Raw genomic sequence first — 112603 nt, forward strand, 5'->3', positions numbered from 1 at the left:
GGCCGCCACGACTGAAGTGCCCAAGCGCCCGCACCGGACGGGCACCCACCACCTAGGCCGCTGAACAGCGGCCTTTGTTTTGCCTCAAACGTAAGACACGCCCACGATCTCGTAACGGCGCACACCGCCCGGAGCCTGCACTTCGGCCACATCGCCCTCTTCCTTGCCAATCAAGGCGCGTGCAATCGGGCTGCTGATGTTGATCAGCCCCAGCTTCAAATCGGCTTCGTCCTCGCCCACGATCTGGTAAGTCACAGACTCGCCCGTGCTCTCGTCTTCCAGCTCAACCGTGGCGCCAAAAACCACGCGCCCACCTGCATCCACCGACGCCGGGTCGATGATTTGCGCGGCCGACAGCTTGCCTTCGATTTCCTGAATCCGGCCTTCGATGAAACCCTGACGGTCTTTGGCTGCATCGTATTCGGCGTTCTCGCTCAGGTCACCCTGGGCACGCGCTTCGGCAATGGCCTGGATCACGGCGGGACGGTCCACAGTTTTTAGGCGGTGCAACTCGTCCTTGAGTTTTTCGGCACCACGTTTGGTGATCGGGATGGTTGACATGTTCTCGTTACTCCAAAAGGAAACCGCCGAGCGATGAGACTCGGCGGTCATTGGCAACATTATGCCCCGCACCCGGGTCAGGGTGCAGGACGAGGGGCCAAAGGTCAGGCGGCCAGTTGCGCGTGCATGTCCTGAATGGAAATCACGCCCAGTTGGTCCATGTACTTCATGCCCTCCACAGCGGCTTCCGCGCCTGCGATGGTGGTGAAGGTGGTGACGCGGTTGAGCAAGGCCGAGGTGCGGATGTGGCGCGAGTCGGCGATGGCGTTGCGGCGCTCTTCGACCGTGTTGATCACCAGCACGATTTCGTTGTTCTTGATCATGTCCACGATGTGCGGGCGGCCTTCGGTCACCTTGTTCACCGTGGCACAAGCCACGCCTGCGGCCTGAATGGCCGCAGCCGTGCCCTTGGTGGCCACCAGCTCAAAGCCCTGGGCTACCAACTGGCGGGCCACTTCGATGGCGCGAGCCTTGTCGTTGTTTTTCACCGAGATGAACACCTTGCCCGAGGGCGTGCCGTCGGCCTTGGTGGGACGCGGCAGCTTGGTGCCAGCGCCCAATTGGCTCTTCACAAAGGCTTCGCCAAAGGTCTTGCCCACGCCCATGACTTCGCCCGTGGATTTCATCTCGGGGCCAAGGATGGTGTCCACACCCGGGAACTTCACGAAGGGGAACACGGCTTCTTTCACGCTGAAATAAGGCGGTGTGACTTCTTTGGTGATGCCTTGCGACGCGAGAGACTGGCCCGCCATGCAGCGCGCCGCCACCTTGGCCAGCTGGATACCCGTGGCTTTGGAAACATAAGGCACAGTGCGAGAGGCTCGGGGGTTGACTTCCAGCACGTAAATGACATCTTTGCCGTCCACATGCTGGATGGCAAACTGCACGTTCATCAGGCCCACCACGTTCAGCGCACCAGCCATGGCGGCCGATTGGCGCTTGAGTTCGGTCACGGTGGCTTCCGACAAGGAATAAGGCGGCAAGGAACACGCCGAGTCACCGCTGTGCACGCCCGCCTGCTCGATGTGCTCCATCACGCCACCGATGAAGGTCTTGCCTTCAGGGTCACGCAGGCAGTCCACATCGCATTCGATGGCGTCGTTCAGGAAACGGTCGAGCAACACAGGCGAATCGTGCGACACCTTGACCGCTTCGCGCATGTAACGCTCCAGATCGCGTTGCTCGTGCACGATTTCCATGGCGCGGCCACCCAGCACGTAGCTGGGGCGAACGACCAAGGGGTAACCCAAGGCGGCCGCTTTTTCCAAGGCTTCGGCCTCGGTCCGTGCTGTGGCGTTGGGCGGCTGGCGCAGACCGAGGTCTTGCAGCAGTTTCTGGAAACGCTCACGGTCTTCGGCCGCGTCGATCATGTCGGGGCTGGTACCGATGATGGGCACGCCAGCGGCTTCCAAATCGAGCGCCAACTTCAAAGGCGTTTGGCCACCGTATTGCACGATGACGCCTGTGGGCTTTTCCTTGTCGACGATTTCGAGCACGTCTTCCAAAGTCACGGGCTCGAAGTACAAACGGTCCGAGGTGTCGTAATCGGTCGACACGGTCTCGGGGTTGCAGTTGACCATGATGGTTTCGTAACCATCTTCGCGCATGGCCAAGGCGGCATGCACGCAGCAGTAATCAAACTCGATGCCCTGACCGATGCGGTTGGGGCCACCACCCAGCACCATGATTTTTTTGTTGTTGGTGGGCTCGGCTTCGCACTCACCGTCGCCATTCCCCTCGTAGCAGGAATACATGTAGGCGGTGTCGGTCGAGAACTCGGCCGCGCAGGTGTCCACGCGTTTGTAGACGGGGCGAACGTTCAGGGCATGTCGGCGTGCACGCACCACATGCTCGGTGGTTTTGAGCAGCTTGGCCAAGCGGCGGTCCGAAAAGCCTTTCTTCTTGAGCGCACGCAACTCGTCGGCCGTGATGGCTTCGAGCGTGGTGGTTTCCAGTTCCAGTTCGATCTTCACGATCTCTTCGATCTGCACCAGGAACCAGGGGTCAATTTTGGTCAAGGCAAACACCTCGTCCACGCTCAGGCCCATGGCAAAAGCATCGCCCACGTACCAGATGCGCTCGGGACCGGGCTCGCCCAGCTCCTTTTCGAGCACTTCACGGTCCTGGGTTTTCTCGTTCATGCCGTCCACGCCGACTTCCAGGCCGCGCAGGGCTTTCTGGAAAGACTCCTGGAAGGTCCGGCCCATGGCCATGACTTCGCCCACCGATTTCATCTGGGTGGTCAGGCGGCTGTCGGCCATCGGGAACTTCTCAAAGGCGAAACGCGGGATCTTGGTGACCACGTAATCGATCGAGGGCTCGAACGAGGCGGGCGTGGCACCACCCGTGATTTCATTGCGCAACTCGTCGAGCGTGTAGCCCACGGCCAGCTTGGCCGCCACTTTGGCGATGGGGAAGCCCGTGGCCTTGGAGGCCAAGGCCGACGAACGCGACACCCGGGGGTTCATCTCGATGACGACCATGCGGCCATCTTTGGGGTTGATCGAGAACTGCACGTTGGAGCCGCCCGTGTCCACACCAATCTCGCGCAAAACGGCCAAAGAGGCGTTGCGCAGGATCTGGTATTCCTTGTCGGTCAGCGTCTGGGCTGGCGCCACGGTGATCGAGTCGCCCGTGTGCACGCCCATGGGGTCCAGGTTTTCGATCGAGCAGATGATGATGCAGTTGTCCGCCTTGTCGCGCACCACTTCCATCTCGTACTCTTTCCAGCCCAGCAGCGACTCTTCGATCAGCAGCTCATTGGTGGGAGACGCTTCGAGACCGCGCTTGCAAATCGTCTCGAACTCTTCGGGGTTGTAGGCGATACCGCCGCCAGTGCCACCGAGCGTGAAGCTGGGGCGAATCACAGTGGGGAAGCCGACGCGCTTTTGCACGTCCCAGGCTTCTTCCATGCTGTGGGCGATGCCCGAGCGGGCGGAGCCCAGACCGATTTTGGTCATGGCGTCCTTGAACTTCAGGCGGTCTTCGGCCTTGTCGATGGCCTCGGGCGTCGCGCCGATCAGCTCAACTTTGTACTTTTCGAGCACGCCGTGACGCCACAAATCCAAAGCGCAGTTGAGCGCAGTCTGGCCACCCATGGTGGGCAGGATGGCGTCCGGGCGTTCCTTGGCGATGATCTTTTCGACCGTTTGCCAGGTGATGGGCTCGATGTAGGTCACGTCGGCCGTGGCCGGGTCGGTCATGATCGTGGCAGGGTTGCTGTTGATCAGGATGACTTTGTAACCTTCTTCGCGCAGGGCCTTACAGGCCTGCACGCCGGAATAGTCGAATTCGCAGGCCTGGCCGATGATGATCGGGCCCGCGCCAATGATGAGGATGCTTTTGAGGTCGGTGCGCTTAGGCATTATTTGTTCTCCTGGGCCGAGGCCATCAATGCCGTGAAGCGGTCAAACAGGTAAGCAATGTCGTTCGGGCCGGGCGAAGCTTCGGGGTGACCCTGGAAGCAAAACGCGGGCTTGTCGGTGCGGGCCAAGCCTTGCAAGGTGCCGTCAAACAAGGACACGTGCGTGGCACGCAAGTTGGCGGGCAAGGACTTTTCGTCCACCGCAAAACCGTGGTTCTGGCTGGTGATGGACACGCGGCCGGAATCGAGGTCTTTCACAGGGTGGTTGGCACCGTGGTGGCCAAACTTCATTTTAAAAGTCTTGGCACCACTGGCCAAAGCCATGATCTGGTGACCCAGGCAAATGCCGAAGGTAGGGATGCCGGTTTCGATCAACTCGGAAACGGCGGCAATCGCGTAATCGCAAGGCTGTGGGTCGCCTGGGCCGTTGGACAAAAAGATGCCATCGGGCTTGTGTTGGAGCACTTCGGCGGCGGGTGTCTTGGCCGGCACCACGGTGACTTTGCAGCCGCGCTCGGCCAGCATGCGCAAGATGTTTTTCTTGACGCCGAAGTCATAAGCCACCACATGGAACTGGGGGGCGGTCTGCGTGCCATAACCAGCGCCCAGCTGCCATTCGGTTTGGGTCCAATCGTAAGGCTGAGCCACAGTGACTTGTTGCGCCAGGTCCAGGCCGGCCATGCTCGGGGCCGCCTTCGCGGCAGCAATCGCCTGGTCAATCACCGCTTGGGTCACTTCCTGGCCTTTGGCCAAGCCCACAATGGCACCGTTTTGAGCACCCTTGGTGCGCAAGATGCGGGTCAGCCGGCGAGTGTCGATGTTGGCAATGGCCACAGTCCCAGCGTCAGCCAGGTAGGACGACAAGGTTTGGCTGGAGCGGAAGTTGCTCGCCACCAAAGGCAGGTCTTTGATGATGAGGCCTGCGGCATGGACTTGGTCAGCTTCGATGTCCTCCACGTTGACGCCGTAATTGCCGATGTGCGGGTACGTCAGGGTGACGATCTGCTGGCAATAGCTGGGGTCGGTGAGGATTTCCTGGTAGCCGGTGAGCGAGGTGTTGAACACCACTTCGCCGACGGTGGAGCCGGTGGCTCCGATCGAATTGCCGATAAAGACCGTGCCGTCTGCAAGCGCCAATATGGCGGGCGGGAATGTTCCCTGAAGAGACAAAAGCACTGGGTTCTCCGGAATAGTTCGGGTACGCCTCAGCACTCACCAGAGAGGGGATCTCTTTTTGGCTGCTTGTTCGAGGAATGGGCCTAGGATGGACTGTGGCGTACAGGTTGATGCGGGAAAGCCTCTCATTATAGCTGAGGACTGCTAGTAAACCCTGACAAACCGCCCACCATGACGGTCCGGCAAAGCCGCCAAAGTGCTCAAAGACCTGCGGTGGCGCTGGCGTGCAGGCAAATGGCCGCTGCAGTGGCCACGTTGAGGGATTCTTCCCCGCCAGGCTGTGCAATGCGCACCTGGTGCTGCGCCATGGCCATCAGGCTGGCGCTGACGCCCTGCCCTTCGTGACCGAAGACCCAGGCACACTTTTGAGGCAAATTTCCCGCTTGCAGCAAGGCGTGCAAAAACGGCCCCTCGTGTGAGCTGGTGGTGAGCAAGGGCACCTGCAAGGCTGCCACATCAGCCTCGCTGAGTGCTTCGACCAGATGCAGGCCAAAGTGCGCCCCCATGCCGGCCCGCAGCACTTTGGGCGACCACAGGGCCGCCGTGCCTTTGATCGCCAGCACCTGGCGGTAACCAAATGCCGACGCACAGCGCAAGATGGCCCCGACATTGCCGGCATCCTGCAAACGGTCCAGCACAACGGTGGGCGCGTCCGGCAAGACCTCATGACCGGCACGCCAGTCGACCACAAAGCCCATGCGGGCCGGAGATTCCAAGCCACTCAAGCTGGCAAACAGGGCATCGGGCAGCACAAACACCTGATCGGTCAAGCCTCGCCATTGGTCGCCCTGCTCGGCCTGAAACGACTCGGTCAACACCAGCTGCAGCGGCCGCACACCGCGCTCCAGTGCTGCACGGCACAAGTGGTCCCCCTCCAGCCAGAACTGCCCTGCTTTGCGGTAAGCCGTGGAGTCCTGGGCCAAACGTCGCCAGGTTTTGAGCTGCGGGTTGTCCCGCGAGCTGATCGATTTCATCGCACACTCCTGGCCACAGGGGCAAATGTCATGCGGTGGCAGTCTGCCGGACCATGCGCTTGCAAAGCAGCCAGGTGCTGCGCTGTGCCATAGCCCTTATGCTGGTCAAAACCATACAAGGGGTATTGTTGGTGCATCGCTTCGCACAAACGATCGCGGTGTACCTTGGCCAAAATCGAAGCGGCCGAGATGGCGGGCACCAGCGCGTCGCCTTGGACGATGGCTTCGGCACGAATGGACAAGGTGGGCAAACGGTTCCCGTCCACCAGCACCAACTTGGGCGGCAAGCGCAAGGCCTCGACGGCACGCTTCATGGCCAGCATTGTGGCTTGCAGAATATTGAGCTGGTCAATCTCCTGCACCGTCGCTTCGGCAATGGCGCAGCACAAAGCCCGAGCACGGATTTCGTCAAACAGGGCTTCTCGGCGCTTGGCTGTGAGTTTTTTGGAGTCGTTCAGTCCGCGTATAGGATTCAGGTCGTCCAGGATCACCGCTGCTGCGACCACAGGTCCCGCCAAAGGCCCGCGCCCGGCCTCGTCCACCCCGGCCACCAGACCATGGGTCTCCCAGTTCAAGGTTTTTTGCTCAAGCAGCAAGGACTTTTTGGATCGCATGGCTGGCCAGCGTCGGCATGTCACGACGCAATTGAAGGTGCAGGTCGGCAAAACGCTGCTGGGTCTTGGCCACCGCCGCAGGATCGTCCAGCCAACGCAAAACAGCCTGGGCCAAGGCCTGGGGCTGCACCTGCTCTTGCAAGAATTCGGGCACCAAGCCTTCGTTGCACAGGATGTTGGGCAAGCCAATCCAGGGCAACAAGCGCTTGCGGTTGGCAATTTGCCAGGACAGCCATTGCATTTTGTAGGCGATGACCATGGGGCGTTTGTGCAAGGCGGTCTCGAGGGTGGCCGTGCCGCTGGCCACCAAAGCCACATCACAAGCGGCCTGCACTTCGTGAGAACAGCCCATCACCACATGAACATGCGCCTGCATGCCGGCTTCGGCAATGGCCGCCTCCACCATGGGCTTCAAGAGGTCATGCGTGGGCAAAACGAACTTCAGCTCAGGCCTTTGCTGACGCATGAGATGCGCCGCTTGCAAAAACGGCAAAGCCAAGCCTTTGACCTCGGACGGCCTGCTGCCCGGCAACAAGGCCACGACGGTGGCCTCTGCAGCCAAGCCCAAGGATTGACGAGCGTGCAAGCGGTCTGGCTCCTGTGCGATCACATCGGCCACCGGGTGCCCGACGAAGGTGCCCTCGATCCCGTGCTGAGCCAACAAATCTGGTTCAAAAGGGTAAATGCACAGCACATGGTTCACGCTGTCACGGATTTTTTGCACCCGCTCTGGCCGCCAGGCCCAAATGGACGGGCACACCAACTGAACCGTGGGCACGCCCTTTTGCCGCAGCAAACGCTCCACGGGCAAATTGAAGTCGGAAGCATCCACCCCCACATACAGGTCCGGGGGCGAAGCCAGCAAGTCCTGAATCAAGGCCTGCCGGATGCCATGGATGTGGCGGTAACGCCAAAGCGCCTCCACCAAACCGCGCACCGACAACTCGTCACAGGACCAGCGTGACATGAAACCGGTCGCATCCATTTGCGGTCCGCCAATGCCCGAAGCTTGCAAGCGCGGCCAGGTTTTTTGCATGCCTTGCAACAACAAGGCCGCGAGCATGTCACCCGAACGCTCGGCCGCGACCATGCTCACGCACAGGTCTGGCGCGGCCACGTCAGTTGGTGCGTCTGCCATCACGCTTTCAAAGCCTGGCGAATCACGCCGCACACCTCATCAATGGCTTCATTGCTCAGCTCGGGATAGATGGGCAGGGACAGGCAACGCTCGGCCACCGATTCGGTCACCGGGAAACTGGCGCCAGCCGCGATCGAGGCAAACACTTTTTGCTGGTGCAAAGGCACGGGGTAATAAACGGCGCTGGCGATTTGTTGCGCAGTCAATGCTTGCTGGATGGCCGCCCGCTCATCGGTGAGCAAGGTGTACTGGTGGTACACGTGCAGTCCCACACCGTCTTCATAAGGCGTTTGCACATTCAGCCCGGCCAAACCCGCGTTGTAGCGGTGGGCCACACGGCGGCGTTCCTGGTTGTAACGATCGATCAAGGGCATCTTGGCCCGCAACACCACCGCCTGCAGCTCGTCCAGGCGGCTGTTGTAGCCAATGATGTCGTGGTAGTAACGCACTTTGCTGCCATGGTTGCGCAGCATGCGCAGCTTTTCGGCCATGGCGTCGGACTGCGTGGTCACCATGCCGCCGTCGCCGTAGCAGCCGAGGTTTTTACTCGGAAAGAAGCTGAAAGCCGCTACATCGCCCATGGCGCCCGTTTTGCGACCGCCAATGTCGGCACCGAAGGACTGCGCACAATCCTCCACCAGCTGCAACTGGTGCTCTTGGGCCAAAGCCATCAGCGGGGCCAGGTCAGCAGGCTGCCCGAACAAATGCACGGGCAGCAAGGCCTTGGTTTTCGGTGTGATCGCACGTCGGACCTGCGCCACGTCGATGTTGAAGGTGCGTGGATCGATGTCCACAAACACGGCTTTGGCCCCGACGTAGGCGATCGCCTCGGCGGTGGCAATGAAAGTGAAAGGCGTGGTGATGACCTCGTCGCCCGGGCCGATGTCGGCCGCCAACAAGGCCAGATGCAAGGCGTCCGTGCCGTTGGCACAGGTGATGGCGTGGGCCACGCCCAGGTAGTCGGCGGCCTCTTTTTCGAAGGCTTGGACATTGGGGCCCAAGATGAATTGGGCAGCATGGAGGGCGCTCAAAAAAGCGGGTTCCAGCTGGGGCTGGAGATCGCGGTATTGCGCGACCAGATCGACCATTGGGATGCGCATGGCGTACCTTTCAAACAGGCTAAAAATCAGGAAATCAAGCGGGTGGCTTCGGTGATGCGCTGAACAGCTTCCAGCGCCCGGCGTCCGGACTCGCCACTCACCTTGGGGGGGCGACCCTCTCTAATGCTCTCGACAAAGTCGAGAATTTCGGAAAACAGGGGGTCGGCTTCGCCAAATGACTGCTCGTGTCGCTCAATGGCCTGCTCGGGATCGGCCATGGGCGTGGTGGCGCCGCGGTAAGTCGTCAAGGTGCGGGCCTGGAAGTCCAGCGAATGGCAGGCTTGGCTTTGAAACACGCGCATCTTGCGCTCGCTCTTGGCACTCACGCGGCTGGCGGTCACGTTGGCCACGCAACCGTTGGCAAAGCGAATACGGGCATTGGCAATGTCGATGTCCGAGGTCAACACGCGCGCGCCGGAGCACTCCACACTTTCCAGCTCGCTGTCGACCAGCGACAAAATCAAATCCACATCGTGGATCATCAAATCCAGTAGCACACTCACGTCGGTCGCGCGTGGCTTGAACGGCGCCAGACGCGAGCTGTCAATGAACCGGGGGTTGGACAGCAAGGGCTCCAGCGCCAAAGCGGCCGGGTTGAAGCGCTCCAGATGGCCCACCGCCAACACGCATTGGTTGTCCTTGGCCAGGCGGATCAGCGCATCGGCCTGCTCCAGCGTGGTGGTCATGGGCTTTTCGACCAAGACATGCACCCCGGCCCGCAAAAACTCGGCGCAGACTTCGTAATGACCTTGGGTGGGCACCACGATGGAGACCGCGTCGACCTGACCGATCAAAGCCCGGTAATCCTTCAGTGCGGCGCAGCCCAAAGGCCCGGCGACCGCCTCGGCCTGCTCCTGCCGACTGTCCACCACCGCGACGAGCTGACACTCGGGAATTTTGGCGTACTTTTGAGCATGAAATTTGCCCAGATAACCAACGCCAATGACGGCGCAACGCAACAGGGCCACAGGGCCCTCCTTTCATGCTCGGGCCAGGACAGGCCTGGCCCTTGGGTTGTTCAATCGACCGAGCGGCGACGCGAACGCACAATGCCCACTTTGGGCGAAACGCCCGACAAAAAGTCCAGCATCATGTCCACATCGGCCTGCACCTCGAGTTTGTCCTTGGCGATTTGCAAGATGCGTTCTTTGGACGCTTCCAGCGTGAGGTTTTCCCGGTAAAGCGCTTTGTGCATGGCCCGCACCGCCGCGATTCGGGTGGGCGAATAACCGCGACGACGCAAACCTTCGGCGTTCACGGTGCGGGCAGCAGCGGGCTGGCCCTGGCACGTCACATACGGCGGCAGGTCGGCAAACAGCAAGGTGCACATGGCCGTGAAGCTGTGCGCTCCCAGACGCAAGAACTGCCGCACCACCGTGAAGCCACCCAGGATCACCCAGTCGCCTACCACCACGTGGCCCGCCAATTGGGAGTTGTTGGCAAAAATCGTGTGGCTGCCAATCTGGCAATCGTGCGCCAAATGCACATAAGCCATGAACAGGTTGTCATCACCCACCTGGGTCACACCGCCACCATTGACGGTGCCAGCATTGAAGGTGCAAAACTCGCGGATGGTGTTGCCGTTGCCGATCACCAAACGGGTCGGCTCACCCGCATATTTTTTGTCCTGCGGCGCAGCGCCCAAGGAGCTGTAGCTGTGGATGTGGTTGTTCTGACCGATCGTGGTGTGGCCCTCGATCGTGCAATGCGAGCCCACCGTCGAGCCTGCACCGATGACCACATTCGGGCCAATGAGGGTGTAAGGACCAACGGTCACGGAGGCGTCCAGCTGAGCGGCCGGATCGACCAAAGCGGTGGAGTGGATAGTCGCCATAGATCCTCAGGCAATTTTGCGCATGGTGCACATCAAATCGGCCTCGCAGGCCAGCTCGTCACCGACCTTGGCCTGGGCCTTGAACTTGAAAATGCCAGCTTTCATGCGGTCCAGCTGCACATCCAGCGTCAACTGATCGCCCGGCTCCACCGGCCGCTTGAAACGCGCACCGTCAATGCCCGCAAAGTAATAAACCGTGTTGTCATCGGGCGCGGCGTCCAGGGTGTCAAAAGACAGCAAGGCGGCCGCCTGGGCCAGCGCCTCCAGCATCAGCACACCCGGCATGACCGGACGGTGAGGGAAATGACCTGTGAAAAACGGCTCGTTGATCGTGACGTTCTTCAAAGCTTTGATGCGTACGCCTTTTTCGAGTTCCAGCACACGGTCCACCAACAAGAAGGGGTAGCGGTGCGGCAGCTGCTTGAGAATTTTGTGAATGTCCATCACGGTCAGTTTTCCTTGTTGTTTTGAATGTCCGCTTCGAGGGCTTTGATGCGGTCTCGCAAACGGGACAGTTGTTTGAGGCTGGCGGCGTTTTTTTCCCAGTTGGCATTGCTGTCCAGCGGAAACATCCCGGTGTAGTGGCCGGGCTGCGAGATGGAACGCGTGACCACCGAAGCCGCAGAAACGTGCACATGGTCAGCCAGGCTCAGGTGCCCCAGCACCACGGCACCACCGCCCACGGTGCAATGGGCGCCGATCTTGGCACTCCCCGCCACGCCAACGCAGCCAGCCATGGCCGTGTGCTGGCCAACCTGCACGTTGTGGCCAATCTGAATCAGGTTGTCGAGTTTGACCCCGTCTTCGATGACCGTGTCCTCCAGGGCCCCACGGTCAATGCAGGTGTTGGCGCCGATTTCCACATCGTTGCCAATGCGCACCGCGCCCAGTTGTTCAATTTTTTCCCACTGGCCTTGGTGCGGGGCGAAGCCGAAGCCGTCTGCACCAATGACGACACCCGAGTGCACCAGGCAACGCGCACCGATTTTGCAGTTTTCACCCACGGTCACGCGGGACTTCAACCACGTGCCCGGGCCGATCTCGACCCCCCGCTCCACCACGCACAAAGGGCCAATCACGGCATCTTCAGCAACCAGCGCTTCAGGGTCGATCACCGCACTCGGATGAATCCTGGGCCTGGCGGGCTGTGGCAGAGCCCGCTTCCACAAGCGGGTCAAACGGGCGAAGTACAAATAGGGATCATCGGTGATGATCGCCGCTGTGCGCTGCGCCACCTCGGCCTCAAAGACCGGGCTCACAATCACGCAGCCTGCCAGGCTGTTGGCCAGCTGGCTTTGGTAACGGGCTTGGCTGAGAAAACTGATCTGGTCCGGTTGGGCGGTCTGCAAAGGGGCCAGGCCCGACACCTGCATGTCAGAGGGCCCCAACAGACGCCCCCCCAGTGTCTCAACGATAGCGCCCAGCGTCAGCGACACGGTTTCAAACAGACTGAACGCCTGTTATTTGCCCACCGAGGCGTTCAGGGCCTTGATGACTTTTTCTGTGATGTCGTGCTTGGGATTGAAGTAGGCAGCGTCCTGCAAGATCAGGTCGTACTTCTCGGACTCGGCCACTTGCTTGACCGCACGTCCGGCTTTCTCGAACAGCATCTGGTTTTCTTCGTTCTTGCGGGCACCCAGGTCTTCCTGGAACTCACGCTGGCGGCGCTTCAGGTCACGGTCCTGATCGATCAGCTGCTTTTGCTTGGCCACGCGCTGCGCTTCAGACAGCGTGGGCGCGTCGCGCTCGAACTTTTCAGCCGCTGCCTTGAAGGTGTTGATGGCATCGTTCAGGTCTTTTTCGCGCTTCAAAAACTCCGACTCCAGCTTGGCCTGAGCCGCCTTGGCCACGTTGGAGTCCCGCAAAATGCGGTCCGTATTGACGATGCCGATTTTGAAATCCTGCGCCTGCACCAGGCCCGTGAAAGCGGATGCACCAGCCAGCAGCGCGACGAGAAGGTTCTTGCGAATCGTTTTCATTAGAAAGAGGTTCCGATCTGGAATTGGAGTTTCTGAATTTTATCGCCTGTCTCTTTGCGAATGGGCGTAGCATAAGAGAAGCGCAGGGGCCCCATGGGGGAGATCCAGCTCAGGCCAATACCCGCGGAAGCCCGCAGGTCACCAAAAGAGACTTTTTCGTTTTCCCCAAAGGCTCGGCCAATGTCTGTGAAGCCAAACAAACGCAGGGTCTTGTCATTGCCAGCGCCTGGGAAGGGCACCATGAATTCGGCGTTCAAAACGATTTTCTTGGGACCACCCAAATAAACGAGTGCAGACGAATCATCGCCTTTGATCGTTCGGGCATTTGGGCCCAACGTCGATTGCTCAAAGCCTCGAACACTGCCCAAACCACCCACATAGAAATTCTTGAAAATGGGGAATGGCTGTCCGCTCAGGCCTTGACCCCATCCAAGATCCGCATTCAAAGCCAAGGTGTACTTCTTGCTCAGCGGGAAATACTGCTGGTACTGGTAGTTGCTGCGGAAATAACGAACATCACCTGCCAGGCTCAAATCCGCATTCAGTCGCTGGTATGTACCCTTGTTCGGTACCAAAGCGCTGTCACGACCGTCCCTGGCCCATCCCAAAGTCAGGGGAATGGCAGTGCTGGTGCTACCAAAAACCCCTGCATATTCCTTGTAAGGGGCAGGCAACGGGACGCCTGAACCTTCTTTGATTTGGGTCTGCTCCGCATTGGCTCCCACAAAAACCGTGTCCGTCTCGGTCACGGGCACGCCAAAACGCAGGCCAACACCCGAGTTGATCAAGCTGTAGGAATTGATGTCGCCCAAATAAGGCCGTGTGGTGCGCTGAAACACGTCCAGCGTGCGGGAAATGCCGTTTTGCGTGAAATAGGGGTCGGTGGTGCTCAAGACCAGATTGCGGTTGTACTTGCTGGTGTTGACTTCAACAGCCAAATAGTTGCCCGAACCGAAGGCGTTTTCCTGGCGGATGCCAAAACTCAAGGTCACCTTTTCAGCCGAAGAAAAACCCGCACCCAAAGAAATGCTGCCCGTTGGCTTTTCGGCCACGGTGAACATCAAATCGACCTGATCGGGGGTACCGGGGATTTCGATGGTTTCCACGTTCACGTCGGTGAAAAAACCCAAACGGTCGACGCGGTCACGCGACAGACGGATCTTGTCACCGTCGTACCAAGCCGCTTCGTATTGACGGAACTCGCGACGGATCACTTCGTCGCGGGTGCGGTTGTTGCCCGAGACCAGAATGCGCCTGACGTAAGCACGGCGCGAAGGTTCAGCCTGCAGCACAAACTGCACGCGGTTGTTCTGGCGGTCAATTTCTGGCTTGGCCTCCACCTTAGCAAAAGCAAAACCAAATTTGCCGAAGTAATCGGTGAAGGCCTTGGTGGTCTCGGCCACGGTTTCGGCGTTGTAGGGCTTGCCCACAGCGATCTTGACCAGCGCCTTGAATTCATCGTCCTTGTCGAGGTAGTTGCCTTCGAGCTTCACACCCGAGACCACAAAACGCTCACCCTCGGTCACGTTGATCGTAATGGCCATTTCCTGTTTGTCGGGCGACATGGCCACCTGGGTGGAGTCAATCCGGAACTCCAGAAAACCACGGGCCAAATAATAGGAGCGCAAGGCTTCGAGGTCGGCATTGAGCTTGGTGCGGGCATAGCGGTCGGACTTGGTGTACCAGCTCATCCAGCCACCCGTGTCCAGGTTGAACTGGTCGCGCAAATCGGACTCCGAGAACGCCTTGTTGCCCACAATCTGGATCTGTTTGATTCGGGCTGGGCCGCCTTCAGTGATGGTGAAGCTCAGATTCACGCGGTTGCGGTCCACGGGGGTGGCCGTGCTGACCACTTCGGCGCCGTACAAACTGCGGTTGATGTACTGGCGCTTGAGTTCCTGCTCGGCTTTGTCGGCCAAGGCCTTGTCGTAAGGGCGCCCTTCGGCCAGACCCACTTCCCGCAAGGCTTTGAGCAAGACGTCCTTGTCAAATTCCTTGAGTCCAATGAACTCGACAGCGGCCACCGAAGGCCGCTCTTCCACCACCACCACCAGCACATCGCCTTCGGTTTCCAGGCGAACGTCCTTGAACAAACCCAGGGCGAACAGTGCGCGGATCGCGGCAGCGCCTTTTTCGTCCGAATATTGGTCACCCACGCGCAGTGGCAAAGAAGCGAAGACCGTACCGGACTCGATCCGCTGCAGACCCTCGACACGGATGTCTCGCACGGTGAAAGGGTCAACAGCCCAGGCGGGCATGCACGCCATCAAGCTGGCTGCCACCGTCCATGCGGCAGGTTGAAGGCGTGAACGAATGTCAAAAAAATTCATGGAACAACCATATAAAGGTCAACCGCTCGGGTTGCGTTGAACACCCGACCTTCAACCCATTAGAAAAAACCCCATCTGCACACCGCCAAAGGGCGATCAACGCAGCATTTTCGCCTGAAAAACAGGGTCACAGCGCTCGGCACCGCGAAGCCAAGATAATACACCTCGCAAACGCTACACGACCGGTGTGCGCCAGGGGGATCGTGGCCCTCACCCAAGTCGGCCCAGCACCTGCCGCGCAGCCTCGCGACTTTGGCGGTCAATGCCCAGCAAGTCCGCCAGATTTTCCGGTCGCACGGTGTCCACGGCCTCCAGTGTCGCTTCGTTCACATGGTGAATCTGGTCAAACCGGATACGGCGGTTCAAAAACGCGTCCACCGCGATTTCATTGGCCGCATTGAGCACCGCGCAACTGCCTGGGGCCCCCTGCAAAGTGGCCCAGGCGAGCTTCAAACCCGGAAAACGCTCCGGATGGCCATGCCCATCCATGGCCTCAAAAGTCATGGCGGACAAGGCATGGAAATCGAGCGCAGAAGCCCCCGAAACCATGCGCTCCGGCCAGCTCAAGCCGTAGGCAATCGGCACCCGCATATCGGGGGTGCCCAACTGGGCCACCACGGAGTTGTCCTTGTATTGGACCATGGAGTGGATCACGCTTTGGGGGTGAATCACCACCTCCAGCTGCTCGGGGGCCAGGCCAAACAAATAACGGGCCTCGATGACTTCCAAGGCCTTGTTCATCATGGTGGCGGAATCCACCGAAATTTTGCGCCCCATCACCCAATTGGGATGGGCGCACGCCTGCTCGGGCGTGACATCCTTGAGGCTGCTGGGCTCTCGCCCGCGAAAAGGGCCGCCCGACGCTGTCAGGATGATTTTGTGAACACGCCGCTGCCAGGTGGCCGGGTCTTCGGGCAAAGACTGGAAAATCGCCGAATGTTCGCTGTCAATCGGCAACAGCACCGCCCCACCCTCGCGCACAGCGGACAAAAACACTTCGCCGCCCACCACCAGGGCTTCCTTATTGGCCAAAAGCAACTTCTTGCCTGCACGCGCGGCAGCCAAGCAAGGCGACAAGCCTGCGGCGCCGACAATGGCCGCCATAACCGCATCTACGGGCTCGGCAGAGGCCACCTCGTCCAGCGCCGCAGCGCCCCAACGCACTTCGGTGCGCAAGCCCTCGGCTTTGAGCTTGTCCGCCAGCAAACGGGCTGCGTCCTCCTGGACCATGACCGCCACTTCGGGCTTGAATTGCGCGCATTGCGCCAGCATCAGGTCCACCTGGGTCGATGCGGTCAAGGCGTACACCGCAAACTGCTGCGGATGCCGCGCCAAAACATCCAGAGTGCTCGTGCCAATGGAGCCTGTAGAGCCCAGGATGGTGATGCGTTGGAGGGTGTGCATAGGGTCCGCTCTCGTTTCAAATCCAGGAAATCAACATCATCGCCAAAGGCAATGTCGGCAGCAAGGCGTCCACGCGGTCCAGAACACCGCCATGACCCGGCAGCAGGCCTGAGCTGTCTTTCATGCCCGCGCTGCGTTTGACCAGCGATTCCACCAAATCGCCCACCACGCTCATGGCAGACATGAACAGCAAAGCGGGTAGGGTCACCCACCAGCCTTTGGCCCACAACATGGAATAAAAACTCAGATCGTGCAGGGCCCAACTTCGGTCGACCTCGACCCAAACCCAAGCCACACAGAAGACCCCGAACATGCCGCCCAAAGCCCCTTCCCAGCTCTTGCCGGGGCTGATGCTGGCCGCCAGCTTGGTCTTGATCCAACGACCGCCGAGCGCCTTGCCGAAAAAATAAGCAAAAACATCGGCCGCCCACACCAACACCAAAACCGACAACAGAAAGTTCACGCCCCTTTGGTGGGCTTGTGCCATCGCCACCCAGGCCAGGGCCAACAGCGCGATACCCCCCAACCAGCGCACAGAGCGCGGCCACATGGCCCAGCCAGCCACCCCGCGTTGAACCATCCAGCTGCCCAGCAAGACCCACCAGGCACCTGCCATCAGCCACACCCATGGCGGCGTGCGCTGAACCCAGCCCATTTGCACGGCCGCCGCGCAAGCCAGCAAGCAAAGCAAGGCGCCAGACCATGCCCCTGCAGTGGGCAAGCCGTTGAGTCGCCCCCACTCCCAAGCCCCCGCGGTGATCAGCACCAAGGTCAGCGCCATGAAGGGCCAGGGGTGGGCCGCAAACAAAGCGGGCAACAGCAAGGCCAGCAAGACCAGGGCGGTGATGACGCGTTGTTTAAGCACGGGTTCTCCAGAAAAAAGGCCGCCGAATAAAAAAGGCCGCCAATTGGGCGGCCCATCAGGCCGTGTGAAGCCACGGCACCCCATTCAAAATCAAACCGCCATGATCTCTTGCTCTTTGGCAGCCACCAACTGATCGATCTCGGTCATGCGCTTGTCGGTCAGTTTCTGGATGTCGGCTTCGGCACGCTTTTGATCGTCCTCGGACGCTTCCTTGTCCTTGACCAGTTTCTTCACCGATTCGTTGGCATCGCGACGCAGATTGCGGATCGCGATCTTGCCGTTCTCGCCTTCGGTGCGGGCCAGCTTGGTCATTTCCTTGCGGCGCTCTTCGCTCATGGGCGGCATGGGCACGCGAATCAAATCGCCCATGGAGGCGGGGTTCAGGCCCAGATCGCTTTCGCGGATGGCTTTCTCGATCTTGGCACCCATGCCCTTTTCCCAAGGCTGCACGCTGATGGTGCGCGCGTCCATCAAGGACACGTTGGCCACTTGCGACAAAGGCACCATGGAGCCGTAGTAATCGACATGGATGGTGTCCAGCAGCGCCGGATTGGCACGGCCCGTGCGAATCTTGGTCAGGTTGTTTTTGAAAGCCGCAATGGATTGCTCCATTTTGGTTTCGGTTGTTTTTTTGATGTCTGCAATCGTCATGGGGTTCTCCTCGTCAGAACGGTCTCAAGCATAAACCAGGGTGCCTTCGTCCTCACCCAGCACCACGCGCTTCAAAGCGCCGTTCTTGATGATCGAAAACACCTTGATCGGCAGTTTCTGGTCGCGGCACAAGGCAAAAGCCGTGGCGTCCATGATGCCCAGATTGCGCGAAATGGCCTCATCGAAGCTGATCTCGCTGTAGCGCGTGGCCGAGGGGTCTTTTTTCGGATCGGCAGTGTAAACACCATCGACCTTGGTGGCCTTGAGCACCATCTCGGCTCCGATCTCGGCACCGCGCAAAGCAGCGGCCGTGTCGGTCGTGAAAAACGGATTGCCCGTACCCGCCGCAAACACCACCACCTTGCCCTCTTCGAGGTACTGCAAGGCCTTGGGGCGCACATAAGGCTCGACCACCTGGTCGATGCCGATGGCCGACATCACGCGGGCCGTCAGACCGGCCTTGTCCATGGCATCGGCCAGGGCCAGGGAGTTCATCACGGTGGCCAACATGCCCATGTAGTCGGCGGTGGCGCGGTCCATGCCGACCGAGCCGCCCGCCACACCCCTGAAGATGTTGCCGCCACCGATCACCACCGCCACCTGCACACCCAAGCGGGTGACTTCGGCGATTTCTTCGGCCATGCGCACGATGGTGGCGCGGTTGATGCCGAAGGCGTCGTCCCCCATCAGGGCTTCGCCCGACAGCTTGAGCAAAATGCGCTTATAGGCTGGCTTGGCTGAAGACATGACGGGCTCCTTGGGGTTCAATGTGGACGATGTGGGTGGGCAGATCAGCAGGTGTGTGAACTCAGGCTGCGCCTTGGGCAGCAGCCACTTGCGCGGCCACTTCGGCAGCGAAGTCGTCGACTTTCTTTTCAATGCCTTCACCGACCACGTACAAGGTGAATGCCTTGACGGTGGTGCCAGCGGCCTTGAGCATCTGCTCGACGGTCTGCTTGTCGTTCTTGACGAAGGACTGGTTGAACAAAGACACTTCTTTGAGGTACTTTTGCACCGAGCCTTCGACCATCTTGGTGGCGATGTCGGCAGGCTTGCCAGACTCGGCCGCCTTGGCCGCAGCGACCGAGCGCTCTTTTTCGATCAACTCGGCAGGCACTTCGGCACTGGTCAAAGAGACAGGCTTCATGGCGGCAACGTGCATGGCCACATCTTTGGCAGCAGTTTCGTCGCCTTCGTACTCGACCAACACGCCGATGCGGGTGCCGTGCAGGTAGTTCGCGATCTTGGCACCACCAGCGGCACGCTTGAAGCGGCGGAAGCTCATGTTTTCGCCGATCTTGCCGATCAGGCCCTTGCGCACTTCTTCCAGGGTGGGGCCAAAGCCGTCCTGGCTGTAAGGCAGAGCGCCCAAAGCAGCGATGTCGGCAGGGTTGTGCTCGGCCACCAGCTTGGCAGCGGCGTTGGCCAAAGCCAGGAAGCTGTCGTTCTTGGTCACGAAGTCGGTTTCGCAGTTGACTTCGATCATGGCGCCTGTGGTGCCGCTCACGAAGCTGGTCACCACGCCTTCGGCGGTCACACGCGAAGCGGCCTTGCCAGCCTTGGTGCCCAGCTTGACGCGCAGCAACTCTTCGGCTTTGGCCATGTCGCCTTCGGCTTCGGTCAGGGCTTTTTTGCACTCCATCATGGGAGCGTCGGTTTTTGCGCGCAGTTCAGCGACCATGCTTGCGGTAATTGCAGCCATTTGATTTCTCCGTATTCAGTCTAAAAGTCAGATTAAAAAAAAGGGGCCACAAAGCCCCTTTCATCGAGTGTTGGGAACTCAGGCAGAAGCGTTGGCTTCTTCGACGAATTCGTCAGCGCCTTCGGTCACGGCCTTGACCACGTCATTGACCGCATTGGCGCGGCCTTCGATGATCGCGTCGGCGATGCCACGGGCGTACAAAGCCACGGCCTTGGCCGAGTCGTCGTTACCGGGGATGATGTAGTCGATGCCTTCGGGCGAGTGGTTGGAGTCCACCACACCGATCAATGGAATGCCCAGTTTCTTGGCTTCCGAGATGGCGATCTTGTGGTAGCCGACGTCGATCACGAAAATCGCATCAGGCAAAGCCGCCATGTCCTGGATACCGCCGATGTCTTTTTCGAGCTTTTCCATCTCGCGCTTGAACATCAGCTGTTCTTTTTTGCTCAGGCTGTCGAGGCCGACTTCCTGCTGAGCCTTCATGTCCTTCAGACGCTTGATCGAGGTCTTGACGGTTTTGAAGTTGGTCAGCATGCCGCCCAACCAGCGCTGGTCGACGAAAGGCACGCCAGCGCGCTGGGCTTCAGCAGCCACCAGCTCACGGGCCTGGCGCTTGGTGCCCACCATCAGGATGGTGCCGCGGTTGGCAGACAGCTGCTTGGCGAACTTGATCGCGTCCTGGAACATCGGCAGCGATTTTTCCAGGTTGATGATGTGGATTTTGTTGCGGTGGCCGAAGATGAACGGGGCCATCTTGGGGTTCCAGAAGCGGGTTTGGTGACCGAAGTGGACACCGGCTTCCAGCATTTCGCGCATGGTAACGGACATGAAAATACTCCAAAGGTTAGGTCTAAAACCCGGTCCACTGATCGCGCACAGCCTGTAAAAGACTGGGCGCAACACCTTGACGGGACGGGTTCGCGGATGGACTTTGCCGAATTCAGGTCATTGCTCAAGTGTCATGTTCGACATGACACTCACAAGACAGCGCCCGAGCTCCGCAAAGCCTTAGGATTATAGCATCCTGACCCACCCTAAAGCGCCCTCCCCCATGAAAGCTGACCTGATCGCCACCCGGCAAGCCATCCGGGCTGGCTCCACCCACCCCCAGGCCGTTGCAGAAGCTTGTTTGGCTGCGGCTCAAAGCACCGCCTGCCAGCATGCCTTCATGCAACTGACCCCCGAGGCACTGCAACAAACAGCCCAGCAGCCCCAAGTGGCCCAAAGCCCGCTCGCGGGCCTGGCGGTATCCATCAAAGACCTGTTTGACATTCAAGGGCAGATCACCCAGGCAGGCTCGGTCGTTCTGAAAAATCAGCCCCCTGCGGCCGCAGATGGTGCAGCCGTGGCACGTTTGCGGGCCGCAGGCGCAGGCCTGATCGGGCGCACGAACATGGTTGAGTTTGCCTTTTCGGGCGTGGGCACCAACCCCCACCACGGCACGCCTGCCGCCTGGGACGGTCTTCATGACCAGCCCGTCGGCGCCCCCGGGCAGCCCCATGTGCCTGGTGGATCCAGCTCGGGCGCTGCCGTATCGGTTGCCACGGGTGCCGCCTTCATCGGTCTGGGCTCGGACACGGGGGGCTCGATCCGGGTGCCCGCCGCCTTGAACGGCATCGTGGGCTTCAAAAACACCGCCCGCCTGGTGCCCACCACAGGCGCCCTGCCCCTGTCCACCACGCTCGACACCGTGTGCGCCATGACACGCACGGTGCGCGACGCGATTTTGGCCCACGAAGTGCTCTCGGCCAGGCGCGTTCCGCAAGGGCGGCGTCCTCTCTCTGGCTACCGCCTGGCGGTCATCAAGAGCCTGATGCAGGACAGCATGGATGCCACGGTCACGCAGGCTTTTGAGCGCAGCCTGAACACATTGAGGGCTTCTGGGGCACGCATCGACGAGATCGCGCTGACCGAGTTGAACGAGCTGGCCCCCATGATGAGCACGGGCGGCTTCAGCCCGGCCGAGGGTTATGCCTGGCACCGTGCACTGATCGAGCGCGAAGCCGAACGCTACGACCCGCGCGTCCTGCAACGCTTGATGCGCGGCGCGGGCATGAAAGCCCACGAGTACATCGATTTGGTGCAGGCCCGTCGGCAATGGATAGGCCGCGTGGAAATGGCACTGGTGGGTTACGACGCCGTGCTCTCGCCCACCACACCCATCACAGGCCCACAAATCAGCGCCGTGGCCCCGGGTGCCGAGCGCGATGCCGAGTTTTTCCGGGTCAACGGCCTGCTGCTGCGCAACACCAGCGCCGTGAACACGCTCGACGGCTGCGGCATCTCCCTGCCCTGCCATGCGCCGGACGAGCTGCCCGTGGGCTTGATGGTCTGGCACGCGGCCATGCACGACGACACCATTTTGCAGCTGGCCTCGCTGCTCGAACCCATGCTGCAACAGCACTGAAACCATGCACACCCTGAGCCGCTCACACGCCTGGCCCATCCTGGGGCCCGCACAGGTGCGGCAGCTCGAACCTGCGCTGCAAGCCCTCAGCCCCACGCCTTTGATGCAAAGCGCGGGCCTGGCCTGCGCCCGACTGGCCCTGGCCGTGGCGCCCCATGCCCGGCGCGTTTGGGTCGCGGCTGGCCCGGGCAACAATGGGGGCGACGGTCTGGAAGCCGCTTTGCACCTGCACCGATGGGGCAAAGAAGTGGTGGTCAGCCTGGTGGCCTCAACCGGACCCAGCCCAACCGATGCACAAGCGGCCTTGCAACGGGCGCAACAAGCGGGCGTGCGCATTCAGCCTGACGTACCCAAGGAATGGTTGCAGAAAATGGCTGCAGAAGATTTGTGCATCGACGCCCTGCTGGGCATCGGTGCCTCACGCCCCTTGAGTGCTGACTTGAAGGCTTGGGTGCTGGCCATGCAGCAGGGCGCAGCTCCGGTGCTGGCCATCGACGTGCCCACTGGGCTGAACCCGCAATCGGGCCAGTGGCTGGATGGTGAAACCGGCCACACCTTGGCCGTGCGGGCAGACCACACCTTGAGCCTCATCGCGGTGCAGCCCGGTATGCTCATGGGGCATGGGCGCGATGCCAGTGGCCAAATCTGGCTCGAAAACCTGGGCTACCAAGCCAGCCAGCACCGATTGCCGCCACTGGCCTGGCTCAATGCCCCCTGCGCAGCAACACCCAAGCCCCACGCCAGCCACAAAGGCAGCCACGGCGATGTGGCCGTGATCGGTGGCGAAGGCATGGCCCCACACGGCATGGACATGCGCGGCGCAGCCGTTTTGGCGGCCACTGCCGCCTTGCACGCAGGTGCGGGGCGCGTCATCTTGAGCCTGTTGTCCGGCCACGCCAGCGACAGCGCACCGCCCGATGTGATGCAACGCGAATTCAAGCGCCTGGCGCTGGAAAAACTGCATGTGGTGTGCGGCTGCGGCGGCGGCACCGCTGTGGAGGCGGTCTTGCCCGAGGTGCTGCAGCGCAGCGCCTGCCTGGTGCTGGACGCCGATGGGCTCAATGCCGTGGCGCAAGACAGCGCACTGCAAAACGCGCTGCGCCAACGGGGCTCCAAACAACCCACCGTGATCACACCCCACCCGCTGGAGGCTGCCCGGTTGCTGGGTTGCAGCACGGCCCAGGTGCAAAACAACCGTTTGAAAGCAGCGCAAGAATTGGCCGAGCGCTTCCAATGCAGCGTGGTCCTGAAGGGTTCGGGCACCGTGATCGCCGCGCCTGGACTCACGCCGCGCATCAACATCACGGGCAACGGGCGCCTGGCCATCGGCGGCACGGGCGATGTGCTGGCCGGCCTCGTGGGGGCCCGCATGGCGCAAGGCCAAAACGCCTTAGATGCCGCCTGCGCAGCGGTGGCCCAACACGGCCAAGTGGCCGACGCCTGGCCACCGGGCGAGGCCCTCACCGCCAGCCGACTGGCTCAGCGCCTGGTCTGAAGGGCCTCAACACAGAACCTGGTCTGAACCCCGCCTCAGCGTCGGGGCTTGGTGGTCCTGGCACCCTTCTTCTTGGCGGCCGCTTTTTTCACCGAGGCCTTGAGCGCCTGGATGGGGGAGCGATTGCGTTCGGCATCGGCCAAGCGGCGGTCCTGGGCGCCCCGCTTTTTGTCTCGCCCGCCTTCATTCGGTGCCAACACGCCTTTGTCGCGCATCGCACGCGGCACCAAATCGTCGCCCGCTGTCACCAGCCGGAAGTCGATCTTGCGCCCGTCCAGGTCCACCCGGCTGACCTGCACCTGCACCCGGCTGCCAATGGCGTAGCGGATGCCGGTACGTTCGCCGCGCAACTCCTGGCGCAACTCGTCGAAGCGGAAATACTCACCCCCCAGCTCGGTGATGTGCACCAGCCCTTCCACATACAAAGTGTCCAGTGTCACGAAGATGCCGAAGCTGGTGGCCGCAGACACCACGCCGCTGTATTCCTCGCCCAAATGCTCGCGCATGTATTTGCACTTCAGCCAGGCTTCCACATCACGGCTGGCCTCGTCGGCGCGGCGTTCGTTGGCGCTGCAGTGCAGACCCGCGGCCTCCCAGGCGCGCTGGTCGGCGGCCGACATGCGCACGCGCGGCGCAGACGACTCGGGCGCATCGCCCTTGGCCGCGCGGCTCTTCTCCAGCCGTTTGCTCAGCTTGGCATGCGCCTCGCCCGGCACAGGCAAGCTGGGCAGCGTGTATTTGCGGTCCAGCAAAATCGCCTTGATGACCCGGTGCACCAGCAAATCCGGGTAGCGCCGGATCGGGCTGGTGAAGTGGGTGTAGGCCTCATAGGCCAACCCAAAGTGCCCGCTGTTGACCGGGGTGTAGATGGCCTGCTGCATCGAGCGCAGCAGCATGGTGTGGATCTGCTGCGCGTCCGGGCGGTCCTTGGTCGCGAGCGCAATTTTTTGGAACTCGCTGGTGTGCGGATCGTCGCTGATGCTCATGCCCAGACCCAGGGCCTTGAGGTAATTGCGCAGGATGTCTTTTTTCTCGGCCGTGGGGCCTTCATGCACCCGGAACAAGCCGGGGTGCTTGCCCTGCTGGATGAAGTCGGCGCTGCAGACGTTGGCCGCCAGCATGGCTTCCTCAATCAAACGGTGCGCTTCGTTGCGCACGCGCGGCACGATCTTCTCGATGCGGCCACTTTCATCACACACGATTTGCGTTTCGGTGGTTTCAAAGTCTACTGCGCCGCGCACTGCACGCGAGGCCAGCAAGGCACGGTACACGTCCTGCAGGTTCATCAGGTCGGTCACACGCTCCTTGCGTTTGGCCGCTTCCGGTCCGCGGGTGTTGGCCAAAATGGCCGCGACTTCGGTGTAGGTGAAACGCGCATGGCTGTGCATCACCGCCGGGTAAAACTGGTAGGCATGCACATCGCCCTTGGCGTTGACCAGCATGTCGCACACCATGCACAAACGGTCCACATCCGGGTTGAGCGAACACAGGCCGTTGGACAATTTCTCGGGCAGCATGGGGATCACGCGGCGCGGGAAATACACGCTGGTGGCGCGGTCGTAGGCATCGATGTCAATCGCGCTGCCGGTTTGCACATAGTGGCTCACATCGGCAATGGCGACCAGCAAACGCCAGCCTTTGCCTCGGCCCACTTTGGCCGGTTCGCAATACACCGCGTCGTCAAAGTCGCGCGCGTCTTCACCGTCGATCGTGACCAAGGGCACGTCGCGCAAATCGACCCGGTCCTTGCGGTCCTTGGCCAGCACCTTGTCAGGCAGGCCTTTGGCCTGCTCCAGACAGGCCGCAGAAAATTCGTGCGGCACGCTGTATTTGCGCACGGCAATCTCGATCTCCATGCCCGGGTCGTCGATCTCGCCCAGCACTTCTTTCACGCGGCCCACCGGTTGCCCGAACAAGGCAGGCGGCTCGGTCAACTCGACCACCACCACCTGGCCCGGCTTGGCCGTGCCCGTGGCCCCTTTGGGGATCATCACGTCCTGGCCATAGCGCTTGTCCTCAGGCGCCACCAGCCACAAGCCGCCTTCGTGCAACAAGCGGCCGATGATGGGCTGCTCCGGGCGCTCGACAATCTCGACGATGCGGCCCTCGGGGCGACCCTTGCGGTCCTGGCGCACGATGCGCACCTTGACGCGGTCCTTGTGCAACACGGCACGCATCTCGTTGGGTGACAAATAAATGTCCGACTCGCCGTTGTCACGGATCAAAAATCCGTGGCCATCGCGGTGTCCTTGAACACTTCCTTCAATTTCTTCCAGCAAGCCGCTGGGTGGCGCTACTTTTTTGATATACAATCCTTTTATTCCTGAGGCGCCCAGATGGCGGAATTGGTAGACGCACTAGTTTCAGGTACTAGCGAGTAACATCGTGGAGGTTCGAGTCCTCTTCTGGGCACCAATCTTATCGAATCAGATAAGTTCAAAACACAACAAGCCGTTGATTTCTGATCAACGGCTTTTTTGTTGCTTGAAACACTTGTCTCGGCACTCGAACCGTGCAACGCATGGCGCACGCGGACCGCCCGAAGGCTGGCCAGCGATGCACCGCAGCGCATCAAACCGGCACCCCCACCAGGTCGTGGCCTTCCACGCTGACGATGCGGGCGCGGGTGAATTCGCCCACCTTGAGGGTTTTGCTCATTTTCTCGGGTGGCAACAAACGCACCACACCATCGATTTCGGGCGCATCACCAAAGCTGCGCCCCACCCCACCACGACGGCCCATGGCCGGAGCGCTGTCCACCAACACCTGCATGGTGGCACCCACGCGCTGGTGCAAGCGGGCAATCGACACCTCTTCGGCCACCGCCATGAATCGGGCACGGCGCTCTTCGCGCAGTACCTCGGGCAGCATGCCGGGCAAATCGTTGGCCGTTGCCCCCTTGACCGGGCTGTAGGCAAAACACCCCGCGCGGTCAATCTGCGCTTCGCGCAAAAAGCCCAGCAGGTGCTCGAATTCTTCTTCGGTCTCTCCCGGAAAACCGGCAATGAAGGTGCTGCGAATGACCAGCTCAGGGCACAGTTCGCGCCAACGCTGAATGCGCTCCAGGTTTTTCTCGCCGCTGGCCGGGCGCTTCATGCGGCGCAGCACATCGGGGTGGCTGTGCTGAAACGGCACATCCAGATAAGGCAAGACCAGGCCCTCGGCCATCAAGGGGATGATGTCGTCCACGCTCGGATAGGGGTAGACGTAGTGCAATCGCACCCAGGCCCCGCGCTCCCGAGCCATCTCGCCCAGGGTCTGCACCAGCTCCAGCATGCGGGTCTTGACCGGTTTGCCGTCCCAAAAACCCGTGCGGTATTTCACATCCACGCCATAAGCCGAAGTGTCCTGGCTGATGACCAGCAACTCTTTCACGCCGCCCTCAAACAGCGCTTTGGCTTCTTTGAGCACATCGCCAATCGGGCGCGAGACCAGGTCGCCCCGCATGGACGGGATGATGCAAAAGGTGCAGCGGTGGTTGCAGCCTTCGCTGATCTTCAAATAGGCATAGTGGCGGGGCGTGAGCTTGAGGCCCGCTTCGCCAAAGCCACCCGGCACCAAATCCAGAAACGGGTCGTGCGGCTTGGGCAGGTGCGTGTGCACCGCGTCCATCACCTCTTGCGTGGCGTGCGGCCCGGTCACGGCCAACACGCTGGGGTGCATTTCGCGCACCATGTTGCCACCGCCCTCGCCTGTTTTGGCACCCAGGCAACCGGTCACGATCACTTTGCCGTTCTCGTTCAAGGCCTCGGCAATCGTGTCAAGACTCTCCTGAATCGCTTCGTCGATGAAGCCACAGGTGTTGACGATGACCAGGTCAGCGCCCTCAAACGTCTTGGACGTCTGGTAGCCCTCGGCACTCAGTTGGGTCAGGATCAGTTCGGAATCGGTCAGCGCTTTGGGGCAGCCCAGGCTGACAAAGCCCACTTTGGGGGCGAGAACAGGGGGGTTAGCGGTCATTTCACTCATGCCCGCATTGTCCCCGCAAAAACGACTGGTCTGTGACAAAAGGGCATGCAGAGCCCATCAAGTCCTTAAACCCATCACACCCAAGAGCTGCTCGGTGTTCTTCTGGATCTGCTTTTGCATCTGCTCCTGCATTTGAGCCATGACGTTTTGCGAGGGATTGGCCAGGCCGGAAAACATGTTCTGCATCAAAGGCGTTTGCCACTGCATGAACTGCGCCCACACCTCCGGGCTGAGGGCCGGGCTGGACTCGCCCAGCTTGCTTTGCCAGTCCATGAAGGACTGGACATGGCTTTCCAAATAAGAGCCCATGTGGCCCTGCATGGCGTGGCCATAAAAGCGGATGATGTTGGACAACACCGCCTCACTGAACATAGGCACGCCTGCGGATTCTTCTTCCAGAATGATCTGCAGCAAGATGGAACGCGTCAGATCTTCACCGGTTTTGGCGTCCACCACCACCATGGGGGCTGCCGCCATGACCAGCTTCTTGATCTCGGCCAAGGTCACATAGGTGGAGGTTTGCGTGTCGTACAAGCGCCTGTTGGGGTACTTCTTGATGGTGCGCACAGCGTTGGGCACCGAGGCGCTGGGGGCTGACGGGGTCGACTTGGCTTGGGGCTTGACCGGCAATGAAAACTCCTGCGGGGACACTGCAATTGAAAAATCTGCTGCAACGCAACATTCTAGGCACAGCCTTGTGGCCTTCGTGCCTTGGTTTACCCTGATCTCCAACTTGGCGGCCGGCAGCCGAGCGCCTGTGGGCTTTTTTGTTGCCAACCGTCCCGATTCACCCTCTTTACCTGCGAAAATACACGGCTATGTTCACCGGAATCATCACCGGCGTGGGGCGAATCGTCGCCATCCACGACCTGGGTCGCTCTTTACACCACGGCAAGCGCCTCACCATCGAGGCCCCCGCCGGGTACCTTGACGATGTGGGCCTGGGCGACAGCATCGCCCTCAATGGCGCTTGCATGACCGTCACCACCTTCAACCCCGAGAGCCGTCAGTTCACCATCGACATCTCGGCCGAATCGCTGGCCAAAACCAGCGGCCTGGACAGAGAAGGCACCGTCAACCTCGAAAAAGCGCTGCGCGCCCACGACCGCCTGGGCGGGCACATCGTGTCCGGTCATGTGGACGGCGTGGGCCACATCAGCCATTTCGAGCAGATCGGTGAAAGCTGGGAGCTGCGCATCCTGGCGCCGCACACCCTGGCCAAATACCTCGCCTACAAAGGCTCGATCACCGTCAATGGCGTCAGCCTCACCGTCAACCGCGTGGCCGATCTGGCTGAGGGCTGCGAGATCAGCATCAACCTGATCCCCCACACCGTGGACAACACCGCCCTCGGCAGCCTCCAAGCGGGCAGCCGGGTCAACCTCGAAATCGACACCGTGGCCCGCTATGTGGAGCGCATGCTCAGCGCAGGCCTGGTCCAGAAAGACACCGCATGAACGTGCCCGCACAACTGACCCCCGTGGCGATTTCGCCCGTCGAAGAGATCGTGGCCGAGATGAAAGCCGGTCGCATCGTGATCCTGGTCGACGAAGAAGACCGCGAAAACGAAGGCGACCTGGTCCTGGCCTCGGACCACGTCACGCCCGAAGCCATCAACTTCATGGCCCGCTTCGGTCGGGGTCTGATTTGCCTCACGCTCACCCGCGAGCGCTGCGAATTCTTGAAGCTGCCGCCCATGGCCGCGCGCAACGGCACCGTGTACAGCACGGCGTTTACTGTCTCCATTGAAGCCGCCGAAGGCGTGACCACCGGCATCTCGGCCGCTGACCGTGCCCGCACGGTGCAAGTGGCCGTGGCCAAGACCAGCCAGCCGACCGACCTGGTGCAGCCCGGCCACATCTTCCCGCTGCAAGCCGTAGACGGCGGCGTGCTCATGCGTGCGGGCCACACCGAAGCCGGTTGCGACCTGGCTGCGATGGCCGGATGCAGCCCCTCTTCCGTGATCTGCGAGATCATGAAAGACGACGGCACCATGGCCCGCCTGCCCGATTTGCAAATCTTCGCGGCCGAACACGGCCTGAAAATCGGCACGATTGCCGACTTGATCGAGTACCGCAGCCGCAACGAATCGCTCGTCGAGCGCATCGGCAGTCGCACACTGCAAACCGCGCATGGCGAATTCACCGCCCACGCCTTCCGCGACCAACCCAGCCAGACCGTGCACCTGGCCCTGGTCAAAGGCCAATGGTCGGCCGACGCAGAAGTGGCCGTGCGCGTGCACGAGCCGCTGTCGGTGCTCGACGCCCTCGAAGTCAACCGCGCCATGCACTCCTGGAGTCTGGACGCGAGCCTCAGCTACATCAACGCCCAAGGCTGCGGCGTGGCGGTGCTGCTCAACTGCGGCGAATCGGCCGACCAATTGCTGGCCCAGTTTGAAGGCCGCGCCCGCTCGGCTCAAGCGCCCGAGCGCGGCAAGATGGACCTGCGCACCTACGGCGTGGGCGCACAAATCCTGCGCGAATGCGGCGTGCACAAAATGCGCCTCATGGGCCAGCCCCGCCGCATGCCCAGCATGACCGGCTACGGCCTCGAAATCACCGCTTACATCCCCAAGGAATAACCATGCTCGAAGCCAACAAAGGCCAGGCCGAAGAACTCGACGGCCAATTTCTGCACATCGGCATCGTGCAGGCCCGCTTCAACGAAGATATCACCAACGCCCTGGCCAAAGCCTGCATCGAAGAACTCGAAGCCCTGGGCGTGACCAGCATCGACCACGTCATGGTGCCCGGCGCTTTGGAAGTGCCCGTGACCCTACAGGCCATGGCCGAGCGAGCCGAATACGACGCCTTGATCGCGCTGGGCTGCATCATCCGTGGCGAGACTTACCACTTCGAGCTGGTGGCCAACGAATCCGGCGCGGGTGTGAGCCGCGTGGCACTCGACTACAACCTGCCGATCGCCAACGCCATCCTGACCACCGAAAACCTGGAACAAGCCATCGTGCGCCAGACCGAAAAAGGCCGTGACGCAGCCCGCGTGGCGGTCGAGATGGCCTGCATCATGGATGACCTGTCGGCCGACATGGCCGAGTTGGCCGACGAGTTGGACGACGAAGAGACCACCCGATGAGCGAAGCCACCCCCACACCGGGCAGCACCGACGCAGGCCAAAAGCCTGCTGCTGGTACGCGCAAATCCTCCGCCAAGCCCGCCCGCAGCCGCTCGCGTGAATTCGCGCTGCAGGCGCTTTACCAGCACCTGGTGGGCCGCAACGAAGCGGCTGACATCGATGTCTTCACACGCGACCTGTCGGGCTTTCACAAAGCCGACTCGGCCCATTACGACGCCCTGCTGTACGGCTGTGTCGAACAGGCCCAGGCACTGGACGCCTTGATCGCGCCCAAGCTGGACCGCAACTTTGCCGAAATCTCCCCCGTCGAGCGGGCCATCATGTGGATCGGCGTCTACGAAATGCAGCACTGCCTCGACGTGCCTTGGCGCGTGGTGCTTAACGAATGCATCGAACTGGCCAAGGACTTTGGCGGCACCGACGGCCACAAATATGTGAACGCCGTGCTGAACGGTCTGGCGCCCGAGCTGCGCAGCGCCGAGGTGCAGGCCGACCGCCAATCCGGCCGCGCCAAATAAACCCCATATCCCAGAAGCAAACCCCAAGACCCCAGACCCCATGCGCATCTCTGAGCGAGCCGAGCGGATCGAGCCCTTTTGGGTGATGGAGGTGGCCAAAGCCGCTTCGCAAAAAGCCCGCGAGGTCGCTCACACCGACCGGCCTGTGGTGTTTTTGAACATCGGCGAGCCCGATTTCACCGCCCCGCCCCGGGTGCAACAAGCCGCACAGGCGGTTATCCAATCCGGCCACACCCAATACACCCCCGCACTGGGCCTGGACGCCCTGCGGCAAGCCATCAGCGGCTGGTACGCGCAGCGCTTTGGCGTGCAAGTGCCCGCCAGCCGCATCGTGGTCACCGCAGGCGCATCGGCGGCTTTGCAATTGGCCTGCCTGGCACTGATCGACCGGGGCGATGAAATCCTCATGCCCGACCCGAGCTACCCCTGCAACCGCCACTTCGTGAGCGCGGCTGAGGGCACGGCGGTCTTGCTGCCCACCACGGCCGAAGAGCGCTTTCAGTTGAGCGCCGCCAAAGTGGCCGCTGCATGGGGCCCCAAAACGCGTGGTGTTTTGCTGGCGTCGCCCTCCAATCCCACGGGGACGTCCATTGACCCGGCTGAGCTGGCCCGAATCATCGACGTGGTGCGCAACCACGGCGGCATCACCCTGATCGACGAGATTTATCTGGGCCTGAGCCACGACGACCAGTTCGGCCAAAGCGCCCTGGCCTTGGGCGACGACGTCATCAGCATCAACAGCTTCAGCAAATACTTCAACATGACCGGCTGGCGCCTGGGCTGGCTGGTGGTGCCCGAGCAGCTCACGCCCGTGCTGGAGCGCCTGGCGCAAAACCTGTTTATCTGTGCCAGCACCGTGGCGCAGCAAGCTGCCTTGGCCTGCTTTGAGGCTGAGAGCCTGGCCGAATACGAACGCCGCCGCGCAGAGTTCAAGGCGCGGCGCGACTACTTCATCCCGGCCCTGAACGCGCTGGGCCTGAACGTGCCCGTGGCCCCTGATGGCGCGTTTTACGCCTGGGCCGACTGCAGCGCCGCCTGCCAAAAACTGGGCCTGAAAGACAGCTGGGACTTTGCCTTTGCCGCGCTCGAACACGCCCATGTGGCCATCACGCCCGGGCGCGACTTTGGCACCGACCAGACTGGCCGCTTTGTGCGCTTTTCCACCGCCAACTCGATGGCAGAGCTGCAAACCGCCATCGCCCGCCTAAAAACCTGGTTGCAGCCATGAACAGCAGCAACGTGAGCCCCAGCGTTTTTGAACACCCCATCCGCATCTATTGGGAAGACACCGACGCGGGCGGCATCGTGTTCTATGCCAACTACCTCAAATTTTTTGAGCGTGCCCGCACAGAGTGGCTGCGCGCCCTGGGCTTTGGCCAGCAGGTGTTGCGCGACGAATCGGGTGGCATGTTTGTCGTGAGTGAGACGGCCGTCAAATACCACTCGCCCGCCCGCCTGGACGACACCCTGGTGGTGACCGCCGAGCTGCAAAGCGGCGGCAAAGCCAGCCTGACCATTGCCCAGCGTGCCTACCTGCGCACAGCGGGCCAAGCCGATCGACTCCTGGCCGAAGGCACGATTCGCTTGGGCTGGGTCGACAGCCACACCCTGAAACCTGGCCGCATCCCGGCCCCCGTTCTGGAAGCCCTGAAATGAACCAAGACATGTCCATCGTCTCGCTGCTGCTGCACGCCAGTTTTGTCGTGCAACTGGTGGTGCTCATTTTGATCAGCATTTCGGTGGCCAGCTGGGCCGCCATCGTGCGCAAGCTCACCGCCATCAAACGCATCAAAAACCTCAACGAAGAGTTTGAGCGCGTGTTTTGGTCGGGCACCAGCCTCAACGAGCTGTTCAACGCGGCCAGCCAAAACGCCAAGCTGTCTGGCCCCATGGAGCGCATCTTTGCCAGCGGCATGCGCGAATACCAAAAACTGCGCGAACGCCACATCAGCGATGCAGGCACCCTGCTCGACGGTGCACGCCGCGCCATGCGGGCCAGCTTCCAGCGCGAAATGGACGTGGCCGAATCGCAACTGGCCTTTCTCGCCTCGGTCGGCTCCATCTCGCCTTATGTTGGTTTGTTTGGCACCGTTTGGGGCATCATGCACGCCTTCACAGGCTTGGCCAGCTTGCAGCAAGTGACCCTGGCCACCGTGGCCCCCGGCATTGCCGAAGCGCTGGTGGCCACCGCCATTGGCCTGTTTGCGGCCATCCCGGCGGTGCTCGCCTACAACCGCTTCTCGCACGACGTGGACCGCATCGCCATCAAGCTGGAAACCTTCATCGAAGAGTTCTCCAACATCCTGCAGCGCAGTCTCGGCGGGGCCAACTGCTCGGCCTCGGGCCACTGAAAGGACCGCCATGCCCGCTGTGTCATCCCGGGGCCGTGGTCGCCGCACCATCGCCGAAATCAACATGGTGCCCTTCATCGACGTGATGTTGGTGCTGCTCATCATCTTCATGGTGACTGCGCCCATGATCACGCCCAGCATGGTGGACCTGCCCAGCGTGGGCAAAGCTGCCAAACAACCCGACAAAGTCATCCAGATCGTGATCCAGAAAGACGAGCGGCTGGAGCTGGTGAGCGAGGGCAAAACCGACAGCGCCACCCTGCCCAGCGTGGCGGCCAGCGTGAAACGCCTGGTCGGCGACGAGCAAAACACCGCCGTGGTCATCAGCGCCGACCGCACCGTCAAATACGAAACCGTGGTGCAAGTCATGGACAGCCTGCAACGCGCGGGCATCGCTCGTGTAGGCCTGTCGGTTCAACTGGCACCTTGAGCAGGGACACGGGTTTGAACGCCAAGGCGACGCCACACCTCGAGTTTGCGCCACCGGCACAACCGGGCGCGGGTCGCGCCTGGGTCGTGGCCGGGGTGGCGCACGCCTTGTTGTTTCTGGCCCCGGGCTTGGCCACCGCTTGGAAAACCCAGCCGCAAACCGTGCAAGCCGAAGCTGAACTGTGGTCCGCCACACCGCAAGCGGCGGCCCCCAAACTGCAAGAACCCCCGCCAGAACCAGACCCCGAGCCCCAGCCTGCGCCCAAGCCCGAGCCCGTCAAACCCACGCCACCACAGCCCGACCCCGCGCTGGAGCGCCGCGACGCGCAAATCGCACTCGAAAAGCAAAAACAGCTGGACAAGAAAAAAGAAGCCGAGAAGGCTGAAAAGCTGAAAGCCGAGAGAGAAAAAGCAGCCCAAGAAAAAGCCAAGGCTGAGAAAGAAAAAGCCGAAACCCGGCGCAAAGAGCTTGAAAAAGAAAAGCTCGCCAAAGAGAAAAAAGCGCAAGAAGAGAAAGAACGCGACAAGAAGAAAGCCGCAGAAAAAGCCAAGGCCGACAAAGCCGATGCAGCGCGTGCAGATGCCTTGCGCCAGGAAAACCTCAAGCGCATGCAAGGCATGGCTGGCGCATCGGGCGGCGAAAACGCCACAGGCACCGCACTCAAATCATCGGGCCCATCGGCCAGCTATGCGGGCCGCCTGGTAGGCCGCATCAAGCCCAACATCACCTACCCCGGCGATGTGGTGGGCAACCCGCGTGCCGAGGTCGAAGTCAAAGTCAGCCCCGACGGCACCATCCTGAGCCGCCGCATCGTGCAGACCAGTGGCAACAAAGCCTGGGACGACGCCGTGCTGCGGGCCATCGACAAAACAGAAGTCTTCCCCAAAGACAGCGACGGCCGGGTGCCGCCTGTGATCGTGCTGGGGTTCAGGCCGCTGGATTGAACCGCCAGAAATCCTGACTCACAAGTCAATCACGACATTGCCCACCGTCTGCCCCGCTTCCACGGCGCGGTGGGCCTCGGCAATTTGACTGAGTGTGAAACGTGCCCCAATGCTGTGTTGCAGCTTGTTTTGCGCCAGCATTTCTGACAGGCGTGTAACCGCATGCTTTCGGTCAGCGGGCGTCAGCTCATAGACCAGAAAGAACTTCACGCCCATGGACTGGAACAACCAGGGGCGAAACGGCAAGCTGACTTCCAGCGCATTGGAGCCGTAGCACACCACTTGGCCATGCGGGGCCAAAGCGCCTTCGGCGGCCCATCGGGCGGTGGTCGAGAAATCCATGTCGATGATGACGTCGGCACCCCGCCCTTGCGTGAGCGCTTTGACGCGATCAGGGACCGACTCGGTCTTGTAAAAAATCGCATCTTGCATGCCTGCTGCCCGGGCGTGTGCCGCTTTGGCTTCAGAGCCCACGGTGCCGATCACGCGGCCACCGGCCATGCACACCATCTGGCTGATGTAATGGCCCACAGCCGATGAGGCCCCGGTGACCAAAACTGTTTGCCCACGCAAATCACCCGCCAAGCGCTCCGCCAGAATGACCGCCTGCACAGCCGTCAAACCGGGAATGCCCATACAAGCCCCAGCCGCAAAGTCGACGCCATCGGGCAAGGCCACGGCTTGCGCATCCGGCAAGGCGATGAATTGGGCGCAGGTGCCCATGGGGCGCTGCCATTGGCCATTCCACACCCACACACGTTGCCCCACGCGCTCGGGCGACACGCCCTCGCCCACGGCTTCGATCACACCCGCGCCGTCGCTGTGCGGCACGACCAGCGAGTCGGTCAGCGGCCTGGCCCGGCGCGATTTGACGTCGGACGGGTTAACGCCCGAGCAGGCTAAGCGTACCAGCACCTCGCCCGCTTGCGGGCTGGGCGTGGGCAATTCACCCACCTGCATCACATCTTGGGCTTCGCCGTTTTGGGTGTACCAGGCTGCTTTCATGAGGAGGTCCTTGAAGTATGGGAGGATCAGTCGTACACGATCCGCGCCTGCCCCTGATCGGCTTGCGCCATCCAGCTGGCCAGGGCCGCGTCGGTGGGGAAAAATTTGGCGGCTTCGCCCAGCGCCAGCTCGGCGCGGGCCACCAGTTGGTCGTTGCTGCGCTCCAGCACCAGGCGCACGGGCAGGCCGCGCACCAGGTCACCCTGCTCGGTTTGCTCGCGTTGCGCGGGGAACTCTTTGACGATGCGGGCGATGTCGGGCGCACGGCCATTCACCGCCACGCGCAGGTATTTTCCGTAGCGGCAACGGGCAGCGCCCAGGTCCATGATCTGCTCGATTTTGAGCCTGAAGCCGCCAGAAAACCGGTCGGCCTGCATCTTGGCCGTGACGATGATCAGTTCGTCGTCTTTGAGCAAATGCTTGGCCGAGTTGATCAAGGCTTCGTCGGCCGTGGCTTCCATCACGCCCGATTTGTCGTCGAGCTTGAAGATGGCCACCTTGCCACGCTGGCCGTTGATGATGCGCAAATCGCTCACGATGCCCGCCAAAAGCTGAGGCTCGCGGCTGTCGATCAGGTCGTCGATTTTGCGGCGGGCAAACTGGCGCACTTCCCGCTCCACCGCGTCGAACAAATGACCGGACAAGAAAAAGCCGACGGCGGTTTTTTCGAGCAGCAAGCGCTCCTTGATGCCCCAGGGCATGACCTCGACCAGCTCGGGCTCTTGCGTGCTGGAGCCGTGCGAGTCGTCGCCCAACATGTCGAACAGGCCGCCTTGGTTGGCGTTGGCCACGGTGGCGGCAGCAAACTCGAAGGCTTTGTCGATGCTGGCCGATAAGGCGGCGCGGTTCATGTGCAGCGAGTCAAAAGCTCCTGCTTTGATGAGCGCGTCCACCGTGCGTTTATTAATGCGGGTGCGGTCCACACGCACCGCGAAGTCAAACAGGCTGGTGAACGGGCCGCCTTGTTCGCGGGCCGCCACAATCGCCTCGATCGCCTGCTGGCCCGTGCCTTTGATGGCACCCAGGCCGTAGCGGATCACTTTATCGGTGACGGGCTCAAAGCGGTGCGTGCCGCGGTTCACGTCCGGCGGGTCAAAGCGGATGCCGAACTTGAGCGCGTCCTCGTGCAGCACCTTGAGCTTGTCGGTGTCGTCCATCTCCACCGTCATGTTGGCGCAGAAGAACTCGGCGGTGTAGTGCACCTTGAGCCAACCCGTGTGGTAAGCCAACAGAGAATAAGCGGCGGCGTGCGATTTGTTGAAGCCGTAGCCCGCGAACTTTTCCATCAGGTCAAAGACTTCATCGGCCTTGTCCTGCGGGATGCCGTGGGTGGCCAAAGCGCCCGCGCGGAACTTCTCGCGGTGCTCGGCCATTTCTTCGGCCTTTTTCTTGCCCATGGCCCGGCGCAGCAAGTCCGCGCCGCCGAGCGAATAGCCACCCAGGATCTGCGCCGTCTGCATCACCTGCTCCTGGTAGACCATGATGCCGTAGGTCTCGCTCAGCATCTCGGCCACCGCCGGGTGTGGGTACTCCACCACTTCGCGCCCATGTTTACGCGCCACAAAGCTGGGGATCAGGTCCATGGGGCCTGGGCGGTAGAGCGCGTTCAGCGCAATCAGGTCTTCGAGGCGGCTGGGGCGGGCGTCGCGCAGCATGCCTTGCATGCCGCGGCTTTCAAACTGGAACACGGCCTCGGTCTTGCCGTCTGCAAAAAGTTTGTAGGTCGCCGCATCATCGAGCGGGATGTTTTCAAAGGCGAAGTTCTCCTGGCCTTTGTGCCGCTTCATGATGAATTCGCGGGCGATCTCCAAAATGGTGAGGGTGGCCAAGCCCAAAAAGTCGAACTTCACCAGGCCCGCCGCTTCCACGTCGTCCTTGTCGTACTGACTCACGGCCGATTCGCTGCCGGGCTGCTGGTAGAGCGGGCAAAAGTCGGTCAACTTACCCGGCGCGATCAGCACGCCCCCGGCGTGCATGCCCACATTGCGGGTCATGCCTTCGAGCTTTTGCGCCAGCTCGATCAGGGTCTTCACGTCCTCTTCTCGCTCGATGCGCTCGGCCAGGATCGGCTCCATCGCAATCGCGTAGTTGTTCTTGTCGCCCTCTTTGGGCGTGGCGGGTGGGTACTGTAGCGTGACCGACATGCCAGGCTTGTTGGGGATGAGCTTACTGATGCCATCGCAAAAGGTGTAGCTCATGTCCAGAACCCGGCCCACATCGCGGATGGCGGCACGCGCGGCCATGGTGCCGAAGGTGGCGATCTGACTGACCGCGTCGCGCCCGTATTTGTCCTTCACGTAATCGATCACGCGGTCCCGGTTGGTCTGGCAAAAGTCGATGTCAAAGTCGGGCATCGACACCCGCTCCGGGTTCAAAAAGCGCTCAAACAGCAGGTTGTATTGCAGCGGGTCCAGATCGGTGATCTTGAGCGCATAGGCCACCAGCGAGCCCGCGCCCGAACCCCGGCCCGGGCCCACGGGGCAGCCGTTGTTCTTGGCCCACTGGATGAAGTCGCCCACGATGAGGAAGTAGCCCGGAAAGCCCATCTTCAGGATGGTGTTCAGCTCAAACTCCAGCCGATCGACATACCGCTGGCGCTCGGCTTCGCGCTTGGCCTCGTCGGGGTACAAGTGGATGAGGCGCTCTTTCAGGCCCTCGTGCGAGACGTGACGGAAATACTCGTCCACCGACATGACCACGCCATTGACGGGGGGGATAGGGAAATTGGGCAGCTGCGGCTTGCCCAGCACCAAAGTCAGGTTGCAGCGCTTGGCGATTTCCAGGGTGTTGGCAATCGCGCTGGGCACATCGGCAAACAAGGCACACATTTGCTCTGAGGACTTGAAATACTGCTCGCGTGTAAAGCGGCGCACCCGGCGGGGGTTGGCCAGGATTTCGCCTTCGGAAATGCAGACCCGCGCTTCGTGCGCCTCGTAATCTTCGGCCGTATGGAACTGCACCGGGTGCGTGGCCACCACGGGCAAACCCAAACGCGCAGCCAGTGCCACAGCACCCGCTACCTGCGGCTCGTCATCCGGCCGGCCTGCGCGTTGCAGCTCCAGGTAGAAACGGTGCGGAAAGATCGAGCCCAGCTGCAGCGCCACGTCGGCCGCCTTGTGGGTGTCACCCTGCACGATGGCCTGGCCCACCGGGCCGGCTTGCGCACCCGAGAGCAAAATCAAGCCGTCGGACAATTCCTTGAGCCAGGCCAGCTTGACCACCGCCACGCCTTTGACGATGTTTTGCGTCCAGGCACGAGCCAGCAGCTCGCAAAGGTTCAGGTAGCCTGGGTGGTTTTGCACCAAGAGCACCACCCGGCTGGTGGCCCCGGCGTCGCCCCCCAGGCCTTCGAGGTTGATCTCTGCGCCGACGATGGGCTTGACCCCCTTGCCTCGCCCTTCCTTGTAAAACTTGACCGTGCCGAACAGGTTGTTCAGGTCGGTGATGGCCAGCGCAGGCTGGGCGTCTTTGGCCGCGATCTTGACCACATCGTCGATGCGGCAAGTGGAGTCAACGACGGAGAATTCGGTGTGAAGGCGCAGGTGGACGAACATAGCCTGTCATTGTAGAAGGTTACCCTACGGCAGAAGTTATGCCTATCTGTGGGTGGCTGGCTCTTGTGGTAGGCTGCCCCTGCAGCCGAAGGTATTCGTATTCAGTCGCGCAAGACCTGCAACACGTCTGAGCGGAATTCGCGCCCATACAAAATCAGCACCACCAAAGCTGTCCCCAAGACCAGGGCCAACGGCGAGAAAAACCAGGCCATCGCCGCAAAAGAAAAGTAATAGGCCCGCAAACCATCGTTGAAAGTCTCGGCGGCGGCGCTGACCATATTGCCCGCCCGCTGCGCGTAGTGTTCGCGATCTGACTCACCGCTGGCAAAAGATTCTGGCGGCGGCATGCTGCCGATGATCAGGGCGACAAAGGTGTACTGCCGCATGGACCAAGAAAACCGGAAAAAGGCGTACACAAAAATGCCCACCAGCACCAAAATTTTCAGCTCAAACACCAGCAAGGGCGTGGGCTGGGCAAAGGGGATTTCGCCCACCAGCTCCGCCGCTTTGTTGGTGGTGCCCAACAAAGCAAACAGACCACCGATGATGATGATGCTGGTCGATGAAAAAAACGCCGGTGTTTGAGAAAGATTCTGGGTAATCAAACCATCGAGCATGCGCGGATCACGCGCCGTGGTTTGGAGCATCCACTTTTGACGGTACTTGTTGGTGGTGGCGATCAGGCTTTGGTCGCGCTTGCCGCGAATGCGGGCAAACCAAGCGTAGCCCACCCACAAAGCAAAAAAAGAAAACAGTGCCAGCCAATCGGCCCAGGGCAGCATAGAGATGATTTTCATCACCTCATGCTAACCGAGCGGCGCAACTGTCGGCCGCAGGGGCGACCTCCTACAGGGACAAGCCCTCAACTACCGAGTGGGAGCGAGCCCCTGCTCGCGAATGGCTGGTCTGGCTCGGGCGCTCATGCCACACCACCATTCGGCCGCAGGGGCGACTTCACACAAAGGGCCTGTCAGCCGCGCAGCTTGGCAGCGACTGCGGCGACGCGCTCGCCGTAGGCTTTGGCGGTGTCCAGATCGCCCTGGGGGATGTCTTCGGCAGGGCTGGTCGGGCCGACTTGGGCCATCACGCCGGAGTTGGAGCCGATGCGGTTGATGGTGCCGTCGTTCATGGCAGGCTGACCCACCCACACCATGCCTTGCTGCATGGCCAAGGTGATGAAGTACTGGATGGTCGAAAGCTTGTCGCCGCTGGGGCTGGCCGAGATGGTGAAGCCGCCTGCGACTTTGTCTTTCCAGGCGCTGGTGAACCAACGCTTGGAGGTGGCGTCGGCGAATTTCTTGAACTGCCACGAAGCCATGCCCATGTAGGTGGGCGAGCCGAAGATGATGGCGTCGGCCGCGTCCAGTGTCGCCCAATCGGCGTCGGTGATGTTGCCGTCGGCGTCGATGGTCACGGTTTGGGCGTTCGCGCCTTGCGCCACGAACTGGGCCACGCGCTGGGTGTGGCCGTAGCCGGAATGGAAAACAACAACAGTTTTAGCCATGAAAAAACTCCTGGGTTGAAAGGACAGGTTGAAAAGAAGGGTTGAGAAAATCAGGGGGCCAAGTCAAACACCAGCACTTCGGCGTTCTGGCCCTGGTTCAGCGCCAAGGCCGATTCGCCTTGCAGCATGGCCGCATCACCGGCCTGCAATGCCTGGCCATTGACCTGCAAGCGGCCGCGTACCAAAAACACATAGGCCTTGCGGGTCGGGTCCAGACTCAGTTGCGCCGTTTCTGTGCCATCGAACAGACCGGCGTACATGCGGGCATCGGCGTGAATTTTGACGGTGTGCTCATTGGCATCCGGGGCCGCCACCAGCGCCAGCTGGCCACGTTTGACCGCTTCGGGCACGGTTTTTTGCTCGTACCCCGGGTCAATGCCCGTCACATTCGGTTCGATCCAGATTTGCAAGAAGTGCGTCTCTTGGCCCTTGGCGTGGTTGAACTCGCTGTGGCGCACGCCAGAGCCGGCACTCATGCGCTGCACATCGCCGGGTGGAATGCCTTTCACATTGCCCATGCTGTCCTGATGGGCCAGGTTGCCCGACAGCACGTAGCTGATGATTTCCATGTCGCGGTGACCGTGTGTGCCAAAGCCGGTGCCGGGCGCGATGCGGTCTTCGTTGATGACGCGCAGGTTGCCAAAACCCATGTGGGCCGGGTCGAAGTAGTTGGCAAAAGAAAAGCTGTGGAACGATTTCAGCCAGCCGTGGTCGGCGTAGCCGCGTTCATGGGATTTGCGAAGGGTCAGCATGAGGTTCTCCTGGATGCGATGGGTTAACTTTAAAGACGGCATGGCCCAGATAGGTGCAATTCGTTTGCTGCCAGCATTCGAATAATTTGAATTAAGATAAGCCCACCATGCAAAGCCCCAAAGATTGGCTCACGCCCGACGCCCTGTTCATGCTGCAAACCATCGACGAACAAGGCAGTTTTGCCGCCGCCGCCCGTAAGCTGAACCTGGTGCCCAGCACCCTGACCTACCGGGTGCGGCAGCTCGAAGACGCGCTGGACGTGCTGTTGTTTGACCGCAGCTCGCGCCAAGCCAGGCCCACCGCAGCCGGGCAAGAGTTGCTGCGCGAAGCAGGTCGCTTGCTGCAAGACATCGACGCCGTGGCCAACCGGGTCAAGCGGGTGGCCACGGGTTGGGAAGCGGTGTTGACGGTGGCGGTGGACAGCATCATTTCGCGCAGCGTGGTGATGGATTTGTGTGAGGCCTTTCTGGCGCTCAACAGCCCGACCCGCTTGCGCATCCGACACGAAACATTGTCCGGTACCATGGCCGCCTTGACCTCCGGGCAAGCCGATCTGGCCTTGGGCGTGGCGCTGGACCAGCACATGGCCGCAGACATTCAGCACATGGCGCTGGGTGAAGTGCCTTTTGTGTTTGCTGTGGCACCCCAGCACCCCTTGGCCCAGGCGGCCGAACCCTTAAGCAATGCCCAGCTGGTGCAGCACCGCATGGTGGCCGTGGCCGACTCGGTGCAACGCGGCAGTGGCCTGACGGTGGGGCTGCAAGGCGGTCAGGATGTGTTCACCGTGCCCGACATGCCCAGCAAACTGCAAGCGCAACTGCGCGGTTTAGGCGCTGGCTTTTTGCCCCAAAGCCTGGCCGCGCCCTATGCGCAGCAAGGCATGCTGGTGATCAAGCGCACAGACCAGTCCCGCCTGAGCACGGTGCACGCAGCCTGGCGCGACAGCCGCCTGAGCCCTGCGGGTCACGCCCTGCTGTGGTGGACGGCCCAGCTGGAAAAAGCCACAACTCGTCAGGCATTGCGGCAAGCACTTTGAAGTCCGTTGGTAATAACCCGCCCAGTCAACATCCCACAGCTTTTCTCGGCTAAAGTGGCTCCATGACCACACAACACATCGCCATCATCGGCGTCGGCATGGCCGGCGTCACTTGCGCACGCACACTGCGCCAAGCCGGACACAACGTCACCTTGTTCGAGAAAAGCCGAGGCCTCGGAGGCCGCATGTCCACCCGCGCCAGCGCCTTTGGCAGCTTTGACCATGGGGCGCAGTACTTCACCGTGCGCGACCCTCGTTTTGAGCTGGCCATCGGCACCGCGCCAGGGGTATGCAAACCCTGGAGCGCCAACGCCGTGCGCGTGCTCGACCCGAACGGCCGTGTGATCGAAGCCGGTCTGCCCGGCGGCGAGCGCCACTGGGTGGCCATGCCCGGGATGAACGGTCTGGTCAAAGCCTGGGCCGCGCCCCTGGTGGAAGACGGCAATGTGCAGTTGCAAACCCGGGTCACGCAAATCACGACCGACCCGATGAAGAAGAACGGTTGGCAACTGCACACCGAAAGCGATGACGGCGGACAGCACATTTATGCCGGTTTCGACAAAGTGATCTTGGCCATCCCCCCCGCCCAGGCGACCGCCTTGCTCAAGACGTCCGGTCTGAGCGCCTTGGCCGATCCCCTGAAAGAGGTCCGCGTGGACCCTTGCTGGACGCTGATGCTGGCCTATCCGCAGGCTGTGCAGCCAGGCCTCATCACCCTCGGCCCACAATGGAACGCGGCCCGCAGCACGCATCACCGCATCGCCTGGATGGCCCGCGAATCGTCCAAACCCGGGCGCGAGCGCATCGAGCGCTGGACCGTGCAGGCCAGCGCCCCCTGGTCTGCCGAGCACGTCAACGACTCGGCCGAACGCATCACCGGCAAGCTGATCAAGGCCTTTGCCGAGATCACCGGCATTCGCGCCACCCCGGCCCATGCCGAGGTACACCGCTGGCTGTATGCCAAAACCGCACAGCCCTTGGGCGAAAGCCACCTGTGGTTCAAGGACCAGGGCATTGGCCTGTGCGGCGACTGGTGCCTGGGCCACCGGGTTGAAGACGCTTTTGTCTCGGGCCTGGAGCTGGCTTTGGCGGTGCTCAAGAAACGCTGATCACCCATGGGGAGCCCCTACACAGGCCGGTTTGCGCCCTCGCCAACCGGCCTTTTGCATGCCGGCTCGCTGGTGGCGGCGCTGGCCAGCTGGCTCGATGCCCGCGCCCACGGCGGCCGCTGGCTCGTACGCATCGAAGATGTGGACACACCCCGCTGCGTGCCGGGGGCCGACCAGGCGATCTTGCAGCAACTGGCAGCCTGCGGCCTGCAGCCCGACGGCCCCGTGCTGTGGCAAAGCCAGCGCGGCGAGCACTACGCTGCCGCCTTGCAAACCCTGGTGGAACAAGGCTGGGCCTACCCCTGCGGCTGCTCGCGTAAAGAGATCGAATCGGCCCAAGCCGTGGTCCGGCACAGCGCCGCCGTCTACCCCGGCACCTGCCGAAACGGTCTGAGGGGCAAACCCGCCCGCGCCTGGCGGCTGAATGTGCAGGCCGTGCAAGCCGCACTGGGCTTGCCCGCCGTCACGCATTGGCGCGACCGCCGCCTGGGGCCGCAACAGCAAAACGTGAGCCAGGAAGTCGGCGACTTTGTGCTGCGCCGCGCCGATGGCTTGTGGGCTTACCAGCTGGCAGTGGTGGTGGACGACGCCGCGCAAGGCATCACCCATGTGGTGCGCGGTCAGGACCTGGCCGACAACACGGCACGGCAAATCGTGCTGCAACGCGCCTTGGGCCTGCCCACGCCCCAGTACCTGCACACCCCTCTGGTGCTGGGTGCCAACGGCGAAAAGCTCAGCAAACAAAACGGGGCCCAAGCGCTGGATTTGCAAACCCCACAAGCTGTCTTGGCCGCGCTGAACGCTGCGGCGCAGGTGCTTGGGCTGACTGCGGCACCCGCGCACCTCGCCCCCACGCAAGCCTTGTCACTTTGGACCGAGCAGCTGAGGGCCAAGGCTCCCCCATGAGGGCATACATTTGCGCCAGAGCCCCGATTCACACATAATATGTGTGAATTTATGAATGCGTGTTCTGCTGTTGCACAGCCACCATGCACCTTTAAGGGAGGCCCACCATGAACATCACTCTGTCCGTCGACGAGCGCGTCGCCGAATCCGCACGCGAAGCGGCCCGCAAAATGGGCAAAAGCCTGAACCAGGCCGTGCGCGACTACCTGGAACAACTGGCCGGACAAGAGCGCCAGGTCACCGAGTGGCAACTTTGGGAGCAACGTTGCCTGAGCGGCGGCGGTCGCCTGCAAGGCTGGAAGTTTGACCGGGACGCCCTGCATGATCGCGGCTGAACCCACGCCGCCCTGGGGCCAACTGCTGGCTCTACCCAAAGCGCGCTGCTTCATCGACACCAACCTGCTGGTCTATGCCGACAGCACAGACGAGCCCCGCAAACAGCGCATCGCCATCGATGTGCTGCGCCACCTGCGCTTTGAACGGCTGGGCGTGCTGTCCACCCAAGTCCTGAACGAGTACATCCAGGTCGGCCTGCGCAAGCTGGGCCTGTCCCACACGCACATCCGCGAGCAGCTGCACTGCTACCGGCAGCTGGATGTGGCTGCCGTGACCCCGGACACCATCGACATGGCGCTGCAGATGCACCAGCAACACGCCCTGAGCTATTGGGACGCCTTGATCGTGGCCAGCGCCCACATTGCGGGATGCTCGGTCTTGATCACCGAGGACATGGGCACAGGTGAGGTGCTGGCCGGGGTGAAGCTGGTCAACCCGTTCAGTGCGGCCTGAGCACACCCAAGCCCAAGTACAACCCGGACCTGGACCCGCGATAATCACAGGCTTTGCCCCACATCCCGCCCCCATGACGACGCCAGAAGACACCACAACCGCCCCGGCAGCCGACGCCCAAGAAGCACCCTTCATGCGCACCATCAAGACCTATGTGCTGCGGGCCGGGCGCATGGGCTCGGGCCAAGTGCGGGCGTTTGAGCAATTCGGCCCGCAGTTTTTGATCCCCTACCGTGCTGAACGCCTGGACGTGCAGGCCGCCTTTGGGCGCAGTGCCCCCTTGATTCTGGAAATCGGTTTTGGCATGGGCGATGCCACCGCCAAAATCGCGCAGGTGCGCCCGGATGACAACTTTTTGTGCTGTGAAGTGCACGAGCCCGGTGTGGGCGCCTTGCTCAAGCGCTGCGGCGAAGAGCACATCGGCAACATCCGCATCGTCCAGCACGACGCGATCGAGGTCATGGACAACATGCTCGGCCCGGACAGCCTGGACGGCGTGCACATCTTCTTTCCAGACCCTTGGCACAAAAGCCGCCACCACAAACGTCGCCTGATCCAGGCGCCCTTTGTGCAGCGCCTGGCCCAGCACATCAAGCCCGGTGGCTACCTGCACCTGGCCACCGACTGGCAGCCTTATTCCGAGCAAATGATGGCCGTGCTCCGCACGGAACCCTTGCTGGCCAACACCAGCGCCGCAGCGGACGGCTTTGCCACCAAACCCGACTACCGGCCGCTCACCAAGTTTGAAAACCGGGGACTCAAGCTCGGCCACGGCGTGTGGGACCTGGTGTTCCGGCGGGTCTGACATGACCCGCTCGGGACGCGTGGCCCAAATGCCCATGCGCGATGGCGTGAGCGCCAGCGTGGTGGCCGTCCCGGCAGGTCACTGGCCCCATTTGCTCGATTTTCTGGCGCAGCGCATGCCCGGCATCTCGCGCAGCGAATGGGCGCGTCGCATGGACCAGGGTCTGGTGCTGCAAGAAAGTGGGCAAAGCGCCCAGGCCCATCAGCCCTGCCTGGCCGGGGAGCGCTATTTTTATTACCGCCATGTGGCTGACGAGCCGCCATTGCCTGGACAAGCAGCGGTGGTGTTCGAGGACGATCACCTGTTGGTGGCCGACAAGCCACATTTCATGCCTGTGACGCCGTCAGGCCCTTATGTGCAGCAATGCCTGTTGGTGCAACTCAAGCGCCTGACCGGCCAGGCCGATCTGGTGCCCCTGCACCGGATTGACCGTGAAACGGCCGGACTGGTGTTGTTTGGCAAACGGCTGCACGAGCGCGATGCCTACCACGCCCTGTTTCGGGAACACGCCATTCACAAGACCTACCACGCCGTGGCCTTGCACCGCCCCGAGCTGACACTGCCGCGCGTGCACACCAGCCGCCTGGCCGAAGACCCGGTGCATTTTTTCAAAATGTGCGAAGTTCCGGGGGAGCCCAACAGCGAAACCCGCATCGCCCTGCTGCGCAGCGAAGGTGCCCGAGCGCTGTACCAGCTGGAGCCGGTTTCAGGCAAACGCCATCAGTTGCGCGTGCACATGATGGCCATGGGGCTTGCGATTGAAGGCGACCAGTTTTACCCCTCGGTGCTGCGGGGGCCAGATGAGCTCGAGAACCTGGCGCAACCCTTGCAGTTGCTGGCCCACTCGGTGCAGTTCACCGACCCGCACACGGGCCAGGCCCGTGTGTTCGAGAGTCGCCAGCAACTGCGCCTGTGAGTGAGGCTGGGCCACGCAGGCTCAAACCCGCTCGGCCACCCAAGCCTGAACACTGGCCATCGCTGCGGGCAAAGCCGCGGCGTTGGTGCCGCCGGCCATGGCCATGTCGGGCTTGCCGCCACCTTTTCCGCCCACTTGGCCCGCCACAAAGCTGGCCAACTCGCCCGCTTTGACCTTGCCTGTGGTGTCGGCCGTCACACCTGCGGCGATCTGCACCTTCTCACCGTCCACAGCGGTCAAGACGATCACCGCAGTTTTCATTTTGTCCTTGAGCTTGTCCATGGTGTCGCGCAGGGTCTTGGCGTCCGCGCCTTCGATCTGGGCCACCAAAAGCTTGATGCCTTGGATGTCAATGGCTTGGGTCATCAGCTCGTCGCCCTGGGCCGAAGCCAGCTTGCCTTTGGCAGCAGCCAGTTCTTTTTCCAGCGCCTTGACCTGATCGAGCACCTGCGCGATGCGGTTGTTCAGCTCGGCCGGCTGGGCCTTGAGCGTGCCCGCCGCTTGCGTCACGGTGTCTTCGAGCGACTGCAGGTAAGCCAAGGCGTTTTCACCGGTCACCGCTTCGATGCGGCGCACGCCAGCGGCCACACCGCCCTCGCCCACGATCTTGAACAAGCCAATGTCGCCCGTGGCCTTGACGTGGGTGCCACCGCACAGTTCGCGGCTAGAGCCAATGTCCAAAACACGCACGGTCTCGCCGTACTTCTCGCCGAACAGCATCATCGCGCCAGTCTTCTGGGCGCTTTCGATGTCCATCACACGCGCTTGCGCGGCGGCGTTGGCCAAAATTTCGGCATTGACCTTGGCTTCGATCTCGCGGATCTCGGCGTCGGTCACGGGCGCGTTGTGCGCAAAGTCAAAGCGGGTGCGCTCGGCATTCACCAAGCTGCCCTTTTGCTGCACATGGCTGCCCAGCACTTCGCGCAAGGCCTTGTGCATCAGGTGGGTGGCGCTGTGGTTGCGCACGGTGGCGGCACGCAGGGCCATGTCCACATGGGCCTGCACCGCGTCGCCCACTTTCAGGCTGCCGGATTTCAATTCACCGTGGTGGCCAAACACATCGGCCTTGATCTTGAGCGTGTCGGCCACGTTGAACTGGCCACCCGCGTTGTGGATCATGCCCTGGTCGCCCACCTGACCGCCCGACTCGGCATAGAACGGGGTCGTGTCCAGCACGACCACACCCGCCTGACCGGCTTTCAGTTCGGTCACGGCCTGGCCGTCGGCGTACAGCGCCAGCACTTTGGCGTTGGCCATCAGCGCGTCGTAACCCACAAAGTCGTTGCCCTCACCCGAATACTCCAGGGCCTTGTCCATCTTGAACTTGCCTGCGGCACGGGCTTGGGCTTTTTGCTTTTCCATGGCCGTGGCAAAACCGGCTTCGTCCACGCTCAAGCCACGCTCACGGCAGACATCGGCCGACAGGTCGAGCGGGAAGCCGTAGGTGTCGTGCAGCTTGAACGCCACTTCGCCCGGCAAGACCTTCACGCCACCCTCGAGGGCCGCGTCCAGAATCTGCATGCCGCTTTGCAGCGTCTCGAAGAAACGCTCTTCTTCCACACGCAAGACATCGGCAATGCGCTCGGCCTGATTGGCCAAATTGGGGTAAGCCGCGCCCATGAGCTTGACCAAATCGGGCACCAGCTTGTGGAAGAACGGGGTTTTCTGGCCCAGCAAATACCCGTGGCGGATGGCGCGGCGGATGATGCGGCGCTGCACATAACCACGTCCTTCGTTGCTCGGCACCACGCCATCGCTCACCAAAAACGCGGTAGCACGGATGTGGTCGGCAATCACGCGCAGCGACTTATTGTTCAGGTCGGTGCAGCCGGTTTCGCGGGCCGCGGCCTTGATCAGCGCTTCAAAAATGTCAATTTCGTAGTTGCTGTGCACGTGTTGCAGGATGGCGGCCAAGCGCTCCAGGCCCATGCCCGTGTCCACGCAAGGGGCGGGCAGCGGTGTGACCGAGCCGTCTTCGTGCATGTTGAACTGCATGAACACGTTGTTCCAGATCTCGATGAAGCGGTCGCCGTCTTCGTCGGGGCTGCCCGGTGGGCCGCCGGGAATGTGCGGGCCGTGGTCGTAGAAGATTTCAGAGCAAGGGCCGCAAGGGCCGGTGTCGGCCATCATCCAGAAGTTGTCGCTCTTATAGCGGCCGCCCTTGTTGTCGCCGATGCGGATGATGCGGTTTTCGGCCTGGATGCGCTCGGGCGTCCAACCCGCCTTGACAAAAATGCCTTCCCAAATGCCATGGGCCTCGTCGTCTTCCATGTAAACGGTGGCGTACAGCTTGTCGGCGGGCAGTTTGTAGACCTGGGTCAGCAGTTCCCAAGCCCACTCCAGCGATTCGCGCTTGAAATAGTCACCAAACGACCAGTTGCCCAGCATCTCGAAGAAGGTGTGGTGGCGGGCGGTGTAGCCCACGTTTTCCAGGTCGTTGTGTTTGCCACCGGCGCGCAGGCAGGCCTGCACGGAGGCAGCACGCACATAAGAGCGCTTGTCCGAGCCCAAAAACACGTCCTTGAACTGGACCATGCCCGAGTTGGTGAACATCAAAGTCGGGTCGTTGCCTGGCACCAAGGGGCTGGAGGCCACCACGGTGTGCCCCTTGGACTCGAAAAAGTCCAAAAAGGTCTTGCGGATGTCGGCGACGGAAATGGGGGCTTGGCTCATGGTGGTTCAGGCTTTCAATGCAACCGGGCATTATAGATTTGAGGCCAGGCCCTACTTGCTCACCGGTCAGATCGGCGGCCCCGCAAACGCCGTGGTTTTTGCGACTTTCGTGACAGACAGGGCCACTCACACAGGCTAAGCTGCGGATTTGAATTTTCCCCGCGCCCGTCTCACGGGCTTTTGGAGACCCCATGGACATGAAGACATCCCCCCTCGCCTTGCTGAACGACCCGACTTTGCTCAAGACCGACGCCCTGATCAATGGCCAGTGGGTCGCGGGCAGCCAGCGTTTTGACGTGACCGACCCGGCCACAGGCGGGCATTTGGCCAGCGTGGCCAACCTGGGTGCGGCCGAGGCTGAAGCCGCCATTGCCGCCGCCAACGCCGCCTGGGGCGCCTGGAAAACCAAGACCGCCAAAGAGCGCAGCATCATCCTGCGCAAGTGGTTTGACCTCTTGATCGCCAACACCGAAGACCTGGCACGCCTCATGACCGCAGAAAACGGCAAGCCGATTGCCGAGTCGCGTGGCGAAGTGGCCTATGGCGCAAGTTTTGTGGAGTGGTTCGCCGAAGAGGCCAAGCGCGTGAACGGCGAAACCCTGCCCCAGTTCGACAACAACCGCCGCCTCTTGGTGCTCAAGCAGCCCATCGGCGTGTGCGCGGCCATCACGCCCTGGAACTTCCCGCTGGCCATGATCACCCGCAAGGTGGCCCCAGCCCTGGCAGCCGGTTGCCCCGTGGTCATCAAACCCGCCGAGCAAACCCCGCTCACCGCCTTGGCTGCGGCCGAGCTGGCGATCCGTGCAGGCATCCCGGCCGGGGTGCTCAACATCATCACCGCAGACGGCCCGCAAAGCATCGCCATCGGCAAAGTGCTGTGCGCCAGCGACGTGGTGCGCCACATCAGCTTCACAGGCTCCACCGAGGTGGGTCGCATCCTGATGGCGCAGTCGGCCCCCACCGTCAAGAAGATGTCGCTGGAGCTGGGGGGCAACGCGCCCTTCATCGTGTTCGACGACGCCGACATCGACAGCGCCGTGGAAGGCGCTTTTGCCAGCAAATACCGCAATGCGGGCCAGACTTGCGTGTGCACCAACCGTTTTTATGTGCAGGAATCGGTCTACGAAGAGTTCGCCACCAAGTTCGCGGCCAAGGTCAAAACCGCCAAAGTGGGCAACGGCTTTGCCGACGGCGTGAACCAGGGCCCGCTGATCGAACCCTCGGCCCTCGACAAAGTCGAGCGCCATGTGAAAGACGCCATCGCCAAGGGCGGGCGTGTGCTCGCGGGCGGCAAGCGCCTGGACGGACAGTTTTTTGAGCCCACCGTGATCGCGGACGCCAGCGCCGACATGGTCTGCGCCAAGGAAGAAACCTTTGGCCCCTTTGCGCCCATCTTCAAGTTCAAGACCGAGCAAGAAGCCATCTTTGCGGCCAACAACACCGAGTTTGGCCTGGCCAGCTACTTCTACAGCCGCGACGTGGGTCGCATCTTCCGCGTGAGCGAGGCGCTGGAATACGGCATGGTCGGCATCAACGTGGGCATTCTGGCCACCGAGCATGTGCCGTTTGGTGGCGTCAAGCAGTCGGGCCTGGGCCGCGAGGGCTCACACCACGGCATGGACGACTATGTGGAGATCAAATACCTCTGCATGGGCGACATCCTGAAATGAACGTCTGAAAAGACCAAAGCCGCCCGACAAGCGGACGGCTTTGGAAGCATCCCGCGCAAGGCACCCGAGGGTGCCTTTTTTCACGACTTTTTGGCCAAGCCAAGACGCTCGATGGTGGCGCGTTCGGCCTCAAAAGTGCGGGCGCCGTAGCGGGTGTACTCCTCGGTGCCCATGTAGATCACGGGCTGGAAGAAGCGGTCCAGTGTTTCCAGCACTTTGGGGTCTTCCAGCGTTTTCTTGAAGGCATCGTGCAGTATCCGCACCACGGCCGGGTCCATGCCCTTGGGGCCGCCAATGCCAAAAGGCGACTCGGTGATCGTGTCCCAGCCGCTTTCCTTGACCGTGGGAATGTCCGGAAACGCCTTGGTGCGGTTGCGCCCCAGCGTGGCCAACAGGCGCAGCTTGCCCTCCTTGACCAGCGGTGCAAATTCGGTGGTGCCGCTCATCACTCGGATGTGTCCGCCCAAAATCGCCTGCATCAGCTCAGCAGAGCCTTTGTAGGGAATGTGGTTGAGCTCAATGCCCGCTTTTTGCGAGAACTCCTCAATCGCCAGGTGTGGCGTGGTGCCCGTGCCGGTGCTGCCGTACTCGACCTTGCCCGGATTGGCCTTGGCATAAGCCACCATTTCCTTGAGGGTCTTGAAAGGCGCATCCATGGTCGCCACCAAGCCAAAGGTATAGCCCGTCAGGCATGCAATGTGGGTCAGGTCCTTGACCGGGTCAAAGGCCATTTTTTGCATGTGCGGCAAGCGGTACACACCCAAAGGCAACTGGGTGAGCATGTAGCCATCGGGACGGGCATTGACCATGGCGGTGGCACCCAAAGTGCCCCCAGCCCCCGGCCGGTTGTCCACGACCACCGACACGCCCAACGCGCGCGAGGCGCTCTCGGCAAATGCTCGCATGACCGCATCGCTGCTTCCGCCCGGTGGCCAAGGCGCAATCAGGGTGATGGGTTTGTTGGGAAATGCGCTCTGCGCCCAAACGCTGCTGCTCATCAGCGCAGGCGCAGCCATGCCCGCCAGGATGCCCGCCATGCCTTGCAGGGTTTGGCGGCGCTGTGGGTCGGGGGTCTGCTCAATGGGTGAAATGTCTGTCTTCATCGGGGTTCCTGCAAATTGGTAGACACCCCAATTTATGCAGGCTGCCCGCTCCCGTCCACCGGGTAAATCCGCAGTGAACACGCGATCGCGTCACGCCTGCGACAAATGCGCCACCTCTGCCATGGCTCGCATCCCTCTTGTCTGGACAAGGTCCAAGCACCAGTACAATCTGGTGCATCGCGGGTGTCGTTCAATGGTAGGACTCTTGCTTCCCAAGCAAATAACGTGGGTTCGATTCCCATCACCCGCTCCAGCACTTTCGCCCAGACCAAGAAGGCCCCGCAAGGGGCCTTCGGCATTTCTACCCTCGCCCATGCAGATCACCGTCAACGAAGAACTCAAAGCCTACATCGACCCGCTCACCCCGGACGAACACGCAGCGCTGGAGCGCAGCATCCTGGCCGAGGGTTGCCGCGATGCGCTGGTGCTGTGGGGCGATGTGCTGGTGGACGGGCATAACCGCTACGGCATTTGCCAAAAGCATGGCTTGCCTTTTCAGACGGTGCAGAACACGCGCTTCCAATCGATGGAGGATGTCCACCTGTGGATGATCGATCAGCACCTGGGGCGGCGCAGCGTTTCCGACTTTCAGCGTGGCGTGCTGGCTTTGCGCAAGCGTGAGATTCTGGCTGCGCGGCGTGCCCAAGCCATCGCCATCGCCAGCGCCAGCGCCAGCGCCGAACCAGGCATGCCATCACTGGGCGATGCGACGCATGTCGTACCCCAAGACGCTGAAGTCCCCGAGCCCAACCCGCTCAAGAGCCGCGCCGACATCGCCAAAGCCGCCCGCCTGAGCAGCAGCCAGGTGGTGCAGATTGAAAAAATCCAGAAACAAGCCGCGCCCGAACTGGTAGCGGCCGTCAAGGCCGGCGCCATTTCCATCAACGCCGCTGCGGCCGTGGCCAGCTTGTCCGCTGAAGAACAAAAATCTGCCGCGCTGGGCGGTAAGGATGAACTCAAACAAGCCGCCAAGCGTGTGCGCGAGGTGCACCGCAAGACATCCCCAGAGGCCGCGGCCTCATCTGTGGCCCTGCCCGAGGACGTGCAAGCCTTGCAAGCGCGTGTGGCCTCACTGACCGCAGAAAATCAGGCCTTGCGTGCCCAAGTGGCCGAACTGCAGGCCCAGCTGAGGGCCTGAACTCAGCGGTTTCTGGCGGCTTCTTGCAAAGCCACGTGCGTGACGCCCGCATCCGGCAGGCGCAGGCGCACGCCCTGGAAATACAGCTGGGCTTGTTCTGGCTGTTCAAAATGCACCCGCCACGGGGCTGCGCCATAGACACTGCGGGCTTCGTTCGCCGCCAAGGACAGCACCGTACTGCGGCCCGCGCCATCGACCACGCAAATGGCCCCCGATTTCTGCGCCACGAGGTACACCATGTCGCCAGCTTTGCTGGGGCTGGCAGGTGTGAGCACGGCGGCGGTTTGATGGGGTTGGCAGAGCTTGTTGTCAGGAGCGACTTTTTCAACTGCAACGGGTGCGGGTGCGGGTGCAATCACAGATTCAGGTGTGAACGCAGGTGCCGGTGTGGGCGCAGGCGTGGCAGCGGATACGGGTGCAGGCCGCGCAACAACGGCCGGCGCAGTCTTGGGCTGGGGGGCCGAAACCGGTTGAGCGGTTGACACTTGCCACAGCGATCTCACCCCACCACTCGGGCCTGGGTGACGAAGCAAAACCAAACCCACCACGCACAAACCAACGGTCAGAAGCAAACCCAGCAGCCAACGGGGCGGTTGAGAGAACACCGAAGGGGCAGGAGTGGCTTGAGCCCTTTGGCGCGACAACTCCACCAACTCCTCTACAACAGAAGGCCCTGGAACCACTGCCGCATCGTCCATGGGTCGGATCACGGCGGCGGGATCGCCCCCCAGCAAGTTGGCGACCTTGCGGGCCGCGTTTTCCTTGATGGCCGGGGTGTAAAAAAGCGAGTTACCGCCCGACTCCAATTGCAAAATTTGGGCGACAGACAAATTGGCGCTGCTGGCCAAAGCGGTGACATCGCACCGCTGAGAGACGCGCCATTCACGGAGCAATTCACCGCGCACGCGATCTGTGGGGAAGTTCGACATTCAGCAAGCCATTAAAAACCCCATTTTGTGAGGAACTGTCGGTCAATGGAATAAGGAAAAACCCAAAAGTATTGCATTCAGTCGTTTTTTACGACCATTAAGTCAATCAATTCAATGAAAACAAAAAACCGCAATAAATTGCGGTTTTTTGAAGGTTTGGGAGAACGCCGATCAGAAGATCAGTTTCACACCCGTCTTGCTTTGCAGCAACTCGGGCGTCACACCCGGGGCCAGCTCCACCACTTTCAGACCCGCGTCGGTCACGTCCATCACGGCCAGGTCGGTGATGATGCGGTCGACCACACCCACGCCCGTCAGGGGCAGTGTGCAGCTGGGCAAAATCTTCATGTCCTCGGTGCCGTCTTTCTTCTTGGCCACGTGTTCCATCAAGATGATCACGCGCTTGACGCCTGCGACCAGGTCCATCGCGCCGCCCATGCCCTTGACCATCTTGCCGGGGATCATCCAGTTGGCCAGATCACCCTTTTCGCTGACCTGCATCGCACCCAGGATCGACAGATTGATCTTGCCGCCACGGATCATGGCAAACGACTGCTCGCTGCCAAAAATCGACGAGCCTTTGATGGTCGTCACCGTCTGTTTGCCCGCGTTGATCAGGTCGGCATCGACTTCGTCCTCAGTGGGGAACGGGCCAATGCCCAGCATGCCGTTTTCGCTTTGCAGCCAGACTTCCTTGTCGGCGGGCACAAAGTTGGCCACCAGCGTGGGGATGCCGATGCCCAGGTTCACATAGAAACCGTCTTCCAGTTCGTGGGCCGCACGGGCGGCCATTTGGTCTTGACTCCAGCTCATATCAGACTCCCGCCTTTTCAGTGATGGTGCGTTTTTCGATGCGCTTTTCCGGCTTCGCGTTCAGCACGATGCGGTGCACATAAATGCCGGGCAGGTGCACGCTGTCAGGGTGCATGGCGCCGGTTTCCACAATCTCTTCGACCTCGACCACGCAGATCTTGCCGGCCATGGCCACCGCCGGGTTGAAGTTGCGCGAGGTGTAACGGAACTGCAGGTTGCCGGACTTGTCGGCGCGGTGCGCCTTGACCAGCGACACATCGGGGACCAGCGAGCGCTCCATCACATAGGTCTCGCCGTCAAACTCGCGCAGCTCCTTGCCTTCGGCCACCAGGGTGCCCACGCCGGTCTTGGTGAAGAAGGCCGGAATGCCCGCACCGCCCGCACGCAGCTTCTCGGCCAGCGTGCCTTGGGGCGTGAACTCCAGGGCCAGCTCGCCCGCCAGGTACTGGCGCTCAAACTCCTTGTTCTCGCCCACATAGGACGCGATCATTTTCTTGATCTGGCGGGTCTGCAGCAGCTTGCCCAGACCAAAATCGTCCACGCCCGCGTTGTTGGAAATCGCGGTCAGGTTCTGCACGCCGCTGTTCTTGAGCGCATCGATCAGCGCCTCGGGAATGCCGCACAGGCCAAAGCCGCCCACGCCAATGAGTTGCCCGTCAGCCACGATGCCCTTGAGGGCTTCGGCTGCGGAGGGATAAATCTTGTTCACACCGGTCTCCAGGAAAGGATGAAAACGCTACGATACTACGTAATCACATACGTAGTTTTTCGTAGAGGCTGGCCCTGATCAAACCATGAACACCGACATCGACTACCGCCTCGCCTTCGATTTGGCCCCCATCGGCCTGGTGCTGTCGCGCAACCGCGCCATCGTCGACTGCAACCAGCGGGTGTGCGAGATGTTTGGTGTGAGCAAGGCGCAATTGATCGGCCAAAGCTTTCAGCTGCTCTACCCCAGCGCTGACGAGTACGAACGCACCGGCCAGCGCATCGCACCCATCCTGAACGCCAAAGGCGTGTACGCCGATGACCGGGTAATGAAACGGGTGGACGGGCGCTTCAAAGGCGAAACCTTCTGGTGCCACGTGACCGGCCGGGCACTCAACCGCGACGCGCCACACGAGGCGGGCATCTGGACCTTTGAAGACCTGTCAGCCCGCAAACCTGTCAAGGCCGAACTCACCGCCCGCGAACGCGAAGTCGCCGCCCACCTGATGGACGGCCTGACCAGCAAGGAGATCGGCCGCGCCCTGAGCATCAGCCACCGCACAGTGGAAATCTATCGCGTCAAGCTCATGCGCAAATACCAGGCCTCCGGGACGGCGGATTTGATTCAGAAGTTGATGCGGGGGTGAGTCAGCCCTGGGATTCAACCACCTCCGCCACCGTCCTAAACGCATCGATGGCCGTGGGGAAGCCGCAATACACGGTGGCGTGCAGCATCACTTCGCGCAACTCTTCCGGGGTGGCACCGTTGTTGAGTGCGCCGCGCACATGGCCCTTGAGTTCATGCTGTTTGCCCAACGCAGTCAGCATGGCCACTGTGACCAGGCTGCGGGTTTTCAAGTCCAGACCGGGGCGCTGCCAGACGTTGCCCCAAGCGTTGCGCGTGATGAACTCCTGCATGGGCTGGGTGTAATCGGTGGCGTTGCCAAAGGCGCGGTCCACAAATTCAGCGCCCATGACTTGGGTGCGGGTGATGAGGCCAGCCTGGAAGGCAGCGTCATCGGCGTGGGCGTCGCGGGCTTGCTCAATGGGTGTTTTGGACATGACAGGCTCCTGAAAAGTTCGTCAGCATAATCGGTCATGTGGCTGAGTCCAAGACAGCCAAAGCCGATAAGACATGGATACCCGCATTCGCGGGCATGACAACAAAAAGGAAAGCCATGAGCACACGCTACCCAACCCCCGAAATCAATGACCTGCCTGAAGACATCAAAGCCAAAGTGCTGGAAATTCAAGAAAAAGCCGGTTTTGTACCCAATGTGTTTTTGGCCTTTGCCCGTCGCCCAGCCGAATGGCGGGCGTTTTTTGCGTACCACGATGCGCTGATGGTGCCCGAATCGGTCGGGCGCGAAAGCGGCCTGACCAAAGGTGAGCGCGAGATGATCGTGACCACCACCAGCGCCGCCAACAACTGCCTGTATTGCGTGGTAGCGCATGGCGCGATCTTGCGGATTTACGAGAAAAAGCCTTTGGTGGCCGACCAGGTGGCCATCAACTACCGCAAGGCCGACATCAGCCCACGCCAACGCGCCATGCTGGACTTCGCCATGAAGGTTTGCCACCACTCCGACGAGGTCGAAGAAGCCGATTTTGCCGCTCTGCACGCCTACGGTTTCAACGACGAGGACATCTGGGACATCGCGGCCATCACCGCCTTCTTTGGCCTGAGTAACCGCATGGCCAGCTTCAGCGGCATGATGCCCAACCCGGAGTTCTACCTGATGGGCCGCGCGCCCAAGGCCAAGCCGACGGCCTGAGTGCTGGCCTGAACACCTGACTTGATCGGGGGACGTGCCTTCGACTGCCGTGGATGCCCGCATGCCCGGGCATGACAGACACGCGAACTCGTCACACCCGACCCGATAGGGTGTCCATGCCTTCGATGACGAATGGGTGCCAGGTCAGGCCGGGTTGGTGGGAGACTGGCGGGCCAGCAGGGACCAGGCCATTTGCACCAGGGCCTCCTCAAAGGCCGGGCTGCCCAGCAAGGGCGACTTTTCCAGGCTGGCGCTGCGCAGCGTGCCGATGACCGAACGGGTCAGTACGAACAGCTGCGCCGGGCTGGGTGTTTGCAGCGCGGGGTGGCCGATGCGTTCAAAAAAGATGGCCAGGCGGTCGGCGACCTGGCGCACGGCGCTGGCGGTTTCATCGGGTTTTTCCAGTGTCCAGCACAGGCGGATCAGGCTTTGGCTCAGGCCCTTCCCGGTGGCAAAACCGCGCACCAGGATACGAATGGCCTGGCACAGCAGCTCGCGCCCGTCGAGCTCGCGCACGTTGGGCAGAGTTTCCAGCTCGCTCAGGTAGCGCCCCAGCTCTTGCAACACCATCTCTTGCCCGCGTGTGGCCATGGCCCGCACCAGCACCTCTTTGCTCGGAAAGTACTGGTAGAGCGTGCCAATCGAAAACCCAGCAGCAGCCGCGACCTTGTTGGTGGTCAAACCACCCTCGCCTTCCTTATCCAAAATCTGAGCAGCGGCCTTGAACAGGGTCTGCATGGTCTGCTGCGCCCGGGCCTGCGAAGGCTGGCGACGCAGGCTGAGTTCGGCCTGGGGGTTGGCCTGGGGCTTGGTGGCGGGTTTTGCAGCGGGTTTGGGGGCGGGCATGAAAAGGCCTTTGTCAAAATGTGAGCAGATAGCGAGTTGCAAGGTCTTTGCAAAACCTGAACAATGCTCACATTCTGACCCATATCACCATGAGACATGCCATGAGCACCCACCCCGCCGCCCCGACCGAGTTGACCGTGCGCCGCCTGAGCGTGGACCTGAGCCAGGGTTTCTCTCGTCACTGGAACGGCGGCGATGCGTTTTTGACGGCTTATGCCAACGCCTTGTCCATGAGCTTTCCGGTGGGTGAGCAGTCCTTCATCGATGCGGTCAAGGCGGGGGCCAAGCAGCTGCCCGACACCCCGGAAAACGCCGAGCTCAAGCAAATCGCCAAGGGCTTTGTTGGGCAAGAGGCCACCCACCGCCACCTGCATGCCCTGTACAACGCCCACCTGGAAAAACAAGGCTTGGTCAACCACTGGGGGCCACGCGCCGAGCAGCGCCTGAAAAAAGGCCGCGAAGAATTTTTCAGCAAGAGCGACAAGGGCTATCTGCACGAGCTGGCGATCACTGCCGCTTTTGAGCACTACACCTCCATCTTTGGTGACCTGACGCTGGAGCGCATCGACCAGCCGGGCGACTGGTTCGCCGGGGCCGAAGAACCCCTCAAAACCCTGTGGCGCTGGCACGCTGCCGAAGAGTCCGAGCACAAATGCGTAGCCTTTGACTTGTACCAGCGATTGGGCGGTAACCACCAGTGGCGCATGCGCTGGTTCTGGTACGTCACCGTGCAGTTCAGCACCGATGTCTTCCGCCAGACCGTCAACAACCTCTGGCACGACAAGACGCTGTTCAAGCCTTCGACATGGTGGTCAGCGGGCAAGTTTTTGTTCGGTCGCCGCGGCATGGTCTGGCGCGTGGCCAAGCCCATCTGGGCCTACACCCGACGCGACTTTCACCCCATACAAGTGGGCAGCCCCACCCTGTCGCAAGACTGGCTGCAAAACCACGCCGACCAGTGGCGTGCGGTGGGCGTACCCGCCACATCGGCCACTTAAGGGATTCGCGCACAAGGGTGCGCTCCCACGAAAAACGGCGCTCAGTTGCTGACCAAAGCCCGCACCCAGTCGGGCATGGTCACGGCTTTTTGTTGGGGAAAGTCCACCCAGATCGTGGTCGCCCCCCCTGCGGCAAATACCACGCCCGGCTGGTCGGTGCGCTCCAGCGTGCACCAGCTCTCAAAGGTCGTGCGGCCCGGATCGCTCACAAACATTTTGGCCAGGATATTGCCCGGGTATTCAAACTGTTTGTAGAAGTTGCAAAAGGCATTGACGATCACCGGCCCCTCGCCTTGCGGATTCAGCACAAAGCCGATCTTGTCGAACCAGTCGATGCGGGTGGTCTCCAGATAGCGGAAGTACACCGTGTTGTTGACATGGCCCATGGCGTCCATGTCGCCCCAGCGGATGGGGATGACCAACTCGTGCACCAGTTTCTTGCGCTCGGGCAGCTCCAGCTTCATGGTTTGCCCCTCACACCGCAAAGCCGTCGTCGGCCGAGACCACCGCGCCATTGATGAAATGGCTCTGGTCGCTGGCCAGCAGCATCAGCAAGGCGTCCAGATCTTGCGGCTGGCCCACGCGCTTGCGTGGCAGCATGCTGATGAGTTTTTGGCCCTGCTCGGTCTGCCAGTGGTGGTGGTTGATCTCGGTGTCGATGTAGCCTGGGCAGATCGCGTTCACATTGATGCCAAAACGGCCCCACTCCACCGCAAAGGCCTTGGTCATCTGCACCACGGCCGCCTTGCTCATGCAATACACCCCGATTTGCGGCAAGACCTTGAGGCCCGCCATCGACGCGATGTTGATGATGCGCCCGCCCGTGAAGCTGCCCGGCGCTGCGCCTTTGGCCCGGGCCAGCATGCGCTTGCCCACCTCTTGCGCCACAAAAAACGCACCGCGCACATTGGTGTTCATGATGAAGTCATAGTCTTCTTCGGTCACGTCCTGGATGCGCTGGGTGGTGCTCACGCCCGAGTTGTTCACCAAAATGTCGATGCTGCCCATCTCGGTTTCAGCGTGCGCCACAGCCGCGGCGATGCTGTGGCGGTCGGTCACGTCCATCTCGACCACATGCGCGTCGCCGCCCGCCGCCTCGATCTCGGCCCGCAGGTCCTTAAGTTTTTCCATGCGGCGGCTGGCCAGCACCACGCCAGCCCCGGCCGCGGCCAGGGTTTTGGCAAATTGCGCACCCAGGCCACCCGAAGCGCCCGTCACCAGGGCCACGCGGCCCGACAAATCGATTTCATAAGCCATGACAAATCCTTCTAGGGGTTTCGCGTCCGTTGCTTGCAACGGCTGACGCCATTGTGCGGGGGAACGACCCTCAAGATGCATAAAATGAGTCACGCGCCCGACAAGCCCTGCGCCCGGGCACCGCATCCGCAACTATCCTCAAAGAGACTTTCATGAGCCCCGAAGAAATCCTCAGCACCTACGGCCCTCGCGAATCCATGCCCTACGACGTGGTCGTGGTCGGTGGCGGCCCCGCTGGCCTGTCCACGGCCATTCGCCTGAAACAACTGGCCGCTGAAAAAGGCACCGACGTGTCGGTGGTGGTGCTGGAAAAGGGCGGCGAGCCCGGTGCACACATCCTGAGCGGCGCCATCATGGACCCCAAGGCCCTGACCGAACTCTTTCCTGACTGGAAAGAACGCGGCGCCCCCCTCAACCAGCCCGTGACCGACGACGCCTGGAGCTTCCTGAGCGAGACCGGCGCCACCCGCACCCCCGGCATCTTCCTGCCCGAGTGCGCACAAAACCACGGTAACTACATCATCAGCCTCTCCAACTTCACCCGCTGGCTGGCCCAGCAGGCCGAGAATTTGGGTGTCGAAATCTTCCCCGGCTTCACCGCCGCCGAAGTGCTCTACAACGAGGACGGCTCGGTCAAAGGCGTGGCCACCGGCAATCTGGGCATTGGCAAAGACGGCGAGCCGACCGAGAATTTCCAGCTCGGCATGGAGTTGCACGGCAAATACACCGTGTTCGCCGAAGGCGCACGCGGCCATCTGGGCAAGCAGTTGATCGCCAAATACAAGTTGGACGAAGGCCGCGACCCGCAGACCTATGGCATCGGCATCAAGGAAGTCTGGGAGATTGACCCCTCACGCCACACCCCCGGTTTTGTGATGCACACCGCCGGCTGGCCCATGAACAACGACACCTACGGCGGCGCGTTCATGTACCACATGGAAGACAACAAGATCGCCATCGGCTATGTGGTCGGTCTGGACTACGCCAACCCCTGGCTCAGCCCCTTTGAAGAGTTCCAGCGCTGGAAAACCCACAACAACATCAAGTGGTACTTCACCAACGACCAAGGCGAAGTCAACGCCAAGCGTATTGGCTACGGTGCACGCGCTATCACCGCAGGCGGCCTGATGAGCCTGCCCAAGACCGTGTTCCCGGGCGGCGCACTGGTGGGTTGCGACGCCGGTTATCTGAACGTCAGCCGCATCAAGGGCAGCCACGCCGCCATCAAGACCGGCATGCTGGCCGCCGAAGCGGCTTATGACGCCATCGTGGCAGGCCGCGAGCACGACGAGCTGAGCGCCTACCCCGAGGCCTTCGAGGCCAGCTGGCTCTACACCGAGCTGAACAAGTCGCGCAACTTCAAGAGCTGGTTCAAGAAGGGCCTGACGGTCGCCACGCTCATGAACGGCTTCGAGCAGTTTGTGCTGCGTGGCCACATTCCCTGGACGCTGCGCCGCGACAAGGCCGACCACACGTACCTGAAGCCTGCCGCCGAGTGCGAACAAATCGTCTACCCCAAGCCCGATGGCAAGCTGACTTTTGACCGTTTGAGCAGCGTCTTCATCAGCAACACCAACCACGAGGAAAACCAGCCGGCCCACCTGACGCTGAAAGACGCGTCTGTGCCCGTGGCCATCAACCTCGCCAAATACGCAGGTCCCGAGTCGCGCTACTGTCCGGCCGGTGTGTACGAATTTGTCAAGAACGAAGACAACAGCGACCGCCTGCAGATCAACGCGCAAAACTGCGTCCACTGCAAGACCTGCGACATCAAGGACCCGACGCAAAACATCGTCTGGGTCACGCCCGAAGGCGGTGGTGGACCGAACTACACAGGCATGTAAGTCCTGTGCATTCACTTTGAGAGGCCCTGCAGGGCCTCTTTTTTTGCAAGGCGACCACAGCGTCACCAAGGCATCAGCACCCCCGCGAAAACCCGTAGTCGAACCGCTCTGCGGGCACCCCATAATCAAACTTGTATGACAAATTGATCCCCAATTCGTCATCGTCCATTGATCCACGAGGAGCTACGAATGAAATTGAGCAAACTGATGTTGGGCCTGAGCTTGGCCATCGGCATCGTATCCACGGCCTCTGCGCAAATCACCATGCGCAACAGCATTTCGGTCGCCCAGAACTCCCACCAAGGCGAAGCCATCGACACGCTGGCCAGAGAAGTGGAAAAGCGGACCAACGGTCGCATCAAGATCCAGAACTTCTACTCGGGTTCTTTGGGCGGTGAGCGCGAGTCGATCGAATCGGTCCAGCTGGGTACCCAGGAATTGGCCACCACCTCCACCGGTCCCGTCCCCAACTTCGTGCCTGAGGCCCGCATTTTGGACGTGCCTTTCTTGTTCCGTGACAAAGCGCATGCACGCGCCGTGCTCGACGGCCCCATTGGCCAGGAACTGCTGACCAAATTCGAGTCCAAAGGCTTCAAGGCTTTGGCCTGGGGTGAAAACGGCGTGCGTCACATGACCAACAGCAAGCGCGCCGTCAACGAGCCCGGTGACCTGAAGGGTCTGAAAATGCGCACCATGGAAAACCCTGTCCACGTCGCGGCATACAAGAGCCTGGGCATTGTGACCACGCCGATGGCTTTCCCCGAAGTGTTCACCGCCTTGCAGCAAGGCACCGTGGACGGCCAGGAAAACCCTCTGTCCGTGATCATGGCGGCCAACTTTGACCAGGTCCAAAAACACCTGACATTGACTGGCCACGTCTACTCACCCGTCGTGATCCTGATGAACAAGGGCAGTTTTGACAAGCTCAGCGCCGCTGACAAGCAAATCTTCCTCGATGCGGCCAAAGAGGCCGTCAAGGTCAACCGCGCCCGCGTCGACAAGGACGATGCCAATGGCGTGGCCGAGTTGCGCAAGAAGGGCATGACCATCATTGAAAACGTGGACAAGTCCAAATTCGTGGCCACCATGGGTCCAGCCATGGCCGAGTTTGAAAAGCAGTTCGGCAAAGCCAACCTGGACCGCATCCGCAACTTCAAGTGATTTAGCGCTTGTTCAAAACGCCCGCCAATGCAGAATTGGCGGGCGTTTTTTGATTTTGTCGAGAAGGAAGTTTTATGCGTTCGCTCTATTTGAGTGTGGAAAAGTGGACCACCGCTTTTTCCATGCTCGTGGCCTGTTTGATGCTGGCTGTCGCAGCTTGCCTGGGCATGCTGCAAATTTTCACCCGTTTCGTGCTGGAAACCCCCATTGAATGGACCGAGGTCATCATCCGCTTCAGCCTCATCTGGATGGTGTTCATGGGCATCCCCATGGCCTTTCGTCAAGGCGCCATGGTCAGCGTGGACGTGCTCTACCGCTGGAGCGGCCCGCGCATGAAGAAATTTCTCGACACTGTGGTGGCATTGGCTGCACTGGCTTTGGTGTGCGTCATCATTTGGTGGGGCTGGGACTACGCCAACCGGGGCAAGGTCCAGTCCATGATCGGGCTTGAAGACGTGTCCATGTTCTGGGCGTACATGGCGCTGCCCGTCGGCGCGGCTTTCAGCGTCATCAGCATCATTGGCAATTGGCTGGATCCCCAGCGTTTGGAACTGGAGACCGCACAATGAGCGTCGTCATGCTTTGCACCATGGTGCTGTGCTTTGCACTCACCATCTCGGTGGCCGTGTCCATTGGCTTGTCGGCCATCGTCGGCATTCAGATCGGCAATGCCAACATGCTCATCTCCGTCAAGGAGATGTTCAACTCGATGAACAAATTCCCGCTGGCTGCGATCCCCTTCTTCATCCTGGCGGGCAACATCATGGAAACCGGCGGCATCTCCCGTCGCCTGGTGGAGTTTGCCAAGAGCATCGTGGGCGGCGTGCAAGGCGGCTTGCCCATGACCTGCGTGCTGACCTGCATGATTTTTGCGGCGGTGTCGGGCTCATCGGTTGCCACCACCTTCGCCATCGGCACCATCCTGATCCCGGCGCTCATCAAGCACGGTTACCCCACCACCTATGCGGCCTCCTTGCAAGCCACATCGGCCGAACTCGGCGTGATCATCCCGCCTTCGATCCCCATGATCCTGTACGGCGTGAGTGCCGAAGTGTCCATTGGCGAGCTGTTCATTGCCGGTTTTGGCCCGGGTCTGTTCATTGGCGCAGCCTTGATGTTCTGGGTCTGGGTGTATTGCAAATACAAAGGCTGGGGCAAAAACGATGGCGATGGACGCTTGAGTTTTGGCAAAGCATCGTGGCAAGCCGGTTGGGCGCTCATGATGCCCGTCATCATTTTGGGCGGCATCTACGGCGGGGTGTTCACCCCCACCGAAGCGTCTGCCGTGGCGGTGTTCTACGCGCTGATCGTCGGCACGGTCATTTACCGCGAGATCAAGCTGAAAGACCTGGCTGTGATCATGCGCAAATCGGTGCTGTCCAGCGCGGTGATCATGTTCATCATCGCCAACGCGGGTTTGTTCGCCTTCCTGATCACGCGCGCTGGGGTGCCTGAAGCCATTGGTCACTGGCTGGAAGACGTGCTCAAGTCGCCCGCCTACTTCCTGCTGGGCGTGAACGTGGCCTTGTTTTTCATTGGCATGTTCATTGAAACCAGTGCCGCCATCATCGTGTTGGCGCCCATCCTCGCCCCTGTGGCCATGCACTTTGGCATCGACCCGGTTCACTTTGGCCTGATCATGGTGGTCAATCTGGCGCTGGGCATGATCACACCGCCTTTCGGCGTGAACTTGTTCGCGGCCTGTACGGTAGCGCGCATTTCGCTCGATCGGATGATCAAAGATTTGATCCCCTTCGTGCTGGTGATCCTGGTTTGCCTGATGGTGGTGAGCTATGTGCCTGCTTTGTCGCTGACCTTGCGGGATCTGGTGTACGCCAAATAAAGCTAGAATCCACCCCTGTCAGGAGAGCGCCTGACTTGTCTCAAGCATGAAACAAGTCAGGCCGCCGAAGGCGCAGGCGGTTTGAAAAACTGCTGAACGCTCAGGCAAAAGGACTGACAAAACGCTTTTCATCAAGGCGTTACCTCACTGGAGAGAGGTGCCGGGCCATCGGGCCACGGCATCCACCGAAGGAGCAAACCGCAGAACGTCCGGCTTTCAGGCCGAATGGTCCCGGCGAATCTCTCAGGTAAAGCGGACAGCGAGGGCAAGCCACAGCATGTGCTGTGGTTGTTCATTGCCCTTGGAGTTCCTGTGAACGCTGCTGCCGACTTGCTCACCACCCCTTTGAACGCCCTGCACACCGAGCTGGGCGCCCGCATGGTGCCTTTTGCGGGCTACAGCATGCCGGTGCAATACCCCTCTGGCCTGGTCGCCGAGCACCACCACACCCGCAACGCGGCTGGCCTCTTCGACGTCTCGCACATGGGCCAGTTGTGCCTGAGCGGCCCCGATGCCGCTGCCGCCTTCGAGTGCCTGATGCCGGTGGACGTGATCGGACTGGGCATGAACAAACAGCGCTACGGCCTGCTGCTCAATGACGAGGGCGGCATCATCGACGACCTGATGTTCGTGAACCGCGATGTGGCCAACGGCGGCGACATCTTTGTCATCGTCAACGGGGCTTGCAAACACGGCGATCTGGCCCACATCCAAGAGCGCATCGGCAGCCGCTGCACCATCACGCCGCAATTTGACCGCGCCTTGCTGGCCCTGCAGGGCCCGCAGGCGGTGACCGCCTTGCAGCGCTTGTTGCCCGGCGTTGAAAAATTGGTGTTCATGACCGGCGCCGCCTTTGACCTGGATGGCGCAGACCTGTATGTGACCCGCAGCGGCTACACAGGCGAAGACGGTTTTGAAATCTCCCTGCCCGCCCACGCGGCCGATGCCTTTGCCCGTGCCCTGCTGGCCCAGCCCGAAGTCAAGCCGATTGGCCTGGGTGCCCGCAACTCGCTGCGCCTGGAAGCCGGGTTGTGCCTGTACGGCAACGACATCGACACCACCACCACCCCAGTCGAAGCGGGCCTGAACTGGGCCATGCAAAAGGTGCGCCGCACAGGTGGCGCGCGTGCAGGCGGCTTCCCAGGAGCTGACAAAGTGCTGGCGCAGCTCGACGGCACAAGCCCGGCGCAGCGCTTGCGCGTGGGCCTGGTGGCCCTGGATCGCGTGCCGGTGCGCGAGCATGTGGAACTGCACAACGACGGCGGCCAGAAAGTGGGCGAAGTCACCAGCGGCCTGCTGGCCCCGACGGCCGACCAACCTGTGGCGCTGGCCTATGTGCAGGCAGAATACGCGCCAGCAGGCACACGCCTGAACGCCATGGTGCGCGGCAAAGCCGTGCCCATGACCGTCAGCGCCCTGCCCTTCGTACCCAACCGCTATCACCGCGGTTGAACTTAATCGGGGTCAGATCCCAATTGAATCCACACATCCTGACAAGCCAAACAATGGGGATCTGACCCCGATTGAATACCCTAACACACAAGGAGCTCCCACATGATCAAGTACACCGAAGACCACGAATGGTTGCAAATTGACGGTGACACCGCCGTCGTCGGCATCACCCACCACGCACAAGACGCGCTGGGCGATGTGGTGTTTGTGGACTTGCCCGAAGTGGGCAAGTCTTTTGCCGCCAAAGAGGTCGCAGGCGTGGTCGAGTCGGTCAAGGCCGCTGCCGACGTCTACATGCCCGTGGACGGCGAGATCACCGAGGTGAACGAAGAACTGCGCGGCGACCCCTCGCTGGCCAACACCGACCCCCTGGGCAAAGGCTGGTTCTTCAAGGTCAAACTGTCCAACCCCGCGCAGGCCGACGCCCTGCTGGACGAGACGGCTTACAACAAGTTCTCGGCGGGCTGAGTGAACTGTTGAGTGTTTTGTGACCCCGGACGGGCTCCGGGGTCCATGGATGCCCGATCCACTCGGGCATGACAAACACAACGCTCTTCCCTCCAGAACCTTGGGCAAGTGGCATGCCGTGCCGCTTGCCGAATGTTTTAAACGGAGCCACACATGCTGATGTCCACCCTCAAGCCCTTGGGCGAACTCGAAAATCCGTCCGAATTCATCGCCCGCCACATCGGCATCAGCGACGCTGATGAGCAGCACATGCTCGGCGTGATCGGCGAGGCCTCGCGCCGCGCCCTGATCGAGTCCATCGTGCCGCGCAGCATCGCCCGCGCCCAGGCCATGCAGCTGCCAGCCCCGGTGACCGAAGCCGCCGCGTTGGCCGAGCTCAAAGCCATGGCGCAGCAAAACCAGTTGCTCAAGAGTTTCATCGGCCAGGGCTACCACGGCACCCACACGCCCGGCGTGATCCTGCGCAACATCCTGGAAAACCCCGCCTGGTACACCGCCTACACACCCTACCAAGCCGAGATTTCACAGGGCCGCATGGAAGCGCTGGTCAACTTCCAGACCATGGTGTGCGACCTGACCGGCATGCCGATCGCCAACGCCTCCATGCTCGACGAAGCCACCGCAGCGGCCGAGGCCATGACGCTGGCCAAGCGCTCGGTCAAGGCCAAGGGCAACGTGTTCATTGTGAGCGGCGACTGCCACCCGCAAACCATCGAGGTCATCCAGACCCGCGCCGCGCCATTGGGCATCACCGTCAAGCTCGTGCGCTCGGGCGACGAATGGCAAGCGGCCATCGCACAAGACGACTACTTTGCCGCGCTCAACCAGTACCCCGGCAGCAGCGGCTGGCTGGCCGACTGGCAGCTCAGCGCCGATCTGGTGCACAGCAAGCAAGCCGCCTTCATCCTGGCCGCCGACCTGATGGCGCTGGTGCTGCTCAAGTCGCCGGGCGAAATGGGTGCCGACATCGTGGTGGGCACCACCCAACGCTTTGGCATGCCCATGGGCGCAGGCGGTCCACACGCCGCCTTCATGGCCTGCCGCGACGAATACAAGCGCTCGCTGCCCGGCCGACTGGTCGGCGTGAGCGTGGACGTGCACGGCAAACCCGCTTACCGCCTGGCCCTGCAAACCCGCGAGCAGCACATCCGCCGCGAAAAAGCCACATCCAACATCTGCACCGCGCAGGTGCTGCCTGCTGTGGTCGCCAGCATGTACGCGGTCTACCACGGCCCTGCGGGCCTGACCCGCATCGCCCGCCGCATCGCGAGCTACACCGCTGTGCTGGCCGAAGGCCTCAGAGCCTTGGGCGCGTCCTTGCTGCACGGCACGGCGTTTGACACCCTCACGGTGGACTGCGGCAGCGCACAAGCGGCTGATGCCCTGCACGCTCAAGCGGTGGCCCAGCAGCTCAACCTGCGCCGCTACAGCGGTGGCCGCGCCGGTTTTGTGGGCATCAGCCTGGACGAAACCACCATGCGCGAAGACATCGCGACACTCTGGGCGCTGTTCGCCCAAGACGGCCAGAAACTGCCCTCGTTCGAGCAGTTCGAAAAAGGCATTGCTCCGCTGATCCCCGAGTCACTGCGCCGCAGCAGCGCCTTCCTCACGCACCCGGTGTTCAACCGCTACCACTCCGAGACCGGCATGCTGCGCTACATCCGCCAGCTGTCCGACAAAGACCTGGCGCTCGACCGCAGCATGATCCCGCTGGGCAGCTGCACCATGAAGCTCAACGCCACCAGCGAGATGATCCCGATCACCTGGCCCGAGTTTGCGGGCGTCCACCCCTTTGCCCCTGCCGGGCAATTGAAGGGCTATGCCCTGCTGGACCAGCAGCTGCGCGACTGGCTGTGCCAGGCCACCGGCTACAAAGGCATCAGCCTGCAGCCCAACGCAGGCAGCCAGGGCGAATACGCGGGTCTCTTGGTCATCCAGGCCTACCACCGCGCCCAAGGCCAAGGCCACCGCCACATCTGCCTGATCCCGTCCAGCGCCCACGGCACCAACCCCGCCAGCGCCCAGATGGTCGGCATGACCGTGGTGGTCACCAAGTGTGACGAAAACGGTAACGTGGACATGGACGACCTGCAGGCCAAGTGCGAGCAGCACAGCGCCAACCTGGCCGCCGTGATGATCACCTACCCCAGCACACACGGCGTGTTCGAGACGCAGGTCAAAGCCCTGTGCGAGCTGGTGCACCAGCACGGTGGCCGGGTGTATGTGGACGGGGCCAACATGAACGCCCTGGTGGGCGTGGCCGCGCCCGGCGAGTTCGGCGGTGACGTGAGCCACCTGAACCTGCACAAGACCTTCTGCATCCCGCACGGCGGTGGCGGCCCCGGCGTTGGCCCTGTCTGTGTGGTCGAAGACCTGGTGCCTTATCTGCCGGGTCACGCCACAGGCGGCGTACCGGTCAATGGCGTGGGCGCTGTGTCGGCCGCGCCGCTGGGCAATGCCGCCGTGCTACCGATCAGCTGGATGTACTGCCGCATGATGGGTGCCGAGGGCCTGAAGCACGCCACCGAGTCGGCGATTTTGGCAGCCAACTACATCAGCAAGCGCCTGGCACCCCACTACCCTACGCTCTACGCCAGTGACAACGGCCATGTGGCGCACGAGTGCATCCTGGACCTGCGCCACTTCAAGGACAGCTGCGGCGTGATGGCCGAAGACGTGGCCAAGCGACTGATGGACTATGGCTTCCACGCGCCCACGCTGAGCTTCCCCGTAGCGAACACGCTGATGGTCGAGCCCACCGAGAGCGAGACGCTGGAGGAAATCGACCGCTTCATCGACGCGATGATCGCCATCCGCGAAGAGATCCGTCAGGTGGAAAACGGCACCTGGCCGCAAGACAACAACCCGCTGAAAAACGCGCCGCACACGGCGGACAGCGTGATGTCCAGCGAATGGACCCGCCCCTACAGCCGCGAAGTCGGTGCGGCTCTTGCCCAGCGCGTGCCCGGCAGCGTGAAGTACTGGCCCCAGGTGGGCCGGGTCGACAACGTCTACGGTGACCGCAACCTGTTTTGCAGCTGCATCCCGGTGAGCGACTACGCCTGAGTTGAGGTCTTATCGCGGTCGGTGATCGCGGTAAATTTTTAACCCAAAGCCAACACAAAACAGCACAACAACGTTAAGATCCAACTCCCGCATCGGGAGAGACTGTCCAAAACAGACAGCGCCGAAGGAGCAACCGCCCCGGAAACTCTCAGGCAAAAGGACCGATGCAGACAGGCCCCATCATCAGATGCGGGGCCACACACTCTGAAGAGCGCCCCCGGTTCGTCACCGGGGTCCACCGCAGGAGCAAGCCTCATACGAGGTGAATCTCTCAGGTTTCAAACAGAGGGGGTCATGCCGCGCACATCCGGTGCGCAGCGTGTCCATCCGTTTGAGACGTTGAAACGAGAGAAGCTTCATGAAAAAGCACATGGCCATCATTGGTGGCGGCATTACCGGCATCACCTCCGCCTACGCCCTGGCCCAGCAAGGCATCCAGGTCACCCTGATCGAGAAAAACCGCTACCCTGGCATGGAAACGTCCTACGCCAACGGCGGGCAGTTGTCGGCCTCCAACGCCGAAGTCTGGACACACCCGTCCACGATCATCAAAGGCCTCAAGTGGATGCTCAAGAGCGACGCGCCGCTCCTGATGAACCCCGCACCCACCTGGCACAAACTCAGCTGGATGGCCGAGTTCGTGGCCGCTATTCCCAAGTACAAGGACAACACCATCGCCACGGCCAAGCTGGCCATCGAGTCGCGCGAGCACCACTTCGCCTGGGCCAAGGCCGAAGGCATCGACTTTGACCACAAGCGCGAAGGCATCTTGCACATCTACCGCGACAAAAAAGGCTTTGACCACGCAGGCCAAGTCTCCAAGCTGCTGGCCCAAGGCGGCCTGCCCCGCCGCGCCGTCACCCCCGACGAAATGAAAGCCATCGAGCCGACCCTGCAAGGCCAGTACTACGGCGGCTACTTCACCGAGAGCGACTCGACAGGCGACATCCACAAGTTCACGTTTGGCCTGGCCAAGGCCTGCGAGCGCCTGGGCGTGAAGATCCTGACCGAACACCAGGTGCTGAATGTCGCCTCGAACGGCCAAACCGCCACCGTGCAAGTGCAGCACGCGGGCCAAACCGAGACCCTGAGCTTCGACGGCATCGTCATTTGCGCAGGTGTGCACGGCCGCCGCTTGGCCGCCCAACTGGGCGACCGCCTGAACATTTACCCCGTCAAAGGCTACTCGATCACCGTGGGCCTGAACGACGCCGCCAGCCAGGCTGCTGCGCCGCAGGTCAGCCTGCTCGACGACGAAACCAAGCTGGTGACCAGTCGCCTGGGCGCAGACCGTTTCCGCGTCGCGGGCACGGCCGAGTTCAACGGCATCGACCTGGACATCCGCGCCGACCGCATCAAGCCGCTGGTCAACTGGGTCAACGAATGCTTCCCCGGTGTGGACACCCGCCGCGTCGAACCTTGGGCCGGTCTGCGCCCCATGATGCCCAACATGCTGCCGCGCGTGGGCGCAGGCAAAAAGGCCAATGTGTTCTACAACACCGGCCACGGCCACCTGGGCTGGACCTTGTCCGCCATCACGGCGCACCAGCTGGCAGGGCATGTGATGGCGGCCATGAAGGACAATGTGCGCTCCTTCATGACCCCCGCCACTGCCTGACCATGCCGCTTCACATCCTGCCCGTCGATTACCAAAACCCGGTCCACCGCCATGCCCTGGTGATGCTGCTGGACGCCTACGCCCAAGACCCGATGGGCGGGGGCGAAGGACTGACGCAGGATGTGAAAGATCGCTTGTGCGATGACCTGGCTGCACGCAGCGATGCAGCCAGCTTCATCGCCTGGCTGGACGATGCGCCTGTGGGCCTGGTCAACTGCATCGAGGGCTATTCGACCTTCAAGGCGCAGCCCCTGATGAACATCCACGACATCGCCGTGCTGCCCGGGCACCGGGGTGCAGGGGTAGGCCAGTCTTTGCTGGCCGCTGCCGAGCAGCATGCGCGGGCGCGTGGCAGCTGCAAGCTCACGCTGGAAGTGCTGACCGGCAATGCGCGGGCTTTAAAGAGTTACCTCGGCTTCGGCTTTGAGCCCTATGCGCTGGACCCCGCTGCGGGTCAGGCCAGCTTCATGCAAAAGTGGCTTTGAACAAAACCCTGTAGGTCGGGCCTTTACGGTCCGACCCTTGATTTTTTCGCTAAACGACATTTTCAAAAGGCGGCAGCACACCGACGATGTCGGACCTGGAGGAGCCGACCTACAAAGACCACGCGCCCAAATCAAAAGTCGCTGGACGACTGCACCTGCTCTTTGGCCAGCTGCCACTGCTCTTTGAGCCAGCGCTTGAGTTCGGCATCGTTCTGAATCCGTCGCAAATCGGCTGCCAGGCTGTCGGCGTTGTGCCGTTGGTCGGCCTGGATGCGCTGCAGGACTTGCGTCATCGCCGCCTCGTCCACATCGGCCCGCACCGACACGCACAGCTCGCGGCTCAAGCGGCTTTGCAAAGCGTCCAGATCGTCCTCCAGCGCGGTGACCTGTTCCTTCAACAGTGAAGCCATGGCGATGAGCTGGGCATCGGCCATGCGGGTGGCGTTTTGCGGGTTGATCTGCGTCACCTGCATTTGCAGGCGCAGCAAGGTGCTCAGCTCATTTTTTTCATAGGCGGCATTGACCTCGCTCATCCGCGCGGTTTTGCGCAGGCGCTCTTGCTCGTCGGGCTCACGGTCCGGGTGCAAGGCGCTGGCCAGTTGCCGAAACACCGTGCGGATGGCGCTTTTGGCATCGGCCTCGCGCAGCACGGCGGGCGGCACCTCGCCTTTTTCGGCGGCCGCGCTTTTCTTTTGGGCTTGTTTGTGTGCTTTTTTGGCCGCACGCTTGGCCGCCTTGCGCTGCTCATCGGCCTCTTGTTGACGCTGCCACTGGCGGATGCCCGCTTGCATCATCTCTTCGGGTGTCTGGTAATGGCTGGGATTTTGAATCGGCTGACCCAGCGCTTCTTCGATGCGCCCGCGCAGGCGCTGCGCCGCCTCGGCCTGCTCTTGGGCTGCTTCCTGGGTGTCCTCATCGCTCACATACAAATCGGCCAGGGCCTGCACTTGCGGGTCAGCGCTGGCGGCCAATTGGTCGATCAAACCGCGCACCAGTCCCCGGGCCATGCGCTGCTGTCTGTCGGTGAAGTCTGCCGTTTGCAGGCGCTCATGCACAAAGAGCAGCAGGCTTTTACGATGGGCCTGCGCCAGCTGCACCGACTCGCGCAAGGCCTGGATGTGGGCATACCGGTGCCGATCTGACCAAGCCTCCAGCCGCCCGATCTGGCCTGAGAGCTGCTCGATGCGGGCCAGCAAGGCGTTGAAGCGCTGCTGGGCGGGCGTGAGCGGGGCTTGATCGCCCGGCTTAACCATCAAGGCAGACAGGGAGACAGCAGCGTTTTGGGGCGCTTCGGGCGCGGAAATCATTGGAAAGAGATTGACGACTTATAAGCTGCTGGATGTTAACCCCCTGCAAGCCCCGCATCCCGTGCGAGGACGCCCCTGCGGCAGAATGCAGCAAGGGGCGTGGCCAGTCGATAATCCCCCCACCCATTCGATAACTGTTCGCCTGATGCCCAGCCCCACCCCGTTCAAAGTGCTCAGCCTCATCCCGCCGATGACACAGCTGAACACGCCCTACCCGTCCACGGCCTACCTGACGGGTTTTTTGCGGTCGCGGGGGTTTGATGCGGTGCAAGAAGACTTGGCCCTGGCCACCGTGCTGGCCTTGCTGAACAAACCAGGGCTCACGGCCCTGCGCGACGCAGCGCTGGCCTTGCCTGTCGAAGAGCGCTCAGGCCCGGTGAATTTCTTCCTCGACCATTTCAACGATTACGCCGTCAGCATCGACCCGGTGATCGCCTTTTTGCAAGGGCGCGACAGCACGCTCAGCCACCGCATTGCAGGCCGGGGCTTTTTACCCGAAGGCCCGCGCTTTGCGGCGCTCGACGCCTATGACGACGACGGAACAGGGGACCCGATCGGCTGGGCCTTTGGTGCTTTGGGTCAGACCGACCGCGCCCGGCACCTGGCCACGCTGTATTTGAACGACCTGGCCGATGTGCTGCGCGACGCCGTGGACGAAGGCTTTGAATTCGTGCGCTACGCCGAGCGCCTGGCCGCCAGCCAGCCCAGCTTTGACGCGCTGGCCGAAGCCCTGGCCGAGCCCCCCAATTTGATCGACAGCACGCTGGAGCGCCTGGCCTTTCAAGCCATTGAGCGGCATCAGCCGCAATTGGTGCTGCTGTCGGTGCCCTTCCCCGGCTCGGTGTATGCGGCGTTTCGCATCGCCCAATGCATCAAGCGCTCGCACCCGCACATCCGCATTGGCTTGGGCGGTGGCTTTGTGAACACCGAGCTGCGCGAGCTGAAAGACGCCCGGGTGTTCGACCATGTAGATTTCGTGACACTCGACGGCGGCGAACGCCCACTGCTGAGCCTGATCGAGCACCTGCAGGGCCAACGCAGCGCGCAGCGCCTGCAGCGCACCTTCGTCCGTAACGACGCAGGCCAGGTGCAGTACATCAATATGCAAGAGCCCGACATCCCGTTTGAAGAGGTGGGCACGGCCACTTGGGACGGCCTGCCGCTGCACCAATATTTGTCGCTGCTGGACATGCTCAACCCGATGAACCGGCTTTGGAGCGACGGGCGCTGGAACAAGCTCACCGTGGCGCACGGCTGCTACTGGAAAAAATGCAGCTTTTGCGACGTGAGCCTGGACTACATCAGCCGCTACGAGACCGCGCAGGCCAGCACCCTAGTCGACCGCATCGAGCAGATCGTGGCCGAGACGGGCCAGACCGGCTTTCACTTTGTGGACGAAGCGGCACCGCCCAAAGCGCTCAAGGCTCTGGCTGAGGAAATCCTGCGCCGGGGCGTGCAAATCTCGTGGTGGGGCAACATCCGCTTTGAGAAGACCTTTACCCCCGAGCTGTGCGAACTGCTGGCGCAAAGCGGCTGCATCGCCATGTCGGGTGGGCTGGAAGTCGCGTCAGACCGCTTGCTGGCCCTGATGAAAAAAGGCGTCTCGGTCGAGCAGGTAGCGCAAGTGACCAAAGGCTTTGCCGATGCAGGCGTGCTGGTGCACGCCTATTTGATGTACGGCTTTCCCACGCAGACCGTGCAAGACACGGTGGACGCGCTCGAATACGTGCGCCAGTTGTTTGAAAACGGCTGCATCCACAGCGGCTTTTTCCACCGTTTTGTCTGCACGGTGCATTCGCCCGTGGGCCTGAATCCCGACGCTTACGGCGTGACACTTTTGCCTCTGCCCGAGGGCACATTTGCCAAAAACGACGTGGGCTTTGTCGACCCGACGCCCATGCCGCCCGGCGTGAACCATGACCTGCTGGGCCAGGGCCTGAAAAAAGCCATCTACAACTTCATGCACGGCGTGGGGGTGGAGGCCGATGTGCGCCAGTGGTTTGAGCTGCCCAAAGGCCAGTGCCCCAAACCGACAGTGCCGCGCCACAAAATCGCCAAAGCGCTGGGCTGATCAAAGCCCTTTGCTTTGCTTCATCACCAAGGGATGTGCTGGCCCTGATGGTCCATAAACTGCGCACGCCCTATGGGCTGCAAGCCGTCCAGCACATTCAGCAAACGCTGGGCAGCATCTTCAGGCCGCATCGCATCGCCCCCCACAAAAGGCTGGCTGAGCGCCGACTGCACCGTGCCCGGCTGCAAGGCGGCCACCACCGCCAGCGGCCTGCGGCGGGCGACTTCGATCGTCGCCGTTTGCAGCAGCATGTTCAGCGCCGCCTTGGCCGCGCGGTAGCCGTACCAGCCGCCTCTGCGGTTGTCTTCGATGCTGCCCACCCGAGCCGACAGCTTGCCCCAAATCACGCGCTGACCGGGTGCCAGCAAAGGCACAAAGTGTTTGAGCAGCAGGCCCGGCCCCACGGCGTTGAGCTGCAGCGCCGCCAGCAAATGCGCCGCGTCCAGCTCGTCCAGGCGTTTTTCAGGGCCGCGCCCGTTCACCGTGAGTGCCCCCGTGGCGTCCAGCACCAGATGGAATGGCCCCTGCGCGGCCAACGCTTGCGCACAAGCGGCGATGCTCGCTTCATTCAGCAGATCCAGCCCCGGCGAGGTTTGGCGTGACACCCCCAGCGCCAAGGCGCAGCGCGGATCGTGTTGCAGCTGCTGCAGCAAGGCGCTGCCAATGGCACCACTGGCACCGATCACCAAGGCGCGGTAGCCCTCTGGCAGGGAATGCATCATGGCCGGGCCTTGCTCGGGTTGGCGCTTGGCGGCTTGAGGTCGTAGGCACAGCGAAAGCCAATGTAGACCGCATAAAAGTCGGCCGGTTTGAAGGCTTGCACATCGGCCTTCATGTTGAACGCGCCGTACCACCAGGAGCCGCCGACGGTGCGCCGCTCAGCGCCCCGGGCGTCGGTGGTCCACTCCCACACATTGGCGCCCATGTCGTACAGGCCATTCACCCCCTGGCGCGTGGCCCCGGCGGGCGCGGCCCTGGGCCACGGGTCGGCATCACTGGTGTTGGCGCCTTGCGGGCTGTCGCCCGTGGTCCAGGGGTAGGTGCGGCCCTTGACCCAGGGCGCAGGCGGCGCATCGCGCAGCTCGGTGAAGCCCGCTGTTTGCCACTCGGCCCCGGTGGGCAAGCGCCCCCCGGCCCGGCGGCAGTAGGCCTGCGCCTCGGCAAAGTCCAGGTGCACAGCGGGCAAATCCGGGCTGGCGGGCACGCCATCGGGCCTGCGCCAGGACCAACCGGGGCGGCGCTCCCAACCTGCGCCGTATTCAAAACCACCGCCCTCTTTTTCAGCGCGGGTCACCGTGCCGGTGGCACGCACATAGCGCTCAAACTGGCCGATGGTGACTTCAGTGCGGTCAATGGCCCAGTCGCCCAAAACCACTTTGTCAGGCACTTTTTCAGCCATGGCTTGACCCGTTTGGGCTTGCGCCACAGGCCCGCCCAGCGTGGTCAAGCTGGCCAGCAGCACAACAGAAACGCCCCGCAGCTTCATGACACTTTCTCCTCGCCCACCCAGCGCCGCACCCACTGTTGCAGGCGCGGGCGCAGCGGCAAAAACAAACGGTAAGCCCCCTCGAACACCCACGACATCGGTGGCCAGGCCGACAACCAGCCCAACCAACGCCAGCCCGGAAACAGCCGCCACATCTGCGAAAACGCCGCCGCGCCGCTGAACAAGCGCCCCTCGCGGTCGCGCACATGGAAACGCGCCATGGCCTGCGCACAACTGAGCGCGCCCAAATCGGTCCCGGCGCTCACATCCACCCAATCGACACTCGTCGCCTGCGGCAGGCGGCGGTAGATCGCGATTTCGCGGCGGCACAAGGGGCAAGAGCCGTCAAAGTAAACCGTCAAGCGGTGCAGCGTGCTCATGCGGCCAGGTCTCCACGGGCCACCAAGCGGCCTTGGCGGTCCACCACAAAACCTTCGCCCAGGCCCGGGTAGGCCCCGGTCAAGCCGGTCATGATGACCTGGTGCGTGACCCACACCTCGGTGCGCCCAGCCGGCAGCGCCTGCAAGCGCTCGCGCAAAGCCTGCTGCTGAGCAGCCGGATCGCCCTGCCCGGCAAAGGTGCTGTTGAGCGCGGGCCAGTCTTCGTAAGTGCCAAAAGCCAGCCGCGCCGTGTCCTGACAGCGGCACCACTGACTGCTGCGCACCGCGTCGGGCTTGAAGTTCTGCGCTTGCAGCCAAGCGCCGAAGGCGCGCGAGGCTTGACGCCCCGCCTCGCTCAGGTTGCGCTGCGTGCGGCACTGACCGATCACAAAACCCGGCGGATCGCCAATCCCCGACTCGGTGGCGGCGTGGCGAATCAACAGCACACCGCCGCTTTGCCGCCAAACGGCCAACAACTGCGCCCGCGTCGCAGGCTGTGCGGACTGCGTCCCAGCCAAGCCAGATGTGCTGGCCAGCCATGGCGCGACCAAGGTCGCCCCCAAACGGGCCAGGGCCGTGCGGCGCAGCACACCAGCCGAAACGCGAGCGCTAGGTGTCATCCACTGCGCCTCAAGACACTTCGCCCGAAGCGATGCGGCGCAGTGCCTGCTCGAACACCTCGACCGGCTGGCCGCCCGATATCAAATGCCTGTCGTTGATGATGACCGCAGGCACCGAGCGGATGCCCGCCTGCGTGTAGAACTGCTGGCGCTCGCGCACCTCGGCGGTGTGCGCGTCGCTGCTGAGCACCTCACGTGCGGCGGCCACATCCAGTCCCGCTTCGGCCACGCCCGCGAGCAAAACCTCCGGGTCTTCCATGCACTCGGCGCGCCCCTGGTAGGCCTGCAAAAAGGCTTTTTTCAGGGCGTGTTGCGCTCCCGCGCCTTGGCCCTCGGCCCAGTGCAGCAAGCGGTGCGCGTCGAAAGTGTTGTAAACCCGCCCGCGACCGCCCGGGTGAAACTCAAAACCCACCTCGGCCCCACGGGCGGCAATGGTCTGGCGAATTTGCGCCTGCTGCTCAGCCGTGGAGCCGTATTTTTCGGTCAGGTGTTCGCCCAAGTCCTGCCCGCCGGGGGGCATGTGCGGGTTCAGCTCAAAGGGCTGGAAATGCAGGTCGGCCTGCACCTCGCCGTCCAGGCGCTCCAGGGCTTTTTCCAGAGCACCCAGGCCCACGGCGCACCAGGGGCAGGCAATGTCAGAAACGAAATCGATTTTCAATGTGGTGGTCATGATGGACTTTCAGCAAGGCTTCATTGTCCACCGGACAACACTTGTCCGCCGTTGACCCCACACAAAAGCCCAGCCCTGACAGGGGCGGCAAATCAAGCCCCCAGAATTTCCAGCAAGGCCGCGTTGAACGTCTGCGCCGCCTCGTACTGCACCCAATGCCCCGCCCCGGCCACGGTGTGCCACTGACCCCAATGGGCTGCCTGGCGCTGCATGGCGACCTGCAACTCGGGCAAGCGTCCTTTGTACAGGGCGTCGTGTTCACCATAAATGGCGCTGACGGGCACCTGCAATTGGGGCAGGGTTTGGGCCACGATGTCGGTGGAAGACATGCGCCTGCGCGGCATGCGGTCACGCGCCACGTTGGCTGCGTGCAGGCTGAGGGCCAAGTCGTCCAGGCTGTTCGGGTTCTGCAGCATGAGCGCCATCAGGTTGTGGCGGTGCACCACTTCTTGGGCTTCGGGGGTGGGCAAATGCCGCCAGCCCTTGAGCGGGATGCGCTCGGGCACCGTCAGGCCCATGCCGGGAGCGCCGACCAGCACCAGGCGCTGGGCGTCTTGCGCATGTTCGGCCAGCCACAAAGCCCCGGCCATGCCCCCGAACGAAAAACCCACCACGCTGACTTCGTCTGCGCACTGACCCGATTGCTGCAACTGCTGAAAACCTGCGTGCAGATGTGCTGGCAAAGCGTCCACATCGGTGCAGCCGCTGGGCAAATCGGAGTCGCCAAAGCCGGGCAAATCGGGCACCAGCACGCGCCAGCCTGCATCGCGCAGGGGGTCGATGTTGTGCACCCAGTGCGTCCAGCTGCCGCTGCCGCCATGCAACAAAACCACCGAAGGCCGATGGGCCGCCCCCCAGCCGTGCCACACCATGCGGGCACCTTGCCAATGCGTTTCCAGGCGCTGGGCATCAGCCAAGGCCTGGCGCAAATCGCGCGTCAAAAAATCGGGCAAAACAGCAGCGTTCATGATCTCCTTCATGCTCACATCAGGGGACATGCCATCACCGGGACGCTGGTGGATGCTGCAAACGCCAGACCCTGTAGGCCGCAGCCGTGGCCACCACGCTGGTCAGGGCACTGACCACGAACACGCTTTGCAAGCCCCAGCGCTCGCTGATGACTCCGCCCAGCAAGGCCCCAATCACCCCGGGAAAGCCATAGGCCACGACGGTGTAAAGGGCCTGTCCTCGGCCCCGCAAACGCCCAGGGAAATGGTGAGAAATCAGGGCGATGCACACCGTGTGGTGGGTCGCAAAGGTCACCGCGTGCAGGGCTTGCGCCAACAGCAACACCCAGAGCACATCGGCCCACGAGGCCGTGAAGACCATGCGCAAGGCCATGACCGCCGAACACACCACCAGCCAAGCCGTCAGCGGCATGCACGGCAACCAGCGCGACTGGGAAAAAAACCACACGATTTCCACCGCCACCGACACGGCCCAGAGCACGCCGATCATGGTTTTGCTGTACCCCAGTGAATCGAGGTAGAGCGAGAAAAACACATAAATGCCGATGTGTGACAGCACATGAAAAAAAGTGGAAGCCAGAAACCACTGCACCGACTTTTGCCGCAGCACGGGCCACACGGGCTCATGCACAGCCGAGTGGTGGCTGGACTCCTTGAGGTCCGGCAGCCACCACACACTCAGCAACACAGCGGCCAGACTGAACACGGTCCAGCCGGGAAAATGCTGCATGCCAAAGGCCTCGAACCAGGCGCCTGCCGCAAAGACCGTGACCAGAAAACCCATGGAGCCCCACAGGCGAACCCGCCCGTAACGCTTGGTGTCGAAAGCGCCGCCTTGACTCACGAGGTGCGCCATGGCCGCTTCGCTCATGGGCATCATGGAACTGGTGTGGGTGAACATGAGCAACAAGACCAAGCCCAGCCCCACCGGACCCCAATCCAGAAACAACAGACAAGCGGCCGCAAAAGCCACACCTGCGCCAATGCGCAGCAGCTTCACGCGCTCGCCCGTGCGGTCACTCAAAGCCCCCCAGGCATAGGGCGCAAACAATCGGGTGGTGGCCTGCACGGCAGTGAGCACACTGATGGTCAAGAGGCTCAGCCCCATGTCTTGCAGCCACAGCGGCAAGTAGGGGTTGAAAAACCCGATGTGGGCGAAATAACTGGCCGACAACGCGGCAAAAGGCAGGAGCTGACGGCGCTCAGACATGGAAGCTCCAATGCCCAGTGGGAGGCTGCCCCTGCGGCCGAATCTTTGCATACCGCGGCATCTCAACCATTCGCGAGCGGGGACTCGCTCCCACAAAGGGGCACGCACCCTCATGCCAAGGCATCAGGGCTTGCCCGCTGGGATAGGGGGCAAATCGTGTTCGACATCCCCGCATTGGGCACGGTGCTGCAGGGCATGCTCCATGACCACCAGCGCCAGCATGGCTTCGGCGATCGGCGTGGCGCGGATACCCACGCACGGGTCGTGGCGGCCTTTGGTGATGACCTCGGTGGGCTGGCCTGCTGAGTCAATCGAGTCGCGCGCAATCAAAATCGAGCTGGTGGGCTTCACGGCAATCGACACCTCGATATCTTGCCCCGTGCTGATGCCGCCGAGCACCCCGCCCGCGTTGTTGCCCACAAAACCAGCCTGCGTGAGCGCGTCGCCAGCGGTGCTGCCCTTTTGCGTGACGCAGCCAAAACCCGCACCGATTTCCACGCCCTTGACCGCGTTGATGCCCATCATGGCGTACGCAATGTCGGCGTCGATCTTGTCAAACAACGGCTGGCCCAGGCCCACGGGCACACCCCGCGCGACCACGCGCAAGCGGGCACCGCACGAATCGCCCGACTTGCGCAGCGCGTTCATGTAGTCTTCAAGCGCCGACACATCGGCCACCGGGGCAAAAAACGGGTTGTTCGGCACATGCTCCCAGCTCTCAAAGCCGATTGGCACATCACCAATCTGGGTCATGCAGCCGACAAAGGTGGTGCCGAATTTTTCCTTCAGCCACTTTTTGGCCACCGCGCCTGCGGCCACCATGGGCGCGGTCAGGCGCGCCGACGAGCGGCCGCCGCCGCGTGGGTCGCGCAGGCCGTATTTGCGCCAGTAGGTGTAGTCGGCATGGCCCGGGCGGAAGGTCTGCAGGATGTCGCCATAGTCCTTGCTGCGCTGGTCGGTGTTGTTGATCAGCAGGCAGATCGGGGTGCCGGTCGTCAGGCCCTGGTAAACGCCCGAGAGAATCTGCACCGCATCGGGCTCGTTGCGCTGGGTGACGAATTTGCTGGTGCCGGGGCGGCGTCGGTCCAGGTCGGGCTGGATGTCAGCCTCGCTCAGCGGCATACCCGGGGGGCAGCCATCGATCACGCAGCCAATGGCCGGGCCGTGGGATTCACCAAAGTTGGTGACGGAAAAGAGATGTCCAAAGGTATTGCCGCTCATAGGGGCTGATTATCCCAGAGCGGCCATGCGTGGTGCGCCGGCTCTCAAGGTTTGGCGTGATCGGCTTGTGCAGGTGAGTCTGCGGGCCAATCCCGGATGTACGCCTTGAGCATGGTGTTTTCAAAGTTCTGACTGTCCACCACGGCCTTGGCCACATCATAAAAACTGATGACGCCCATCAACATGGGGCCGTCCATGACGGGCATGTAGCGGGCATGATGCTCCAGCATCATGCGGCGCACCTCGTCAATGTCGGTGCTGCCCGCGCAGGTCAGCGGCTTGGACTCCATGGCTTCACGCACCATGGTGCTCCCAACCTGCCCCCCGTTTTTCACAATTTGCTGAATCACCTCGCGAAAGGTCAGCATGCCCACCAACTGGCCTTGGGCCATCACAACCAGGGAACCGATGTCTTTTTCGGCCATATCGGTCATGGCACGGGACAGGGGTTCATCGGGCTGCACGGTGAACAAAGTGCCGCCCTTGACGCGGAGGATGTCGCTGACTTGCATGGTGTGTCTCCTGAGGGATGATTCGAATCGGATTGGTTGTCAATATAGCCCACAATGCCCCACAGGGTAAGGCCTCAAACTTGCCTTATGCTTTCTTTTTTCGGAGACAACCATGGCTGGATACAGCGATCCCGGTTTTGACACTTTGGCCCTGCACGCGGGTGCCGCACCCGACCCCAGCACGGGTGCACGGGCCGTGCCCATCCACCTGACGACCTCATTCGTGTTCGAGTCTTCGGACCAGGCCGCCGCCCTGTTCAACCTGGAGCGCCCGGGCCACGTCTACAGCCGCATCAGCAACCCCACCAACGCGGTGCTGGAGCAGCGCATCTCGGCACTCGAAGGCGGCATAGGCGCCATCACCACATCGAGCGGTCAGGCCGCTTTGCACCTGGCCATTGCCACGCTGATGGGCGCAGGCTCGCACATCGTGGCGTCGAGCGCTTTGTACGGCGGCTCACACAACCTGCTGCACTACACCCTGAGCCGCTTTGGCATCCGAACCACTTTTGTCAAACCTGGCGACCTGGACGCCTGGCGGGCTGCGGTGCAGCCCGACACCAAACTCTTTTTTGGCGAAACCGTGGGCAACCCCGGCATGGACGTGCTGGACATCGAGGCCGTGAGCGCCATCGCGCACGAAGCGGGCGTGCCACTGCTGGTGGACTCCACCCTCACCTCACCCTGGCTGATCAAGCCCTTTGACCACGGAGCCGATCTGGTCTACCACTCGGCCACCAAGTTTCTGTCGGGCCACGGCACGGTGGTGGGCGGCGTGGTGGTCGATGGCGGCAGCTTTGACTGGGACAAATCGGGCAAATTTGCCGAGCTGAGTCAAGCCTATGAAGGCTTTCACAACATGGTCTTCAGCGAAGAGAGCACCGTGGGTGCCTTCTTGCTGCGCGCCCGGCGCGAGGGCCTGCGCGACTTTGGTGCCTGCATGAGCCCGCACACCGCGTGGCTGATTCTGCAAGGCATCGAGACCCTGCCGCTGCGCATGGCCCGCCACATGGAGAACACGGCCAAAGTGGTCGAATTTCTCGCGGCGCACCCATTGGTCAGCCGCGTGGGCCACCCCCTGCTGGAGAGCCACACCTCACACGCGCTGGCGCAAAAACTCCTGCCACGCGGCGCGGGCTCGGTGTTCAGCTTCGACATCCGAGGGTCCCGCGCCCAAGGCCAAAAGTTCATCGAAACCCTCAAGGTTTTCAGCCACCTGGCCAATGTGGGCGACTGCCGCAGTCTGGTGATCCACCCGGCCAGCACCACGCACTTCCGCATGACGGACGAAGCCCTGGCCGCAGGCGGCATCGGTCCCGGCACCATCCGCCTGTCGATCGGCCTGGAAGACCCGGCCGACCTGATCGACGACCTGAAAAAGGCACTCAAAGCTGCAGAAAAGGCCTAATCGCCATGCACATCCGCGCCTACCAGACTTCCGACGAAGCGGCCGTGGTCGCCCTGTGGCAAGCCTGCGATCTGACACGGCCCTGGAACGACCCGCACAAAGACATCGCCCGCAAGCTGCAAGTGCGCCCCGATCTGTTTCTGGTGGGCGAGGTGCAGGGGCGATTGATGGCCAGCGCCATGTTTGGCTATGAAGGCCATCGCGGCTGGGTCAACTACCTGGCGGTTTCACCCGATCACCAAAGGCAAGGCCATGCCAAGGCCTTGATGCAGGACGGCGAAGCCCTGTTGCTCGCTTTGGGTTGCCCCAAAATCAACCTGCAAGTGCGTGCCAGCAACGCCCAAGTGCTGGCTTTTTACCAATCTCTGGGTTACTGCGACGACCAGGTCGTCAGCATGGGCAAGCGCCTGATCCCGGACCAGTGAAACACCCCACCACCATGCTCATTCCACTGCCCACCCACAAGCTCTACGCCTACACAGGCGGCAAGCCCTTCAACCCCGCCCAACCCACCGCCGTGTTCATCCACGGCGTGCTCAACGACCACAGCGTCTGGATCTTGCAAACCCGCTACATGGCGCACCACGGCTGGAACGTGTTGGCCATCGACCTGCCCGGGCACTGCAAAAGCGAAGGCCCGCCGCCGCAAAGCGTGGAAGAAGCGGCCGACACCATCATCGCGCTGCTGGATGCGCTGAAGATTGACAAGGCCGCGCTGATCGGCCACAGCTTTGGCTCGCTCATCGCCCTGGAAGCGGCTGCCCGTGATTCGGCGGCCCATCCCGGCCGCGTGAGCCACCTGGTCATGGTGGGCACGGCCTACCCCATGCGCGTCTCGCCCGCCTTGCTCGACCTGTCGGTCAATGCCCCGTTCAAGGCGATTGACATGGTCAACAGCTTCTCGCACTCCACGCTGGCCCCGCCTCCATCAGCGCTGGGCCCCGGCACCTGGCTGTACGGCGGCAGCAAGGCGCTGATGCGCCGGGTGCTGGCCAGCAACACGCAGGTCAATGTGTTCCATACCGGCTTCAAGGCCTGCGACAGCTACAGTGGCGCCGAAGCGGCCATGCCCCGTGTGAGCTGCCCGACCCTGTTTGTGCTCGGCAACGCCGACCAGATGACGCCGCCCAAGGCCGCGCAAAGCCTGATTGAGCTGTGCACGCAACCCAAGGTGGTGAAACTGACCGCAGGCCATTCGCTGATGACCGAAGCGCCTGAAGGGGTGCTGCAGGCGCTCAAGGCTTTTTTGAAGCCATGAGCACACTGATTTCCCACATCACCCCACCCCTGTCAGCGAACAGGGCGCAAGAGATTGCCCAAACGCTGGACCTGCGCGCCCTGCCGCGCGATTTTCTGGACAACCCCTACCCGGTCTACGCCGCACTGCGCGAAGCCGAGCCCTTCAAGCGCATGCCCGACGGCTCGTACTTCCTCACACGCCATGCCGATCTGGTCGCGGTGTACCGGGATGCCAAGGTCTTCAGCTCCGACAAGCAGGTCGAGTTCGGCCCCAAATACAACCACGCGCCATTCAACCAGCCGCCTTACACCACGCCCGGCGGTGTGGCCCCGCTGTTCGAGCACCACACGAACAGCCTGGTCTTCAACGACCCGCCCCTGCACACCCGGGTGCGCCGCCTGATCATGGGCGCCCTCACCCGCCGCGCCATTGAAGCCATGGAGCCTGGCCTGGTGCAGCTGGTCGACAGCCTGCTGGGCAAGATCGAGGCGCAAGGCGGCGGCGACCTGATCGAAGACTTTGCTTCGGCCATTCCGGTCGAGATCATCGGCAACCTGCTGGACGTGCCGCACGCCGACCGCGAGCCCCTGCGCGGCTGGTCGCTGGCGATTTTGGGGGCGCTGGAGCCCGCCCTCACGCCCGAACAGGAAGCGCTGGGCAACCGCAGCGTGACCGACTTCCTGGCTTATCTGCGCGAGTTGGTTGCCAAACGTCGTCAACAACCGGGCGACCCGGAGCACGATGTGCTGACCCGGCTGATCCAAGGTGAAGCAAATGGCGACGCCCTGAGCGAAGTCGAGCTGCTGCAAAACTGTGTGTTCCTGCTCAATGCCGGACACGAGACGACCACCAACCTGATCGGCAACGCCCTCATCACCTTGCAAGAGTGGCCCGAGCAGCGCGAACAACTCAAGGCAGACCTGAAACTGGCGGCCAGCGACGAAGAACGCGAACAGATTCTGGGCCGGGCGGTGGACGAGTTTTTGCGCTTTGAATCGTCCAACCAGCTGGGCAACCGCCGCGCCCTACAAGCCACGCAGATCAACGGCGTGGATCTGCCCGCAGGCGCTTTGGTCACCCTGTGCATTGGCGCGGCCAACCGCGACCCGGCGGTGTACGAGAACCCCGAACAACTGAACCTGCGCCGCACCGGCAACAAGCACCTGGCTTTTGGCTTTGGGGTGCACCAGTGCGCGGGCCTGAGCCTGGCGCGGCTCGAAGGCCGCATCGCCATCGGGCGCTTTTTGCAGCGTTTTCCCAATTACCGGCTGACCCAGACCCCAGTGCGTGCTGGCCGTGCCCGGTTCCGCGGCTTTTTGAGCGCCCCCTTTCAAACCCGCTGAACACAGCCCGGAGACACCGCCATGACCGAAACCGTCCACCATGCCAGTTTTGCCGAGTTTTACCCGTTCTATTTGAGCGAGCACAGCCACCGCACCTGCCGTCGCATGCACTTTGTGGGCAGCAGCTTGTCGCTGGTGTGCCTGGCCATGCTGGCCATCACCGGCAAGCCGCAGTACTTTTTGTATGGTTTGCTGTGTGGCTACGGCTGCGCCTGGATCGGGCATTTTGTATTCGAGAAGAACAAGCCCGCCAGCTTCAAGCGCCCGCTTTACAGCTTCATGGGCGACTGGGTGATGTACCGCGACATGTGGCGCGGGCGTGTGAGTTTTTAAGGTCTCAGCCTTCGGCCAGGATGGATACCCGGTCAAGCCGGGTATGACAAAAACCTCGTCACCCCCGACCTGATCGGGGGTCTATGCCTTCGGTGTCGATGGGTACCCGGCCGAGCCTGGTATGAAGGAAAGGTCAGGATGACCTCAGGCGGCCGGTACGCGCAAGAGCTGCGCCACACGGATCTGATCCAGTCCCGTATGCGTCCAGACTGGATCGACCCCAGGGCCTCGCAAAACCAGCAAACGGTCCGCCAGCGGGGCCACGCTGACCTGGGTGGGGTCGATCAGCAGGACTTGCCGGGCTTGTCCCTGGTCGTTCTGCTCGGTCAGGCGCCCCACCCAATCGAGGCTTTGCAAAACGTCCAGCACCTGACGCAGTTCGCTGATCTCCACACGCAAACGCACCGCCAGGTCATCGGTGCTCCAACCCCGCTGGACAGACCCCTTGGCAGCGTTCAACTCGGCCACAATCTCCAACGCCAGGCGAAAGCCCCAACCCGCCCCCTCGGGCTTGCGCCACTCTTGCCGGCCCAAGTGGGGCAGGCTGGAAGCCAGCACAGCCCCCAGCAAAACCAGCAGCCAGGTCACATAAATCCAGACCAGCAAAATCGGCAACGCAGCAAAAGCGCCATAAATCAGGGAATACGTGGGCACCTGAAGCAGGTACAGCGCCATCAGCTTTTTGGCCAACTCCAGGGCACCCGCGACCAGAAATCCGGCGGTGATGGCATGCCGCCAGCGCACCCGGGTGTAGGGCACATAAAAATACAAACCACTCACGCAGGCCGTGAGCAGCACAAACTCAAAACTGTCGAGCAACCAGCGGACCGAGCCTGGCAGCACATCCACCACGTCACGCGAAGCCGTCACCACATAAGACGTGATCGCCAGACTGGCCCCCAAAAACAAAGGCCCCAGCGTGATGGCAGACCAATACAGCAGCACCCGCTGCGGCAAAGGGCGTTGACGCCGCAAGCCCCAGATTTGCCCCAAAGTGCGCTCGATCGTCACCATCAAAAATACCGCAGACAACAGCACCGCGACCAAACCCGCCGAGCCCAAACGGCTGGCCTTGCGGGAAAACTGGGTCAGGTAACTGAGTACCTGGCGGGCGATGCTCTCGGGCACCAGGCTCTCGATCAGCCAACGCTGGATCGTGTCCTGGAACTTGCCAAACACCGGAAACGCGGCAAACACCGCCAAACCCACGGCAAACAGCGGCACCAAAGCCAGCACGGTGGTGAAGGTGAGCGAGCTGGCGCTCACGCCCAAACGGGCCTCGCGAAAGCGTTCGGCCAGCACACCCGCCATCTGGCGCCATGGAAAAACCGACAATTCCTGCCACCAAAGGGTGGCTTGGGCGCTCAAAGAAGACTTGGACAAGGGAGAAGGCATGCCCGGTATGATGCCACCGCAATGAACACCAACACCGAAAATAACCCCGCTGGCGTCGATTTCACCCGCTGGATGGCCGTGGGCAGCTTGCTGGGCCTCATCCTCTTGGGTCTGGCCTGGGAGCTTTGGCTCGCGCCCTTGCGTCCGGGTGGCTCCTGGTGGGCCATCAAAGTGCTGCCGCTGTGCATTCCGCTGGCCGGCCTGCTCAAAAACCGCATGTACACCTACCGCTGGGTCAGCATGCTGGTGTGGCTGTACTTCATCGAGGGCGTGGTGCGGGCCTGGGGCGATGCCTGGCCCTCCAATGCCCTGGCAGGACTGCAAACTTTGCTGTGCACCACCTTGTTCATAGCCTGCGCCTTGCACGTGCGCATCCGCTTCAAAGCTGCCAAAGCCACGGGTAATTTTGTGCCCGTGCCCCGCGACTGAAGCCGGCCCCCTCGCTCATTGACACCGTCAGCCACCAGTTGCCCATGACCACTTTGCCCCACGCTCACCCCGAACTGATCGCCCAACTGCGTCAGATTTGCGGTAACGCCCACGTCTTGACCCACGACGACCCGGCCACCGACCTGAGCCCCTGGGAGCAGGACTGGCGAAAACGCGTCAAAGGCCGTGCCTTGGCCGTGGTGCGCCCAGGCAACACCGCCGAAGTGGCGGCGGTGGTCAAGGCCTGTGCAGCAGCCAACACGCCCATCGTGCCGCAAGGCGGCAACACCGGGCTGGTGGTGGGCGGCGTGCCCAACGGCTCGGGCACCCAGATCGTGCTGAGCATGACCCGCATGAACGCCGTGCGCGCCATCGACCCGGCCAACCTCACCATCACCGTGGAAGCCGGTTGCGTGCTGCAAAACCTGCAGGCCGCGGCCGAGGCTGCAGGTTTTCTGTTCCCCTTGAGCCTGGGCGCCGAGGGCAGCTGCACCATTGGCGGCAACCTGGGCACCAACGCAGGCGGCACGCAAGTCGTGCGCTACGGCAACACCCGCGAGCTTTGCCTGGGTCTGGAAGTCGTCACCGCGCAAGGTGAAGTCTGGAACGGCCTGAGCGGCCTGCGCAAGGACAACACGGGTTATGACCTGCGCAACCTGATGATCGGCAGCGAAGGCACGCTGGGCATCATCACAGCCGCCACGATGAAGCTCTATCCACAGCCCGCCGCACAGCTGACCGCCTGGGCCGCCGTGCCCAGCATGGAAGCGGCCGTGCAACTGCTGGTCCTGGCGCACCAGCGTCTGGGGCCCGGCCTCACGGGCTTCGAGGTCATGAACCAGTTTGCGCTGGGCCTGGTCGACAAACACTACCCCCAATTGCGCGTGCCGCTGTGGCAGGACACCCCTTGGTGTGTGCTACTCGAAAACTCCGACAGTGAAAACGAAGCGCACGCGCGCAGCCAGTTTGAGGGCCTGCTCGAAGCCGCCCTGGAACAAGGCTGCGTGACAGACGCCGTGGTTGCAGAAAACCTCACGCAAGCGAAGGGGCTGTGGTACATCCGTGAAAGCATCACCCTGGCCCAGGCCACCGAAGGCCTGAACATCAAGCACGACATCAGCATCCCGGTTTCCCGCATCCCGGACTTTGTGGCCGAGACCGACGCCCTGCTGGCGCGTGAAGTGCCTGGCGTGCGGATGGTCGACTTTGGCCACCTGGGCGACGGCAACCTGCACTACAACGTACAAGCGCCCGAAGGAGCCGATGGCCCCGCCTTTTTGCGGCAATACGAAGACCGGGTGAACACGCTGGTGTTCGACCAGGTCAAGCGCTTTGGCGGCTCGATCAGCGCCGAACATGGTGTGGGCGAGCAAAAAGTGAACAAGCTGCCGCTCTACAAAGACCCGACAGCGCTGGCCATGATGCGGGCCGTCAAGCAGGCTCTGGACCCGCAAAACCTGCTCAACCCCGGCCGCGTGCTGGGCTGAAAACACGCATCAGGACTGGACCTTTTACCCATGCGGCATTGACAGCCAGTTTCTGCGAGAAATCATCGAAAAACTCAAGTTTTTCTTCGCCGTGCCGATCATGTCTACTCCCATGGAAAGGCCGCCATCATGATCATCGAGCAGGTCCCGCTGGACAGCATCCGATTACATCCCCACATATCAACTCTGTCTTCGCTCGAGATCGGCGAGAGCATTTTCTGCTCAGAATTCAAACAAGCCCAAAGCCTTCGGGCTCTGTCTTACTACATGATCCGATCCAGAAACATGGACCGTAAATTCACCTTCCGAAAAATGGACCGTGGCTGGCGCATCATCCGCGTACGATGAATCAGGACGCAACAGACTGTAGCAAATAGGCCACCAGATCTTTGTTCATGGTATTGGATTGCGCGAGCATGGCTGTGGCTGCATCCTGCTGAATCTGGGCCGAAGCCAAATTAGCCGTTTCTTGCGCCAGATCAGCATTCATGATGTGACCATAAGCTGACGAATAGTTAGTGATGTTGTTGGTAGCCACATTACTCTGGATGACCATCACGTTTTCCATCGCCCCGATGTAAGACTGGTACGCTGTGACCGTATCGATGGCATCATCAAGCAACCCCACCGTGGTGGTGGCAGCTGATTCGCTAGCTACGCTCAAACCGGTCAACAGCAGCGAAGACACGGTTATTTTTTCCAGATTCAAAGTTGTAGTGTCACCCGAGTTGATGCCACTTTGTATGGTCTTCGTGGATGCACTACCCATGAGAGACTCGCCATCCCATACCGCATTGTTAGATACGCTGTCTAGAGCATCCAAGTATTCATCAATTTGCGTCTGGTACATCGCCCTGTTAGCTGTAGACAGGGTGCCCTCAGATGCCACGGCCGCGACCCGCATAGATGTCAGGGCATCCACCATTTGCGACAACGAGTCATCCACCACTTGAACAATGCCCGCGCCCTGACTGAGGTTATCCACCACCTTTGAGAACGATCCCACCTGAATCTTAAGCTTATTGGCAACCCCCAATCCAGCCGGATCATCCGACGCACTGTTGATCCTAAAACCGGTGCTGATTCGCTCAGCAGCTTTTGCCGCAGCGGTATTGGCTGTGTACAGGGACCTGACAGCTGTCAGGGCATTTTGGCTTGTACTGATTTGCATGAAGGCTCCTCCATCCCAACTAGAAGCGGCAATTTCTTGCCGCTTTGAAGCCTACGATAAGTGAACGAAACAGCTTTTGGAAAAACTTTAGGCTTTTTTACTGTCTTTTCACTATTTGCGCTCTTTACACTTGCCAAGCCTCAAGTTTTCGGAGTGACCTCTTGGATACAAAATCCGACGTCAGACAGCCTTTTGACTTGCAGGAAGGCGCTTCGCGTAAACTTCGGTCTCATGAGCACCTTTGCCCGCCCCGTACGCAGCCAGTACGAAGACTTCATGCGCCACGTCTACACGACCGGCGTGCAAAAAGGTGACCGCACCGGCACCGGCACCCGCAGCGTCTTTGGCCACCAGATGCGCTTTGACCTGAACGAAGGTTTTCCACTGGTCACCACCAAGAAGGTCTTTTTGCGGGCCATCATCGTGGAGCTGCTGTGGTTCTTGCGCGGCGACAGCAATGTGAAATGGCTGCAAGAACGCGGCTGCACCATCTGGGACGAATGGGCGCGCGAAGATGGCTCGCTCGGCCCCGTTTATGGCGTGCAGTGGCGCAGCTGGCCCACCCCTGGCGGTGGCCACATCGACCAGATCCAGCAGGTCATGGACACGCTCAAAAACAACCCCGACTCACGCCGAATCATCGTGAGCGCCTGGAACGTGGCCGAACTGGACCAGATGGCCCTGATGCCCTGCCACGCCTTCTTTCAGTTTTATGTGGCGCCGCCCCAAAAGGCGGGCGACAAGCCCAAACTCAGCTGCCAGCTGTACCAGCGCAGCGCCGACATCTTTTTGGGTGTGCCCTTCAACATCGCCAGTTACGCCCTGCTCACCCACATGATCGCGCAGCAGTGCGACATGGATGTGGGCGACTTCATCTGGACCGGTGGGGATTGCCACATCTACGCCAATCACCATGAGCAAGTCGAGCTGCAGCTGAGCCGCCAGCCATTTGCCTACCCCACCTTGAACATCAAGCGTAAACCCGCTTCGATCTTCGATTACGAGTTCGAGGACTTCGAGGTCGTGGGCTACGAGTGCCACCCCGCCATCAAGGCGCCCGTGGCGGTCTGAGTCCCGGCCTGATGAAACTGCACCTGATTTATGCATGCGCCCGCAACGGCGTGATCGGCAAGGACAACCAGATGCCCTGGCACCTGCCCGAAGACCTGGCGCACTTCAAGCGCGTCACGCTGGGCCAGCCGGTCATCATGGGCCGCAAGACCTGGGATTCACTGCCCGCCCGCTTTCGCCCCCTGCCCGGGCGTCTCAACATCGTCATCACCCGACAGCCTGAATGGCAGGCCGAAGGAGCCTTGCGTGCGGCCTCCATCGAAGACGCCATGCGCCTGTGCGGCGAGGCACCGGATGCCTGGATCATGGGCGGTGCCGAGATCTACCGCCAGGCTGAACCGCTGGCCAGCACAGCGATGGTGACTGAGATCCACGCCGACTTTGATGGTGATGCCTTTGCGCCCAAATTGGGCGCAAGCTGGCGTGAAATACAACGCGAACCACATCTGGCCGCCAATGGCTTGAATTTCAGTTTTGTAAGCTACCAACACGCAATTTGAGGACACACCATGTCAGGACACGGCTTTCACGTGCATGGCCCGCACGACCACGAACTTGAGCACGCCGCGCAAGGCCATGGTGGCAGCCATACCAACAGCATCGCCATGTTCACCGCCATCATCGCCACGGTGGGCGCGTTGTTTGGTTACATGGGCGGGGCCACACAGGCCAATGCCGGCCTTTACAAAAACAACGCTGCCATCAAAAAAACCGAAGCGTCCAACCAGTGGAACTATTACCAGGCCAAGAGCAGCAAGCAGAACCTGAGCGAGCTGGCCCTAGAACTAGCTCCAGCTGGCAAAAAAGAGTTTTACCAGGACGAGATCAAGCGCTACAAGGGCGAAAAAGCCGAGATCAAGGTAGGCGCTGAAAAACTCGAAGCCGAAGCCAAGGTCTGGGATGACAAGTCAGACGAACAAATGCACCAGCACCACCGCTGGGCGCAAGCCACCACCGTGCTGCAGATTGCGATTGCGCTGGCCGCCATCGCCTTGCTGAGCAAAAAGCGCTGGACCGAATGGGCCATGTACGGGGCAGGCGCCATCGGTGTGGGTGTCGGCGTGCTGGCCTTTTTCCACATCTGAGTAGGTCTGCTCAGTGCGCCCAGACCAGGTAGCCTGCCAACAAGATCGACTTCAAGGATGCCAAGTGGAGATCACTTTGGGTGTCTCGGATGACCGGGCACCCGCCAGGGCATAAGACAGCCGGTTGGCCGCATCCATTACGGTCTGGGCAAAGGCCTCCAATTGGGCCTGATCCAGCCGCGAGGTCGGCCCGGAAATGCACATCGACCCCAGCAACTTCCAATTGAGACCAAAGACAGGCGCTGCGACGCTCGAGACCTGCGGCTCCCGCTCTCCCATCGAGACGTGGTAACCCCGGCGGCGGATGTCTTCATAAATTCCGCCGGGCTCTCCAGAAAAAGCCAGGATCACCCGCCCTGGTGCCCCCAGATTCAACGGCAGCCGCATGCCGATGCGCACATGGTGACGCACCGATTGCGGCCCTTCGACTCGCGAAATGCAGGCCCGTTCCTGCCCTTCGCGCACATAAAAAGAAGCGCTCTCGCGAGTCTCCTGGGTCAGGGCCCGAAGCGTTGGCTCGACCACATTGTTGATGTCAAAACCGGCCTGGTAACGCGCCCCGAGCCAGCCTGCTGCAGGACCCAGCCGCCACTGCCCGTCCTCACTTTGCACCATGAAGTCCGATTGCGCCAGCGTTCTGGCAAGACGAAGCACCGTGGTGTTGTGCAAGCCTGTGCGGCGACTCAACTCGGCTAGCGGCAGTTGCCGCTCACCAATGCGAAACGCCTCCATGACTTGCAAGGCCCGTGCGACGGCGATGACCCCGCCATCGACGGACTTGGGCAAAGTGGCATCGGATGCTCTGGAAGCATGTCGCGGCATGAAATACCTTTCATTCTGTGAAAGTACATTGTATTTAATGAAAGGCAAATTTAAATTCCGCACATTCAAAATTTCAACCTGCGGAAACATCCCTAAATGCAACACCCCCTCCAACGCCGACAAGCCGCCTTGGCCATTTTGCTCAGCTGCACATCCCTGCTCAGCTTTGCAGACGCCTGGCCTGGCAAACCGATCCGGACCATCGTGCCCTTCCCCGCCGGCGGAGGCACCGACATCGTGGCACGCGATGTGACCCAAAAGATGGCCACCACCACCAAGTGGACTTTCGTCATCGACAACAAGCCCGGCTCGGGCGGTAACCTGGGCATAGATGCGGCGGCCAAGGCCACGGCTGACGGCTACAGCTTGGTGATCGGTCAGACCAGCAACCTGGCGATCAACCCCTCGCTCTACAGCAAACTGCCCTACGACCCCATCAAGGACCTGACCCCGATCGGTCTGATCGGCAATGCCCCGCTGGTGCTGGTCACTTCGATGGACTCGCCCTTCAAGACCCTGGCCGATGTGATCAAGGCCGCTAAAGCGCAGCCCGGCCACATCAACTACGCCACCTCGGGCAACGGCACCGTGGCCCACCTGGCCACCGAGCTGTTCCAGCGCGAAGCCGGTGTCAAACTCACCCACATTCCCTACAAAGGCGCATCGCAAGGGATCAACGACGTGATCGGTGGCCAGGTGCAGCTGTACATGTCTTCTGTGCCCACCTTGCTCGGCCACATCAAGAACGGCAAGCTGCGCGCCCTGGCTGTGACCGCCGCCAAGCGCACCGATGACCTGCCGCAAACCCCGACCATCGCCGAATCCGGCTACAAAGGTTTTGAAGCCGTGACCTGGTTCGGCCTGCTCGGCCCAGCCAAGCTGCCCGCCGCTTTGGTGAGCACGGCCAATGCCGAGCTCAACAAAGCGCTCAATTCACCAGACCTGCGCAAGAAGCTTGAAGACCAGGGCCTGAACGTCACGCCCAGCACACCCGATGACTTCGGCAAACTGATCCGCGCAGACATCGCCAAGTGGGCCCCGGTGGTCAAGGACTCCGGTGCCAAGGTCGACTGATCCACAAGCCACCGCATGCCTTGTGCCGGTGCCGCCGGCTCTTTTTCCCGAACCCATTTCCACAAGGACAACATCCTCATGAGCCAAGACATCCTCCGCGACTTTGAACGCGTTTCCCCCGAGCTGGTCAAGCAGGCCGCTGACTTTCAAGCCGCCATCCTGGCTGACGTGGCGGGTCGCCGCGGCGCCATGCACGGCCGCATCCAGGCCCTTCGCCCGCGCATGAAGGTCGCAGGCCCGGCCCTGACGGTCGAAGTGCGCCCCGGTGACAACCTGATGATCCACGCCGCCATCGCCATGGCCAAGCCGGGTGATGTGCTGGTGATCGACGGCAAGGGCGACCAGACCTCCGCCCTGATGGGCACCATCATGATGACGGCCTGCCGCCAGCTGGGCATTGCCGGCGTGATCGTCGACGGCGCGGTGCGCGACAGCCTGGAGATCGACGAGATGGACTTCCCGGTCTTCTCGGTGGGCACCAACCCCAACGGCCCGACCAAGAACATTGGCGGGCGCATCGGTCACCCCATCCAGTGCGGTGGCGTGAGCGTGAACGCCGGTGACTTCGTGCTGGCCGATGCCGACGGCATCGTGGTGGTCGAAAAAGACAAACTCGCCAGCCTGATCCCGGCCGCCCACAAGAAGGTCGAAGACGAAGCCAAGCGCATCGCCCAGATCAAGGAAGATCAAACCGCCGCCTCCTGGCTGGTGCCCTCGCTGCGCGCTGCAGGTGTGCTCAAGGACGGAGAAAACCTGTGAGCCGCCCCGCCCTCATTGTGACCGGCGCCGATCTGGCGCAGCAAGCCCTGGACCTGCTCGGCGATTTCGAGATCGTCTACGCGGGCAAGACCCCGACCGAAGAGCAGCTGGTGGCCTTGTGCCAGCAGCATGACCCCGTCGCCTTCATCGTGCGCTACGGCGCCGTGGGCGCCAAGGTGATGGACGCCGCGCCCTCGCTGCGCGTGATCTCCAAGCACGGCAGCGGCACCGACACCATCGACAAGGCTGCTGCCCAGGCACGCGGCATCGAAGTGCGCGCCGCCATCGGGGCCAACGCTGCCGCCGTGGCCGAACAGGCCCTGGCCCTGCTGCTGGCCTGCGCCAAGTCGGTGGTCTCACTCAACGAGCGCATGCACGCTGGCCACTGGGACAAGGCCACGCACAAGAGCATCGAACTGCACGGCCGCACCATCGGCCTGGTGGGTCTGGGCGCGATCGGCCAGCGCTTTGCCCGCATGTGCGACGCCATGGGCATGAGGGTGATCGGCTTCGACCCGTTCGCCAAGAACCTGCCCGACTACATCCAGGCGGTGGACCTCGAGACGATCTGGCGAGAGTCGGATGCGATTTCGCTGCACTGCCCGCTGACACCCGAGAACCGTGGCATGGTCAACGCCCAAACGCTGGCCCAGTGCAAAAAGGGCGTGATCGTGGTCAACACCGCCCGGGGTGGACTGGTCAACGAAGCCGACCTGCTGGCCGCCGTGCAGTCGCGCCAGGTATTTGCCGCAGGGCTGGACAGCTTTGCGGTCGAGCCCATGACCGCGCCGCACATCTTCCACAACGCGCCCCACATCCTGCTGAGCCCGCACATCGGCGGGGTGACGGGCGATGCCTACATCAACATGGGTGTGGGTGCAGCGCGCAATGTGCTGGACGTGTTGGCCCAGCCCGCTGCGGCCTGACAGGCTCCCGTCATGACGCAGCGCTGGAAACATTCACCCCCCGGCAGCCACTGGGGCGAGTTCGGGCCTGACGACCGCCTGGGCCGCATGAACCTGGTCACACCCGCCAAGGTGCGCCAGGGCATGGCCGAAGTGCGCGAGGGGCTGACGTTTTGCCTCTCGCTGCCGCTGGACGTGCCCGGCGGCATGGCGCTCAATGCGCGCCGCCTGCCGCCCCGGCTTTACGGCACGCTGCGCGATGGCGCGAGCGCAGGTGTGCAGGGCTTTTGTTGGTCGTATGCCAGCGAAGACCCGAATCTGACCGATGTCGTTTGCGACGAAGTCATGCTGATGAACACCCAGTACTCGACCCAGTGGGACAGCCTGGCGCACATCGGCAGCCGCTTCGATGCCGACGGTGACGGCGAAGCCGAGGCCGTGTTCTACAACGGCTTTCGGGCGGGCACTGACCTGCACCCCGGCCACACCGATGCGCAAGCCCCGCAAGACTGGGCGCGCTACCCCGACCCGGACGCGGGCGCTTTGGGCGTGGCCAATCTGGCCGTGCACGGCGCACAAGGTCGGGGCGTGCTCATCGACCTGGACAAGCACATCGGCCGCCAGCACGTGGCCGTGAGTTACGAGCAGCTGATGCGCATCCTCGAAGCAGACCGCATCGACATCGAAGAGGGCGACATGGTTTGCCTGCATACCGGTTTTGCCGACACGCTGCTGGCCATGCGCAAGCAGCCCGATGTGAAACATCTGCACGAAACAGGCAGCGGCCTGGACGGCTCGGATGCCCGTCTGCTCAACTGGATCACCGACACGCGCCTGGCCTGCCTGATGGCCGACAACCCGGCCGTCGAGCTGGTGGCTGGCCCGTCGCTCATGCGCAGCACCCCGCTGCGCGGGCCACGCCTGCCGTTGCACGAGCACTGCCTGTTCAAGAACGGCATCCACCTGGGCGAACTCTGGTGGTTAACGCCGTTGGCCCATTGGCTGCGCAACGCAGGCCGTTCGCGCTTTTTGCTCACTGCCCCACCGCTGCGCCTGCCCGGTGCTGCGGGATCTCCCGTGACCCCCATCGCGACCGTTTAAACCACACCTCAAGTCCCCCGTTCCAAACCATCAACACTCAAGAGGAAGACAACCATGAAACGCAGAACACTCAACGCATTCCTGTCCGCCGTCGCCCTGTCCGTGGCAGCCCCCGCCGCCTTGGCCGCCTGGCCCGGTGGCAAAACCGTCAGCATGGTCGTGCCCTACGCACCCGGCGGCACCGCTGACGCTCTGGCCCGTCTAATCGCCCAACACCTGGGGCCCAAACTCGGCACCTCGGTCGTGGTGGTCAACAAGGCCGGCGCGAGCGGCATCATTGGCGCGCAAGCCGTGGCCCAGGCTTCGCCCGATGGCTTCACGGTGCTGTACGACGCCACCCCGTTTTCGATCAACCCCCATCTTCAAAAGCTCCCCTACGACGCCGAGAAGGACCTGATCCCGGTCACCCAGGTGGGTGTGACGCCCATGCTGATGACCGTGCCCAAGACCTCACCTTACGCCACAGCGGCAGATTTGATCAAAGCAGGCAAGGCAGCACCTGGCAAGCTGAATTTCGCCTCGGGCGGCCAAGGCACGGTGCAGTACATGGCCCCGGAGCTGATGAACCAGGCTGCCGGTGTGAACATGCTGCACATCCCTTACAAGAGTGGCGGCCTGGCGATCACTGGCACCATTGCCGGTGAGGTGGACATGGGCTTTTTCAACCTGCCTGCCATCAGTGGCCATGTGAAGAGCGGCACCGTGAAGGCCTTGGCCATCACCTCGGCCCAGCGTAACCCGCTGTTCCCCGACGTGCCCACCGTGGCCGAAGTGATCGGCAAGCCTTACGAGTCCTACGAATGGAACGGCATTTTCCTGCCGCGCGGTACCCCTGCCGACATCGTCAACCGCCTGAATGCGGCCTTGCGAGAGGTGCTGGCGACGCCCGAGATCAAGGCTAAATTTGACAGCCTGGGCTCGCGCATCGTCGCCTCTTCCCCCGAAGACTTCCGCAAATACCTGACCGCCGAATCAGGTCGCTGGGTCGCCACGGTCAAGGCCGCAGGCATCAAAAAAGAGTGAAGGCAGCTAGCGCATGACCACACTGCGAGTTTTCCACCGCCTGGCGGCCGATGCGCTGCTGGGCATGACAACGGCAGGTGCCAGGTATGGCCTGTTGCAGGCGCTGGAAAAAGTCTTCGGCCAGTTCACCGAACAGCCCGCCACCGTGGCCAAGTTGCAAGGCCTGGGCATGGAGCCGCAGCACAGCTGCGGGGGTGCTTTGGGTACCGACATGGACCGCAGCGCCAAGGCTTACACCCAGCTGGCCCGTGCATTCGACCTCAAGGCAGAATAAGCCCACCATGTTCCTGCTCAACCCCCCCACCGTTCGCCCCCTGGAACTGTTCAGTTCCATGCCTGAAAAGTACCGCCGCACCGGGGTGCGCAGCCTTTGGGCTGACGTGAACCAGGGCGGTCGATTGGCCGACTCCTTCCTCGAAGGGCCGGTCTTCGACACGCAGGGCGACCTGTACGTGACCGACATTCCTTTCGGTCGCGTTTTCCGCATCACCCCTCAAGGTGAATGGGACCTGGTGGCCCAGTGGGACGGCGAGCCCAACGGCATGAAGTTTCTGAACGCCGGACAGCTGCTGGTCACCGACTACCGCAATGGCTTGGTAGTGCTGGACATCCAGAGCGGCCAGGTGCGGCCTTTCCTGGAGCGGCGCAACAGCGAGCGCTTCAAAGGGGTCAACGATCTGGTGTTTGACTCCAAAGGCAACCTGTACTTCACTGACCAGGGCCAGACCGGTCTGCACGACCCCACAGGCCGCGTCTACCGCCTCGCACCCGACGGGCGGCTGGACATGCTGCTCTCCAACGTGCCCAGCCCCAATGGCATCGTGCTGTCCAATGACGAGCGCTTCTTGTTTGTGGCCGCCACACGTGGCAACTGCGTCTGGCGCATGCCACTGCTGGCCGACGGCAGCGTGTCCAAAGCGGGGCAATTTTTCACGTCCTATGGCCCCAGCGGCCCGGACGGCTTGGCCATGGACGAGAGAGGTCGATTGCTGATCGCCAACCCTGGGCTGGCCTATGTCTGGATCTTGGGTCCGCGTGCCGAGCCGGAGGAAGTGCTGATGGGCCCCAGCGGCGCGTCGATCACCAACCTGGCTTTTGGCGGCACCGAGCGCAAAACGCTTTACTGCACCGACTCCACCCACGGTCGCATCCTCAAGGCCGACATGTCGGCAGCGGGCACCCGACTGCACAGCCGCTGATAGAGGTGGCAAAGCCTGCCACACGGGGGCGGTTTTCAATTCGCGGAAAATACAGCTTTATCTGCTGAAGCTTTTCGCTCGATCTCATGAAAATTGCCACCTGGAACGTCAACTCCCTGTCCGTGCGCCTGCCCCAGGTGCTCGACTGGCTGGCCGCCAACCCGACCGATGTGCTGGCCCTGCAGGAACTCAAGCTGACCGACGACAAATTCCCGGCCGCGGCCTTTGCCGAAGCGGGTTACCAGGCCCAGTGGTTCGGCCAGAAAACCTACAACGGCGTGGCGCTGATCTCCAAAGCCGAAGGCGCGGATGTGGTCAAAAACATCCCTGGCTTTGAAGACGAGATGTCGCGTGTGATCGCCGCCACCTACCCCGATGGCGCAGGGGGTCAGCTGCGGGTGATTGGCGCGTATTTCCCGAATGGACAGGCACCGGACAGCGACAAATTTGTCTACAAGATGCGCTGGCTCGACGCGCTGCGCGACTGGGTAGGCAGTGAGCTGCAAAAACACCCTCAACTGGTGCTGCTGGGTGATTACAACATCACTTTTGACGAACTGGACATGTGGGACCCGGTGGGCTTGGCGGGCACCATCCACTGCACCGATGCCGAACGCGAAAAGCTTCAGGCCCTGATCGGCCTGGGCCTGACGGACAGCTTCCGCCTGTTTGAGCAGCCCGAAAAAAGCTACAGCTGGTGGGATTACCGAGAGTTCGCCTTCCGCCGCAACCGGGGCCTGCGCATCGACCACATCCTGATTTCGCAGGCCCTCAAGGGCCGCGCCAGCGCTTGTGTGATCGACCGCGCCCCGCGCAAAAACGAGCGCCCCAGCGACCACACCCCTGTGGTGTTGACCTTGGGGGCTTGATCTCAAGGCACCATCACATGGTGCCAGTAACGTTGCGTGCGCACCCGCTCGCAGTGCACCTCATCCGGAACGTCGCTGCGCCAAGTCGCCGCGCCGCATCGGCTGGACTCGACCAAGGCAATGCCCTGCGCCTGGTAGCGCGACACCACCGATGCAGCGGGGTGGCCGAATCGGTTGCGGTAGCCGGCCTGCACCAGTGCGAACCGGGGCTGCAGCGCCTGCAAAAACGCGGTGCTCGACGAGGTTTGGCTGCCATGGTGCGGCACCAAGAGCACATCGACCGGGGCCAGGTCCGATGCCCCTGCAGACGGTGACCCCGCCTGCAACAGCGCTTGCTCTTGCGCCGCCTCGATATCACCTGCCAACAACACCGAGGCCTTGCCGTTGCCAATGCGCAAAACGCAACTGACTTCATTGGGTCTCGGTGTTCGACCTGGTGCATTGGGGGGAACCGCAGGGTGCAGCACCTCGAACCGCACCCCATCCCACACCCACGACTGCCCAGCCTGGCAGCGCACCCAGCCCGGGCGCAGGGCGTGCAAGGGATGCGCATCTTCCAAAGAAGACCACAACGCGGCCTGCGGCTGCATGGCCAGCACCGCTGCTGCGCCTCCGGTGTGGTCGCTGTCACGGTGGCTGAGCATCAAGGTGTTGATGCGCTCGCCCATTTGCGCCAACAAGGGCACCAGCACCCGGTGGCCCGCATCGCTTTCGGCTGAATAGCGCGGCCCCGCGTCGTACAGCAGGCTGTGGGTCGCGGTGCGCACCAGCACCGCGTTGCCCTGGCCCACGTCGGCCGCCAGCAATTCGAAATGACCGGCTTCAGGGCGCGGTGATTCGCCCCACAACACGGGCCACAGCAAGGGCAAGCACAGCAGCTTCCACGACCAAGGCAGCTTGAGCACCAGCCCCCAAGCGCCCAAGAGCGCCAACGCACCCAGCCCCCAGGACGGCATGGCCGTGGACACGCTGGCCATCGGCCAGGTGGCCAACCAGCCCAAGCCGCTGATGAGCGGCTGCAGCGCCCAAGCCGCCAACACCGCAAAGCCCGACCCTAACAGACCCAACATGGCCAGCGGCGTGACCACCAAGGTCACCCAGGGAATCGCCCACAAATTGGCCAACAAACCCACCAGCGAGACCTGGCCAAAAAACAGCAAGGTCAAAGGTGCCAGCGCCAGTGTGACGATGGCCTGCTCGCGCACCAAACGCATGAGGCCGTGCCACACGGAAAGCAAGCCACCCAAGCGGGGCTGCGGGGCAAGTTGCGCCTGCCCCTGCAGCGGGTCCGAACTGGACTGTGTCCCTGCGGGCTGCCTTGGTGCAGGCTCTGATCGGCCCGATGCCATGAGCACCCCCACCGCGACAAAGCTCAACCAAAATCCCGGCTGCAGCATGGCCCAAGGGTCCAAGGTCAGCACCAGCGTACCGGCCGACAACCAGATCAGCCCGCCATGCCAATGACGCGCCGACATCTTCAGCAGCAACACGCCCCCCAGCATCCACAAGGTGCGCTGTGCGGGCACACCCCAGCCGCTGAACAGCGCATAAAACCCGGCCAGCGCCCAGCCCGCCAAAGCCCCCACATGCACCGCAGGCCAACGCAAAGCTCCGTTGAAGCCCCAAAGCGCGGATCTGCGCCAGCCCCAAGCCACCAGACCCCCAGCCAGCCAAGCGAACATGGTCACATGCAGGCCCGAGATGCTCATCAGGTGCGCCACGCCTGTCGCCCGAAATACATCCCAGTCTGCGCGCTCAATGGCCGCTTGGTCGCCCGTGACCAAGGCCGCCACCACACCCGCCCGCTGGGCCGCTGCCGCATCGCCGCCCGCCAGGGTTTCCTGACTCAGCAAGCGGTCACGGACCGATTGACGCCAGGCTTCGATCGGATGCGCCCCGGTGTGGGCCAAACGCTGTGGGGCCGGGTCTTTGGCCCCTGAGCGCACATAGCCTGTGGCGCGAATACCCTGCTCCCACAGCCACAACTCGTAATCAAACCCTCGCGGATTCATGTGCCCATGGGGTGCTTTCAGGCGCACGCGAAAACGCCAGCGTTCACCAGCTTTCACAGGCTCGGGCAGAGGCGACACATTCCAGCCGCTGTCGTGCAGCCCGTCCTGCCCATACCACCCCAGATACACCTGAGTCGGCAATTCCGTCCCCAAGGTCAGCGCATGCCTTGCGCCCGACTTGTCGACCCGCCAGGCTTGTTCGAGCCGAAAACGAAAACGCCAACCCAGGTCTTGCCGCTGCGGCATGGCCTGGACCACCCCCACCACATCGAGGTCCTGGCCCTCCAGCTTTGGGGCCATAGCGCCAGCGCGTGTCCCGGCCTGCCAACCCGTCAGCCCAAACGCCGCTGTCGCCCACACCAGCCCCCACAGGGCCTGGCGAACCCCAGCGTGCGCGGATTGAAAAACGGTGACACGTCGCAGCAGCCATGCACCGACAAGGGCCAAAGCCATGCAGGCGCTATAGACCGACAAAGACCACAAGACCGCTTGTTGCAACTGCAGCGCAAGCCCCAGGCACCAAGCCAGCAAGCTCCAGCCCAAGTCTCGCGCCCAAGCCATGCGCATCAGACGGCCCGGCCCAACACAGACCCCCAAGCCGCAACCCGGCCATGCCTGCCGGATGAACCGCATCGCTTCATGTCAGCCTCCCTGATTTGGCTGGTGATTCCAACGCTCGTTTCGACGTTCTGGGTGTCCGCTCAAGCAGGCCGCATCGCCGAGCAATTCGACCTAAAACCTGGCGTCTGCCTGGCTGTTTGTAACTGTCCACGCACCGTTTGTCATGCGTATCGCCCCTGTTGCATTGGCTGCAATATACCGATACGCATCGCCCAGCCACGCTTGGCCTGCAAGTCATCGCGAGCAGGCATTTGGTCAAAGGAGCAGCTGCCCGTAAAGAGCCGCCCAGTCCGTGATTCGGATTGAGCGACAATCCCGGTTCATTTTTGTCACCCCCGTACCCACGGGAACCCATCCCTTCAGCCCAGAGACCCACCATGAGCGTTTACGACACCCTGAAATCCCTGAACATCGAACTGCCCCCTGTGGCCGTGCCCGCAGCGGCTTATGTGCCCTTTGTGCAGACCGGCAACCTGGTCTTCCTGTCGGGCCACATTGCCAAAAAAGACGGCAAAGTCTGGGTCGGCCAGCTGGGCAGGAACATCAGCACCGCCGAAGGCCAGCAAGCCGCTCGCGCCGTGGCCATCGATCTGATGGGCACCTTGCACGCTGCCGTGGGCGACTTGAACAAGGTCAAACGCATCGTCAAAGCGATGAGCCTGGTCAACTCGACCGGTGACTTCACCGAGCAACACCTGGTCACCAACGGCTGCAGTGAACTGCTGGGGCAGGTTTTTGGTGCACAGGCAGGCGCCCACGCCCGCAGCGCTTTTGGTGTCGCGCAAATCCCCATGGGCGCTTGCGTCGAGATCGAACTGATTGCCGAAATCGGCTAAAAAAAGCCACGCCCAGCTGATGCAAGGCGTGGTTTTTTGACGGTAAGGCCTACCACTCCCGGACTCGGGATGCGTGACTGGCGATTTGAAGATCAGCCGCGCCCCGGGATCTCCGAGAGCAAAGCCTCCACATGGGCTTTGGCTTTTTCAAGCGAAGCCATGCTGCCCGTGAGGTACATGCGGCCGCTGGCACCGATCATGCTGCACTCGACCAGGGTCAGGTCGGGGGCGACTTTTTCGGCTTCGTTGGCCATGTGGGCACCGAACAGCGCCGGGGCCACTTCCATGAGCAGCATGTTCTGGCCGGGCAGCACCATGCTGGCTTGGCGCGTCCGGTTCATCAGCACGGCGTGCTGATCGGTCACGTTTTCCAGAATGTCGCTGTACAGCAGATGCGGGCGCAGCTGGTCTTCGGCCTTGGCGCCCATCCAAGCCAGAATGACCTGGCCTGCTCGCTGCAGCGCCGCGCTGTCGTTGCTGTGCAACTCCAGCACGCCAAACTGCCGCTCCACCGCCAGAATGCCGGGCTCCAGGGTGGGCTCGGCCTTGAGCGCCAGATCGATCACGCGCTGGATGGACAGCCCGGGGGCGATCTCGACCAGCAGCGCATTCGTGCCCTGCATCGCCACGTAGCCGCGTGCGCCCAGGGGCGAACTCATCCACGAGGAGAACTGGGGCTGCAGGTCGGTGAGCGTCAGGTAAACCCGAAGCTCAGCGGCCGGCTTGGCTGGCGCTGCGGCTTTTTTAGTTGTGGCCATGCGGCCTCCTTATTTGCAACAGCCGTCGATCACTTGCCGTCGAAGGCTTTGGACACGTCAGCGTGGGGACGTGGGATGACGTGGCAGGACACCACTTCACCGATCGCGCCTGCGGCTTCTGCACCGGCTTCGGTGGCGGCCTTGACGGCACCCACGTCGCCCGAGACGATGATGGCGACCAGGCCGCCACCCACTTCTTTTTTGCCAACGATGTTGACGTTGGCAGCTTTGACCATGGCGTCAGCAGCAGCGAAGGCGGCAACATAACCTTTGGTTTCGATCATTCCGATGGCTTGTGACATGTGAGTCTCCTTGAGGGGTTAAAAAAAGAAAGGGTTGAGGGAAAGGGTGAAAAAAATACCGCTGCGTCAACGCATCGGCGTGGGGGTGTCGTAGTTGTCGAGCGAGGCAATGACCAGGGCATCGGCCACCACACGCGGGTGCGCCGGGGCGAACCACCAGGCAGCGGGGGCGCCGATGGTGATCATCACGCGCTCGCCGATGCCGCAGCCCAACGGGTCGAAGCAGACGACCACGTCCTTGGGGTAGTCCAGCTGGACCTCCAGCAAAGCGCCGGGCGGCAATTCGGGCAGGCGCTTGCTGGCCACGATGCGGCCGATCACGGTTCCTGTTTTCATGGGGTGGCTCCTCGGTCAATGGTGATGCCGCGCTTGCGCAGGGCTTCTTTGCCCAAAGGGGTCAGGACCGCCTTGGGGTGGATGCGAACAGTTTTGACATGGGCGGGCAAGGTTTTGAGCAGCTTCTCGCCGATCACGCCTTGGAGTTCAGGGACTTGCGCTTTGTGGTCATGCAGCTCGCAGGTGTCGCCCTTGCATTCGCAGGCTTTGCCTTCCTTGCACGAAGGGCAGCAAGCGGCCGGGTCGATGGCGGTGGTAGCGGCCATGGCCGAAGCACCACCGGATGAACCCGTAGAAGCCGCCACGGCTTTCGCCGCCGCTTCATCCACACGCATGTCAAAACGCAGCAAACCCGATTGCGCCGCTTGCAGCAGCGCGGGGCTGGCGGCCAGGCGCTTGAACAGGTCGGTCAGCGCAGCGGCTTGCGCGGCCGTGCCCACACGCAAGGGCACCACCACGCCTGCGGAGCTCGCCGCGGCCTGAGTTGGGGTCGATAGCGCTGCAGGGGCAGCAGCAGGCTTGGGCATGCCCACTTGCTTCCAGTAAGCGTCTTTGCGGGCGATCAGGCCATTGCGGATCTGGTACACATCGGTGCCGTCGTAAGTGCCGGTCTGGCCACCGGGCAGCGGCACGGTCACCTTGTAGTTCTGCACCACGGTCTGGCCCAGCACATGCATGTGCGAATCAGAAAACTTGGGGCCGGTGGGGCTGGCAAAACGTTCTTTCAAAAACGCCAGGCAGGCTTCGCGGCCGTTGAGCACGCGTGAGTCGGGCAGGATCCAGACCACATCGGGCGCAAAGCAGGCCACGATGGCCTCGGCGCTCACGGTCTCGTAACCGGCTTCAAAGCGGCGCATCAAAGCCGCCACGGACGCGTCAGCCGCCGGGGCCAGGCTGGACGCAGCGCCCAAGGCCTTTCGCACCTGCGTGCGAATTTGCTCACGCAAAGCGTCTGTGCTCATGCAGCACCTCCGGCGTCGCGAATCACGGCCTCGGCCACCGCCGCAGCGGCCCGCACGTCCGAGGCATTGCCCGACAGGTACAGGCGACCGGCTGGGCCCATGAAGCGGCAGTCGATCAGTTTCACGTTGGCGGCTTTCTCAGCCTCGTTGGCCACCAGCAGCGCATACGACGAGGTGGTCATCTCCATGATGTAGAGCGACTCGCCGGGCAAGAGCATGCTGCCCGATTTGCTGCGGTTGATCAAAAACGCGTGGTAGCCGTCGACCCGGTCAATCACTTTGGAGGCCAGGATTTCGGGCTTGAGCACGCTTTTCTCGCTCACACCCATGGCTTCGAGCACGGCCGCACCCGCCGACTTGACGGACGAGGAGGACTGGCCGTGGAACTCCAGATAGCCGAACTGACGCTCGACCACCAGGTTGCCGGGCTTGACGTTGTCGTGCTTGAGCGCGATGTCGGTCAGCCACTCGATGTCCATGCCGGGGGCGACTTCGATCACCATGGCGGCGTCGTTGTGGCGCGGCAGAAAACCACGGGCGGTGGAGCCCAGCAAACACATCAATTGAGGCTGCAAGCGGTCCAGAAAAATGTAACTGCGCAAAGTGGACATGGGGGGCTTTCAGCGAAGGTGTTCGAGTTCTTCCTGCACGATGCGCAGGACGGTGGCCTGAAGTTCAGGCGTGAGGGTGGACAACTGGCCTGCAGCCGCTGGCACACCCGAAGACAGTGCGGCACCCGAGGCCATGGCCCCGGCCCAGCCACCCGGCAGCGGAAAGGCGACGCGCTTCCAGTTGACCAGCAGCTCGGGGCCGACGTTGCAGTCCACCGAGCTTTTGCCTGCATACCCCGTGCCGATGGTGAAGGTGTAGGGCAAGCCGGTGTTGGCGCCCGTGCTGTCGTGCACCGTGGAGCCGTTGACCACCACGCGGTAGTAGTCGAGCGCTGCGCCCCAGACCACCGCTTGCTCGGCGCTGGCGGTATGGATGCTCGAGGTGTGGCCTGCGCCGCTGTGCTGCAGCATGAGGCGCGCCACGTCGACGGCCTGGTCCATGCCCGGCACCACCACACAGCCCAGAATGGGCGAGAGCTTTTCCTTCAGCAGCACATGGCCCGGCTGCGGGTTGGCGATGGGGCAAACCAGCGCCTGGCAGTCGCGCGGCACCTGCACACCAGCGGCCTGGGCGATCTCAAACGCGGGGCTGCCCACCACCTTGCCGTTGAACTTGCCGCCGGGAAAGGCGTGGTGCTGGATCTTTTGTACTTCTTCCTCGGTGCACACATGCGCACCCTGGCGGGCCAGGGCTTGTTGCATCTGTGCCGCGATGCCCGCGTGCAGCATGAGCACCGAAGGCGCCGAGCAGGGGCTGCCGTGGTCAAAGTTCTTGGCGGTGACGATGGTCTGTGCAGCGGCTTCGAGGTCGGCGCTGGCGTCCACATAAATCGGCACATTGCCCGAGCCCACGCCAATCGCGGGGTTGCCCGAGCCATAAGCCGCACGCACCATGGGCGTGCCGCCGGTGGCCAAAATCACGTCGGTGCGGGCGTCGCGCATCAGCGCGCCTGTGGCCTCGACCGTGGGGCGGGTCAGGATCTGCAGCGCATGGGCCGGGCCGCCGGCTTTTTCAATGGCCGCCTGCAATTCATTTGTCACGGCGGTGCAGCAGCCCAAAGCCACCGGGTGCGGCGAGATGACCAGCGCATTGCGCGTCATCAGGCACAGGATGGTCTTGAAGATGATGGTGGCCACCGGCGAGGTGGAGTTGGACAAGCCCACCACCACACCGGCCGGGCGGCCAATCTCGACGATGCGCAAGGCATCGTTGCGGCGCACGCCGCCCAGGGCCACCTTGTCCCAGGCGTTGGGCGTGAGGGTGCAGGCGATCTGGTTCTTGGCGATCTTGTCGGCCACTTTGCCAATGCGGCTTTCGCGCACGGCCCACTCGGCATAAAACTCGGCACGCGGCAGCAAGGCCGCAGCCACTTCTTTGGCCACGCGCTTGGCTTCTTCTGGGGTCCACTGCGCGAGCGTGGCCGCGGCCTGCCGGGCGCGGCCCAGCAAGTCGCGGGCCTCCTGCAAGGCGGCCAGGTCGTGGTCGGCCAGGTCGATGGGGTTGCTTGAACTCATGTCAGAGGGCGTCCCGGGTTCAACGGCGTTGCGCTGCGGCGGCCACGGCGTTCAGGTCCACACTTTCCAGCGCGCTGAAAATCGCTTCCACCGCCTGCTTTTCACGCGGACTGGCCGCCTGCATGCGGGTGGTGTCCAGCAATTGGCGCATCACCGAGGGCTGGCCACCTGTGCCGGCGCTGCTGGCGGCACCGGGGTTGTAGGTGGGCACAAAGCTGCCGCAGGTCATGCGCTGACCAGCGCGGTAGTGCGGGGCGTAATCGAACACGGCGTAGTGCTGCGTGGCGCAGTTGTCCCACATGGCGACCGAGTCCTTTTCCCAGCGGAAGCGCACCATGAACTCGGGCTTCTTGATCCACTCGTAGAGCATGTTCAGCAAGGCTTCGGACAAGTCCATGTGCATGCCCAGCAGGCGCTTGGTCCAGATCGAGTTGACGAACAGGATCTTGCGTCCGGTGTAGGGGTGCGTGATCACGGCCGGGTGCGTCACTGTGGGCGTGTTCTCGATCATCTTGCACTCTTGGGCATTGGCCGTGACCATCATGCCGCTCTTGGCCGAGGCGCGCTGTGCCAGGCGCTCGTGCACGTTGATGCGGCGGAAATGCCAGGGCAGATCGTGGTCGGCCTGCAGGCCTTCGAGCATCTGCTGCATGCCGGGGTTGAGCGCATCGAACGCGGCGCCCGCGTGCATCCACATGGTGTCACCACCCGAAGGGGGCAAGTCGGTGATGCGCAGGATGGACACCATGTTGGGTTTCTTGCGGAAGGTCACGTCGGTGTGCCAGCGGTCAGTCTCGGGGGCTTCATGGCCCTGGTTGGAAATCAGCTGGATTTGAGGGTGGCCTTCTACATGCGGGAAGAACTCGTGCTGCTCCATCTCGCCAAAGTTCTGGCCCAGGCGGATGTAGGACTCGGGCTTCAGGGCCTGCTTGCGGAAGAACACCACGCCGTATTGCCACAGCGCCTTCTTGATTTCTTCGTAGACGTCCTCTGAGCGGGTGTTGTTCAGGTCCACGCCGCTGATCATGCCGCCGATGGTGGGGGTCAACGGGTCGACCTGGATGTGACGGAAGCTCATTCTTGTATCTCCTTGATGTGACAAAACAGCCCGGCTCATTGCCAGTGCAGCAAACGTTTTTCGAGCCAGGTCATGGTGCGCACCACGGCCACGCCCAGGAGGGCCAGCACCAGCAGCAGCGCCATCACGCCATTGACTTCAAAGGTGGAGCCCAGGTAGGCCAGGGACTGACCCAGGCCTTTTTCCGAGGCGATGATTTCGGCCCCGATCACGCCCAACATGGCGTAGATCAGGCCCAGGCGCAGGCCCGAGAAGATGACCGGCACCGCGCCGGGCAAAGTCACCTGGAAGAAGGTGGTCACGGCGCTGGAACCCAGCGTCTTGCACAGCGTGACGTGGTCCTGACTCACGCCGCGAATGCCGGCCACCGTGCTGGACAGCACGATGAAAAAGGTCAGGCTGCAACCGACGGCGATCTTGGAGCCCAGGCCCAGACCAAACCACAGGATGAACAGCGGCGCCAGCGCAATGCGGGGCATCACGTTCATGGCGTTGAAGTAGGGGTCGAGGAATTTCTCGACCTTGGGGAAAGCCACAAACAGCAGGCCCACAGCCAAGGCGGCCGAGCTGCCCAAGGCAAACGAGATCAGCGTGCCCGCCATGGTCCAGCCCAGATCGGTCCAGAGCTTGCCGGTGGCGATGTTGCTCCACAAAAATTTGATGACGCCGCTGGGTTGACCCACAAAGGTGGGGTCCAGCCAGCGGTTGAAGGTGAGCCACTCGCCCAGCGCCAGCAGCACGGCGATGAACACGATGTGGGCAGCGCCCCAGCGGAATGTGTCAGCCTTCATGTTTGCTCCAGCCAGATTCCAGGTGCGACCAGAGTTGCGCATACAGCTCATGGAAATGCGGGTCTTTTTGCAGCTCGCGGATCGAGCGCGGGCGTGGCAGGTCGATGGCGATGTCGGCCACGATGCGCCCGGGGCGCGAGGTCATGACCACCACCCGGTCGGACACGGCCACGGCCTCGGACAGGTCGTGCGTGACAAACAGCACCGACTGTTGGTGCTGCTGGCACAGGCGCAGCAACAGGTCTTCGAGTTGCAGCTTGGTTTGCGCATCCAGCGCGCCAAAGGGCTCGTCCATCAAGAGCAGGGGCGAGCCCATGGCGAAGGTTCGCGCCAGGGCCACGCGCTGGCGCATGCCGTGCGACAGGGCCTTGGGCAAAGCGTTTTCAAAACCGGCCAGACCGACTTCCTGCAGCATGGCGCGGGCGCGCTCTTCGGCTTGGGCACGCGGCACACCGCGCACTTCCATGCCGAACATGGCGTTGCCCAAAGCGGTTTTCCA

At 62.1% G+C, this 112603-nt stretch carries 112 protein-coding genes, 2 tRNA genes and 4 riboswitches (2 of these 118 only partly in view); of the genes, 55 read left to right on the forward strand and 59 right to left on the reverse strand.

Translation table 11 applies throughout. The annotated features are described in order from the left end of the window. Nucleotides 1-15 carry the end of a YhbY family RNA-binding protein gene (locus B9Z34_RS02380; protein WP_108426488.1) on the forward strand. The gene continues 459 nt to the left of window position 1, outside the view, so only the last 15 of its 474 coding nucleotides appear in the window; its start codon lies beyond the left edge, outside the window; its stop codon occupies nt 13-15. Between the two features lie 69 nt (nt 16-84). Here B9Z34_RS02380 and greA read toward each other — a convergent pair whose 3' ends face one another. The 19 genes from greA to rpsB form a co-directional block, all read right to left on the reverse strand. Then, complete coding sequence (greA, locus tag B9Z34_RS02385; RefSeq protein ID WP_108426489.1) at nt 85-561, reverse strand: transcription elongation factor GreA; 477 nt, start codon at nt 559-561, stop codon at nt 85-87. Nucleotides 562-665: 104 nt separating this feature from the next. Further along, nucleotides 666-3926: a carbamoyl-phosphate synthase large subunit gene (carB, locus tag B9Z34_RS02390; protein WP_108426490.1), complete on the reverse strand. Its 3261-nt coding sequence runs from the start codon at nt 3924-3926 to the stop codon at nt 666-668. Continuing rightward, nucleotides 3926-5101: a glutamine-hydrolyzing carbamoyl-phosphate synthase small subunit gene (carA, locus tag B9Z34_RS02395; protein ID WP_199220044.1), complete on the reverse strand. Its 1176-nt coding sequence runs from the start codon at nt 5099-5101 to the stop codon at nt 3926-3928. Before carA ends, carB begins: the two co-directional genes overlap by 1 nt. 200 nt (nt 5102-5301) lie before the next feature. Continuing rightward, nucleotides 5302-6075: an RNA methyltransferase gene (locus tag B9Z34_RS02400; protein ID WP_108426492.1), complete on the reverse strand. Its 774-nt coding sequence runs from the start codon at nt 6073-6075 to the stop codon at nt 5302-5304. Next, entirely contained in the window at nt 6072-6689 is a 618-nt protein-coding gene (gene rnhB, locus B9Z34_RS02405) for a ribonuclease HII (RefSeq protein ID WP_108426493.1), read from the reverse strand. The genes B9Z34_RS02400 and rnhB overlap by 4 nt, the downstream gene beginning before the upstream one ends. Then, nucleotides 6661-7827 (reverse strand): lipid-A-disaccharide synthase, encoded by a 1167-nt coding sequence (gene lpxB / locus B9Z34_RS02410; protein WP_233249379.1) that lies wholly within the window; start codon nt 7825-7827, stop codon nt 6661-6663. Before lpxB ends, rnhB begins: the two co-directional genes overlap by 29 nt. Continuing rightward, nucleotides 7827-8927, reverse strand: coding sequence for a DegT/DnrJ/EryC1/StrS aminotransferase family protein (locus B9Z34_RS02415; RefSeq protein ID WP_233249380.1), 1101 nt, complete (start codon nt 8925-8927; stop codon nt 7827-7829). Before B9Z34_RS02415 ends, lpxB begins: the two co-directional genes overlap by 1 nt. 26 nt (nt 8928-8953) lie before the next feature. Continuing rightward, the gene (locus tag B9Z34_RS02420; protein ID WP_108426495.1) at nt 8954-9895 is read right to left on the reverse strand and encodes a Gfo/Idh/MocA family protein; all 942 of its coding nucleotides are present in this window, start codon (nt 9893-9895) and stop codon (nt 8954-8956) included. A gap of 50 nt (nt 9896-9945) precedes the next feature. Then, a complete protein-coding gene (lpxA, locus tag B9Z34_RS02425; RefSeq protein WP_108426496.1) occupies nt 9946-10761 on the reverse strand; it encodes an acyl-ACP--UDP-N-acetylglucosamine O-acyltransferase in 816 nt (271 codons plus the stop codon). Nucleotides 10762-10767: 6 nt separating this feature from the next. Continuing rightward, nucleotides 10768-11208: a 3-hydroxyacyl-ACP dehydratase FabZ gene (fabZ, locus tag B9Z34_RS02430; protein WP_108426497.1), complete on the reverse strand. Its 441-nt coding sequence runs from the start codon at nt 11206-11208 to the stop codon at nt 10768-10770. 2 nt (nt 11209-11210) lie between these two features. Next, nucleotides 11211-12197: a UDP-3-O-(3-hydroxymyristoyl)glucosamine N-acyltransferase gene (gene lpxD, locus B9Z34_RS02435; RefSeq protein WP_108426498.1), complete on the reverse strand. Its 987-nt coding sequence runs from the start codon at nt 12195-12197 to the stop codon at nt 11211-11213. A 24-nt stretch (nt 12198-12221) separates the two neighbouring features. Then, nucleotides 12222-12740, reverse strand: coding sequence for an OmpH family outer membrane protein (locus B9Z34_RS02440; RefSeq protein ID WP_108426499.1), 519 nt, complete (start codon nt 12738-12740; stop codon nt 12222-12224). Further along, nucleotides 12740-15070: an outer membrane protein assembly factor BamA gene (gene bamA / locus B9Z34_RS02445; protein WP_108426500.1), complete on the reverse strand. Its 2331-nt coding sequence runs from the start codon at nt 15068-15070 to the stop codon at nt 12740-12742. Before bamA ends, B9Z34_RS02440 begins: the two co-directional genes overlap by 1 nt. Before the next feature lie 210 nt (nt 15071-15280). After that, nucleotides 15281-16474, reverse strand: coding sequence for a 1-deoxy-D-xylulose-5-phosphate reductoisomerase (gene ispC, locus B9Z34_RS02450; protein WP_108426501.1), 1194 nt, complete (start codon nt 16472-16474; stop codon nt 15281-15283). 16 nt (nt 16475-16490) lie between these two features. Then, nucleotides 16491-17339: a phosphatidate cytidylyltransferase gene (locus B9Z34_RS02455; RefSeq protein WP_108426502.1), complete on the reverse strand. Its 849-nt coding sequence runs from the start codon at nt 17337-17339 to the stop codon at nt 16491-16493. A 90-nt stretch (nt 17340-17429) separates the two neighbouring features. After that, nucleotides 17430-17990, reverse strand: coding sequence for a ribosome recycling factor (gene frr / locus B9Z34_RS02460; protein ID WP_108426503.1), 561 nt, complete (start codon nt 17988-17990; stop codon nt 17430-17432). A 24-nt stretch (nt 17991-18014) separates the two neighbouring features. Further along, nucleotides 18015-18737, reverse strand: coding sequence for a UMP kinase (gene pyrH / locus B9Z34_RS02465; RefSeq protein ID WP_108426504.1), 723 nt, complete (start codon nt 18735-18737; stop codon nt 18015-18017). Nucleotides 18738-18798: 61 nt separating this feature from the next. Beyond that, complete coding sequence (tsf, locus tag B9Z34_RS02470; RefSeq protein WP_108426505.1) at nt 18799-19692, reverse strand: translation elongation factor Ts; 894 nt, start codon at nt 19690-19692, stop codon at nt 18799-18801. Between the two features lie 78 nt (nt 19693-19770). Beyond that, the gene (gene rpsB / locus B9Z34_RS02475; RefSeq protein WP_108362815.1) at nt 19771-20520 is read right to left on the reverse strand and encodes a 30S ribosomal protein S2; all 750 of its coding nucleotides are present in this window, start codon (nt 20518-20520) and stop codon (nt 19771-19773) included. 223 nt (nt 20521-20743) lie between these two features. Between rpsB and B9Z34_RS02480 the strand changes: the two genes are divergently transcribed. Next, nucleotides 20744-22099, forward strand: coding sequence for an amidase (locus B9Z34_RS02480; protein WP_108426506.1), 1356 nt, complete (start codon nt 20744-20746; stop codon nt 22097-22099). A 4-nt stretch (nt 22100-22103) separates the two neighbouring features. Further along, nucleotides 22104-23594 (forward strand): NAD(P)H-hydrate dehydratase, encoded by a 1491-nt coding sequence (locus B9Z34_RS02485; RefSeq protein ID WP_108426507.1) that lies wholly within the window; start codon nt 22104-22106, stop codon nt 23592-23594. A 35-nt stretch (nt 23595-23629) separates the two neighbouring features. Here B9Z34_RS02485 and rnr read toward each other — a convergent pair whose 3' ends face one another. Then, the gene (gene rnr / locus B9Z34_RS02490) at nt 23630-25906 is read right to left on the reverse strand and encodes a ribonuclease R (RefSeq protein WP_108426508.1); all 2277 of its coding nucleotides are present in this window, start codon (nt 25904-25906) and stop codon (nt 23630-23632) included. An 18-nt stretch (nt 25907-25924) separates the two neighbouring features. On the opposite strand from rnr, the gene B9Z34_RS02495 reads away from it, so the two are divergent. Beyond that, nucleotides 25925-26009: transfer RNA gene (locus tag B9Z34_RS02495), tRNA-Leu, on the forward strand. Nucleotides 26010-26165: 156 nt separating this feature from the next. Here B9Z34_RS02495 and rimO read toward each other — a convergent pair. Both rimO and phaR read right to left on the reverse strand, forming a co-directional pair. Next, the gene (rimO, locus tag B9Z34_RS02500; RefSeq protein WP_108426509.1) at nt 26166-27563 is read right to left on the reverse strand and encodes a 30S ribosomal protein S12 methylthiotransferase RimO; all 1398 of its coding nucleotides are present in this window, start codon (nt 27561-27563) and stop codon (nt 26166-26168) included. 57 nt (nt 27564-27620) lie between these two features. Continuing rightward, the gene (gene phaR, locus B9Z34_RS02505) at nt 27621-28193 is read right to left on the reverse strand and encodes a polyhydroxyalkanoate synthesis repressor PhaR (RefSeq protein WP_233249381.1); all 573 of its coding nucleotides are present in this window, start codon (nt 28191-28193) and stop codon (nt 27621-27623) included. A gap of 188 nt (nt 28194-28381) precedes the next feature. Between phaR and B9Z34_RS02510 the strand changes: the two genes are divergently transcribed. Genes B9Z34_RS02510 through tolA form a run of 9 tightly spaced genes read left to right on the forward strand, consistent with a single transcriptional unit; the run spans nt 28382 to nt 34899 of the window. Beyond that, nucleotides 28382-29020: a riboflavin synthase gene (locus B9Z34_RS02510; RefSeq protein WP_108426510.1), complete on the forward strand. Its 639-nt coding sequence runs from the start codon at nt 28382-28384 to the stop codon at nt 29018-29020. Next, nucleotides 29017-30144, forward strand: coding sequence for a bifunctional 3,4-dihydroxy-2-butanone-4-phosphate synthase/GTP cyclohydrolase II (gene ribBA, locus B9Z34_RS02515; RefSeq protein WP_108426511.1), 1128 nt, complete (start codon nt 29017-29019; stop codon nt 30142-30144). Before B9Z34_RS02510 ends, ribBA begins: the two co-directional genes overlap by 4 nt. Nucleotides 30145-30146: 2 nt before the next feature. Then, a complete protein-coding gene (ribH, locus tag B9Z34_RS02520) occupies nt 30147-30656 on the forward strand; it encodes a 6,7-dimethyl-8-ribityllumazine synthase (protein ID WP_108426512.1) in 510 nt (169 codons plus the stop codon). Beyond that, on the forward strand, nt 30653-31174 hold the full coding sequence (nusB, locus tag B9Z34_RS02525) for a transcription antitermination factor NusB (protein ID WP_108426513.1): 522 nt from the start codon (nt 30653-30655) through the stop codon (nt 31172-31174). Before ribH ends, nusB begins: the two co-directional genes overlap by 4 nt. A gap of 40 nt (nt 31175-31214) precedes the next feature. Further along, nucleotides 31215-32402, forward strand: a complete 1188-nt coding sequence (locus tag B9Z34_RS02530; RefSeq protein ID WP_108426514.1) for a pyridoxal phosphate-dependent aminotransferase — start codon at nt 31215-31217, stop codon at nt 32400-32402. Next, nucleotides 32399-32830, forward strand: a complete 432-nt coding sequence (locus B9Z34_RS02535) for a YbgC/FadM family acyl-CoA thioesterase (RefSeq protein ID WP_108426515.1) — start codon at nt 32399-32401, stop codon at nt 32828-32830. Before B9Z34_RS02530 ends, B9Z34_RS02535 begins: the two co-directional genes overlap by 4 nt. Further along, nucleotides 32827-33525, forward strand: a complete 699-nt coding sequence (tolQ, locus tag B9Z34_RS02540; RefSeq protein WP_108426516.1) for a protein TolQ — start codon at nt 32827-32829, stop codon at nt 33523-33525. Before B9Z34_RS02535 ends, tolQ begins: the two co-directional genes overlap by 4 nt. Before the next feature lie 10 nt (nt 33526-33535). After that, nucleotides 33536-33955, forward strand: a complete 420-nt coding sequence (locus tag B9Z34_RS02545; RefSeq protein WP_108426517.1) for a biopolymer transporter ExbD — start codon at nt 33536-33538, stop codon at nt 33953-33955. A 14-nt stretch (nt 33956-33969) separates the two neighbouring features. Beyond that, complete coding sequence (gene tolA, locus B9Z34_RS02550; protein ID WP_108426518.1) at nt 33970-34899, forward strand: cell envelope integrity protein TolA; 930 nt, start codon at nt 33970-33972, stop codon at nt 34897-34899. A gap of 18 nt (nt 34900-34917) precedes the next feature. On the opposite strand, the gene B9Z34_RS02555 is transcribed toward tolA, so the two are convergent. The 5 genes from B9Z34_RS02555 to B9Z34_RS02575 form a co-directional block, all read right to left on the reverse strand. Next, nucleotides 34918-35904, reverse strand: coding sequence for an NADPH:quinone reductase (locus B9Z34_RS02555; RefSeq protein WP_108426519.1), 987 nt, complete (start codon nt 35902-35904; stop codon nt 34918-34920). Nucleotides 35905-35930: 26 nt separating this feature from the next. Continuing rightward, nucleotides 35931-39458 carry a DNA polymerase III subunit alpha gene (dnaE, locus tag B9Z34_RS02560; RefSeq protein WP_108426520.1) on the reverse strand — a complete coding sequence of 1176 codons (3528 nt, stop codon included), beginning with the start codon at nt 39456-39458 and terminating at the stop codon, nt 35931-35933. Between the two features lie 101 nt (nt 39459-39559). Then, nucleotides 39560-40255, reverse strand: coding sequence for a DUF599 domain-containing protein (locus B9Z34_RS02565; protein WP_108426521.1), 696 nt, complete (start codon nt 40253-40255; stop codon nt 39560-39562). Between the two features lie 173 nt (nt 40256-40428). After that, the gene (locus B9Z34_RS02570) at nt 40429-40962 is read right to left on the reverse strand and encodes a flavodoxin family protein (protein ID WP_108426522.1); all 534 of its coding nucleotides are present in this window, start codon (nt 40960-40962) and stop codon (nt 40429-40431) included. A 50-nt stretch (nt 40963-41012) separates the two neighbouring features. Continuing rightward, nucleotides 41013-41714: a pirin family protein gene (locus B9Z34_RS02575; RefSeq protein WP_108426523.1), complete on the reverse strand. Its 702-nt coding sequence runs from the start codon at nt 41712-41714 to the stop codon at nt 41013-41015. 107 nt (nt 41715-41821) lie between these two features. Between B9Z34_RS02575 and B9Z34_RS02580 the strand changes: the two genes are divergently transcribed. The 7 genes from B9Z34_RS02580 (at nt 41822) to B9Z34_RS02610 (ending at nt 47276) form a co-directional block, all read left to right on the forward strand. Then, entirely contained in the window at nt 41822-42751 is a 930-nt protein-coding gene (locus B9Z34_RS02580; protein WP_108426524.1) for a LysR family transcriptional regulator, read from the forward strand. Nucleotides 42752-42813: 62 nt separating this feature from the next. Further along, nucleotides 42814-43860 carry an NAD(P)/FAD-dependent oxidoreductase gene (locus tag B9Z34_RS02585; protein ID WP_108426525.1) on the forward strand — a complete coding sequence of 349 codons (1047 nt, stop codon included), beginning with the start codon at nt 42814-42816 and terminating at the stop codon, nt 43858-43860. A gap of 6 nt (nt 43861-43866) precedes the next feature. Continuing rightward, complete coding sequence (gene gluQRS, locus B9Z34_RS02590; RefSeq protein ID WP_108426526.1) at nt 43867-44766, forward strand: tRNA glutamyl-Q(34) synthetase GluQRS; 900 nt, start codon at nt 43867-43869, stop codon at nt 44764-44766. Nucleotides 44767-44873: 107 nt separating this feature from the next. After that, complete coding sequence (locus B9Z34_RS02595) at nt 44874-45101, forward strand: DUF6364 family protein (RefSeq protein WP_108426527.1); 228 nt, start codon at nt 44874-44876, stop codon at nt 45099-45101. Next, nucleotides 45088-45555: a PIN domain-containing protein gene (locus B9Z34_RS02600; RefSeq protein WP_108426528.1), complete on the forward strand. Its 468-nt coding sequence runs from the start codon at nt 45088-45090 to the stop codon at nt 45553-45555. Before B9Z34_RS02595 ends, B9Z34_RS02600 begins: the two co-directional genes overlap by 14 nt. A 73-nt stretch (nt 45556-45628) precedes the next feature. Beyond that, on the forward strand, nt 45629-46360 hold the full coding sequence (trmB, locus tag B9Z34_RS02605) for a tRNA (guanosine(46)-N7)-methyltransferase TrmB (protein ID WP_108426529.1): 732 nt from the start codon (nt 45629-45631) through the stop codon (nt 46358-46360). A gap of 1 nt (nt 46361) precedes the next feature. After that, nucleotides 46362-47276, forward strand: coding sequence for a pseudouridine synthase (locus B9Z34_RS02610; protein ID WP_108426530.1), 915 nt, complete (start codon nt 46362-46364; stop codon nt 47274-47276). Nucleotides 47277-47297: 21 nt separating this feature from the next. On the opposite strand, the gene alaS is transcribed toward B9Z34_RS02610, so the two are convergent. Further along, nucleotides 47298-49949, reverse strand: a complete 2652-nt coding sequence (gene alaS / locus B9Z34_RS02615; protein WP_108426531.1) for an alanine--tRNA ligase — start codon at nt 49947-49949, stop codon at nt 47298-47300. 191 nt (nt 49950-50140) lie between these two features. Between alaS and B9Z34_RS02620 the strand changes: the two genes are divergently transcribed. Further along, the gene (locus tag B9Z34_RS02620; protein WP_108426532.1) at nt 50141-51619 is read left to right on the forward strand and encodes an NAD-dependent succinate-semialdehyde dehydrogenase; all 1479 of its coding nucleotides are present in this window, start codon (nt 50141-50143) and stop codon (nt 51617-51619) included. An 80-nt stretch (nt 51620-51699) separates the two neighbouring features. On the opposite strand, the gene B9Z34_RS02625 is transcribed toward B9Z34_RS02620, so the two are convergent. After that, the gene (locus tag B9Z34_RS02625) at nt 51700-52722 is read right to left on the reverse strand and encodes a tripartite tricarboxylate transporter substrate binding protein (RefSeq protein WP_108426533.1); all 1023 of its coding nucleotides are present in this window, start codon (nt 52720-52722) and stop codon (nt 51700-51702) included. Between the two features lie 179 nt (nt 52723-52901). Here B9Z34_RS02625 and B9Z34_RS02630 point away from each other — a divergent pair. After that, nucleotides 52902-52975 (forward strand) — tRNA-Gly (locus B9Z34_RS02630). Between the two features lie 60 nt (nt 52976-53035). Next, the gene (locus B9Z34_RS02635) at nt 53036-53860 is read left to right on the forward strand and encodes a plasmid replication/partition related protein (protein ID WP_108426534.1); all 825 of its coding nucleotides are present in this window, start codon (nt 53036-53038) and stop codon (nt 53858-53860) included. 2 nt (nt 53861-53862) lie between these two features. On the opposite strand, the gene B9Z34_RS02640 is transcribed toward B9Z34_RS02635, so the two are convergent. The 3 genes from B9Z34_RS02640 to B9Z34_RS02650 all read right to left on the reverse strand — a co-directional run bounded on the left by B9Z34_RS02640 (nt 53863) and on the right by B9Z34_RS02650 (nt 56311). Continuing rightward, nucleotides 53863-54789 (reverse strand): hypothetical protein, encoded by a 927-nt coding sequence (locus B9Z34_RS02640; RefSeq protein ID WP_108426535.1) that lies wholly within the window; start codon nt 54787-54789, stop codon nt 53863-53865. A gap of 171 nt (nt 54790-54960) precedes the next feature. Then, on the reverse strand, nt 54961-55602 hold the full coding sequence (locus B9Z34_RS02645; RefSeq protein ID WP_108426536.1) for a CoA transferase subunit B: 642 nt from the start codon (nt 55600-55602) through the stop codon (nt 54961-54963). 1 nt (nt 55603) lies between these two features. Further along, on the reverse strand, nt 55604-56311 hold the full coding sequence (locus B9Z34_RS02650) for a CoA transferase subunit A (protein ID WP_108426537.1): 708 nt from the start codon (nt 56309-56311) through the stop codon (nt 55604-55606). 85 nt (nt 56312-56396) lie between these two features. On the opposite strand from B9Z34_RS02650, the gene B9Z34_RS02655 reads away from it, so the two are divergent. Further along, a complete protein-coding gene (locus tag B9Z34_RS02655) occupies nt 56397-56957 on the forward strand; it encodes a PAS and helix-turn-helix domain-containing protein (protein ID WP_108426538.1) in 561 nt (186 codons plus the stop codon). A 1-nt stretch (nt 56958) separates the two neighbouring features. On the opposite strand, the gene B9Z34_RS02660 is transcribed toward B9Z34_RS02655, so the two are convergent. Then, nucleotides 56959-57372 carry a carboxymuconolactone decarboxylase family protein gene (locus tag B9Z34_RS02660; protein ID WP_108426539.1) on the reverse strand — a complete coding sequence of 138 codons (414 nt, stop codon included), beginning with the start codon at nt 57370-57372 and terminating at the stop codon, nt 56959-56961. 116 nt (nt 57373-57488) lie between these two features. Here B9Z34_RS02660 and B9Z34_RS02665 point away from each other — a divergent pair, with 116 nt between their 5' ends. Then, nucleotides 57489-58085, forward strand: a complete 597-nt coding sequence (locus B9Z34_RS02665; protein WP_108426540.1) for a peroxidase-related enzyme — start codon at nt 57489-57491, stop codon at nt 58083-58085. 144 nt (nt 58086-58229) lie between these two features. Here B9Z34_RS02665 and B9Z34_RS02670 read toward each other — a convergent pair whose 3' ends face one another. Next, nucleotides 58230-58931 (reverse strand): TetR/AcrR family transcriptional regulator, encoded by a 702-nt coding sequence (locus B9Z34_RS02670; protein WP_233249382.1) that lies wholly within the window; start codon nt 58929-58931, stop codon nt 58230-58232. A gap of 101 nt (nt 58932-59032) precedes the next feature. On the opposite strand from B9Z34_RS02670, the gene B9Z34_RS02675 reads away from it, so the two are divergent. Further along, entirely contained in the window at nt 59033-59929 is an 897-nt protein-coding gene (locus tag B9Z34_RS02675; protein ID WP_108426869.1) for a metal-dependent hydrolase, read from the forward strand. A gap of 41 nt (nt 59930-59970) precedes the next feature. On the opposite strand, the gene B9Z34_RS02680 is transcribed toward B9Z34_RS02675, so the two are convergent. Beyond that, the gene (locus B9Z34_RS02680; protein ID WP_108426542.1) at nt 59971-60393 is read right to left on the reverse strand and encodes a thioesterase family protein; all 423 of its coding nucleotides are present in this window, start codon (nt 60391-60393) and stop codon (nt 59971-59973) included. A 10-nt stretch (nt 60394-60403) separates the two neighbouring features. After that, a complete protein-coding gene (locus tag B9Z34_RS02685; protein WP_108426543.1) occupies nt 60404-61186 on the reverse strand; it encodes an SDR family oxidoreductase in 783 nt (260 codons plus the stop codon). Between the two features lie 152 nt (nt 61187-61338). On the opposite strand from B9Z34_RS02685, the gene B9Z34_RS02690 reads away from it, so the two are divergent. The 9 genes from B9Z34_RS02690 (at nt 61339) to B9Z34_RS02730 (ending at nt 73123) form a co-directional block, all read left to right on the forward strand. Next, nucleotides 61339-63030 carry an electron transfer flavoprotein-ubiquinone oxidoreductase gene (locus B9Z34_RS02690; protein WP_108426544.1) on the forward strand — a complete coding sequence of 564 codons (1692 nt, stop codon included), beginning with the start codon at nt 61339-61341 and terminating at the stop codon, nt 63028-63030. Nucleotides 63031-63219: 189 nt separating this feature from the next. Beyond that, nucleotides 63220-64191 (forward strand): TRAP transporter substrate-binding protein, encoded by a 972-nt coding sequence (locus B9Z34_RS02695; RefSeq protein WP_108426545.1) that lies wholly within the window; start codon nt 63220-63222, stop codon nt 64189-64191. Nucleotides 64192-64265: 74 nt separating this feature from the next. After that, nucleotides 64266-64760, forward strand: coding sequence for a TRAP transporter small permease (locus B9Z34_RS02700; protein WP_108426546.1), 495 nt, complete (start codon nt 64266-64268; stop codon nt 64758-64760). Then, nucleotides 64757-66034 carry a TRAP transporter large permease gene (locus B9Z34_RS02705; protein ID WP_108426547.1) on the forward strand — a complete coding sequence of 426 codons (1278 nt, stop codon included), beginning with the start codon at nt 64757-64759 and terminating at the stop codon, nt 66032-66034. Before B9Z34_RS02700 ends, B9Z34_RS02705 begins: the two co-directional genes overlap by 4 nt. Before the next feature lie 9 nt (nt 66035-66043). Next, nucleotides 66044-66160: riboswitch (glycine riboswitch) on the forward strand. 11 nt (nt 66161-66171) lie between these two features. Next, a riboswitch (glycine riboswitch) is annotated at nt 66172-66304 on the forward strand. A 42-nt stretch (nt 66305-66346) separates the two neighbouring features. Further along, complete coding sequence (gcvT, locus tag B9Z34_RS02710) at nt 66347-67486, forward strand: glycine cleavage system aminomethyltransferase GcvT (protein WP_108426870.1); 1140 nt, start codon at nt 66347-66349, stop codon at nt 67484-67486. Nucleotides 67487-67588: 102 nt separating this feature from the next. Then, nucleotides 67589-67954, forward strand: a complete 366-nt coding sequence (gene gcvH / locus B9Z34_RS02715) for a glycine cleavage system protein GcvH (protein ID WP_108426548.1) — start codon at nt 67589-67591, stop codon at nt 67952-67954. A 153-nt stretch (nt 67955-68107) separates the two neighbouring features. Next, nucleotides 68108-71020, forward strand: a complete 2913-nt coding sequence (gcvP, locus tag B9Z34_RS02720) for an aminomethyl-transferring glycine dehydrogenase (RefSeq protein WP_108426549.1) — start codon at nt 68108-68110, stop codon at nt 71018-71020. 83 nt (nt 71021-71103) lie between these two features. Continuing rightward, nucleotides 71104-71194: riboswitch (glycine riboswitch) on the forward strand. A gap of 20 nt (nt 71195-71214) precedes the next feature. Next, a riboswitch (glycine riboswitch) is annotated at nt 71215-71316 on the forward strand. A gap of 62 nt (nt 71317-71378) precedes the next feature. Continuing rightward, a complete protein-coding gene (locus tag B9Z34_RS02725; RefSeq protein WP_108426550.1) occupies nt 71379-72638 on the forward strand; it encodes a D-amino acid dehydrogenase in 1260 nt (419 codons plus the stop codon). A gap of 2 nt (nt 72639-72640) precedes the next feature. Then, complete coding sequence (locus B9Z34_RS02730; protein ID WP_108426551.1) at nt 72641-73123, forward strand: GNAT family N-acetyltransferase; 483 nt, start codon at nt 72641-72643, stop codon at nt 73121-73123. Nucleotides 73124-73254: 131 nt separating this feature from the next. Here the strand turns inward: B9Z34_RS02730 and B9Z34_RS02735 are convergent, their stop codons facing one another. Then, nucleotides 73255-74430, reverse strand: a complete 1176-nt coding sequence (locus tag B9Z34_RS02735; protein ID WP_108426552.1) for a J domain-containing protein — start codon at nt 74428-74430, stop codon at nt 73255-73257. A 145-nt stretch (nt 74431-74575) separates the two neighbouring features. Between B9Z34_RS02735 and B9Z34_RS02740 the strand changes: the two genes are divergently transcribed. Then, nucleotides 74576-76501: a radical SAM protein gene (locus tag B9Z34_RS02740; protein WP_108426553.1), complete on the forward strand. Its 1926-nt coding sequence runs from the start codon at nt 74576-74578 to the stop codon at nt 76499-76501. Between the two features lie 23 nt (nt 76502-76524). Here the strand turns inward: B9Z34_RS02740 and B9Z34_RS02745 are convergent, their stop codons facing one another. The 9 genes from B9Z34_RS02745 to B9Z34_RS02785 form a co-directional block, all read right to left on the reverse strand. Next, nucleotides 76525-77220 carry an SDR family NAD(P)-dependent oxidoreductase gene (locus tag B9Z34_RS02745; RefSeq protein WP_108426871.1) on the reverse strand — a complete coding sequence of 232 codons (696 nt, stop codon included), beginning with the start codon at nt 77218-77220 and terminating at the stop codon, nt 76525-76527. After that, nucleotides 77220-77987, reverse strand: a complete 768-nt coding sequence (locus B9Z34_RS02750; protein ID WP_108426554.1) for a formylglycine-generating enzyme family protein — start codon at nt 77985-77987, stop codon at nt 77220-77222. Before B9Z34_RS02750 ends, B9Z34_RS02745 begins: the two co-directional genes overlap by 1 nt. Next, on the reverse strand, nt 77984-78367 hold the full coding sequence (locus tag B9Z34_RS02755; protein ID WP_108426555.1) for a thiol-disulfide oxidoreductase DCC family protein: 384 nt from the start codon (nt 78365-78367) through the stop codon (nt 77984-77986). Before B9Z34_RS02755 ends, B9Z34_RS02750 begins: the two co-directional genes overlap by 4 nt. Continuing rightward, entirely contained in the window at nt 78364-78987 is a 624-nt protein-coding gene (locus tag B9Z34_RS02760) for a histidine phosphatase family protein (RefSeq protein WP_108426556.1), read from the reverse strand. Before B9Z34_RS02760 ends, B9Z34_RS02755 begins: the two co-directional genes overlap by 4 nt. Before the next feature lie 10 nt (nt 78988-78997). Continuing rightward, entirely contained in the window at nt 78998-79657 is a 660-nt protein-coding gene (locus B9Z34_RS02765; protein ID WP_108426557.1) for a DsbA family oxidoreductase, read from the reverse strand. Between the two features lie 92 nt (nt 79658-79749). Further along, nucleotides 79750-80625, reverse strand: a complete 876-nt coding sequence (locus B9Z34_RS02770; protein WP_108426872.1) for an alpha/beta fold hydrolase — start codon at nt 80623-80625, stop codon at nt 79750-79752. A gap of 34 nt (nt 80626-80659) precedes the next feature. Then, the gene (locus B9Z34_RS02775) at nt 80660-81835 is read right to left on the reverse strand and encodes an MFS transporter (protein WP_108426558.1); all 1176 of its coding nucleotides are present in this window, start codon (nt 81833-81835) and stop codon (nt 80660-80662) included. Nucleotides 81836-81958: 123 nt separating this feature from the next. Then, nucleotides 81959-83056: a chorismate synthase gene (aroC, locus tag B9Z34_RS02780; RefSeq protein ID WP_108426559.1), complete on the reverse strand. Its 1098-nt coding sequence runs from the start codon at nt 83054-83056 to the stop codon at nt 81959-81961. Between the two features lie 44 nt (nt 83057-83100). Then, nucleotides 83101-83568, reverse strand: a complete 468-nt coding sequence (locus tag B9Z34_RS02785; protein WP_108426560.1) for a CBS domain-containing protein — start codon at nt 83566-83568, stop codon at nt 83101-83103. Nucleotides 83569-83680: 112 nt separating this feature from the next. Here B9Z34_RS02785 and B9Z34_RS02790 point away from each other — a divergent pair, with 112 nt between their 5' ends. Genes B9Z34_RS02790 through B9Z34_RS02810 form a run of 5 tightly spaced genes read left to right on the forward strand, consistent with a single transcriptional unit; the run spans nt 83681 to nt 87892 of the window. After that, nucleotides 83681-84976: an O-acetylhomoserine aminocarboxypropyltransferase gene (locus B9Z34_RS02790; RefSeq protein WP_108426561.1), complete on the forward strand. Its 1296-nt coding sequence runs from the start codon at nt 83681-83683 to the stop codon at nt 84974-84976. Nucleotides 84977-84981: 5 nt separating this feature from the next. Continuing rightward, nucleotides 84982-85401: a GNAT family acetyltransferase gene (locus B9Z34_RS02795; protein WP_108426562.1), complete on the forward strand. Its 420-nt coding sequence runs from the start codon at nt 84982-84984 to the stop codon at nt 85399-85401. Between the two features lie 14 nt (nt 85402-85415). Continuing rightward, complete coding sequence (locus B9Z34_RS02800) at nt 85416-86234, forward strand: alpha/beta fold hydrolase (protein ID WP_108426873.1); 819 nt, start codon at nt 85416-85418, stop codon at nt 86232-86234. Beyond that, nucleotides 86231-87559, forward strand: coding sequence for a cytochrome P450 (locus B9Z34_RS02805; protein WP_108426563.1), 1329 nt, complete (start codon nt 86231-86233; stop codon nt 87557-87559). Before B9Z34_RS02800 ends, B9Z34_RS02805 begins: the two co-directional genes overlap by 4 nt. A 21-nt stretch (nt 87560-87580) precedes the next feature. Next, complete coding sequence (locus B9Z34_RS02810; RefSeq protein ID WP_108426564.1) at nt 87581-87892, forward strand: DUF962 domain-containing protein; 312 nt, start codon at nt 87581-87583, stop codon at nt 87890-87892. Nucleotides 87893-88036: 144 nt separating this feature from the next. Here the strand turns inward: B9Z34_RS02810 and B9Z34_RS02815 are convergent, their stop codons facing one another. Further along, nucleotides 88037-89287 (reverse strand): YihY family inner membrane protein, encoded by a 1251-nt coding sequence (locus tag B9Z34_RS02815; protein ID WP_108426565.1) that lies wholly within the window; start codon nt 89285-89287, stop codon nt 88037-88039. 21 nt (nt 89288-89308) lie between these two features. Here B9Z34_RS02815 and B9Z34_RS02820 point away from each other — a divergent pair, with 21 nt between their 5' ends. Further along, complete coding sequence (locus tag B9Z34_RS02820) at nt 89309-89716, forward strand: DUF2069 domain-containing protein (protein WP_108426566.1); 408 nt, start codon at nt 89309-89311, stop codon at nt 89714-89716. A 44-nt stretch (nt 89717-89760) separates the two neighbouring features. Further along, nucleotides 89761-91203, forward strand: coding sequence for an FAD-binding oxidoreductase (locus tag B9Z34_RS02825; RefSeq protein WP_108426567.1), 1443 nt, complete (start codon nt 89761-89763; stop codon nt 91201-91203). Between the two features lie 349 nt (nt 91204-91552). Here the strand turns inward: B9Z34_RS02825 and B9Z34_RS02835 are convergent, their stop codons facing one another. Continuing rightward, nucleotides 91553-92374, reverse strand: a complete 822-nt coding sequence (locus B9Z34_RS02835) for a flagellin (RefSeq protein ID WP_108426569.1) — start codon at nt 92372-92374, stop codon at nt 91553-91555. Between the two features lie 231 nt (nt 92375-92605). Between B9Z34_RS02835 and B9Z34_RS02840 the strand changes: the two genes are divergently transcribed. From B9Z34_RS02840 to B9Z34_RS02850, 3 genes are read left to right on the forward strand one after another with little or no spacing between them, the layout of a single operon-like run. Continuing rightward, nucleotides 92606-93445, forward strand: a complete 840-nt coding sequence (locus tag B9Z34_RS02840; RefSeq protein ID WP_108426570.1) for a thymidylate synthase — start codon at nt 92606-92608, stop codon at nt 93443-93445. 11 nt (nt 93446-93456) lie between these two features. Next, nucleotides 93457-93945: a dihydrofolate reductase gene (locus tag B9Z34_RS02845; protein WP_108426571.1), complete on the forward strand. Its 489-nt coding sequence runs from the start codon at nt 93457-93459 to the stop codon at nt 93943-93945. A gap of 9 nt (nt 93946-93954) precedes the next feature. Further along, nucleotides 93955-94530: a DUF4337 domain-containing protein gene (locus B9Z34_RS02850; RefSeq protein ID WP_108426572.1), complete on the forward strand. Its 576-nt coding sequence runs from the start codon at nt 93955-93957 to the stop codon at nt 94528-94530. A 51-nt stretch (nt 94531-94581) separates the two neighbouring features. Here B9Z34_RS02850 and B9Z34_RS02855 read toward each other — a convergent pair whose 3' ends face one another. Continuing rightward, nucleotides 94582-95352, reverse strand: a complete 771-nt coding sequence (locus B9Z34_RS02855) for an IclR family transcriptional regulator (protein ID WP_108426573.1) — start codon at nt 95350-95352, stop codon at nt 94582-94584. A 96-nt stretch (nt 95353-95448) separates the two neighbouring features. On the opposite strand from B9Z34_RS02855, the gene B9Z34_RS02860 reads away from it, so the two are divergent. The 8 genes from B9Z34_RS02860 (at nt 95449) to xth (ending at nt 102282) form a co-directional block, all read left to right on the forward strand. Continuing rightward, the gene (locus B9Z34_RS02860) at nt 95449-96426 is read left to right on the forward strand and encodes a tripartite tricarboxylate transporter substrate binding protein (protein WP_108426574.1); all 978 of its coding nucleotides are present in this window, start codon (nt 95449-95451) and stop codon (nt 96424-96426) included. A gap of 78 nt (nt 96427-96504) precedes the next feature. After that, nucleotides 96505-97185, forward strand: a complete 681-nt coding sequence (locus B9Z34_RS02865) for an RraA family protein (RefSeq protein ID WP_108426575.1) — start codon at nt 96505-96507, stop codon at nt 97183-97185. Further along, on the forward strand, nt 97182-98111 hold the full coding sequence (locus tag B9Z34_RS02870) for an NAD(P)-dependent oxidoreductase (protein ID WP_108426576.1): 930 nt from the start codon (nt 97182-97184) through the stop codon (nt 98109-98111). The genes B9Z34_RS02865 and B9Z34_RS02870 overlap by 4 nt, the downstream gene beginning before the upstream one ends. A gap of 12 nt (nt 98112-98123) precedes the next feature. Further along, nucleotides 98124-99191 carry a cyclase family protein gene (locus tag B9Z34_RS02875; RefSeq protein WP_108426577.1) on the forward strand — a complete coding sequence of 356 codons (1068 nt, stop codon included), beginning with the start codon at nt 98124-98126 and terminating at the stop codon, nt 99189-99191. Between the two features lie 54 nt (nt 99192-99245). Continuing rightward, a complete protein-coding gene (locus B9Z34_RS02880) occupies nt 99246-100214 on the forward strand; it encodes a tripartite tricarboxylate transporter substrate binding protein (protein ID WP_108426578.1) in 969 nt (322 codons plus the stop codon). Nucleotides 100215-100227: 13 nt separating this feature from the next. Beyond that, the gene (locus B9Z34_RS02885) at nt 100228-100488 is read left to right on the forward strand and encodes a hypothetical protein (RefSeq protein ID WP_108426579.1); all 261 of its coding nucleotides are present in this window, start codon (nt 100228-100230) and stop codon (nt 100486-100488) included. Nucleotides 100489-100495: 7 nt separating this feature from the next. Beyond that, entirely contained in the window at nt 100496-101413 is a 918-nt protein-coding gene (locus B9Z34_RS02890) for an SMP-30/gluconolactonase/LRE family protein (protein WP_108426580.1), read from the forward strand. Between the two features lie 86 nt (nt 101414-101499). Next, a complete protein-coding gene (xth, locus tag B9Z34_RS02895) occupies nt 101500-102282 on the forward strand; it encodes an exodeoxyribonuclease III (RefSeq protein ID WP_108426581.1) in 783 nt (260 codons plus the stop codon). A gap of 2 nt (nt 102283-102284) precedes the next feature. Here xth and B9Z34_RS02900 read toward each other — a convergent pair whose 3' ends face one another. Next, a complete protein-coding gene (locus B9Z34_RS02900) occupies nt 102285-104855 on the reverse strand; it encodes a DNA internalization-related competence protein ComEC/Rec2 (RefSeq protein WP_108426874.1) in 2571 nt (856 codons plus the stop codon). A gap of 437 nt (nt 104856-105292) precedes the next feature. Between B9Z34_RS02900 and B9Z34_RS02905 the strand changes: the two genes are divergently transcribed. Next, nucleotides 105293-105751: a RidA family protein gene (locus B9Z34_RS02905; protein ID WP_108426582.1), complete on the forward strand. Its 459-nt coding sequence runs from the start codon at nt 105293-105295 to the stop codon at nt 105749-105751. Between the two features lie 92 nt (nt 105752-105843). Here the strand turns inward: B9Z34_RS02905 and B9Z34_RS02910 are convergent, their stop codons facing one another. The 9 genes from B9Z34_RS02910 to B9Z34_RS02950 all read right to left on the reverse strand — a co-directional run. Then, nucleotides 105844-106509, reverse strand: a complete 666-nt coding sequence (locus B9Z34_RS02910; protein ID WP_108426583.1) for a microcompartment protein — start codon at nt 106507-106509, stop codon at nt 105844-105846. A 29-nt stretch (nt 106510-106538) separates the two neighbouring features. After that, a complete protein-coding gene (locus B9Z34_RS02915; protein WP_019427480.1) occupies nt 106539-106811 on the reverse strand; it encodes a BMC domain-containing protein in 273 nt (90 codons plus the stop codon). A gap of 66 nt (nt 106812-106877) precedes the next feature. Then, nucleotides 106878-107147 (reverse strand): EutN/CcmL family microcompartment protein, encoded by a 270-nt coding sequence (locus B9Z34_RS02920; RefSeq protein WP_108426584.1) that lies wholly within the window; start codon nt 107145-107147, stop codon nt 106878-106880. Continuing rightward, entirely contained in the window at nt 107144-108109 is a 966-nt protein-coding gene (locus B9Z34_RS02925; RefSeq protein WP_108426585.1) for a nuclear transport factor 2 family protein, read from the reverse strand. Before B9Z34_RS02925 ends, B9Z34_RS02920 begins: the two co-directional genes overlap by 4 nt. Beyond that, nucleotides 108106-108720: a BMC domain-containing protein gene (locus B9Z34_RS02930; protein ID WP_108426586.1), complete on the reverse strand. Its 615-nt coding sequence runs from the start codon at nt 108718-108720 to the stop codon at nt 108106-108108. Before B9Z34_RS02930 ends, B9Z34_RS02925 begins: the two co-directional genes overlap by 4 nt. A gap of 9 nt (nt 108721-108729) precedes the next feature. Beyond that, a complete protein-coding gene (locus B9Z34_RS02935) occupies nt 108730-110235 on the reverse strand; it encodes an aldehyde dehydrogenase family protein (protein ID WP_108426587.1) in 1506 nt (501 codons plus the stop codon). Between the two features lie 19 nt (nt 110236-110254). Next, complete coding sequence (locus B9Z34_RS02940; RefSeq protein ID WP_158268691.1) at nt 110255-111313, reverse strand: TauD/TfdA family dioxygenase; 1059 nt, start codon at nt 111311-111313, stop codon at nt 110255-110257. Between the two features lie 35 nt (nt 111314-111348). Further along, nucleotides 111349-112104 carry an ABC transporter permease gene (locus B9Z34_RS02945; protein ID WP_108426589.1) on the reverse strand — a complete coding sequence of 252 codons (756 nt, stop codon included), beginning with the start codon at nt 112102-112104 and terminating at the stop codon, nt 111349-111351. Continuing rightward, nucleotides 112094-112603 carry the 3' portion of an ABC transporter ATP-binding protein gene (locus B9Z34_RS02950; protein WP_108426590.1) on the reverse strand. 291 nt of this gene lie beyond the right edge of the window, so 510 of the gene's 801 nt are visible here — the last part of the coding sequence; the start codon falls outside the window, past its right edge — the gene reads right to left on this strand; the stop codon is at nt 112094-112096. Before B9Z34_RS02950 ends, B9Z34_RS02945 begins: the two co-directional genes overlap by 11 nt.

This window comes from Limnohabitans sp. Hippo3 (assembly GCF_003063665.1).
Lineage (GTDB): Bacteria > Pseudomonadota > Gammaproteobacteria > Burkholderiales > Burkholderiaceae_C > Limnohabitans_A.

Coding starts and splice junctions, on each gene's coding strand:
- B9Z34_RS02570 (WP_108426522.1), bottom strand. CDS start 40,962: ATGGCTAAAACTGTTGTTGTTTTCCATTCCGGCTACGGCCACACCCAG.
- dnaE (WP_108426520.1), bottom strand. CDS start 39,458: ATGTTCGTCCACCTGCGCCTTCACACCGAATTCTCCGTCGTTGACTCC.
- B9Z34_RS02840 (WP_108426570.1), top strand. CDS start 92,606: ATGAGCACCTTTGCCCGCCCCGTACGCAGCCAGTACGAAGACTTCATG.
- aroC (WP_108426559.1), bottom strand. CDS start 83,056: ATGAGCGGCAATACCTTTGGACATCTCTTTTCCGTCACCAACTTTGGT.
- B9Z34_RS02575 (WP_108426523.1), bottom strand. CDS start 41,714: ATGCTGACCCTTCGCAAATCCCATGAACGCGGCTACGCCGACCACGGC.
- B9Z34_RS02920 (WP_108426584.1), bottom strand. CDS start 107,147: ATGAAAACAGGAACCGTGATCGGCCGCATCGTGGCCAGCAAGCGCCTG.
- B9Z34_RS02795 (WP_108426562.1), top strand. CDS start 84,982: ATGCACATCCGCGCCTACCAGACTTCCGACGAAGCGGCCGTGGTCGCC.
- B9Z34_RS02660 (WP_108426539.1), bottom strand. CDS start 57,372: ATGTCCAAAACACCCATTGAGCAAGCCCGCGACGCCCACGCCGATGAC.
- B9Z34_RS02580 (WP_108426524.1), top strand. CDS start 41,822: ATGCAAAGCCCCAAAGATTGGCTCACGCCCGACGCCCTGTTCATGCTG.
- B9Z34_RS02585 (WP_108426525.1), top strand. CDS start 42,814: ATGACCACACAACACATCGCCATCATCGGCGTCGGCATGGCCGGCGTC.
- gcvH (WP_108426548.1), top strand. CDS start 67,589: ATGATCAAGTACACCGAAGACCACGAATGGTTGCAAATTGACGGTGAC.
- B9Z34_RS02775 (WP_108426558.1), bottom strand. CDS start 81,835: ATGTCTGAGCGCCGTCAGCTCCTGCCTTTTGCCGCGTTGTCGGCCAGT.
- B9Z34_RS02705 (WP_108426547.1), top strand. CDS start 64,757: ATGAGCGTCGTCATGCTTTGCACCATGGTGCTGTGCTTTGCACTCACC.
- B9Z34_RS02945 (WP_108426589.1), bottom strand. CDS start 112,104: ATGAAGGCTGACACATTCCGCTGGGGCGCTGCCCACATCGTGTTCATC.
- rnhB (WP_108426493.1), bottom strand. CDS start 6,689: ATGCGATCCAAAAAGTCCTTGCTGCTTGAGCAAAAAACCTTGAACTGG.
- B9Z34_RS02645 (WP_108426536.1), bottom strand. CDS start 55,602: ATGAGCTGGAGTCAAGACCAAATGGCCGCCCGTGCGGCCCACGAACTG.
- B9Z34_RS02510 (WP_108426510.1), top strand. CDS start 28,382: ATGTTCACCGGAATCATCACCGGCGTGGGGCGAATCGTCGCCATCCAC.
- bamA (WP_108426500.1), bottom strand. CDS start 15,070: ATGAATTTTTTTGACATTCGTTCACGCCTTCAACCTGCCGCATGGACG.
- B9Z34_RS02875 (WP_108426577.1), top strand. CDS start 98,124: ATGACGCAGCGCTGGAAACATTCACCCCCCGGCAGCCACTGGGGCGAG.
- B9Z34_RS02535 (WP_108426515.1), top strand. CDS start 32,399: ATGAACAGCAGCAACGTGAGCCCCAGCGTTTTTGAACACCCCATCCGC.
- pyrH (WP_108426504.1), bottom strand. CDS start 18,737: ATGTCTTCAGCCAAGCCAGCCTATAAGCGCATTTTGCTCAAGCTGTCG.
- B9Z34_RS02915 (WP_019427480.1), bottom strand. CDS start 106,811: ATGTCACAAGCCATCGGAATGATCGAAACCAAAGGTTATGTTGCCGCC.
- B9Z34_RS02655 (WP_108426538.1), top strand. CDS start 56,397: ATGAACACCGACATCGACTACCGCCTCGCCTTCGATTTGGCCCCCATC.
- B9Z34_RS02640 (WP_108426535.1), bottom strand. CDS start 54,789: ATGTCGAACTTCCCCACAGATCGCGTGCGCGGTGAATTGCTCCGTGAA.
- B9Z34_RS02555 (WP_108426519.1), bottom strand. CDS start 35,904: ATGAAAGCAGCCTGGTACACCCAAAACGGCGAAGCCCAAGATGTGATG.
- B9Z34_RS02480 (WP_108426506.1), top strand. CDS start 20,744: ATGAAAGCTGACCTGATCGCCACCCGGCAAGCCATCCGGGCTGGCTCC.
- B9Z34_RS02545 (WP_108426517.1), top strand. CDS start 33,536: ATGCCCGCTGTGTCATCCCGGGGCCGTGGTCGCCGCACCATCGCCGAA.
- ribBA (WP_108426511.1), top strand. CDS start 29,017: ATGAACGTGCCCGCACAACTGACCCCCGTGGCGATTTCGCCCGTCGAA.
- B9Z34_RS02760 (WP_108426556.1), bottom strand. CDS start 78,987: ATGACACCTAGCGCTCGCGTTTCGGCTGGTGTGCTGCGCCGCACGGCC.
- rpsB (WP_108362815.1), bottom strand. CDS start 20,520: ATGTCCGTTACCATGCGCGAAATGCTGGAAGCCGGTGTCCACTTCGGT.
- B9Z34_RS02620 (WP_108426532.1), top strand. CDS start 50,141: ATGGACATGAAGACATCCCCCCTCGCCTTGCTGAACGACCCGACTTTG.
- B9Z34_RS02865 (WP_108426575.1), top strand. CDS start 96,505: ATGAGCCAAGACATCCTCCGCGACTTTGAACGCGTTTCCCCCGAGCTG.
- B9Z34_RS02890 (WP_108426580.1), top strand. CDS start 100,496: ATGTTCCTGCTCAACCCCCCCACCGTTCGCCCCCTGGAACTGTTCAGT.
- B9Z34_RS02755 (WP_108426555.1), bottom strand. CDS start 78,367: ATGAGCACGCTGCACCGCTTGACGGTTTACTTTGACGGCTCTTGCCCC.
- B9Z34_RS02700 (WP_108426546.1), top strand. CDS start 64,266: ATGCGTTCGCTCTATTTGAGTGTGGAAAAGTGGACCACCGCTTTTTCC.
- xth (WP_108426581.1), top strand. CDS start 101,500: ATGAAAATTGCCACCTGGAACGTCAACTCCCTGTCCGTGCGCCTGCCC.
- B9Z34_RS02800 (WP_108426873.1), top strand. CDS start 85,416: ATGCTCATTCCACTGCCCACCCACAAGCTCTACGCCTACACAGGCGGC.
- B9Z34_RS02810 (WP_108426564.1), top strand. CDS start 87,581: ATGACCGAAACCGTCCACCATGCCAGTTTTGCCGAGTTTTACCCGTTC.
- carB (WP_108426490.1), bottom strand. CDS start 3,926: ATGCCTAAGCGCACCGACCTCAAAAGCATCCTCATCATTGGCGCGGGC.
- B9Z34_RS02635 (WP_108426534.1), top strand. CDS start 53,036: ATGCAGATCACCGTCAACGAAGAACTCAAAGCCTACATCGACCCGCTC.
- B9Z34_RS02925 (WP_108426585.1), bottom strand. CDS start 108,109: ATGAGCACAGACGCTTTGCGTGAGCAAATTCGCACGCAGGTGCGAAAG.
- B9Z34_RS02805 (WP_108426563.1), top strand. CDS start 86,231: ATGAGCACACTGATTTCCCACATCACCCCACCCCTGTCAGCGAACAGG.
- gcvP (WP_108426549.1), top strand. CDS start 68,108: ATGCTGATGTCCACCCTCAAGCCCTTGGGCGAACTCGAAAATCCGTCC.
- B9Z34_RS02695 (WP_108426545.1), top strand. CDS start 63,220: ATGAAATTGAGCAAACTGATGTTGGGCCTGAGCTTGGCCATCGGCATC.
- B9Z34_RS02790 (WP_108426561.1), top strand. CDS start 83,681: ATGGCTGGATACAGCGATCCCGGTTTTGACACTTTGGCCCTGCACGCG.
- B9Z34_RS02860 (WP_108426574.1), top strand. CDS start 95,449: ATGCAACACCCCCTCCAACGCCGACAAGCCGCCTTGGCCATTTTGCTC.
- B9Z34_RS02725 (WP_108426550.1), top strand. CDS start 71,379: ATGAAAAAGCACATGGCCATCATTGGTGGCGGCATTACCGGCATCACC.
- B9Z34_RS02835 (WP_108426569.1), bottom strand. CDS start 92,374: ATGCAAATCAGTACAAGCCAAAATGCCCTGACAGCTGTCAGGTCCCTG.
- B9Z34_RS02680 (WP_108426542.1), bottom strand. CDS start 60,393: ATGAAGCTGGAGCTGCCCGAGCGCAAGAAACTGGTGCACGAGTTGGTC.
- B9Z34_RS02600 (WP_108426528.1), top strand. CDS start 45,088: ATGATCGCGGCTGAACCCACGCCGCCCTGGGGCCAACTGCTGGCTCTA.
- B9Z34_RS02485 (WP_108426507.1), top strand. CDS start 22,104: ATGCACACCCTGAGCCGCTCACACGCCTGGCCCATCCTGGGGCCCGCA.
- B9Z34_RS02930 (WP_108426586.1), bottom strand. CDS start 108,720: ATGTCCACTTTGCGCAGTTACATTTTTCTGGACCGCTTGCAGCCTCAA.
- ispC (WP_108426501.1), bottom strand. CDS start 16,474: ATGCACACCCTCCAACGCATCACCATCCTGGGCTCTACAGGCTCCATT.
- B9Z34_RS02690 (WP_108426544.1), top strand. CDS start 61,339: ATGAGCCCCGAAGAAATCCTCAGCACCTACGGCCCTCGCGAATCCATG.
- B9Z34_RS02735 (WP_108426552.1), bottom strand. CDS start 74,430: ATGATTTCCGCGCCCGAAGCGCCCCAAAACGCTGCTGTCTCCCTGTCT.
- B9Z34_RS02685 (WP_108426543.1), bottom strand. CDS start 61,186: ATGGCTTATGAAATCGATTTGTCGGGCCGCGTGGCCCTGGTGACGGGC.
- B9Z34_RS02530 (WP_108426514.1), top strand. CDS start 31,215: ATGCGCATCTCTGAGCGAGCCGAGCGGATCGAGCCCTTTTGGGTGATG.
- B9Z34_RS02855 (WP_108426573.1), bottom strand. CDS start 95,352: ATGCCGCGACATGCTTCCAGAGCATCCGATGCCACTTTGCCCAAGTCC.
- B9Z34_RS02665 (WP_108426540.1), top strand. CDS start 57,489: ATGAGCACACGCTACCCAACCCCCGAAATCAATGACCTGCCTGAAGAC.
- B9Z34_RS02625 (WP_108426533.1), bottom strand. CDS start 52,722: ATGAAGACAGACATTTCACCCATTGAGCAGACCCCCGACCCACAGCGC.
- tolQ (WP_108426516.1), top strand. CDS start 32,827: ATGAACCAAGACATGTCCATCGTCTCGCTGCTGCTGCACGCCAGTTTT.
- B9Z34_RS02820 (WP_108426566.1), top strand. CDS start 89,309: ATGAACACCAACACCGAAAATAACCCCGCTGGCGTCGATTTCACCCGC.
- B9Z34_RS02675 (WP_108426869.1), top strand. CDS start 59,033: ATGAGCACCCACCCCGCCGCCCCGACCGAGTTGACCGTGCGCCGCCTG.
- frr (WP_108426503.1), bottom strand. CDS start 17,990: ATGACGATTGCAGACATCAAAAAAACAACCGAAACCAAAATGGAGCAA.
- gluQRS (WP_108426526.1), top strand. CDS start 43,867: ATGGGGAGCCCCTACACAGGCCGGTTTGCGCCCTCGCCAACCGGCCTT.
- tsf (WP_108426505.1), bottom strand. CDS start 19,692: ATGGCTGCAATTACCGCAAGCATGGTCGCTGAACTGCGCGCAAAAACC.
- B9Z34_RS02595 (WP_108426527.1), top strand. CDS start 44,874: ATGAACATCACTCTGTCCGTCGACGAGCGCGTCGCCGAATCCGCACGC.
- lpxA (WP_108426496.1), bottom strand. CDS start 10,761: ATGGCGACTATCCACTCCACCGCTTTGGTCGATCCGGCCGCTCAGCTG.
- B9Z34_RS02765 (WP_108426557.1), bottom strand. CDS start 79,657: ATGACCACCACATTGAAAATCGATTTCGTTTCTGACATTGCCTGCCCC.
- alaS (WP_108426531.1), bottom strand. CDS start 49,949: ATGAGCCAAGCCCCCATTTCCGTCGCCGACATCCGCAAGACCTTTTTG.
- B9Z34_RS02610 (WP_108426530.1), top strand. CDS start 46,362: ATGACCCGCTCGGGACGCGTGGCCCAAATGCCCATGCGCGATGGCGTG.
- B9Z34_RS02815 (WP_108426565.1), bottom strand. CDS start 89,287: ATGCCTTCTCCCTTGTCCAAGTCTTCTTTGAGCGCCCAAGCCACCCTT.
- nusB (WP_108426513.1), top strand. CDS start 30,653: ATGAGCGAAGCCACCCCCACACCGGGCAGCACCGACGCAGGCCAAAAG.
- B9Z34_RS02905 (WP_108426582.1), top strand. CDS start 105,293: ATGAGCGTTTACGACACCCTGAAATCCCTGAACATCGAACTGCCCCCT.
- B9Z34_RS02730 (WP_108426551.1), top strand. CDS start 72,641: ATGCCGCTTCACATCCTGCCCGTCGATTACCAAAACCCGGTCCACCGC.
- B9Z34_RS02565 (WP_108426521.1), bottom strand. CDS start 40,255: ATGAAAATCATCTCTATGCTGCCCTGGGCCGATTGGCTGGCACTGTTT.
- trmB (WP_108426529.1), top strand. CDS start 45,629: ATGACGACGCCAGAAGACACCACAACCGCCCCGGCAGCCGACGCCCAA.
- B9Z34_RS02850 (WP_108426572.1), top strand. CDS start 93,955: ATGTCAGGACACGGCTTTCACGTGCATGGCCCGCACGACCACGAACTT.
- B9Z34_RS02750 (WP_108426554.1), bottom strand. CDS start 77,987: ATGAAGCTGCGGGGCGTTTCTGTTGTGCTGCTGGCCAGCTTGACCACG.
- B9Z34_RS02935 (WP_108426587.1), bottom strand. CDS start 110,235: ATGAGTTCAAGCAACCCCATCGACCTGGCCGACCACGACCTGGCCGCC.
- B9Z34_RS02825 (WP_108426567.1), top strand. CDS start 89,761: ATGACCACTTTGCCCCACGCTCACCCCGAACTGATCGCCCAACTGCGT.
- rimO (WP_108426509.1), bottom strand. CDS start 27,563: ATGAGTGAAATGACCGCTAACCCCCCTGTTCTCGCCCCCAAAGTGGGC.
- ribH (WP_108426512.1), top strand. CDS start 30,147: ATGCTCGAAGCCAACAAAGGCCAGGCCGAAGAACTCGACGGCCAATTT.
- B9Z34_RS02845 (WP_108426571.1), top strand. CDS start 93,457: ATGAAACTGCACCTGATTTATGCATGCGCCCGCAACGGCGTGATCGGC.
- B9Z34_RS02885 (WP_108426579.1), top strand. CDS start 100,228: ATGACCACACTGCGAGTTTTCCACCGCCTGGCGGCCGATGCGCTGCTG.
- B9Z34_RS02400 (WP_108426492.1), bottom strand. CDS start 6,075: ATGAAATCGATCAGCTCGCGGGACAACCCGCAGCTCAAAACCTGGCGA.
- B9Z34_RS02745 (WP_108426871.1), bottom strand. CDS start 77,220: ATGCATTCCCTGCCAGAGGGCTACCGCGCCTTGGTGATCGGTGCCAGT.
- B9Z34_RS02440 (WP_108426499.1), bottom strand. CDS start 12,740: ATGAAAACGATTCGCAAGAACCTTCTCGTCGCGCTGCTGGCTGGTGCA.
- B9Z34_RS02770 (WP_108426872.1), bottom strand. CDS start 80,625: ATGAACGCTGCTGTTTTGCCCGATTTTTTGACGCGCGATTTGCGCCAG.
- greA (WP_108426489.1), bottom strand. CDS start 561: ATGTCAACCATCCCGATCACCAAACGTGGTGCCGAAAAACTCAAGGAC.
- B9Z34_RS02910 (WP_108426583.1), bottom strand. CDS start 106,509: ATGGCCACAACTAAAAAAGCCGCAGCGCCAGCCAAGCCGGCCGCTGAG.
- B9Z34_RS02670 (WP_233249382.1), bottom strand. CDS start 58,931: ATGCCCGCCCCCAAACCCGCTGCAAAACCCGCCACCAAGCCCCAGGCC.
- lpxB (WP_233249379.1), bottom strand. CDS start 7,827: ATGGCAGACGCACCAACTGACGTGGCCGCGCCAGACCTGTGCGTGAGC.
- B9Z34_RS02415 (WP_233249380.1), bottom strand. CDS start 8,927: ATGCGCATCCCAATGGTCGATCTGGTCGCGCAATACCGCGATCTCCAG.
- B9Z34_RS02785 (WP_108426560.1), bottom strand. CDS start 83,568: ATGCAAGTCAGCGACATCCTCCGCGTCAAGGGCGGCACTTTGTTCACC.
- B9Z34_RS02940 (WP_158268691.1), bottom strand. CDS start 111,313: ATGAGCTTCCGTCACATCCAGGTCGACCCGTTGACCCCCACCATCGGC.
- B9Z34_RS02740 (WP_108426553.1), top strand. CDS start 74,576: ATGCCCAGCCCCACCCCGTTCAAAGTGCTCAGCCTCATCCCGCCGATG.
- B9Z34_RS02880 (WP_108426578.1), top strand. CDS start 99,246: ATGAAACGCAGAACACTCAACGCATTCCTGTCCGCCGTCGCCCTGTCC.
- B9Z34_RS02900 (WP_108426874.1), bottom strand. CDS start 104,855: ATGGCTTGGGCGCGAGACTTGGGCTGGAGCTTGCTGGCTTGGTGCCTG.